This window comes from Saliniferula longa, from assembly GCF_050789285.1.
Lineage (GTDB): Bacteria > Pseudomonadota > Alphaproteobacteria > Rhodobacterales > Rhodobacteraceae > CAVPWP01.
Genome location: NZ_JBOUVX010000002.1, coordinates 782641 through 893283 on the forward strand (window position 1 = coordinate 782641; position 110643 = coordinate 893283).

107 protein-coding genes, 1 tRNA gene and 1 other RNA gene (2 of these 109 cut by a window edge) are annotated in these 110643 nt (G+C 66.6%); 59 read left to right on the plus strand and 50 right to left on the minus strand.

Annotation, left to right across the window (positions count from 1 at the left end; genetic code table 11):
* The 6 genes in view from ACRDNQ_RS10370 to mnhG are tightly spaced (at most 1 nt apart) and all read left to right on the plus strand, a layout consistent with a single transcriptional unit that may run on beyond the window.
* Positions 1-13: the 3' portion of a Na+/H+ antiporter subunit B gene (locus ACRDNQ_RS10370; RefSeq protein ID WP_431828569.1), read on the plus strand. 407 nt of this gene lie to the left of the window's left edge; only the last 13 of its 420 coding nucleotides appear in the window; the start codon falls outside the window, past its left edge; the stop codon is at positions 11-13.
* A gap of 1 nt (position 14) precedes the next feature.
* The gene (locus tag ACRDNQ_RS10375) at positions 15-377 is read left to right on the plus strand and encodes a Na+/H+ antiporter subunit C (RefSeq protein ID WP_431828570.1); all 363 of its coding nucleotides are present in this window, start codon (positions 15-17) and stop codon (positions 375-377) included.
* Positions 374-1873, plus strand: coding sequence for a Na+/H+ antiporter subunit D (locus ACRDNQ_RS10380; protein ID WP_431828571.1), 1500 nt, complete (start codon positions 374-376; stop codon positions 1871-1873). The genes ACRDNQ_RS10375 and ACRDNQ_RS10380 overlap by 4 nt, the downstream gene beginning before the upstream one ends.
* Entirely contained in the window at positions 1870-2346 is a 477-nt protein-coding gene (locus ACRDNQ_RS10385) for a Na+/H+ antiporter subunit E (protein WP_431828572.1), read from the plus strand. The genes ACRDNQ_RS10380 and ACRDNQ_RS10385 overlap by 4 nt, the downstream gene beginning before the upstream one ends.
* Positions 2343-2660, plus strand: a complete 318-nt coding sequence (locus tag ACRDNQ_RS10390; RefSeq protein ID WP_431828573.1) for a monovalent cation/H+ antiporter complex subunit F — start codon at positions 2343-2345, stop codon at positions 2658-2660. The genes ACRDNQ_RS10385 and ACRDNQ_RS10390 overlap by 4 nt, the downstream gene beginning before the upstream one ends.
* On the plus strand, positions 2657-2947 hold the full coding sequence (gene mnhG / locus ACRDNQ_RS10395; RefSeq protein ID WP_431828574.1) for a monovalent cation/H(+) antiporter subunit G: 291 nt from the start codon (positions 2657-2659) through the stop codon (positions 2945-2947). Before ACRDNQ_RS10390 ends, mnhG begins: the two co-directional genes overlap by 4 nt.
* Before the next feature lie 21 nt (positions 2948-2968).
* Here mnhG and ACRDNQ_RS10400 read toward each other — a convergent pair whose 3' ends face one another.
* From ACRDNQ_RS10400 to ACRDNQ_RS10425, 6 genes are read right to left on the minus strand one after another with little or no spacing between them, the layout of a single operon-like run.
* Entirely contained in the window at positions 2969-3334 is a 366-nt protein-coding gene (locus ACRDNQ_RS10400) for a Na+/H+ antiporter subunit G (protein WP_431828575.1), read from the minus strand.
* Between the two features lie 9 nt (positions 3335-3343).
* Positions 3344-3613, minus strand: coding sequence for a K+/H+ antiporter subunit F (locus ACRDNQ_RS10405; RefSeq protein ID WP_431828576.1), 270 nt, complete (start codon positions 3611-3613; stop codon positions 3344-3346).
* Complete coding sequence (locus tag ACRDNQ_RS10410; RefSeq protein WP_431828577.1) at positions 3610-4101, minus strand: Na+/H+ antiporter subunit E; 492 nt, start codon at positions 4099-4101, stop codon at positions 3610-3612. The genes ACRDNQ_RS10405 and ACRDNQ_RS10410 overlap by 4 nt, the downstream gene beginning before the upstream one ends.
* Before the next feature lie 3 nt (positions 4102-4104).
* Entirely contained in the window at positions 4105-5640 is a 1536-nt protein-coding gene (locus ACRDNQ_RS10415; RefSeq protein WP_431828578.1) for a monovalent cation/H+ antiporter subunit D, read from the minus strand.
* Positions 5637-5999: a Na+/H+ antiporter subunit C gene (locus tag ACRDNQ_RS10420; protein ID WP_431828579.1), complete on the minus strand. Its 363-nt coding sequence runs from the start codon at positions 5997-5999 to the stop codon at positions 5637-5639. Before ACRDNQ_RS10420 ends, ACRDNQ_RS10415 begins: the two co-directional genes overlap by 4 nt.
* 1 nt (position 6000) lies before the next feature.
* Positions 6001-8871 (minus strand): monovalent cation/H+ antiporter subunit A, encoded by a 2871-nt coding sequence (locus ACRDNQ_RS10425; RefSeq protein WP_431828580.1) that lies wholly within the window; start codon positions 8869-8871, stop codon positions 6001-6003.
* Positions 8872-9154: 283 nt separating this feature from the next.
* On the opposite strand from ACRDNQ_RS10425, the gene ACRDNQ_RS10430 reads away from it, so the two are divergent.
* From ACRDNQ_RS10430 to ACRDNQ_RS10450, 5 genes are all read left to right on the plus strand, one after another.
* Entirely contained in the window at positions 9155-9781 is a 627-nt protein-coding gene (locus ACRDNQ_RS10430; RefSeq protein WP_431828581.1) for a hypothetical protein, read from the plus strand.
* A 9-nt stretch (positions 9782-9790) separates the two neighbouring features.
* Complete coding sequence (locus tag ACRDNQ_RS10435; RefSeq protein WP_431828582.1) at positions 9791-11221, plus strand: MBOAT family O-acyltransferase; 1431 nt, start codon at positions 9791-9793, stop codon at positions 11219-11221.
* A 36-nt stretch (positions 11222-11257) separates the two neighbouring features.
* A complete protein-coding gene (locus tag ACRDNQ_RS10440) occupies positions 11258-12283 on the plus strand; it encodes an alginate O-acetyltransferase AlgX-related protein (RefSeq protein WP_431828583.1) in 1026 nt (341 codons plus the stop codon).
* Positions 12280-13605: an alginate O-acetyltransferase AlgX-related protein gene (locus ACRDNQ_RS10445; protein ID WP_431828584.1), complete on the plus strand. Its 1326-nt coding sequence runs from the start codon at positions 12280-12282 to the stop codon at positions 13603-13605. Before ACRDNQ_RS10440 ends, ACRDNQ_RS10445 begins: the two co-directional genes overlap by 4 nt.
* A gap of 405 nt (positions 13606-14010) precedes the next feature.
* Positions 14011-15195 carry a methyltransferase gene (locus ACRDNQ_RS10450; protein ID WP_431828585.1) on the plus strand — a complete coding sequence of 395 codons (1185 nt, stop codon included), beginning with the start codon at positions 14011-14013 and terminating at the stop codon, positions 15193-15195.
* Positions 15196-15286: 91 nt separating this feature from the next.
* Here ACRDNQ_RS10450 and ACRDNQ_RS10455 read toward each other — a convergent pair whose 3' ends face one another.
* Positions 15287-16198 carry a dihydrodipicolinate synthase family protein gene (locus tag ACRDNQ_RS10455; RefSeq protein WP_431828586.1) on the minus strand — a complete coding sequence of 304 codons (912 nt, stop codon included), beginning with the start codon at positions 16196-16198 and terminating at the stop codon, positions 15287-15289.
* Between the two features lie 227 nt (positions 16199-16425).
* Here ACRDNQ_RS10455 and ACRDNQ_RS10460 point away from each other — a divergent pair, with 227 nt between their 5' ends.
* Positions 16426-21984, plus strand: a complete 5559-nt coding sequence (locus ACRDNQ_RS10460; RefSeq protein ID WP_431828587.1) for a beta strand repeat-containing protein — start codon at positions 16426-16428, stop codon at positions 21982-21984.
* Positions 21985-21990: 6 nt separating this feature from the next.
* Here the strand turns inward: ACRDNQ_RS10460 and ACRDNQ_RS10465 are convergent, their stop codons facing one another.
* Genes ACRDNQ_RS10465 through ACRDNQ_RS10480 form a run of 4 tightly spaced genes read right to left on the minus strand, consistent with a single transcriptional unit; the run spans position 21991 to position 26449 of the window.
* Positions 21991-22911, minus strand: a complete 921-nt coding sequence (locus tag ACRDNQ_RS10465; RefSeq protein WP_431828588.1) for a hypothetical protein — start codon at positions 22909-22911, stop codon at positions 21991-21993.
* On the minus strand, positions 22911-23816 hold the full coding sequence (locus tag ACRDNQ_RS10470; RefSeq protein WP_431828589.1) for an FkbM family methyltransferase: 906 nt from the start codon (positions 23814-23816) through the stop codon (positions 22911-22913). The genes ACRDNQ_RS10465 and ACRDNQ_RS10470 overlap by 1 nt, the downstream gene beginning before the upstream one ends.
* Positions 23817-24857 carry a hypothetical protein gene (locus ACRDNQ_RS10475; RefSeq protein ID WP_431828590.1) on the minus strand — a complete coding sequence of 347 codons (1041 nt, stop codon included), beginning with the start codon at positions 24855-24857 and terminating at the stop codon, positions 23817-23819.
* Positions 24854-26449 (minus strand): glycosyltransferase family protein, encoded by a 1596-nt coding sequence (locus ACRDNQ_RS10480; protein ID WP_431828591.1) that lies wholly within the window; start codon positions 26447-26449, stop codon positions 24854-24856. The genes ACRDNQ_RS10475 and ACRDNQ_RS10480 overlap by 4 nt, the downstream gene beginning before the upstream one ends.
* A 123-nt stretch (positions 26450-26572) precedes the next feature.
* Here ACRDNQ_RS10480 and ACRDNQ_RS10485 point away from each other — a divergent pair, with 123 nt between their 5' ends.
* Entirely contained in the window at positions 26573-26863 is a 291-nt protein-coding gene (locus tag ACRDNQ_RS10485; protein ID WP_431828592.1) for a hypothetical protein, read from the plus strand.
* 233 nt (positions 26864-27096) lie between these two features.
* Here the strand turns inward: ACRDNQ_RS10485 and ACRDNQ_RS10490 are convergent, their stop codons facing one another.
* Positions 27097-30279, minus strand: coding sequence for a calcium-binding protein (locus tag ACRDNQ_RS10490; protein ID WP_431828593.1), 3183 nt, complete (start codon positions 30277-30279; stop codon positions 27097-27099).
* A gap of 448 nt (positions 30280-30727) precedes the next feature.
* Here ACRDNQ_RS10490 and ACRDNQ_RS10495 point away from each other — a divergent pair, with 448 nt between their 5' ends.
* Entirely contained in the window at positions 30728-30988 is a 261-nt protein-coding gene (locus ACRDNQ_RS10495) for a hypothetical protein (RefSeq protein ID WP_431828594.1), read from the plus strand.
* Positions 30989-31096: 108 nt separating this feature from the next.
* Here ACRDNQ_RS10495 and ACRDNQ_RS10500 read toward each other — a convergent pair whose 3' ends face one another.
* Positions 31097-31450 (minus strand): hypothetical protein, encoded by a 354-nt coding sequence (locus ACRDNQ_RS10500; protein ID WP_431828595.1) that lies wholly within the window; start codon positions 31448-31450, stop codon positions 31097-31099.
* A gap of 324 nt (positions 31451-31774) precedes the next feature.
* Here ACRDNQ_RS10500 and ACRDNQ_RS10505 point away from each other — a divergent pair, with 324 nt between their 5' ends.
* Both ACRDNQ_RS10505 and ACRDNQ_RS10510 read left to right on the plus strand, forming a co-directional pair.
* Positions 31775-33880: a YjbH domain-containing protein gene (locus ACRDNQ_RS10505; protein WP_431828596.1), complete on the plus strand. Its 2106-nt coding sequence runs from the start codon at positions 31775-31777 to the stop codon at positions 33878-33880.
* Positions 33881-33984: 104 nt separating this feature from the next.
* Positions 33985-34554, plus strand: a complete 570-nt coding sequence (locus ACRDNQ_RS10510; protein WP_431828597.1) for a YjbF family lipoprotein — start codon at positions 33985-33987, stop codon at positions 34552-34554.
* A 33-nt stretch (positions 34555-34587) separates the two neighbouring features.
* Here ACRDNQ_RS10510 and ACRDNQ_RS10515 read toward each other — a convergent pair whose 3' ends face one another.
* Positions 34588-34803 carry a hypothetical protein gene (locus ACRDNQ_RS10515; protein ID WP_431828598.1) on the minus strand — a complete coding sequence of 72 codons (216 nt, stop codon included), beginning with the start codon at positions 34801-34803 and terminating at the stop codon, positions 34588-34590.
* 145 nt (positions 34804-34948) lie between these two features.
* On the opposite strand from ACRDNQ_RS10515, the gene ACRDNQ_RS10520 reads away from it, so the two are divergent.
* A complete protein-coding gene (locus tag ACRDNQ_RS10520) occupies positions 34949-35716 on the plus strand; it encodes a sugar transferase (RefSeq protein WP_431828599.1) in 768 nt (255 codons plus the stop codon).
* Here the strand turns inward: ACRDNQ_RS10520 and ACRDNQ_RS10525 are convergent.
* Complete coding sequence (locus ACRDNQ_RS10525; protein WP_431828600.1) at positions 35686-36990, minus strand: HlyD family type I secretion periplasmic adaptor subunit; 1305 nt, start codon at positions 36988-36990, stop codon at positions 35686-35688. The genes ACRDNQ_RS10520 and ACRDNQ_RS10525 overlap by 31 nt on opposite strands.
* Complete coding sequence (locus tag ACRDNQ_RS10530; protein WP_431828601.1) at positions 36987-38726, minus strand: type I secretion system permease/ATPase; 1740 nt, start codon at positions 38724-38726, stop codon at positions 36987-36989. Before ACRDNQ_RS10530 ends, ACRDNQ_RS10525 begins: the two co-directional genes overlap by 4 nt.
* 244 nt (positions 38727-38970) lie before the next feature.
* Here ACRDNQ_RS10530 and ACRDNQ_RS10535 point away from each other — a divergent pair, with 244 nt between their 5' ends.
* Positions 38971-40005 carry a hypothetical protein gene (locus tag ACRDNQ_RS10535; protein ID WP_431828602.1) on the plus strand — a complete coding sequence of 345 codons (1035 nt, stop codon included), beginning with the start codon at positions 38971-38973 and terminating at the stop codon, positions 40003-40005.
* A gap of 33 nt (positions 40006-40038) precedes the next feature.
* Here the strand turns inward: ACRDNQ_RS10535 and ACRDNQ_RS10540 are convergent, their stop codons facing one another.
* The 3 genes from ACRDNQ_RS10540 to ACRDNQ_RS10550 form a co-directional block, all read right to left on the minus strand.
* Entirely contained in the window at positions 40039-42528 is a 2490-nt protein-coding gene (locus tag ACRDNQ_RS10540) for a glycosyltransferase (protein WP_431828603.1), read from the minus strand.
* A gap of 84 nt (positions 42529-42612) precedes the next feature.
* Positions 42613-43596: a glycosyltransferase family 2 protein gene (locus ACRDNQ_RS10545; RefSeq protein WP_431828604.1), complete on the minus strand. Its 984-nt coding sequence runs from the start codon at positions 43594-43596 to the stop codon at positions 42613-42615.
* 15 nt (positions 43597-43611) lie between these two features.
* Positions 43612-44430: an ABC transporter permease gene (locus ACRDNQ_RS10550; RefSeq protein WP_431828605.1), complete on the minus strand. Its 819-nt coding sequence runs from the start codon at positions 44428-44430 to the stop codon at positions 43612-43614.
* Between the two features lie 104 nt (positions 44431-44534).
* Between ACRDNQ_RS10550 and ACRDNQ_RS10555 the strand changes: the two genes are divergently transcribed.
* From ACRDNQ_RS10555 to yddG, 6 genes are read left to right on the plus strand one after another with little or no spacing between them, the layout of a single operon-like run.
* Positions 44535-45692, plus strand: coding sequence for a sugar transporter (locus tag ACRDNQ_RS10555; RefSeq protein WP_431828606.1), 1158 nt, complete (start codon positions 44535-44537; stop codon positions 45690-45692).
* Between the two features lie 18 nt (positions 45693-45710).
* Positions 45711-46379 carry an ABC transporter ATP-binding protein gene (locus tag ACRDNQ_RS10560; protein ID WP_431828607.1) on the plus strand — a complete coding sequence of 223 codons (669 nt, stop codon included), beginning with the start codon at positions 45711-45713 and terminating at the stop codon, positions 46377-46379.
* 54 nt (positions 46380-46433) lie between these two features.
* Entirely contained in the window at positions 46434-47072 is a 639-nt protein-coding gene (locus ACRDNQ_RS10565; protein ID WP_431828608.1) for a MotA/TolQ/ExbB proton channel family protein, read from the plus strand.
* On the plus strand, positions 47072-47446 hold the full coding sequence (locus ACRDNQ_RS10570) for an ExbD/TolR family protein (RefSeq protein ID WP_431828609.1): 375 nt from the start codon (positions 47072-47074) through the stop codon (positions 47444-47446). The genes ACRDNQ_RS10565 and ACRDNQ_RS10570 overlap by 1 nt, the downstream gene beginning before the upstream one ends.
* Positions 47447-47451: 5 nt before the next feature.
* Complete coding sequence (locus ACRDNQ_RS10575) at positions 47452-47856, plus strand: ExbD/TolR family protein (RefSeq protein ID WP_431828610.1); 405 nt, start codon at positions 47452-47454, stop codon at positions 47854-47856.
* The gene (gene yddG, locus ACRDNQ_RS10580; RefSeq protein WP_431828611.1) at positions 47853-48743 is read left to right on the plus strand and encodes an aromatic amino acid exporter YddG; all 891 of its coding nucleotides are present in this window, start codon (positions 47853-47855) and stop codon (positions 48741-48743) included. Before ACRDNQ_RS10575 ends, yddG begins: the two co-directional genes overlap by 4 nt.
* Here yddG and deoA read toward each other — a convergent pair.
* From deoA to ACRDNQ_RS10635, 11 genes are all read right to left on the minus strand, one after another.
* A complete protein-coding gene (deoA, locus tag ACRDNQ_RS10585; protein WP_431828612.1) occupies positions 48721-50031 on the minus strand; it encodes a thymidine phosphorylase in 1311 nt (436 codons plus the stop codon). The two genes, yddG and deoA, sit on opposite strands and share 23 nt — an antisense overlap.
* Positions 50032-50079: 48 nt before the next feature.
* The gene (gene dtd / locus ACRDNQ_RS10590) at positions 50080-50535 is read right to left on the minus strand and encodes a D-aminoacyl-tRNA deacylase (protein ID WP_431828613.1); all 456 of its coding nucleotides are present in this window, start codon (positions 50533-50535) and stop codon (positions 50080-50082) included.
* 4 nt (positions 50536-50539) lie between these two features.
* Positions 50540-51460 carry a carbohydrate kinase family protein gene (locus ACRDNQ_RS10595; RefSeq protein WP_431828614.1) on the minus strand — a complete coding sequence of 307 codons (921 nt, stop codon included), beginning with the start codon at positions 51458-51460 and terminating at the stop codon, positions 50540-50542.
* Between the two features lie 90 nt (positions 51461-51550).
* Entirely contained in the window at positions 51551-52690 is a 1140-nt protein-coding gene (locus tag ACRDNQ_RS10600) for a TFIIB-type zinc ribbon-containing protein (protein WP_431828615.1), read from the minus strand.
* A gap of 24 nt (positions 52691-52714) precedes the next feature.
* Entirely contained in the window at positions 52715-53203 is a 489-nt protein-coding gene (locus ACRDNQ_RS10605; protein WP_431828616.1) for a cytochrome b, read from the minus strand.
* A 25-nt stretch (positions 53204-53228) separates the two neighbouring features.
* Entirely contained in the window at positions 53229-54338 is a 1110-nt protein-coding gene (locus tag ACRDNQ_RS10610; protein WP_431828617.1) for an SPFH domain-containing protein, read from the minus strand.
* Between the two features lie 108 nt (positions 54339-54446).
* Positions 54447-55325 (minus strand): DUF2927 domain-containing protein, encoded by an 879-nt coding sequence (locus tag ACRDNQ_RS10615; RefSeq protein WP_431828618.1) that lies wholly within the window; start codon positions 55323-55325, stop codon positions 54447-54449.
* Between the two features lie 80 nt (positions 55326-55405).
* Entirely contained in the window at positions 55406-56593 is a 1188-nt protein-coding gene (locus tag ACRDNQ_RS10620; RefSeq protein ID WP_431828619.1) for a toxic anion resistance protein, read from the minus strand.
* Positions 56594-56626: 33 nt separating this feature from the next.
* Positions 56627-57532 (minus strand): 5-bromo-4-chloroindolyl phosphate hydrolysis family protein, encoded by a 906-nt coding sequence (locus tag ACRDNQ_RS10625; protein WP_431828620.1) that lies wholly within the window; start codon positions 57530-57532, stop codon positions 56627-56629.
* Positions 57532-57735 carry a hypothetical protein gene (locus tag ACRDNQ_RS10630; protein ID WP_431828621.1) on the minus strand — a complete coding sequence of 68 codons (204 nt, stop codon included), beginning with the start codon at positions 57733-57735 and terminating at the stop codon, positions 57532-57534. Before ACRDNQ_RS10630 ends, ACRDNQ_RS10625 begins: the two co-directional genes overlap by 1 nt.
* A 133-nt stretch (positions 57736-57868) precedes the next feature.
* Entirely contained in the window at positions 57869-58693 is an 825-nt protein-coding gene (locus tag ACRDNQ_RS10635) for a pseudouridine synthase (protein ID WP_431828622.1), read from the minus strand.
* 75 nt (positions 58694-58768) lie between these two features.
* Between ACRDNQ_RS10635 and ACRDNQ_RS10640 the strand changes: the two genes are divergently transcribed.
* Positions 58769-59218, plus strand: a complete 450-nt coding sequence (locus tag ACRDNQ_RS10640) for a nucleoside deaminase (RefSeq protein ID WP_431828623.1) — start codon at positions 58769-58771, stop codon at positions 59216-59218.
* Here the strand turns inward: ACRDNQ_RS10640 and ACRDNQ_RS10645 are convergent.
* Entirely contained in the window at positions 59215-59952 is a 738-nt protein-coding gene (locus tag ACRDNQ_RS10645) for a TIM barrel protein (protein WP_431828624.1), read from the minus strand. The two genes, ACRDNQ_RS10640 and ACRDNQ_RS10645, sit on opposite strands and share 4 nt — an antisense overlap.
* A gap of 5 nt (positions 59953-59957) precedes the next feature.
* Positions 59958-60650 carry a metal-dependent hydrolase gene (locus ACRDNQ_RS10650; protein WP_431828625.1) on the minus strand — a complete coding sequence of 231 codons (693 nt, stop codon included), beginning with the start codon at positions 60648-60650 and terminating at the stop codon, positions 59958-59960.
* 55 nt (positions 60651-60705) lie between these two features.
* Between ACRDNQ_RS10650 and ACRDNQ_RS10655 the strand changes: the two genes are divergently transcribed.
* The 10 genes from ACRDNQ_RS10655 to ACRDNQ_RS10700 all read left to right on the plus strand — a co-directional run bounded on the left by ACRDNQ_RS10655 (position 60706) and on the right by ACRDNQ_RS10700 (position 67358).
* On the plus strand, positions 60706-61356 hold the full coding sequence (locus ACRDNQ_RS10655; RefSeq protein ID WP_431828626.1) for a ceramidase domain-containing protein: 651 nt from the start codon (positions 60706-60708) through the stop codon (positions 61354-61356).
* Between the two features lie 175 nt (positions 61357-61531).
* Positions 61532-61819, plus strand: a complete 288-nt coding sequence (gene gatC, locus ACRDNQ_RS10660; RefSeq protein WP_431828627.1) for an Asp-tRNA(Asn)/Glu-tRNA(Gln) amidotransferase subunit GatC — start codon at positions 61532-61534, stop codon at positions 61817-61819.
* The gene (gene gatA / locus ACRDNQ_RS10665) at positions 61816-63300 is read left to right on the plus strand and encodes an Asp-tRNA(Asn)/Glu-tRNA(Gln) amidotransferase subunit GatA (protein ID WP_431828628.1); all 1485 of its coding nucleotides are present in this window, start codon (positions 61816-61818) and stop codon (positions 63298-63300) included. Before gatC ends, gatA begins: the two co-directional genes overlap by 4 nt.
* Positions 63301-63341: 41 nt before the next feature.
* On the plus strand, positions 63342-64046 hold the full coding sequence (locus tag ACRDNQ_RS10670) for a hypothetical protein (protein WP_431828629.1): 705 nt from the start codon (positions 63342-63344) through the stop codon (positions 64044-64046).
* Entirely contained in the window at positions 64043-64702 is a 660-nt protein-coding gene (locus ACRDNQ_RS10675; RefSeq protein WP_431828630.1) for an N-acetylmuramoyl-L-alanine amidase, read from the plus strand. The genes ACRDNQ_RS10670 and ACRDNQ_RS10675 overlap by 4 nt, the downstream gene beginning before the upstream one ends.
* 13 nt (positions 64703-64715) lie before the next feature.
* Positions 64716-65089: RNase P RNA component class A (rnpB, locus tag ACRDNQ_RS10680), an RNA gene on the plus strand.
* Between the two features lie 110 nt (positions 65090-65199).
* Positions 65200-65904: a DUF533 domain-containing protein gene (locus ACRDNQ_RS10685; protein ID WP_431828631.1), complete on the plus strand. Its 705-nt coding sequence runs from the start codon at positions 65200-65202 to the stop codon at positions 65902-65904.
* A gap of 117 nt (positions 65905-66021) precedes the next feature.
* Positions 66022-66189 (plus strand): 50S ribosomal protein L33, encoded by a 168-nt coding sequence (gene rpmG, locus ACRDNQ_RS10690; protein WP_012179442.1) that lies wholly within the window; start codon positions 66022-66024, stop codon positions 66187-66189.
* Between the two features lie 64 nt (positions 66190-66253).
* A complete protein-coding gene (locus ACRDNQ_RS10695) occupies positions 66254-66823 on the plus strand; it encodes a GNAT family N-acetyltransferase (RefSeq protein ID WP_431828632.1) in 570 nt (189 codons plus the stop codon).
* 70 nt (positions 66824-66893) lie between these two features.
* A complete protein-coding gene (locus tag ACRDNQ_RS10700) occupies positions 66894-67358 on the plus strand; it encodes a hypothetical protein (protein WP_431828633.1) in 465 nt (154 codons plus the stop codon).
* 129 nt (positions 67359-67487) lie between these two features.
* Here ACRDNQ_RS10700 and ACRDNQ_RS10705 read toward each other — a convergent pair whose 3' ends face one another.
* Complete coding sequence (locus tag ACRDNQ_RS10705; protein WP_431828634.1) at positions 67488-68225, minus strand: Bax inhibitor-1/YccA family protein; 738 nt, start codon at positions 68223-68225, stop codon at positions 67488-67490.
* A gap of 149 nt (positions 68226-68374) precedes the next feature.
* The gene (locus tag ACRDNQ_RS10710) at positions 68375-68620 is read right to left on the minus strand and encodes a DUF1127 domain-containing protein (RefSeq protein WP_431828635.1); all 246 of its coding nucleotides are present in this window, start codon (positions 68618-68620) and stop codon (positions 68375-68377) included.
* A gap of 123 nt (positions 68621-68743) precedes the next feature.
* Here ACRDNQ_RS10710 and ACRDNQ_RS10715 point away from each other — a divergent pair, with 123 nt between their 5' ends.
* Positions 68744-69598 (plus strand): LysR family transcriptional regulator, encoded by an 855-nt coding sequence (locus tag ACRDNQ_RS10715; RefSeq protein WP_431828636.1) that lies wholly within the window; start codon positions 68744-68746, stop codon positions 69596-69598.
* Here ACRDNQ_RS10715 and ACRDNQ_RS10720 read toward each other — a convergent pair.
* Complete coding sequence (locus ACRDNQ_RS10720; protein WP_431828637.1) at positions 69595-70557, minus strand: NADPH:quinone oxidoreductase family protein; 963 nt, start codon at positions 70555-70557, stop codon at positions 69595-69597. The genes ACRDNQ_RS10715 and ACRDNQ_RS10720 overlap by 4 nt on opposite strands.
* Positions 70558-70853: 296 nt before the next feature.
* Here ACRDNQ_RS10720 and ACRDNQ_RS10725 point away from each other — a divergent pair, with 296 nt between their 5' ends.
* The 3 genes from ACRDNQ_RS10725 (at position 70854) to ACRDNQ_RS10735 (ending at position 73439) form a co-directional block, all read left to right on the plus strand.
* Positions 70854-71216: a helix-turn-helix domain-containing protein gene (locus tag ACRDNQ_RS10725; protein ID WP_431828638.1), complete on the plus strand. Its 363-nt coding sequence runs from the start codon at positions 70854-70856 to the stop codon at positions 71214-71216.
* 73 nt (positions 71217-71289) lie between these two features.
* The gene (gene hisN, locus ACRDNQ_RS10730; protein WP_431829113.1) at positions 71290-72102 is read left to right on the plus strand and encodes a histidinol-phosphatase; all 813 of its coding nucleotides are present in this window, start codon (positions 71290-71292) and stop codon (positions 72100-72102) included.
* Positions 72099-73439 carry an 8-oxoguanine deaminase gene (locus ACRDNQ_RS10735; RefSeq protein ID WP_431828639.1) on the plus strand — a complete coding sequence of 447 codons (1341 nt, stop codon included), beginning with the start codon at positions 72099-72101 and terminating at the stop codon, positions 73437-73439. Before hisN ends, ACRDNQ_RS10735 begins: the two co-directional genes overlap by 4 nt.
* Here the strand turns inward: ACRDNQ_RS10735 and guaD are convergent.
* On the minus strand, positions 73436-74746 hold the full coding sequence (gene guaD / locus ACRDNQ_RS10740) for a guanine deaminase (protein ID WP_431828640.1): 1311 nt from the start codon (positions 74744-74746) through the stop codon (positions 73436-73438). The two genes, ACRDNQ_RS10735 and guaD, sit on opposite strands and share 4 nt — an antisense overlap.
* Before the next feature lie 139 nt (positions 74747-74885).
* Between guaD and mgtE the strand changes: the two genes are divergently transcribed.
* The 3 genes from mgtE to ACRDNQ_RS10755 are packed head-to-tail and all read left to right on the plus strand — an operon-like array spanning position 74886 to position 77677.
* Entirely contained in the window at positions 74886-76268 is a 1383-nt protein-coding gene (gene mgtE / locus ACRDNQ_RS10745; RefSeq protein WP_431828641.1) for a magnesium transporter, read from the plus strand.
* On the plus strand, positions 76265-76819 hold the full coding sequence (locus ACRDNQ_RS10750; protein WP_431828642.1) for a 5-formyltetrahydrofolate cyclo-ligase: 555 nt from the start codon (positions 76265-76267) through the stop codon (positions 76817-76819). Before mgtE ends, ACRDNQ_RS10750 begins: the two co-directional genes overlap by 4 nt.
* Positions 76820-76864: 45 nt before the next feature.
* Positions 76865-77677: a TIGR00282 family metallophosphoesterase gene (locus ACRDNQ_RS10755; protein ID WP_431828643.1), complete on the plus strand. Its 813-nt coding sequence runs from the start codon at positions 76865-76867 to the stop codon at positions 77675-77677.
* 59 nt (positions 77678-77736) lie between these two features.
* Here ACRDNQ_RS10755 and ACRDNQ_RS10760 read toward each other — a convergent pair whose 3' ends face one another.
* Positions 77737-77898: a hypothetical protein gene (locus tag ACRDNQ_RS10760; RefSeq protein WP_431828644.1), complete on the minus strand. Its 162-nt coding sequence runs from the start codon at positions 77896-77898 to the stop codon at positions 77737-77739.
* A gap of 137 nt (positions 77899-78035) precedes the next feature.
* On the opposite strand from ACRDNQ_RS10760, the gene ACRDNQ_RS10765 reads away from it, so the two are divergent.
* Complete coding sequence (locus ACRDNQ_RS10765; protein WP_431828645.1) at positions 78036-78989, plus strand: DMT family transporter; 954 nt, start codon at positions 78036-78038, stop codon at positions 78987-78989.
* A gap of 18 nt (positions 78990-79007) precedes the next feature.
* Complete coding sequence (locus ACRDNQ_RS10770; protein WP_431828646.1) at positions 79008-80789, plus strand: SLC13 family permease; 1782 nt, start codon at positions 79008-79010, stop codon at positions 80787-80789.
* 3 nt (positions 80790-80792) lie between these two features.
* Here ACRDNQ_RS10770 and ACRDNQ_RS10775 read toward each other — a convergent pair whose 3' ends face one another.
* Positions 80793-82574 (minus strand): SLC13 family permease, encoded by a 1782-nt coding sequence (locus tag ACRDNQ_RS10775; RefSeq protein WP_431828647.1) that lies wholly within the window; start codon positions 82572-82574, stop codon positions 80793-80795.
* A 140-nt stretch (positions 82575-82714) separates the two neighbouring features.
* Here ACRDNQ_RS10775 and ACRDNQ_RS10780 point away from each other — a divergent pair, with 140 nt between their 5' ends.
* Positions 82715-83461, plus strand: coding sequence for a YebC/PmpR family DNA-binding transcriptional regulator (locus ACRDNQ_RS10780; RefSeq protein WP_431828648.1), 747 nt, complete (start codon positions 82715-82717; stop codon positions 83459-83461).
* Between the two features lie 137 nt (positions 83462-83598).
* Positions 83599-84210 (plus strand): LysE/ArgO family amino acid transporter, encoded by a 612-nt coding sequence (locus ACRDNQ_RS10785; protein ID WP_431828649.1) that lies wholly within the window; start codon positions 83599-83601, stop codon positions 84208-84210.
* Here ACRDNQ_RS10785 and ACRDNQ_RS10790 read toward each other — a convergent pair.
* Positions 84201-84743, minus strand: coding sequence for a DUF6647 family protein (locus tag ACRDNQ_RS10790; RefSeq protein ID WP_431828650.1), 543 nt, complete (start codon positions 84741-84743; stop codon positions 84201-84203). The genes ACRDNQ_RS10785 and ACRDNQ_RS10790 overlap by 10 nt on opposite strands.
* A 75-nt stretch (positions 84744-84818) precedes the next feature.
* Between ACRDNQ_RS10790 and ACRDNQ_RS10795 the strand changes: the two genes are divergently transcribed.
* The gene (locus ACRDNQ_RS10795; protein ID WP_431828651.1) at positions 84819-85721 is read left to right on the plus strand and encodes a DMT family transporter; all 903 of its coding nucleotides are present in this window, start codon (positions 84819-84821) and stop codon (positions 85719-85721) included.
* Positions 85722-85730: 9 nt separating this feature from the next.
* Here ACRDNQ_RS10795 and choV read toward each other — a convergent pair whose 3' ends face one another.
* The 3 genes from choV to ACRDNQ_RS10810 all read right to left on the minus strand — a co-directional run bounded on the left by choV (position 85731) and on the right by ACRDNQ_RS10810 (position 88597).
* Positions 85731-86756, minus strand: a complete 1026-nt coding sequence (choV, locus tag ACRDNQ_RS10800) for a choline ABC transporter ATP-binding protein (RefSeq protein WP_431828652.1) — start codon at positions 86754-86756, stop codon at positions 85731-85733.
* Entirely contained in the window at positions 86753-87586 is an 834-nt protein-coding gene (gene choW / locus ACRDNQ_RS10805; RefSeq protein WP_431828653.1) for a choline ABC transporter permease subunit, read from the minus strand. The genes choV and choW overlap by 4 nt, the downstream gene beginning before the upstream one ends.
* Positions 87587-87670: 84 nt before the next feature.
* Entirely contained in the window at positions 87671-88597 is a 927-nt protein-coding gene (locus ACRDNQ_RS10810; RefSeq protein WP_431828654.1) for a choline ABC transporter substrate-binding protein, read from the minus strand.
* Between the two features lie 115 nt (positions 88598-88712).
* On the opposite strand from ACRDNQ_RS10810, the gene ACRDNQ_RS10815 reads away from it, so the two are divergent.
* The 7 genes from ACRDNQ_RS10815 to ACRDNQ_RS10845 all read left to right on the plus strand — a co-directional run bounded on the left by ACRDNQ_RS10815 (position 88713) and on the right by ACRDNQ_RS10845 (position 95859).
* Positions 88713-89423, plus strand: a complete 711-nt coding sequence (locus ACRDNQ_RS10815) for an HAD family hydrolase (protein ID WP_431828655.1) — start codon at positions 88713-88715, stop codon at positions 89421-89423.
* Positions 89424-89484: 61 nt separating this feature from the next.
* The gene (locus tag ACRDNQ_RS10820; protein ID WP_431828656.1) at positions 89485-91263 is read left to right on the plus strand and encodes a hypothetical protein; all 1779 of its coding nucleotides are present in this window, start codon (positions 89485-89487) and stop codon (positions 91261-91263) included.
* 63 nt (positions 91264-91326) lie between these two features.
* Positions 91327-91917, plus strand: a complete 591-nt coding sequence (locus ACRDNQ_RS10825) for a heme NO-binding domain-containing protein (protein WP_431828657.1) — start codon at positions 91327-91329, stop codon at positions 91915-91917.
* Positions 91914-92969: a GGDEF domain-containing protein gene (locus ACRDNQ_RS10830; protein WP_431828658.1), complete on the plus strand. Its 1056-nt coding sequence runs from the start codon at positions 91914-91916 to the stop codon at positions 92967-92969. The genes ACRDNQ_RS10825 and ACRDNQ_RS10830 overlap by 4 nt, the downstream gene beginning before the upstream one ends.
* 208 nt (positions 92970-93177) lie before the next feature.
* Positions 93178-93663 carry a hypothetical protein gene (locus ACRDNQ_RS10835; RefSeq protein WP_431828659.1) on the plus strand — a complete coding sequence of 162 codons (486 nt, stop codon included), beginning with the start codon at positions 93178-93180 and terminating at the stop codon, positions 93661-93663.
* Between the two features lie 82 nt (positions 93664-93745).
* On the plus strand, positions 93746-94990 hold the full coding sequence (locus ACRDNQ_RS10840; protein ID WP_431828660.1) for an FAD-dependent oxidoreductase: 1245 nt from the start codon (positions 93746-93748) through the stop codon (positions 94988-94990).
* On the plus strand, positions 94987-95859 hold the full coding sequence (locus ACRDNQ_RS10845) for a glycosyltransferase family 2 protein (protein ID WP_431828661.1): 873 nt from the start codon (positions 94987-94989) through the stop codon (positions 95857-95859). Before ACRDNQ_RS10840 ends, ACRDNQ_RS10845 begins: the two co-directional genes overlap by 4 nt.
* 143 nt (positions 95860-96002) lie before the next feature.
* On the opposite strand, the gene ACRDNQ_RS10850 is transcribed toward ACRDNQ_RS10845, so the two are convergent.
* From ACRDNQ_RS10850 to glpX, 5 genes are all read right to left on the minus strand, one after another.
* The gene (locus tag ACRDNQ_RS10850) at positions 96003-96383 is read right to left on the minus strand and encodes a cyclic nucleotide-binding domain-containing protein (RefSeq protein ID WP_431828662.1); all 381 of its coding nucleotides are present in this window, start codon (positions 96381-96383) and stop codon (positions 96003-96005) included.
* A gap of 515 nt (positions 96384-96898) precedes the next feature.
* The gene (locus ACRDNQ_RS10855) at positions 96899-97504 is read right to left on the minus strand and encodes an MBL fold metallo-hydrolase (protein ID WP_431828663.1); all 606 of its coding nucleotides are present in this window, start codon (positions 97502-97504) and stop codon (positions 96899-96901) included.
* A 455-nt stretch (positions 97505-97959) separates the two neighbouring features.
* A tRNA-Glu gene (locus ACRDNQ_RS10860) sits at positions 97960-98034 on the minus strand.
* Between the two features lie 79 nt (positions 98035-98113).
* On the minus strand, positions 98114-99877 hold the full coding sequence (gene recJ, locus ACRDNQ_RS10865) for a single-stranded-DNA-specific exonuclease RecJ (protein ID WP_431828664.1): 1764 nt from the start codon (positions 99875-99877) through the stop codon (positions 98114-98116).
* A gap of 76 nt (positions 99878-99953) precedes the next feature.
* A complete protein-coding gene (glpX, locus tag ACRDNQ_RS10870; RefSeq protein WP_431828665.1) occupies positions 99954-100919 on the minus strand; it encodes a class II fructose-bisphosphatase in 966 nt (321 codons plus the stop codon).
* 138 nt (positions 100920-101057) lie between these two features.
* Between glpX and ACRDNQ_RS10875 the strand changes: the two genes are divergently transcribed.
* Complete coding sequence (locus tag ACRDNQ_RS10875) at positions 101058-102350, plus strand: adenylosuccinate synthase (protein WP_431828666.1); 1293 nt, start codon at positions 101058-101060, stop codon at positions 102348-102350.
* A 7-nt stretch (positions 102351-102357) separates the two neighbouring features.
* Complete coding sequence (locus ACRDNQ_RS10880; protein ID WP_431828667.1) at positions 102358-102591, plus strand: DUF2842 domain-containing protein; 234 nt, start codon at positions 102358-102360, stop codon at positions 102589-102591.
* Positions 102592-102823: 232 nt separating this feature from the next.
* Here ACRDNQ_RS10880 and ACRDNQ_RS10885 read toward each other — a convergent pair whose 3' ends face one another.
* Positions 102824-105052, minus strand: coding sequence for a hypothetical protein (locus tag ACRDNQ_RS10885; RefSeq protein WP_431828668.1), 2229 nt, complete (start codon positions 105050-105052; stop codon positions 102824-102826).
* Between the two features lie 224 nt (positions 105053-105276).
* Between ACRDNQ_RS10885 and ACRDNQ_RS10890 the strand changes: the two genes are divergently transcribed.
* Positions 105277-105960, plus strand: a complete 684-nt coding sequence (locus ACRDNQ_RS10890) for a thiamine diphosphokinase (protein ID WP_431828669.1) — start codon at positions 105277-105279, stop codon at positions 105958-105960.
* Here ACRDNQ_RS10890 and ACRDNQ_RS10895 read toward each other — a convergent pair.
* Together ACRDNQ_RS10895 and ACRDNQ_RS10900 are read right to left on the minus strand one after the other, a co-directional pair.
* Positions 105884-106804 carry a DMT family transporter gene (locus tag ACRDNQ_RS10895; RefSeq protein ID WP_431828670.1) on the minus strand — a complete coding sequence of 307 codons (921 nt, stop codon included), beginning with the start codon at positions 106802-106804 and terminating at the stop codon, positions 105884-105886. The two genes, ACRDNQ_RS10890 and ACRDNQ_RS10895, sit on opposite strands and share 77 nt — an antisense overlap.
* 43 nt (positions 106805-106847) lie before the next feature.
* On the minus strand, positions 106848-108221 hold the full coding sequence (locus ACRDNQ_RS10900; protein ID WP_431828671.1) for an L-serine ammonia-lyase: 1374 nt from the start codon (positions 108219-108221) through the stop codon (positions 106848-106850).
* Between the two features lie 274 nt (positions 108222-108495).
* Between ACRDNQ_RS10900 and rpiA the strand changes: the two genes are divergently transcribed.
* The gene (gene rpiA, locus ACRDNQ_RS10905; protein WP_431828672.1) at positions 108496-109284 is read left to right on the plus strand and encodes a ribose-5-phosphate isomerase RpiA; all 789 of its coding nucleotides are present in this window, start codon (positions 108496-108498) and stop codon (positions 109282-109284) included.
* A gap of 15 nt (positions 109285-109299) precedes the next feature.
* A protein-coding gene (locus ACRDNQ_RS10910; protein ID WP_431828673.1) for an FAD-dependent oxidoreductase crosses the window boundary here: on the plus strand, positions 109300-110643 show its 5' portion. Its footprint extends 126 nt past the window's final position; only the first 1344 of its 1470 coding nucleotides appear in the window; it begins with the start codon at positions 109300-109302; the stop codon falls past the right edge of the window.

The window sequence follows — 110643 nt, forward strand, 5'->3', positions numbered from 1 at the left end:
AGAGGCGATCTGAGATGGAAATCGTCCTTTCGGTCCTTGTCGGCGTCCTCTTCGCGACCGCGATCTACCTGATGCTCGCGCGGAACCTTCTGCGGTTTCTCTTCGGGCTGATCCTCATGTCGAACGGGGCGAACCTGGCGATCTTCGCCTCGGGCCGGCTGACGCCGGGGGCGCCGCCCCTGGTGCCCGAGGGCGCCGACGAGCCGCTGTCGTTGGTGGCCAACGCCTTGCCGCAAGCGCTGGTGCTGACCGCGATCGTGATCGGGTTCGGGCTGTTCGCCTTCGCGCTGGTTCTGACCCTGCGCGCCTACTGGACGCTTGGCACGCTTGACACCGACGCCATGCGGGTGGCCGAGCCCAAGGAGGAGGCGAAGTGAGCTGGCTCCTCTCGCTTCCGCTCATCATCCCCTTCGCCACCGCCGTCGTGGCCTATCTGCTGCGCGACCGTGCGTCGGGGCGGTGGATTTCGGTGCTGGGGTCGCTCTTGTCGCTGCTGGCGTCGGGCGTGCTGATGGCCACGGTCCTGCGCGAGGGCGTGATCTCTGCGCAGATGGGCCAGTGGGCGGCGCCCTTCGGGATCACGCTGGTCGCCGACCTGCTGAGCGCGGTCATGGTCGTGATCACCGCGATCACCGGGCTTGCCGTCGCGGTCTACGCCCTGTCCGACATCACCGAGGAACAGGAACGGCTTGGCTATCACGCGCTGTTCCAGGTGCTGATCGCGGGCGTGACCGGGGCCTTCCTGACCGGCGATCTCTTCAATCTCTACGTCTGGTTCGAGGTCATGCTGATCTCGTCCTTCGGGCTTCTCGTTCTGGGCAACAGCCGCGAGCAGATCGACGGCGGGGTCAAGTACGTCGCGCTGAACCTTGTCTCGACCGTTCTGTTCCTGACCGGGACGGGGATCCTTTACGGCCTGACCGGCACGCTGAACCTGGCCGACCTTGCCCTGGTCGTCCCGCGGGTCGAGAATCAGGGCCTGATCACCGTCGTCTCGGTTCTCTTCATGATCGCCTTCGGCATGAAGGCCGCGGTCTTCCCGCTTTTCTTCTGGCTGCCGGCCAGCTACCACACGCCGGCGTTCTCGGTCTCGGCGGTCTTCGCGGGGCTTCTGACCAAGGTGGGCGTCTACGCTCTGATCCGGATGTTCACGCTGGTCTTCACCGGCGACATCGGCTTCACGCATGAAATCCTGCTGTGGGTCGCCTGCCTGACGATGATCACGGGCGTGCTTGGCGCGGCGGCGCAGAACGACTTCCGCAAGATCCTCTCGTTCCATATCGTCAGCCAGATCGGCTATATGGTGCTTGGCCTTGCGCTGTTCACGCCGCTTGCGATCGTGGGCGCGGTCTTCTACCTCGTCCACCACATCATCGTGAAGGCCAACCTCTTTCTTGTCGCGGGCGTGGCGCAGCGCCTGACGGGGTCGACGGATCTGTCGAAGATCGGCGGGCTCTACAAGTCGGCGCCGCTTCTGGCCGTCCTCTTCCTTGTGCCCGCCTTCTCGCTGGCCGGCTTTCCGCCGCTGTCGGGGTTCTGGGCGAAGTACATCCTCGTGAAGGCCTCTCTCGACGTCGAGGCCTGGGTCGTGGCCTTCATCGCGCTTGCGGTCGGGCTTCTGACGATCTTCTCGATGACGAAGATCTGGGGCGAGGTCTTCTGGAAGCCGCACCCAAAGGGGGTCGACCCGGCGATGTCGCGCATCGATCGGTCGGCGGCGCTGCCGCTGATGCTGCCGATCGCCGCTATGGCGGCGCTGACGGTGGTGATCGGCCTCTTCCCCGAACCCTTCGTCGCCTTCGCCGAACGGTCTGCGGCGCAGCTTCTAGACCCCTCGGATTACATCTCGACGGTGCTGGGGGGCGGGCGATGAACCTCTTTGCGCTCAACATCGTGCTTGCGGTGGTCTGGGCCGCGCTGACCGCGTCCTTCACGCTGCCGTCGCTTCTGGTGGGCTTCGCGCTTGGGTTCGCCGGCCTGTGGATGGCGCAGCCCCTGTTCGAGGAACCGCAAGGGTATTTCCGGCGCGTCTGGCGCATCCTGAGGCTTGCGGCCTTCTTCCTTTACGAGCTTCTGGTGTCCAGCCTGCGCGTCGCCTGGGACGTGGTCACGCCCCGCCACCAGTCGAATCCCGCGATCATCGAGATGCCCCTCGACGTCGAAAGCGACTTCGAGATCCTTCTGGTGACGAACCTGATCTCGCTCACGCCTGGCACGCTCAGCCTGGACGTGACGCCTGACCGCAAGACATTGATCGTGCACGCGATGTTCGCCGATGATCCCGACGCGCTGGTCCGCGAGCTCAAGGACGGGATGGAGCGCATGGTGCGGGAGGTCTTCGAATGAACCCTGCTGACTTCCTGTCCTGGGCGATCGACATCTCCTTCGGGATCGTCATGATCGCCATCGCGCTTGGCTTCTATCGCATCGCCAAGGGGCCAAGCCTTGCCGACCGCGTCGTGTCTCTGGACATGATGACGATTTCGATCATGGCGTTCTGCGGGCTTTACGCGATCTTCGCGCAAAGCACCGCCTTTCTCGACGTGGCGATCGTTGTCGCCCTGATCGGGTTCCTCGCGACCGTCGCGCTGGCCCGTTATGCCGAGCGCGAAGAGGCGCAGCGGCGGGACAAGGACCAAGCAAGGGAGACGGACCAATGACCGAGATCGTGGCGGGCATCCTGATCCTGGGCGGGGCCATCTTCACGCTGATCGCCGCCATCGGCGTCATCCGGCTGCCCGACGTGCTGACGCGGATGCATGCGTCGACCAAGGCGGGCACGCTGGGCGCGTCGCTGATCCTTGCGGCTGCGGCGATGGTCTTCGCCGAAACCTCGACCACGGCGAAATGCGTGGTCGCCGTCCTTTTCCTTCTGCTGACCGCCCCCCTTGCCGCGCACATGATCGGCCGGGCCAGCCTTGACCGCGACCGCCATCCCCGGCTCTAGGCCACGCGCCCCGTCGCGACTTCAGGACTTGGTCGGGGGTTCGTCGTAGGCGGCCCATCCGTGGTCGCGCCCGGTGTCGGGAAGTTCCCGCGGCGGGACGTTGCGGACCATATAGGTCTTGGCGATGAAGTTGGCGGTCACGGGGGCCGTCAGGAACAGGAACAGCGTGATCAGAAGTTCGTGGAACGACAGGTGCCCTTCGATCAGCCCGAAGTAGAGCATCGAGGCGATCAGCACGCCGCCCACGCCCAGGGTCGTGGCCTTGGTCGGCGCGTGCAGCCGCTGCATGGTGGTCTTCAGCTTGATCAGCCCGAACGAGCCCACGAACCCGAAGATGCCGCTTACCACCAGAGACAGGGCAATCAGGGCTTCGACAAAGACGTCCATCTCGGCCTCCTACTCGATGATGTCGCCGCGCAGGACGAAGCGGCAATAGGCCACCGTCGACACGAAGCCGACCATGGCGACCAGCATCGCCGTCTCGAAGTAGACGGCCGTACCGCGCCAGACCCCGTAAAGCACGAACAGCGCGATCACGTTGATCACCATCGTGTCCAGCGCAAGGATGCGGTCGGCGCTGTCGGGGCCGCGCACGATGCGCCAGAGGTCAAGCAGCAGGGCGACCGCATAGCAGGCGAAGGCGAAGGTAAGCGCGGCTGCGATCATGGGAAAATCTCCTTCAGTCGCCGTTCGTAACGGGCCTTGATGGCGTCCCGGACGCCGTCGGGATCATCTGTGTGCAGGGTATGAACCAGAATGGCGCCGCCATCGGCGCCAAGCATGGCCGACACGGTGCCCGGCGTCATGGTGATAGTCCCGGCCAGCACTGTGATCGCCTCGGGCGACGTGATCTCGAGAGGCACGACGATCCAAGCCGAGCGGATGTCCTTTTCGCGCTTGAACAGGATGATCGCCGCGACCTGGACGTTCGCCACCACGATGTCCCACAGGACGATCAGGATGTATTCGACAATACGCAGGGGGCGGGCGACCCGGGGTCGATCGGGCCAGTAGGCGGCGGTCAGAAGCGGGATCACGATGCCAAGCGCGCCGCCAAGCAGCAGATTGCCCAGCGTGATCTTGTTGACAAGCGCCAGCCAGACGACCGTCAGCGAAAGGCTCAGGTAGGGATGGGGGACAAGACGTGCGAGCATGGGTCAGCCCTCGTCGCCGGGGGCCAGCACGGCCGCGACATAGCCGGTGCGGTCGAACAGCTGCGCGGATGTCGCCTCGAGAAACGCGGCGACCGGCCCGGCGAATGCGGCAAGCGCGGCCAGAAGCGCAAGTGTCGCCATCGCCGGCGCGATCTCGGCCGGTCGCGCGGCGGCGATCTGCGGTTTGGTCGGCTCGCCCGATGGGGCGACGGGCACCGTGGCGGTCGACTTCCAGAAGATCGTGCTTCCCGCGCGGGCGAAGCCCACGATGGTCAGAAGTGACCCGATCAGGATCGCGCTCCACGTCCAGCCGATCTGGCCCGGGGTGCGCAGCGCGTCGAGCACCAGAAGCTTGCCCAGAAACCCGCTGAGCGGCGGCATCCCCGCCATGGCGATCGCCGCCCCGAAGTACAGCGCGGCATAAAGGCCGTTCTGCACCGTCGCCGGGAGGGCTGACAAGCTGTCGCTTTGGCGGCGCGACACGACAAGGTCGGCCACGAGGAAAAGCGCGGCGGCCGCGAAAGTCGAATGCACCATGTAGTAAAGTGCCGCCGTCGTCGCCTGTGGCGAGAACGCCGCCACGGCGACCATGAAGGTGCCCATGGATCCGATCACCGAAAACGCGATCAGCGGCATCAGCCGCCGCGCGCCGATCACCCCGAAGGCGCCCAGCGCGATGGTGGCAAGCGCGGCCGGGAACAGCCATGTCGGCGCCATGTCGGACGTGGCCTCGATCCCCGGACCAAAGGCAATCGTATGGACGCGCAGGATCGCGTAGGCGCCCACTTTCGTCATGATCGCGAAGAGTGCCGCGACAGGGGCGGGCGCGTTCGCATAGGTCGCCGGCAGCCAGAACTGAACCGGGAACAGCGCCGCCTTCACCGTGAAGACGATCATCAGAAGCATCGCCGCCACGCGGATCAGGGCGGCGTCCTCGGGCGGGACAAGCGCCACCTTCACCGCAAGATCGGCGATGTTGAGCGTGCCCGTGCTGGCGTAAAGCGTGCCGAGCGCGAACAGGAACAGGGTCGATCCGGCGAGGTTCATCACCACGTATTGCAGGCCCGCCCGCATCCTGTCGCGCCCGCCCGAATGGATCATGAGCCCGTAGGACGCGATCAGCAGCACCTCGAAGAACACGAACAGGTTGAAGACGTCGCCGGTCAGGAAGGCCCCGCAGATCCCCATGAGCTGGAACTGGAACAGCGAATGGAAATGCCGCCCGCGCGCGTCCCATCCGGTGGCGATGGCGTGCAGCAGGACGATCAGCGCCAGAACCGAAGTCAGCAGCACCATCAGCGCCGACAGCCGGTCAAGGACAAGCACGATACCGAAGGGCGCCGGCCAGTCGCCAAGACGATAGACATGCGTGGTGCCGTCGGCGGCCATGGCGGTCAACCCGATGGCGATGGCGACAAGGGCGATGGTGCCCGCCATCGAGGCAGAGCGCGCCAGCGTGATGTCATGGCGCATGACGAAGGCGATCAGCGGCGCGAGAAGCGCCGGAAGGACGACGGGCGCGATGATCCAGTCGCTCATTTCGCGGCCTCGTCAGGGGTCGGCTCGTCCTCGGACCGGTCAAGGTTGATGCGGTCCGAGCCGGCTTCGAAAAAGGCGCCAAGCCCGACCATCACCAGAAGCGCCGTCATCCCGAACGAGATCACGATCGCCGTCAGAACCAGAGCCTGCGGCAGCGGGTCGGTATAGGTCGCCTCGTCGTATTTCGACAGGATCGGCGACATGTCGACGGCAAGCCGCCCGCTGGCGAAGATGAAGACGTTGACCGCATAGGACAGAAGGGCAAGGCCAAGGATCACCGGAAAGGTCCGCAGACGCAGGATCAGATAGACGCCGCCGGCGGTCAGGATCCCCACGGAACTGGCGATGAGGACCTCCATGTCAGCCCTCCCGCCCGACTTCGTCGGTGCGCTCCGACGGGTCATAGTCCATGGGTCCGACGTTCACGGATTCGCCGGCATAGCGCGCGATCCGCGACAGGCTGTAGAGCATCAGCATCACCGCCCCCAGCACGGTCAGAAAAACGCCAAGGTCGAACAGGGCGGCGGTCGCAAGCTCGAACTCCTCGATCGGGGGCAGGTGGACATAGGTATAGGCGCTGGTGAGGAAGGGCTTTCCGGCAAGCCACGCGCCCGCGCCCGTAAGGCCCGCGATCACCACGCCCCAGCCGATCATCGTGTGGTATTCGATCCGCTTGCGCGCCTGCGTCCAGGCAAAGCCCGATGCCATATACTGCATCAGAAGCGCGATCGAGATGACAAGCCCCGCGACGAAACCGCCGCCCGGCTGGTTGTGTCCGCGCAGGAAGATGTAGACGCCCACCATCACCGCGATGGGCATCAGCACGCGCGTCGCAACGACCATCATCAGCGGATGCCGGTCGCGCGAGCGGTCCTGCGAATAGTCGGCCGTGCGCAGGCGGCGCGCGGCGGGGCCGCTCAGCAACGCCTCCATCATGGCAAAGATCGTCAGCCCGGCGATGCCTAGCACGATGATCTCGCCGTAGGTGTCATAGCCGCGGAAGTCCACGAGGATCACGTTCACCACGTTGGTGCCGCCCCCGCCCGAGTAGGAATTCGCCAGGTGGAAGTCGGAAATCGTGCTGACGTCGCGCAGAAGGAACGCATAGGCAAGCGCGGCGACGCCAAGCCCCGCGACGACGGCGATGCCCGCATCGCGCAGGCGCAGGGCGGCCGGGCTTTCCACCGGGGTCTCCTTCGGCAGGAAATGCAGCGCAAGGAGCAGCAGCATGATCGTCACCGTCTCGACCGAGATCTGCGTCAGGGCAAGGTCGGGGGCCGACAGGTAGACGAACCCGGACGAGACCATCAGTCCGATGATCCCGATCAGCACAAGCGCCTGGAAGCGCTGCCGGTGCATGGTGACGACCGCGATCGTGGCGACGACGAGAAGCGTCCAGCCCGCTGCGATCTCAAGCGGGATCGGAAGCAGCGTCCGCGTCGGGGGCGGCAGGCCGCCGCCGCTCCACGCGATGAACCCAAGCCCCACCGACGTCACGACGAAGATGGCAAGATAGCGACTGATGGCGCCGGTATGCAGGCCCTCGGTTATGCCGCGCGACAGGCCCGCGACCCCGGACACAAGGCGGTCGAAGATCGCCTTGGCCTCGGGGCGGGGCAGGGCGGCCCAGATCCGGTTAAGCCGCGGGTGCAGGGCCAGCAGCGCGAAGCCGCCGGCGAAGGCGATGATCGACATGTAAAGGGCCGGGGTGACCCCGTGCCAGATCTTCAGCGAATAGTAGGGAAGCTTCTGGTCCCCGATCACGGCGCCGCCGGCCACTGCCACGAGGGGGCCCACGATCAGCGCCGAGAAGAGGCCGATTGCGATCACCATCACGACCAGCAGTGCCGGCGCGGCCCACATGCCGAACGACGGATCGTGGGGCTTCGACGGATAGTCGTCGCGGACCGGGCCAAGGAAGACATGGGCGATGAAGCGCAGCGAATAGGCCACCGACAGGATCGCGCCGAGGGTCGCGGCCACTGGCACGGCAAGATGGCTGCCGCCCCAGACCGTGTGGGCGGCCTCTTCAAGCATCATCTCCTTCGACAGGAACCCGTTGAGGGGGATCATGCCGGCCATCGACAGCGCGGCGACCGTGCCGATCGCGAAGGTGATCGGCATCACGTGACGCAATCCGCCCAGACGCTTGATGTCGCGGGTGTGCGTCTCGTGGTCGATGATGCCCGCGGTCATGAAGAGCGCGGCCTTGAACGTCAGGTGGTTGATGATGTGGAAGACGGCGACGATGGCCGCAAGCGGCGTGCCGAAGCCCAGAAGCATGGTCAGAAGGCCAAGATGACTGACGGTCGAGAAGGCAAGAAGCGCCTTCAGGTCGTCCTTGAACAGCGCGATCAGCGCGCCAAGCACCATGGTGATCAGGCCGGTGGTCGAGACGATGTAGAACCAGGCCTCGGTCCCCGACAGGACCGGCCACATCCGCGCCATCAGGAACACGCCCGCCTTCACCATCGTGGCCGAGTGCAGGTAGGCCGACACCGGCGTCGGCGCGGCCATCGCGTGCGGCAGCCAGAAATGGAACGGGAACTGCGCGGATTTCGTGAAGGCGCCGATCAGGATCAGGATCAGCGCGGGCAGGTACCATTCGGACGCGCGGATCGCGTCGCCCGCCTGCAGGATGTCGGTCAGGTTGTAGCTGCCCGCGATATTGCCGAGGATCAGCATGCCGCCGATCATCGCAAGCCCGCCCGCGCCGGTCACCGCGAGCGCCATGCGCGCGCCCTGACGGCCTTCGGGCAGATGCTTCCAATAGCCGATCAGAAGGAAGGACGACAGGCTGGTCAGTTCCCAGAACACCAGCAGAAGCAGGATGTTGTCTGAAAGGACGATCCCCAGCATCGCACCCTGGAAGAGCAGCAGATAAGTATAGAACTGGCCCATCGGGTCGTCGCCCGACAGATAGAAGCGGGCGTAAAGCGTGATCAGCAGACCCATGCCAAGGATCATGCCGGCGAACAGAAGCCCGAGCCCGTCAAGGAAGAACGACGCCGACAGGCCCAACTGCGGCAGCCAGGCGAACTCGGCCTGAATCACCTCGCCCCGCATGACGGAAGGAACAAGAACCAGCAGCATCACCAGCGCCAGCGCCGTCGGGGCCGCCGTGAAGCTGGCACAGGCCGTGCGCCCGGCCCGGATCATCAGGCCGGGCACTAGCGCGCCGAGAAACGGTAGAAGCGCGATCGCGATGAGAAGGGTGCCCCCGTCGGCCATCTGTCGGTCCCAAGCCTCTTGCCCAAGCCTCGTGTCGTCAGGTGCATTCGATAACGAGGCGAAAGAGGAATGTAAAATGGCGCGTTGCCTCGGGCCGAACGCCCGGACCGCGCCGCAACAGGGCCTGGCAGCGCGCCCGCGGCGCGCCCGCCGCGCGCGTGCGCCATGGCCGGGTCGGCCGCGGCCGACACCAGTGGCTCGCCCCGCAAAGTCGTTCAACATTTACCACAATTTTGCCCCTCTGTTGCGCAACGAAGGATAAAGAAAGGGAGGCAGGGACACTGTGCTTCGCACCAGAAGAACTGACATTTGCGACGCCCGTGGGCTTGCCGCGGCGCTGCTGATCGCCGTCGGCGGGCAGGCTGCGGTCGCGCAGGATGTCCTTTACACCGATACACCGCCCGACGACGCGATCTTCGTGCGATCGTTCATCGACACAGACAAGCCGCGCGAGACCACCGGTCTTCCGGCCTTTGCCGTCGATGCGATTGCGGGAAATGGGGCGGCGTTTTCCTCGCTCAGTGCTGCCGAGTTCGGATTCTCTCAGGCGGGCGGGTTCTATGCCCTGCTGGCCGACGCCGCCGGCGCGGTGCATCTTGTTCCCGAGCCTGCCCGCGCGGATCGCGCGAAGGTTTATCTGACGGTGCTGAACGCATCGGACGCCGACGTCCGGCTTGTGGAGCCGACGCAGGGACTCGAAGTCGTCGCGCCGACTCCGCCGCTGTCGGCGGCCGCCCGGGCAGTCAATCCGGTCGACGTCCGGCTTGCCGTCGAGAGCGCCGCGACCGGTGAGGCGCTGGCAAGTTTCGACCTTCGGCTTCGGCGCGGTCAGAACGTGACCTTTCTGGTGCGCGGGGGACAGGTCGAACTGATCGAGGATGCCTACGGCCCCGTGGTCAGCGGCAACTGAGGCGCCGCGGTGATCTTCTCGACGCCGATATTCATCTTCGGGTTCCTGCCCGCGTTCCTCGCGATCTACTATGTCGTTCCCCGAAGCTGGCGGACCTTCGTGATCGTCGCCGCAAGCTGCGTCTTCTACGGCTGGTGGAAGGCCGGGTATCTTGCCCTTGTCCTTGCCATCGCGGCGGTCAGCTATGCCACGGGCGGGCTTGCCGTCCGCGCGGGCGGCCCGGCGCGAAAGCGTCGTTGGGTGCGTCTGGGGGTGTCTGCGAACCTGGTGGCCCTGGGCTGGTTCAAGTACAGCTATTTCCTGACCGGCGCCTACGACGACGTCGCGGCGAAGTTTGGCATCGAGTCGAACGCCGCCCTGACCCTGCCCGAGATCGTCCTGCCGATCGGCCTGTCGTTCCTGGTGTTCCAGTCGATCAGCTACATCATCGACGTCGCGCGCGGCGACGCTCCGCCGGCACGCCGACTGATCGACTTCCTCGCCTTCTCGACCCTGTTTCCACAGCTCATCGCCGGGCCGATTCTTCGCTACAAGGACCTTGCCGCACAGATCGTCGAACGCGAACACAGCCTCGCGCTTTTCACGCAGGGCGCGAAGCGCTTTGTCACCGGGCTTGCGATGAAGCTGCTTGTCGCCGACAGCGTGGCGCCGCTGGCCGACCGTATCTTCGCGCTTGATGCCCCGACGATGGCCGAGGCCTGGCTGGGCGCGCTGGCCTATTCGATCCAGCTTTTCTTCGATTTTGCAGGCTACTCGGCCATGGCGATCGGGCTGGGTCTGATGATCGGCTTCCGCTTCGTCGAGAACTTCGATGTGCCCCACATCAGCCGTTCGATCACCGAGTTCTGGCACCGCTGGCACATCAGCCTGTCGAACTGGCTGCGCGATTACCTCTACATCCCGTTGGGCGGCAACCGTGCGGGACGCCTTGCGACCTATCGCAACCTGGTCCTGACAATGGCGCTGGGCGGCCTCTGGCACGGGGCGAACTGGACCTTCTTGCTGTGGGGCCTCTGGCACGGCGGGTGGATGGCGATCGAACGGGCCTGCGGGATCAAGGCGCGGGGAACGATCTTGCCGGGACCTGTCGCCTGGCCGGTGACGATGGTGCTGGTGATGATTGGCTGGGTCATGTTCCGCGCCGAAACGGTGGGGCACGCCGTCGTCGTCTATGGTGGAATGCTTGGCCTTCACGGGATCGCGCCGGGACCGGAAACCATGCTTCTGACCCGGTCGAGCGAGCTTCTTTTCCTGGGCGTCGGTTGTCTGCTGTCGGTCGCCCCCGCCGGACGGCACCTGTTTGCCGGCCGGGCCATTGCCTTGCGCGGGGGCATCGCCCTGGGGGCGGTGTCGGCGGTCGCGCCGGTCGTCCTGTTCCTGCTTTGCGCCGTCGTCCTTCAGGCGCGCAGCGACTCTCCCTTCCTGTATTTCCAGTTCTAGGCGGCGGGGCAGATGGATTTCGTTTCACGTTCCCACATGATCGGCCTAGCCGCGACGCTGTGCACCCTCGTCGCGATCCCGGGGGTATTCGCGCTTGCTGCTGCCGATGCCCGTGTATCCGACGCGCGCGTCTTCGATGGCGCTTACCAGAGGATCTATGAAGAGCGCTTCGAGCGGGAACTGCCCGGCCGGGATCTTGCGATTCATCTCTGGAATGCCCTTGGCCTTGCCCTGCTGGGAGAGGTGGCGGAGGGGGCCGTTCTGGGCGAGGACGGGTGGATCTTCACCGCCGAGGAATTCCAGGCCCCGCAGGACACCCGCGACGTCTGGGCGGAACTGGAGCGTGCGCGCGACGTGTTGTCGGCACAAGGCATCCGGCTTGTCCCGGTGATCGTCCCCGACAAGGCCCGGATCATGGCCGCTCACCTGCCCCGCCAGCGGTCACCCCGGTTCGACCTGCGTTACCAGACGCTGCTCGATGGGCTGCAGGCACGCGGGTATCCGGCGATCGATCTCAGGCAGGCCTTGTCGGCAGGGCGGGATGCGGCGGTGGGCTTCATGAAGACCGACACCCACTGGAGCCCGGCCGGGGCCGCGCGGGCGGCCCGACAGATCGCCGATGCGCTTGGGCCGACCGGTCTGCCGGTCAAGGACTTCGCGTCGCGCCGCGTCGACGAGGCCGGCTTCGACGGCGACCTTCTGGCATTCGCGGACGTGGGCCCGTTCCGCGCGCGGTTCTCCATCCTTCACGAGACCATCGAGGTCTTCGAGACCAATGAAGAGACCGCTTCCTCCGGGGGAACCGCGCTGGACCTGTTCGGCGACGCCGAGGTGCCTGTCGCGCTTGTCGGAACCAGCTATTCCGCAAGGTCCGAGTTCCATTTCGAGGGGTTCCTCAAATCCGAACTCGACGCCGACCTCGTCAATCATGCCGAAGCCGGTCTTGGCCCCTTCGTGCCGATGGACCGGTTTCTGGCGTCCCTCGCCGACACCGCGCCGCGCCCCCAGCTTGTGATCTGGGAAATCCCCGAACGTTACCTGAATACCTGGAGGATCGAATGACCCGCACCCTCGCGCTTGCCGCCGCCTGCCTGCTGGCGGGCCTGCCGTCCATCGCACAGCCCTATTGCGAGGACTTCCTGTCCGAGGAGACGCTGCCGGCCAAGTATCGCAGCCTGTTCCCCATCGTCAGTGACGCGGGGACCGGCTGGATCTTCACAGGCGATCAGCTTGACGCGGAATACGACCTCAAGCCAGAAGCCCTGGCGCTTGTCGGCCAGATCGTGACGGCGTTCGCCGACCAGGGCGTTCCGCTGGCGATCCTGATGCCGCCGCCGCGCCCGTCGATCGCCGGGCAGGCCGCCTTCGATGCCACGGCGGGCGGTCGCGTCGGTCTCGACGTCGAGGCGGCCGACGCCTCGTTCTCGCGGATGGTGCAGCAGGTTGCCCAGACCGGCGCAATCATGCCCGACCTTCGGGCCGCGATGACACGCGACGAAGGGCTTCGCGGGGCGTATTACTTCCGCCGCGACACGCACTGGACGCCGACCGGCGTCGTGGCCAGCGCCCTGGTCATGGCCGAAGCGGTCGCACAACGGCACCCCGACCTGTTCCCGAACGCCGGCACCGTCCTCCCGTCCTTCCCGGCCGACGTCGAGATGCTGGACGAACCCGGGTCGCTGTCCGACGTGGCCGAGGACGTCTGCGGTCTTCGTCCCGAACCCGAGGTCGCGGCCGTTCCCGTCTTTCCGGCCTCGGGGCTGGGGCTGCTCGATGGCGCCGCCTCGATGCCCCGCATCGCCCTTGTGGGAACCAGCTTCTCGGATCGGCGCCGGCGGGATTACTACCGGGTGGCGGACGCCATGGCCGGTGCGTTCCAGGCGGACGTCGACAATTTCTCGGTGTCGGGCGGCGGCTCGGCCTCGGCGATGGAAGTCTTCGCCCTGTCAGGGGCGTTTCTGCGCGCCGAGCATGATCTGGTGATCTGGGAACTGCCCTATACCGAGAACCTGTCAAGCATCAGCACCTTGCGCCAGGTGCTTGGCGCCCTCGACCTTGCCCGCTCGCAGCCCGGCGGGGCGGCGATGTCTCTGGACAGGACGGGACGCATGGTCCTGCCGCTGGGCGGCGGCGACCCCGATCTGGTGGTCGTGAAGACGCCCGGAGGGACCCCCGATTACGTGACGATCGACGTCCGCTTCGAAGACGGCAGCGCGACCTCTCTAACGCTGCGCCGCAAAGGCGACTTCCCGCCAGACCTGTCCTCGGCCGAAGCTTCGCTCAGCGTGTCTGACCAAGGCAAGGACATCGCCGAAATCGAGGCGCGCTACGACATCGCCTCGACCGGGACGCAGGCCACGATCGAACTTCGGTCACTTCGCTGAGGGGTGTCACACCGGAAACCCTTTCGACACGGCGGTCAGGCGGTGGAGAAGACCACGGAAGTTTCGGCAGACGGCGTCGCCTTGGGGTGCGAGACGGGCCCGCACTGTTCGGGCATGAGACCCATGAGCTTCGCCCCGAGCCCTTGGCCCGCTGGCGGGCGCTTCGGGATGCACCAGCGTCCGCGGGTCATCACGCCAGTATGGCCGCAGGGTTCTGACAGACGTGCACGCGGCGCTGCCGGGCGAACCGGCGGCCGACGTCTACGCCGGTACGCCCCCGTCGCGGTGCCTCCATGATCCGTCTGCCATGCCACCCGAACCGAGCGGCCGCCGGGCTTCCGGCTTGCATCCCCACTCCGACATGCCGCACTCTTGCCGCGAAAGCTACTGCGCAAGGGGAAGTTCATGGGCGGCCTCGTCACAAACCTCGATATCTCGGATTTCACGCGACGCTGTATCGAGGATTACCTAACTGGTCTGGGAATTGCGCCCGACGACTTCCACGGCGCGATCGGCGAGCAGGACGAGATGTATCACAACGCGATCGCGGTGAAACACACTACCGATTTCGCCTACTTCAAGTACATCGAATCCGGGCGCTGTACCCACGACGCGATGCGACAGTTCTACGACCACTTCTTCGGAGGTCCGGACAACATCGGGTCCGTACTTGAATTCGCCAGCGGCCACGGGCGCGCGACCCGCTATCTGATGCACTACATCCCGAAGGAACGTATCTGGGTGTCGGACATCTATGCCGACGCGATGGCGTTCCAGAAGTCGTACTTCGGGGTCAACACGATCCTTTCCTATGACGATCCCGACAAGATCGTTTGCGACCGCAAGTTCGACGCGATCACCGCAATGTCGCTGTTCACGCATCTTCCCGAGGGGTTGTTCGGTCGGTGGCTGAAGAAGCTGGCGTCGCTGCTTGAAGATGACGGCGTCCTGTTCGTGACCGCGCGCGAGGCCGGCACGGTTCTGGGAACCCGAAACCTCGACGGGATCGAGCAGACCGGGATCGTCTATGAGCACACGTCCGAAAGCAGGACGCTTTCGACGGACATCTATGGGATGACGACCGTGACCGATGCGTTCATGCGCCGGCAGATCGCCGAGTTCATCTCGCCGGATGCGCAGGTGCAGGTCTTCCGGCGCGGCCTCTATCTGAATCAGGACCTCTACGCGATCACCTTGCGCGAGCCCGCGCGCTTTCCGCCCATCGACTTGAAGCGCCCACCCACCGGCGGCCGGGCCGACTGCTGGGTGCCGGTGCGCGGCGGCAAGGACCTTTACATCAGTGGCTGGGCCGTCGACTTGAACGATGGCCACGACATCGCCGAGGTGGACCTGTCGGTCGACAATGTCTCGCTGGGGGCGCTGGAGCTTGGACCCTATGTCGTGTCCGACTTCGGGAAGTACTTCCCGGGTCTTGAGAACGCGCCGAAGGCCTTCGCCATTCGGCTGCCTGTCGCCGACCTACAGGACGACAGCATCGTGAAGACGACGGTCCGCAGCTCGACCGGCGCGCAGGTGGAGTTCTACGCGCCGCCCATCACGACCCTGGGGCAGGCGGACCCGCAAAGCTAGAATCCGCTCCGCCGGCGGAGTGCGCCGCGGCCAAGCGGACACCCGCGCGAACGCAGCGCACGGCAGTTGCGGTTCCTGTCCCCGCCTTGGCCTACTGCGCCCCGCGCCGCGCCTCGAGCCGCACGAGCAGCCGGTCAAGCTCGGCCATCGTCTCGGGCGTGAGCTTCGGGCCGGGACGCCGCACCGTCGCATGCGCGATCGCGCCGCGGCGGGCCAGCACCTCCTTGCGGATCGCAAGGCCAAGGCCGGGCTGCGTCTCGAACCGGATGAGCGGCAGGTAGATGTCGAAGATGTCGTGGGCGCGTTCCATGTCTCCGGCCTTCGCCGCAGCGACCACGTCGCGCATCATCTCGGGATAGGCGAAGCCGGTCATCGCGCCGTCGGCCCCGCGCGCGACCTCTTCGGGCAGGAACAGCCCGCCGTTGCCGCACAGGATAGAAATCCGTCGCGCGCCCTTGTCCGAGGCCCGGCGCAGCGTCGTGATCTTGTCGAGGCCGGGCCAGTCCTCGTGCTTGAGCATCACGCAGGTCGGGCAGTCCTCGACGATCCGCAGGATCACCGATGGGTCGAGCGTGACGCCCGTAACCAGAGGAAAGTCCTGAAGGACAAATGGGATATCGCCAAGCACCTCGGCCACGGTGCGGAAATAGCCGGTGATCTGGGCGTCGGTGCGCAGGTGTCCGGGCGGGGCGACCATCACGCCTGCGGCGCCCCTGTCCATCGCGGCCTTGGCCAGCGCCTCGATCGCGGCAAAGCCCGGGGCCGAGACGCCGACGACGACGGGAATGCCCGCGCGCGCGGTCACGCGCGTAACGACCTGAAGCGCCTCGTCCTGGGTCAGCTTCCCGGCTTCGCCCATGATGCCAAGGATGGTCAGCCCCGTCGCACCGGCCCCGACGTAGAAGTCGGTCGCGCGGTCGACGCTGGCAAGATCGAGCGCGCCGTCGGGCAGAAACGGCGTGGCGGCGATGGTGAAGACGCCGGCGGCGGATTCGGAAAGCATGTCAGTCGATCATCCAGTTCTTGCGGTGCGGGCGACACTGGCCCCGATCGCGCCGCGCCGTCAACCACGGTCGGCCAAGGGGGTTTTCCAGCGGCAGAAAAGCGTTGACCTGAAAGCATGGCCTCCATCACAATCATCGAAAGAGTTTCGGGGCGCGACCCCATTGCCAGATCCGCAGATCGGCAGCGTCGTGGCCCAAGGACCATTTTCTGGGACCGGGGGGCCTCATGACGACGTATTCCTTCACCGCTTACAAGGTGACTTACGACAGCAACGACGATCCGGTAGGGTTCGCGCTGACGACGTTTGAACTGGTCTTCTCCGAAGGCGTCACCCCTGCGTTCGCCTATTCCATCCTCGATGCACCGCCGGGCGAGTTGCCCGAGGTGGACTTCGTCGACGTCAATTCATCCGATATCCGCGTCGATGGCGTATCGCTGAACCAGGAGGGGCCCTTCGAGGCGACCTACTTCGGGACAATCGTCTGGAACACCGGGGGCGGCAACCAGTCGACCCAGATCCTGGCGCTGTTCGACGCCGACACGAATACCGAGTTCTACATCCCGCTTTTCGGGGCCAATCCCGGCTTGACCAATCTGAGCGGCTTTATCGCTTTCGAAGGGGCGATCCTGTCCGAGGGTCCGGCGGCAAGCCCCTATGCCGCAGGCGAAACCTGGAACGTGGCGACAAGCCCTCGGGCAACGACGACCCAGAACGACCTCTTCATCGGGACCGAGTTCGACGACTTCTTCGACGGCGGCGCGGGCAACGACACGATCTTCGGCAACGGCGGAAACGACACGATCGTCGGCGGTGCGGGCAACGATTCGCTCAATCCAGGGGGAAGCAACGATTTCGACGACATCCGGCCGGGCTCGGGCAACGACACGATCAACCTGACGGACATGTCGACGGCCTACACGTTCCTATACTACGGTGATCTCGGCAACTACTACGCGCCCTTCAACACGGGGATCGTCGCCAACCTCAGCGGTGGCGGGGCGGCCGACACGATCACCAAGAACGGCACCCACACCGACACGATCATCGGTTTCGACGTCGCGCTTTACAACGACATCGGCTTCGGGCTGTTCGGTACGGATCTGGCGGACACCTTCAATCTGACGAACCTGAACGGGAGCAACCCGTTCGGCGCCTTTTTCGAGATCACTCCGGGCCGCGGCGTCGACAGCTACCTCATCAGTGGCGCCGCCCTCGGCCGCATCAACTTCGACGAGGACGCCAACTTCAACGGCGCGACGCAGGGGCTCAGCATCAACCTTGCGACGGGTCAGATCTTCAACGACGGCTTCGGTAACGCCGAGACGATCAGCACTTCGAACGGTGGCTATATCCAGCGCATCCGGGGGACGAACAACAACGACAGCATCATCGGAAGCGCAGCCGACGAAACCTTCGGTCTTCTTGGAGGCAACGACACGCTTAACGGCGGCAACGGCTTCGACCGCGTCAGGTATGACCAAGGCGAAGTGTTCAATCTTGTCGTCGACCTTGGAGCGGGTACGGCGACCGGGACGATCGACTGGCGCGGGAATGTCTTTGGCTTCACGCACAGCCTGACCAGCATCGAGCGTGTGGACGGCAGCCGTTTCAACGATGACCAGATCTTCGGGAGCGGTGCGAACGAATTCCTGCGCGGCCGGGGCGGCAATGATGAGCTTTTCGGCAACGGAGGCAACGACACGATCTACGGCGACCAGGGCGGTGACACCATCGACGGCGGCGGTGGCGACGACTACATCAACCCCGGTTCCGACGACTTCGACTTCGATTTCGACTTCATCAACGGATCGACCGGCAACGACACGATCGATCTGCAGGACGTCGTGTCGAACTTCGTCGAAATCAATTATCAGAACCTCGGTGCGCCGCTGTCGGTGACGCTGGACGTGGACGACGACACCGTCGTCGTGAACAAGGGCGTGAACGGCACAGACACAGTGCTGGGGGCACGGAATTCGGCGCTCACGGCCGATGGCTTCCGCATCGTCGGCTCGAACGGCGGCGACAGCTTCGCGATCGACTACAACACGCTTGGTGGCTTTCTTGTCTTCATCCGTCCCGGCGCGGGCCTCGACAGCTATTCGCTTGAAGGGGGGCGGACCGAAGTTTCGCTGGAACTGGGGCGCGCGGTCGATTTCAGCCCGTCGCCCTTCGGCGTGAACGTGAACCTGGGCCTTGGATCGGGCCAGATCATCAACGACGGCTTCGGCAACACCGAAACGATCTCGGGTGCGGGGTACTTTCGGGAGATCCGCGCCTCGAACCGCACCGATACGATCATCGGCGGCACCGGAGACGAGCAGTTCTGGCTTTACGGCGGCGCCGACACGCTGAACGGGGGCGCTGGCTTCGACTGGGTGCGCTATGACGATGCCGTCGCGGTCAACGTCAATCTGGGGGGCGGAACGGCGACGGGCACCATCTCCTATGATGGGGCGCCCGCCCAGGCGTTCAGCCACACGATCAGCAACATCGAGGCCGTGCGCGGATCGCGGAACGGAAACGACACGATCACGGGCAACGCGGGCGACAACCATCTGCGCGGCCGGGGCGGGAACGACACGCTGTCGGGCGTGAACGGCAACGACACGCTTGAGGGGGAAGACGGCAACGACTCGCTTGTCGGCGGGCAAGGCAACGACGAGCTGCGCGGCGGGGAAGGGAACGACACCCTTCTGGGCGGCGACGGCGACGATTTCCTCGATGACGGTCGGGGCATCGACTCGGTGGATGGCGGCGCGGGCCGCGATTTCTACTTCCGCGATTTCGAGGGCGACGGTTTCGCGCCCGGATCGCTTCAGCCGGTGCTCGACCTTTCGCTGGGTCGGCTTTACGACGCGCCCAGTCCGGGCGTGTTCGACACGATCCTGAACATCGAAGAGGCCGAGTTCCGCGGCGCCTTCAACGCCACCATGATCGGCAATGCCGAGGACAACTGGTTTCGGGCCGACCTGGGCGACGACTCGCTGCTTGGCGGGGCGGGCGATGACACGCTGCGCGGCGAAGGCGGCAACGACACGCTGCGCGGCGGCGATGGCCAGGACAATCTGCGGGGCGGCGACGGAAACGACCTTCTCGATGCCTCGGGCGGAAGCGTGGCGTCGAACGGCTTCGGCGACTTCGTCGAACCGGGGCGCGGCACGAACACCGTCCTGGGCCACGAGGGCCTTTGGAACGCCGGCGAGGGGATCGACATCTTCTACCTCGACGTCACGGGCTCGGGCGGTCTGACCTTCACGATCAACGCCAACGGCTTCGGCACGGTCCAAAGCGCCATCGGCGGCGTCGTGAACGACACGTTCACGTACACACACTATTTCCATGGCACGAACGATGCCGACACGTTCACCCGTGCAGCCAATGAAGATCGCTGGTTCGGCTTCCGCGGGGGGGCCGGCAATGACACGTTCAACGGTGCGTCGAATGGCACCGACTATGTCGACTATTGGGACGATTCCGAATACGAGGGGGGTGGTGCTGTCACGGTCAACTTGCTGACCGGGACCGCTACCGATGGATTCGGCGACGCCGACACGCTTGTGGACATCGAGAATGTCCGGGGATCGAAGTTCGGGGACAGCCTGACCGGCAACGCGGACAACAACGAGTTGGAAGGCATGGACGGCAACGACACGATCAACGGTGGCGACGGCGACGACACGCTGATCGGCGGCGGCGGAAACGACCAGCTGAACGGCGGCGCGGGGGATGATTTCATCTTGCCGGGAATCGGTCAGGACAGCGTCAACGGCGGCAGTGGCTTCGATACAGTTGCCTACGACGATGGAAGTCTTCCGGCTGGAATCTCGGCGCTTCTGCTTTCGGGGTCGAACTGGCGGGTGGACGAGGTCGGCGGATCGTCTGACCTCCTCTTCGATGTCGAGGCCATCATCGGCACCGGATCGAACGACACGCTGAACGGCAGCGCCGGTACGATCAACCTCAGCCTCTTCGGGGGGGGCGGCAACGACAGCATCCTGGGCGGCAGCGGCGGCGACTACTTCCAGGGCGGGCAGGGCAACGACACGATCAACGGCGGCACGCAGCCGACCGATCAGCTGGACTTCATCAGCTACTACTGGGACATCCGTCAGGCGAACGACAACGGCGCAAACCTGAGCACCGGGATCGTCGTGGCCTACTCGTCCGAGACGAATGCCACCGTCAGCAACGACGGCTTCGGCACGTCGGATACCCTGATCGGCATCGAGGGCATCGAAGGCACCGAGTTCGCGGACAGCATGACCGGTGCCGGTGGCACCCAGTTCTTCCGCGGACTTGCCGGCAACGATACGCTGAACGGCGGCGCGGGTGTCGACTGGGCGTCCTACCGGAACACGACGAACAAGGGCGGGTTCCAGGGTGCCGTCCTCAACTTCGTGACCAACAGCTTCACCGACACCTACGGCAACACGGACACGCTGATCAGCATCGAGAACATCTCGGGCTCGGACTTCGGCGATCTGATCACCGGGAACGCCGGCATCGCGCGCGAACTGAACGGCAATGGCGGCAATGACACGATCAACGCCGGCGACCAGAACGACACGATCGACGGCGGGGATGGCAATGACAGCCTGAACGGCGGCGGTGGCGGCGACGACATTCGCGGAGGCAACGGCACCGACAACATTGACGGCAGCTTCGGCGCGGACACGATCCGTGGTCAGGAAGGCAACGACACGCTGATCGGTGGTTTTGGCCTCGACCTCATCTTCGGTGGCAGCGGAAATGATCTGATCACCGGTGGCAACGATCAGGACACCCTCTATGGCGATACCGGGGCTGATACGCTGGATGGTGGCGAGAACTCGGACCGCTACTTCCTTGCCGACGCGCTCGACACGCTGAACGACACCGGCACCGTGGGCTATGACGAGGCCTTCATCACCTCGGCCACCGGGCTGTCGATCAACGTCTCGGGCTGGAGCGGGATCGAGCGGATCAACGGCTTCAACGGCAACGACACCCTGAATGCCTCGACCGCGTCGACGGCCTGGGTCCTGTCCGGCGAGAATGGCAACGACTCGCTGATTGGCAGCGCGCAAAGCGACATTCTTCTGGGCGGCGCTGGCGACGACTTCCTGTCAGGCGGTGACGGCGCAGACCAGATGCTTGGCGGAACCGGGAACGATACTTTCGTCGGCGGTGCGGGCGATGATGCCTTTTTCGTCGGCGAAGCGGGCGACGTGGTGCAGGATGGCGGCGCCGGTTTCGACAAGGTGCAGATCAACAACGCCGCCGGCGTGTCGCTGTCGATCGGCACTTGGCTCGGGATCGAGCGGGTGAACGGCTTCACCGGAAACGACGCCATCGACGCGACCGGCTTTGCCACCGGCCTGCTCTTCGACGGGCGCGGGGGCAACGATACGCTGATCGGCGGCAACGGCAACGATCTGTTCTATGCCGGCGATGGGAACGATTCCGTCTTCGGCGGCGCGGGCAACGATGCGCTGATTGGCGATGCCGGCAACGACAGCCTGAACGGCGGCACGGGCGACGACTTCCTGCTGGGCCTTGGCGGCGCCGATGTCTTCGTCTTCGACGATGCCTGGGGCAACGACGTGGTGAAGGACTTCACCGACGGGGTGGACCTTCTCAACTTTGCGCTGCATTCGGGCGTCAGCTCGCTGTCGGACCTGGTCATCCAACAGTCCGGCGCGAACACCCGGATCACGCTGGCGACACCCGGTGCGGACGTGCTGACGCTGGCCGATTTCGATGCGGCCGACCTCAGCGCGGCCGACTTCCAGTTCGCCTGAGGTCAGTCAGGTCTGCGCCGGCTGTCTGTAGCCGAAGAATCGGGCGTAGTCGCACCTGCCCAGGGTGCGACGAAGCCGGTCCGCTTCGCCAGACGAAAAAGCCTGGGCAGCAGGTTGCGAATGGGGCTTCGTGGCGCTCACGTTGTCCTGCGGCAAGACCGCTTCGGCCGGCAGGCCAAGGTCGTCGCGCAGGGCAAGGTATCCTTCTTGCAAGTCTTCGTACCTTATCAGGTAGGCGTTGACCCAGTCGGGGTCGCGTTTCCACATGCCGCGGCGATAGGGTTGGAATTCCGTGAGAGTGATCCCCGTCGCGCTTGTGTAGTGGGTGTCGAACCACCTCAGCGGGCGGATCATGACAAAAAACAGTGATAGAAACTCATGGTGCAGGTCCTTCGGCACGACGTCATCGACGGCCGCCTTCAGGCGATGGTCGCCCCATTGGATATTCGCGAGATCCTCGATCCGTTCCGCCACCTCGGACAGCCACCGAAGTGCCACCAGAAGACACGCCGACAGCGCGTCGGCCTCGGCCTCCGGGTCGCCCAGTTCAAGGGTTCGCCCGATCCCGCGAAACAACACCATGTAGCGCGGCAGGTCCTGCAGGATTGCAGATCGGAACCATGACAGGGGCTCGCGAACCAGGGTCACAAGGACGAACCGCTTGCGGGGCCCCGTGCCGTCGCGCACCTGGTTGAGCATGCGTGTGGTCGTGAACGCCGCCGAAAGCTGGTCGAATTCGACCTGGGCGGCATAATCCGAGGTGTTGGGGTCACAGATGTAGGGAACCACCCTCATCAGGCAATCTGCGCCAAGAAGATGGCTCTGGATCGCGTGAAAGCCTGGCGCGGAATTGATCGCGTTGACGACCGACGTGCTTGCGACCTTCCCGAATTGATAGACGACGACGATCGTGTGGATGTCCTGCATCAGATGAAGTCCTGAAACCGTTGGCCAAGCGTCAGTCGGCTGAGCCGCGCGACGAGTTCCGAGCGCACCAGACTGTCCCAACCCGCGTCGGCCCAGCGCGGTGTATCCCAAAGCGCGTCACGAAGGTCGCGACGTGACCCGATGGGCCGAACGAAGCCCCGCCCTTGCGGCAGGTCCGGCGTCCCCTCGCATCGCGTCCGCCATCCCCCAAGCAGGAACCCTTCGCAGACTTCCGGTGATATCCCGTCGAGCGCTTCCGGTAGTGCCGGCACCGCGACGAACAAGGGGTCGAGTCCAGCCCACGAAAAGAAGTCCGCCAGGTCAAGCGACCGGGCATCCTCGTTGCACTCCACCCAGAGAAGCGGCTTGGCCGCGCGGATATAGTCGGCGTCGCCCTTGAGCACCTCGAACTCGGCACCTTCGATGTCAAGCTTGAGCGCGCTGTAGTCGCCGTGCCACGCCCGCATGTCGCGCAAGGTCACCGCCTTGATCGCTGTCGGTCCGGCGGGCCGTTCGTCTGCCCGGCGAAAGCGACTGGCGCCCAGATTGTTCGAACGAGAGCCTTCCAACTCGGCGAAGCCGTTGCGCGGGCCTAGGGCGACGCTCGCGATCCCGTAGGCGGCCTTCTTGTTTGCGGCCAGGTTGCTTGCAAGAAGCGGAACCACGTCGGGGTTTGCCTCGATCGCAAGCACCTTCACCGGAGACCTGGCCTGAACGCCAAGCGAGAACGTTCCAAGATAGGCCCCGCCGTCCCAGAGGAAATCGGTGGGCCGGAGGAGAGTGCTTACGAAATCGGTTTCCGAAGCGCACCAGCTGCCAAATCGTTCAAGGCTGCGCCCGATCAGATCCGATGCGGTGTCGGTCACCCGCATCTCGCCGTAGGCGGTCTGAACGACGGACGCCACTCACCTGTCCTCCAGCTCGAAGGGGCGCGCCGTGAACCAGGCCTGAAGCGAATTCGCACCCGATCGGAAGGGGTCGGGGAAGGCGGCACGAAGATCTGTTCGTTCACGATAGAGCCGTCTCATGGTATCCACGATCGGCGCGCCGTCCTCGAAGGTCGCGTATGCCCACCAACCCTCGGGTATCCGGGGGTCCTGGTATCGCTCGAGCGCCAATCGATACCAGGACCAAAGCTCGAAAACCGCGAGGTTCCCGGCGGCGTACCGCTCGGTCATCTGGTCGCCGGGCCCGCCAATCTTGGTGAAGTGATAGAAGCCGAGGGGCGCGTCGTTCACGGTGATCTCGCCAGAGGCCAGGATGTTGATGTGTCTTTGGCTGATGTTCCAGCTTGCCACATTCATGCCGGGGTGTCGCAAGATGCCGACCCCTTCGAAGTAGCAGGGGGCAAGGTTGAACCATTTCTGATCGACGAAGACCCCGATATCCAGCCGGTCATGGCACCAGCGCTCAAGCCGGTCTGACCACCAGTCCACGACCGCCCGCGCGCTATCGTCATTAGTCAGGCCAAGGAAACCAAGATTGAACGTGCCATAGTGCAGGGACGCCACTTCATTGTCGCGAATGGCGATGTCGTCGGTTTCCGGCGTGAGCTGGTGCGGCGTCAGAACGGTCGAATGCTCGTCGAGGGCATCGAGGATTGGCGTCAGATCCGAGAAGACCGCGATGTCGGGATCGAAGTAGATCAGCTTATCGCAGGTTCCCGAGTCGAGAATCATCTGCGCGGCGCGCCCCTTAACGGCCGTGCAGATCTCGACCACGTTGTGCTGGAAGAACCACGCCTCCCCCAGATCCTGAAACAGATCTTTGGCCCATACGACATGGTCGAAGTCTTCGCCCGGGACCAAGGTGAAATGTTCTGGCGGAAGATCCGTGACGACAGCCCAGATCGTCCAGTCCGGGTGGTGTTTGCGAATGCTCGCCGCAAGGACGCGCGCCCGACTGAGGTACGACAGAGAAAAGCTGGTGTAGCAGTGGACTGTCATGAGCGCTTGGCTCCGGCAAGGACGAGGTCGGCCGAAGCGCCGGAATAGATCAGGCCAGAGAGCTTTCGCTTCGCACGGCGAGCGTCGGCAAGGGCGGCGATCTCGCCCGACAGGACTTCGCGGATCAGCGCCTCCGTATCGGGCAGGACGAAGACCCTGGGGTCCTGTCCGGCAAGGTTCGCGACGTTTCCCGACACCGCCGACGTGACCACAAGCGCGTCGGCGGCCAATGCCTCGTGGGTGGTGAAGCTGAACGTCTCGGGCCATCCGGCCCAATGCACGACGATGTCGATTGCGGAAGTCCACATCGCCAAGGTCGCGGCGTCTGGCCGCTCTGGCGATACCTCCACGTGGTGCGCAACGATGCCCCTCTGGACGATATCCGCCGACCCGAAATAGTGGAACTCGACACCGCTTGACCGGCCTTTTTGCGCCAGTTCGCAAAACGTGTCCCAGCCCTTGTGATCGGCCGGCCACCCGAGGAACGCGATACGCAGACGCGGACTGTCGTCTGGTGGCGGGGGCGGTTGATCCGTCGTCGGTTCAAGCGTTGCGAGGGGATGCACGATCTCGCCCGTCCGCGGCAGGTCGGCCCTGGACCGCCAGAAATCCAGCTGGAACGACGACGGTGCGACCGCAAGGGGACGCATCGCGCTGAAGAAGCCGGCCATCCGGTCAAGGTGGGTGGCGCGAGTCTCGCCGTAAATGCAGATGCCGCATGCCGGCGACGCCGGGTCGGGCGCGCCGCAGTAGGCCACGGTGTTTCGCTGAAGCGTAAAGCTTTCGCACAGGGTGAAATGGTCATGCAGCCAGAACAGCACCTGCTGGGGTGCGAAGCCTTCCAGAAACGCCGAGAGGGCTTCGGGTTCGTGGCCAAGAAGCGAATGCACCGCCACAGAGATGGGGTATTGGGGGGGCGTCCTGGCGGCGATCACCTTGCCAAGATCGTCAAGGCGGACCGGTCCGATCTCTTCGCCCTGGGCATGAAGCACCATGAGGCCGTCGCTTTCCCGGTCGGCAAGGGTCGGAAGCGGTTGCCACGGATGGATCGCCAGATGCCCCATGCCGTGATCGAGCATCTTCCGTTCCTCAAGCCGCACGCAAAGCTGAATCCCGCCTGCGACTTGGCGGAAATGGTCGTGACAGATGCTCAGCAGCACCTGGTCGGCCCTGAGTGCCGCCAGAACACGGGCGTCTCCTGAAAGGTCATCGACCGAAAGCGCTTCGGGATAGGCGTCCTTCCTTGTCCAGCTTGCCTTGATTGCCTCGAGCGACCGCAGATTCCGAAGCCGCTCGACCCTCATGCCCCCGACGGCCCTTGGAAGCCTGCGTTCGGCCCGCCCCGCGACGACGTAATGCCAGTAGGGGTTCAGCCCCCTCTCGCGCACATCGGCGTTCATGCTCAGATAGTGCTGGGTCGAGAAGTTCGGATGTGGGTCAAGACCCTCTTTCCATCCCGTTTCGACGTAATGGCGCAACGGATCTTCGGGGATGGGGGAAGTCTCGAACTGGCGCACATAGAAGGCGACATCGAAATGCGGCGCGAGGGCCCCGGCGATGCTGTCCTCGGTTGGTTGCGTGGAAGGGGTCACGCGTGATCCGGCCGGGGGCTCGACCTCCGTTACCACGAACGAAGACAGGACGGCCCCTGTGTCGCTGGCGATCAATTCGATCGCGCAGCCCTTGGGCAGGTCGCCGGTCTCGATGCAAAACCCATGGCGCCCTTCGCCGATGCCGGCATCCAGCAGATCGCCCCGAAAGAGATCGGCGACCGTTCCCCTGATCAGGGGTTCCCCATCGACCCGCAGATCCACGGCGATCGGATCTTGCGAGTTATGCTGTGCGGCCCATCCTTCGACCTTTCCATCCCGATAACGGTCGATATGGCCATGACATCGCCGTCGGGAATTAAGCAGGTTGCCGATTCCCCAGAGAACTTCGGTTCTTCGCAACAGGTGATCCTCTCGCCGGTGCGCCGGATCGCGCATCAATCGCTTTGGCCATAGTGCTAAAGCAAGCCCTGAACGGCAAGCAAGGGACGCCCTTCAGCGCAGGGTTTCCACAGGCTGGCTGAAGTTCTCGGGGCCTTTGCCACGATTGGGCACTGGCCCCCGGGGGGATTGCCCTGGTTTCGCTTCCAGCCAATGGTCCCCGGCAACAGAAAAACCGCCGGGCCCTGGGCCCGGCGGTTCGGTTTCTGCGGGTGTCTGACTTGTCGGCCAATCCCGGTGGAAGCGGGCTAGGCGAACTGGAAATCTCCGGCGCCCAGATCGACCGCATCGATATTGGCAAGCCAAAGCACATCGAGACCCGGCGTGACGAGCGTGATCCGGGTGTCGGTCCCCGCCTGTTCGATCGTGAGATCGCCCAGCGAAGCGACGCCCGAATGAAGTGTGAAGTCGAGTGTGTCCTCGCCAATCGTGAAGTCCTTCACGACGTCGTTGGCCCAGTCATCGTCGAAGACGAAGACATCGGCGCCGCCGCCGCCCAGAAGGAAGTCGTCGCCGTCACCGCCGGAAAGCGTGTCGTTGCCGGTATCGCCGATCAGCGCGTCGTTGCCCGCGCCGCCGAAGACGGAATCGTTCCCGTCGCCGGCATAGAACGTGTCGCCGGAACTGCCGCCGCTCAGCGTGTCGTCGCCCGCGCGCCCGTCCATGATCAGGCTTGCGGCGCTGCCGGTCGCGTCGATCGCGTCGTTCCCGGTGAAGCCGTTCACCCGCTCGACCCCGACCCATGTGCCGATCGACAGCGACACGCCGGCCGCGTTGTTGATCTGCGCCTTGTCGAAACCGGTGCCGCCGTCCTGCACCACGTCGCCCGACTGGCCGATGAAGAAGGTATCATCGCCGGCACCGCCGTCGAAGGTATCGTCGCCGGTGCCGCCCAGCATCTGGTCCGCACCGTCACCGCCCGACAGGAAATCGTTCCCGGCGCCGCCCAGAAGCGTGTCGTTCAGCGCGCCGCCGATCAGCGAGTCGTCGCCATTCTCGCCCGACAGGACCCAAGCCGTGGATGCCCCCGAGGCGTCAAGGGTATCGTTCCCCTCGTAGCCGTTGAGGCGTTCGATCCCGCTCCAGCCGGAAACATCGATGGCCACGCCCGTGGTCAGGGTCACGAAGGCCTCATCGAAGCCGACCGTGCCTGTGTCCTGCAGGGTATCCAGGGCGTCGGCAAGGAAGTAGCGGTCAGAGTTGTCACCACCATCGAGCGTGTCGGCGCCAGTGTCGCCGTAAAGCGTATCGAGGCCGCCGCTTCCCAGGATCAGGTCGTCGTCGCTGCCGCCGAAGATCAGGTCGTTGTCTGCGTCGCCGAGAAGGGTGTCGTTGCCCTGCAGGCCATAGAGCGTGTCGTTGCCGGCAAGACCCGAGATGCTGTCCATCCCGGCCGTGCCGACAAGCAGATCATCCCCCGGCGTCCCGTCGATCACGTTCACGGGCGGGGTGTCGGCCGGCATCGGGTTCGAAACGAAGAAGCTGTCGAGCAGGCTCAGGCCTTCTCCTGCCTCGATCGTGCCGTCGCCGTCGGTGTCAAGCTCGGCCGCCTTGCCCTCAAGGGTGGCCACAAGCGCGCCGTCGACGGACACGGTCACGTCGTCGTCGATCACCGCCTGCGTGATGAGGGCCGCAGATGCCGGGTCTTCCGCGTCGAACCCGCGAAGGGCGTCGAAGCCGATGAGCCCCAGCTTGTCGAGTCCGACCTCGAAGTCGGTAATCACGCTCGCCGTGACCACGTTCGTCAGCGAGGTGCCGTAGGACAGCACGAAAAGGTCAGCCCCACCGAGGCCAGTGAAGGTGTTGTTGCCGATGCCGACAAGGTAGTCCGAGCCTGCCGTTCCGGTGATCGCGGCACCCGCCGCATGGAACGGGATCTCTTCGTAGTCCATCACCAGTTCGGCGCTGTAGATCGTGGCCGGCTTGATATCGCCCTTGAGGTAGACGGCCACGTCGAAGTTGTTGGTCAGGTTCAGCCCGTTGACCGACACGTCGCCGGCGTTGTTCTGCCATCCGGCGCTGATCGACAGGGGCGAGATCTCGGTCGCCCAGTCAAGCATGTTCAGAACCGTCTGCGTCTCCAGCCCCACTTCGTACTTCACCTCGTCCTGCTGCGGCGGGGGCGGCAGGCTGGGATCGACGGGGATGACCACGCTGGGCAGATCCTGCCCATACTTGTCGGGCTGCAGGCGCCAGCGCGGGCCGGTGTCATAGTCCGTACCGTCCTCGTTCAGGTCGGGCTCGAACGGCTCGCGGTCCATCGTCGTGAACCAGGCGTTCGTATAGCCCGCAAGCGTCGAGGCATCGACAAGCCCAAGCGCGGCGGCGTCTGAAGCGGCGGCCTGATCGGCCAGCCAGTCGTCGCGCAGGATCGTGCCGGCCTCGTAAAGCGTTCCGTCACCGGCATAATAGTCGGCCGTCGACACCCAGACCTCGCGCGGGCCGTTCCCGTCCTCGTTGTAGTCGGGAACGATCGCATAGGTCGGCAGCGTCCCGATCGCGGATTCGTTCTCGAAGTCCTCGGGCCGCACCTGGTCGTTGGGGTTGTTCGTGATCGTGTGATGCACGACGAGTTCGGCCGACGTGATCTGGAAGAGCTTGGTCAGGTTGTCGGGGTTGACCTCGGTCCATTCGTCCGGCAGTGGCAGTTCCGCTTCGAGACGGATGTCGTTCGGCCGCTTGATCGTATTGCCCCAGCGATACAGCAGCTTGCCGTCATCCTTCATCGTCACCGAGTAGTCGGTGCTGTAGGCGATGTCGTAGGCGATGGTGCTTTCGTTGGGGTTCAGCAGGTCACGGATGTCGAGGATGCCGTCACCGTTCTTGTCGACGACGCCATAGGTTTCGGGATCGGCCAGAAGGTCTGCGACATACAACCCGTTCCAGTCGGGGTTCTGGCTGAGAAGGATGAGGTTGTCGTCCAGCGCATAGTCCGCGTCCGGGTCGCCGGGATACTTGGCGTCCGACAGGACATTCTGCATGACGGTGTAATGCTCGGTCGAGGCCTTGACGGTGTTGCCGCCGATGCCGGCCAGCCACGTGCCAAGAACGGCGGGCGTCTTGAAGGTATCTGTCGGCGAATCCGACAGGACAAGGCCCACCTGTTCGCCGCCGATGATCAGATCGCCGGCCCAGCCTTCGGCATAGTCCCCGTCGAGTTCCTTTGGGGTGGCTGCGTTGAAATCATCGACATAGAAACCGAATTCGCTGTCGATCGGATAAAGGGTGACACCGTCCTTCGTCGTCTTGGTGCCGTTCGCCCCGGTCGTGTCGAAGACCGACGTCGGGTCCGCGATCTGTCCGACCGTGTCGCCATTGAAGGTGACGGTTATGTCTGCCGTGTTGAAAATGTGCTTCGACGTGAACAGGGGGTCCGTGTTCAGCGGCTCGTCCCAGTCCATCGCGTTCTCTGGATTGATCGGTGTAGCCATTGCTACCCTCCTTCTCATGCAAGCGGCGCCGACTGCGAGAGGAGTCAGGGCAAGGAAAACCCGTTGCCGAACGGCGATGCCGTCGGTCGCGCTCTCCCTCCCTTTTCTGCAGTTCCGGCTGTCGCAAGGGCGTCGTCTGCCGCCTCTTGCTTGCCGTACTCCTCTCGAACCCTCGCCTGTTCCACCATGTGCCGGGGCGGATACGTCTCTTGTTGATCCCCCGCCCGCAAAGCTCGACCGGTGGGTGTCCACGCCCAACAGATGCAATAATGCGTATTATTGATTTTCAAAAATTGACGTATGTCAACGCCTTGCGTTTTTTGCAGTCTCTGCGAACTGGCCGCCCCCGTCTGGAAACGACGTAGACCTATGATGCGGAAATTGATATGTATAAGTTTCCGTGGGGAAGGGGGTGTCCCATGGGCACTTCGAACGGAAAGGACCCCTGATGAAGACAACCCTGTCGATTGCCGCCGCGATGATCTGTGTCGCAAGCCCTGTGCTTGCCGCCCACGCCAATCCCTGGGCATCCGAAGGTGACACGGTCGACAGCCAGTTTCACGAAAGCAATCAGGCGCGCAGCGTCGATACCCCGGGCGAGGACGAGATGCGTGGCACCATGATCCGGGCCGCGCGCGGAAAACTTGACGGCTCGGTGGGTGCGCGCGGCGCGAAGGCCGTCTCATCGGCCGGGACTGGTGGCCACTGAGCCCCCGTCGAAAATGCAGGCGCCGCCAGCATGGCTGGCGGCGCATCCAGTTCTTCGAACCCGAAATCCCATCCGACCCGAAACCGAAGCGGTCCGGAACGTAGCACGTCAGCCGCCCGATTGATTGCGGTTCTGATTTTCGTTGGAGTTCTGATTTTCGTTGGTGTTCTGGTTTTCGCTGGTCGTCTGCGACTGGTACTGGTTCCGGTTCTGACCTGTGCCGTCGTCGTCAGAGCCGTCATCGTCCGACCCATTCGTGTCGTCGCCGGGAACGGTCGAGGACCCGCCGTCACCGCCCGATACCGGCACCACCGTACCGTCCGCCGCCGGCACGTAGACCACGTTGCCGTACTTGTCGTAGATCGGCTCGACCTGCACGACCGCCGGTTCTTCCTGCTGCGCGCAGGCCGCCAACAGGACCAGCGTGGAAACGCCCGCCAGCAGTGTCGCTTTGGGTTTCATCTTTATCCCTCCGTTCCTCGTTTCTCGGCCGCGCCTCGGGACCCGGCAGATCAAGAATAATGTATAGATAAGTATATGTGAATGCTTGTCTGTTTCCGCAGTGTGCGGCCGCGGGTCCGGCGCCCTGACATGTCCGATGGGACCTGCCGCAGTTGCGCGCGGGACCCGGGGGCGCCGGGGTGCAGGGGCAATCGGGCGTCGGCGCGATTACCACTGTTTCATCGTGCCAGATTTGCTGTTAGACTCAAAAGCATAACAAGGCCGAAGGTCCCACCAAGGGCGATCCGGCAAAAGGGCAGAGGCAGCGGGTCGGAACATCGGGCGATGGCATCGAAGGGACTTGTCGTAGCCACCGTGGTCGGAGGCATGGCGATCGCCGCCCAGGGCGATGCCCAGGCGGCTGACCTGGCGTTTTCGACCTCGCTTTACGGCACTCCGGGCCTGATCGACATGCCCTCGGCGGCGCAGTTCGCGGATGGCGAGCTTGCGATCACCTTCTCGGGCTTTCCCGACACGAACCGCAATTCCCTGACCTTTCAAGTCGCGCCGTGGCTCATGGCGAGCTTTCGCTATTCGCGCATCGGCGGCTTCTTCCAGCCCGGGGACGAACCGCTTTACGACCGCAGCTTCGACGTCAGCCTGCAGATCCTGACGGAAAACGCGAACCGCCCGGCGATCGCGGTGGGCTTCCAGGATCTTCTGGGAACGGGCATCTACGCCGCCGAATACATCGTCGCGACCAAGACCTTCGGCGATGTGCAGGTGACGGGCGGCCTTGGCTGGGGGCGCTTTGGAACCCGCAATAGCCTTGGATCGCCCTTCGGCGAGCGCCCGCCGATCGACGTGGGTCTTGGCGGCGAGGTCAACTACGACCAATGGTTCAAGGGACCCGTGGCCCCGTTCGGTGGCGTGGCCTGGCGCGCGACCGACCGCCTGACGCTGAAGGCCGAGTATTCGTCGGACACCTACGTCACCGAAACCGACATCGGCACGATGGACCAGTCCTCCCCGGTGAACCTTGGCTTCGACTATCGCCTGGGCAAGTCGTCTGTGGTTTCGGGATACTACCTTTATGGCTCGGAAGTCGGGGTGCAGTTCACCTATGCGCTGAACCCCAAGACCCCGGCCTACCCCAGTGGACGCGAGCCCGGCCCCCTGCCGGTTCGCCCCCGGCCGACGCCCGCCGAGAATCCCGAAAGCTGGGCCACAGCCTGGGTGAACGACGGCGAAACGGTGCCCGCCCTGCAGAAGGTCGTGGCCGAACAGCTGGCGAAGGACGGCATCGCCCTCGAGGTCATGACCCTGACGGGGCGCGAGGCGCGTCTGGTGATCCGGAACGAACGCTTCGGCGCCGAGCCGCAGGCCTATGGGCGGACGGCGCGGCTTTTGACGCGCGCCCTGCCTGCCTCGGTCGAAACCTTCACGATCGTGTCGCTGGTCGAAAGCGGCCTGCCGACGGCGGCCGTCACGATCCGGCGCAGCGACCTCGAGGCGCTGGAACAGGCGGACCCGCTTGCCATCCTGCCGCGCGTGGCCTTCGATGACGCGCTGCGGCTTGCCCCGGCCGATGCCCTGGACGGCGGCACGATGGACTTCACCTGGTCGCTCACGCCCTATCTGTCGATCAGCCTTTTCGACCCCGACGAACCCGTGCGCGCCGACTTCGGGCTGCTCCTTGCGGGGCAGGCGGAACTTGCGCGCGGAGTCGTCTTCGGGGGCGCGATCAGCAAGCGGCTGGTCGGCAACCTTGATGAGGTCCCCGAGTCTTCCGACACGCTCTTGCCGCCGGTGCGGTCGAACGTGGCGCTTTACGCGGCCGAGGGCGACCCGGGGATCGAGGATCTGACCGCCGCCTGGTACGCCCGCCCCGCGCCTGACGTCTTTTCGCGCGTGACCGTCGGCTACCTTGAACAGATGTTCGGTGGCGTCAGTGGCGAGGTCTTGTGGAAACCCATCGACTCGCGTCTTGGCTTCGGGGCCGAGCTTTCCTTTGTTCGTCAGCGTGATTTCGACATGATGTTCGGCTTTCAGGACTACGACGTGCTGACCGGCTTCGTCTCGACGTATTACGAGTTCGACGGCGGCTACCACGCCCGCCTCGACCTTGGACGCTATCTTGCCGGCGATGTGGGCGCGACGCTGGCCCTGACCCGCGAGTTCAACAACGGATGGGAAATCGGCGCCTATGTCACGCGCACCGATGCGACCTACGAGGAATTCGGCGAAGGGTCGTTCGACAAGGGCATCACGCTGACCATTCCGTTCAGCTGGTTCTCGGGCCTGCCGTCGCAAAGCCGCTCGCAGACGGTGCTGCGCTCGCTCAGCCGCGACGGCGGGGCGAAGCTTCAGGTGGGGGGGCGGCTCTACGGTCTTGTGCGCGACACCGACCAGACGCAACTCGAAGACCGGTGGGGGCGGTTCTGGCGATGAGATCGACGCCGAAGGGATCCTTTGCGCTGGGCGCGGCTCTTGCGGGCATCGTTGCACTGGGCGGGTGCGGCAACTCGACCACGGGGCAGGAGTTCCGGTCCGCCATGCAGTCCGCCGCCGAGGTCGTGACACCCGGCAAAGCGCCGTCTCCGGCGGAAATCGGCCGCGCCTCCTACCAGGCTGTGCCCGGGCCCCTGATCTTGATCACGCTACCCACCAGCGGAGCCGCCGCGCCGATGGTGCCCTTCGGCGACAACCGGGGGGTTCGCACCTGGTCCACCGCGGAAAGGCAGACGCTTACCCTGCGTGGGGACATCATGACGTCAACCCGTGGGCTGGGGGACGACCTGATGCAGGCGCGTGTCGAGTCCGTGTCGCGTGCGCTCGCGGCCGGATCGGGCAGCGGTGTCGCGCGGACCACATGGCATCTGGACGGCAATGACCGGTTCATCGTGCGCCGGTTTTCCTGCGACCTGCGCACCGCGGGTCGGGAAACGATCACCCTCGTCTCGGGCGAACGCATCGACGCCACACGCGTGACCGAAACCTGCGCCTACGAGGGCGAGAGCTTCGTGAACACCTACTGGAAACAAACGAACGGGACCGTCAGGCGGTCCCGTCAATGGATTTCGCCGATCGTCGGCTATGCCGAGATCGAGATCCTGCGCCTGTAACCCGACCCAATCCGGTCGGGTGCGAAGGCCTGATCAGGTGTCGTCGCTCGAGCTGACGACGGCGGCGATCAGGGCAAGGCCCACAAGCCCGCCCACGATGAGGCCGGGGGACACGCCACCAGGGGCTTCTTCGACGACGATCAGTTCGTCTTCGATCGCGGGCGCACCCAGACCGCCGGCGAACGCGGGGGCCGTGGCCGATGCCATCATCGCAGTGATCACGGCTGCACCGATGAAGGTCTTCTTCATGTATTCAAACTCCTTGCGGTCCCGGCACGGCCGGTCGGGTGGAATCCCAGCATCGCGGACTGTACCGCCGAATCGCAAAAAATCAAATGCGGCGCGTCCTTATTGATGTTAGCTGTTGTCGGGAACACACGTCCATTACCGCCCGATGACCGTCAAACGCATTTCCGATCTCATTCTGGCTGTGATGCTTGTGCTTCCGGCCGTTGCCATTCTGGGCATCCTGTCGGTCGTGCTGGTGGTGGTGCAGGGCCGTCCGGTGCTTTTCCTTGCCGACCGGATGCGCGCCCCGGGCCAGAGCTTCCGACTGGTGAAGTTGCGGACGATGGAGGCATGTTCGCAGGGCAGGCAGCGTGTCCTTGGCGGCGACATGCACGACCGGGTGACCCCCCTTGGCCGGTGGCTTCGGCGCACCCGGCTTGATGAGTTGCCGCAGCTCTGGAACGTGCTGCGCGGCGACATGAGCTTCGTCGGCCCGCGTCCCCCGCTGGATGTTCTGGTTGCGGCGGCCCCGGACGCTTATGCCGAGATCCTTCGCGACCGTCCCGGCATTTCCGGACTCGCCACCGTCATCGTCTGTGGCCGGGAAGAGCGGCTCCTCGCGCGCTGCCGCAGCGCGGCCGAGACCCAAGAGACCTACCTGCGCAGGTGCCTGCCGCAGAAGCTTCGGATCGACCGGCTCTATACCCGCAATGCCAGCCTCGCGCTTGATGTCTACGTGCTTTACCTGACCGCAGCGCGCATCGTGCGGTTGCCGGGGCGGCGCGCGGCGCGCCTCTGGCGCGATGCCCGGCGCGATCCTTCGGCGGCCCCGGGGCGCCATGCCCCGCAACCGGACCGCGCCCAGGCAGATTCGGCCCCCGCCCTCGTCGCGGTCGCCGCGCCTCAGCTTTCGCGGAACGCCCGGTTGAAATAGTCGGTCAACGGCTTCGTCAGATACGAAATCGGCGTGCGATCCTCGGTCCGGATAAAGGCTTCGACCGGCATCCCCGGCAACAGGACCTGACCGTCAAGCTTCGACAACTCGTCAGGGCCGGGCAGAAGCTGGATCTCGTAGAAGTTCGCCCCGGTCCGTTCGTCCACGAAGACGTCGGCCGAAATCGCGGCGACATGGCCCGTCATCTCGGGCGTGCGGCGTTGGTCGAAGGCGGTAAAGCGCAGCACGGCCTCCTGCCCCAGACGAACCTCGTCGACATGCACCGATGACACCCGAGCCTGGACCAGAAGCGGCTGATCCTGCGGGATGACATACATCATCGGCGCGCCGGCCTGGACCACGGATTGCACGGCAAAGACCTGCTGGTCATAGACGACGCCGGGCACCGGCGATCGCACCTCAAGACGGGACAGACGTTCCTCAAGGCCAAGCCGGCGTTCGGACAGCTCGATCTCACGGAACTGGATGTCGCGAAGGGTGACAATCGCCTCCTCGCGGCGTGTCGCGTCAAGCCGCAGTTTCTCGATCTCGATCGCGGCGATCTGGCCGCGCAATTGGGCAACCTCCGACGTCAGTTTCCCGATCTCGCCGGCAAGTCGCGCCGCCTCGCGCCGAAGCTCGATCACCCGGCCAACCGGGACAAGGCCGCGTTCGAAAAGCGATTCCTGGTCGGCAAGCTCTCCGACGATGAGCTCTTCCTGCGTGCCAAGGGCGGTCAGCTGGGCGGTCGTGCCCTCGATCTGGTTCTCGATCTGCAGGATCTGCTCGTCAAGCTGCTGCGCCTGCTGGCCAAGCGTCCCGATCCGAGCCGTGAACAGGTCCTCCTGTCCGCGGATCTGGGCGGCTGCCTCGGGATTGGTATCCGCGATTGCCAGCAGCGCGTCGGGAAAGTCGATGGTCGCCGCCCCCAAGGCCTCGGCTTCAAGGCGCGCCTTGCGGGCCTGAATCTCGATGAGTTGCGCGTCGAGCACTGCAAGCTCGGACCGCAGCAGCGTGTCGTCGAAGCGGATCAGCGTTTGTCCCGCCTCGACCTGATCGCCGTTGCGCGCAAGGATTTCGCCCACGACACCGCCTTCGGGATGCTGGATGACCTGGCGGTTCGATTCGACCACAACCATCCCGCTGGCGATGACCGCGCCGCTCAGCGTGGTGCGCACGCTCCACACGCCAAGGACGCCGATCAGGAGGACAAGCGCACCAACGCCCGTCAGCACAGGTCCCCGCACGGGCCAGTCCTTGGATGCCGCGCTCATGACGAGGTCTTCCGCGCGATGGCCTGCTGCACGTCGGCCGCGTTCTTCACCATCGACCGCAGCACCTCGTCGCGTGGCCCCTGCGCGGTGATGCGGCCGTCGTCAAGAACCAGAAGGTTGTCGCATTCCGAGATCGCCGTAGGGCGGTGCGTCATGATGATCACCGTCTTTCCTTCCGACTTCATGTGCCGGACGGCCGCGTTCAGCGCCTCGCTGCCCTCCATGTCCAGGGCCGAGTTCGGTTCGTCCAGAACCAGCAGGACCGGATCCTCGTAAAGCGCCCGGGCAAGCGCCACGCGCTGCTTCTGTCCGCCGCTCAGTTCCACCTGATTGCCCCGGACCGGCGTGTCGTATCCTTGCCGAAGGCCCAGGATCAACTGGTGCACTTTCGCCGCCTGCGCGGCCGCGACGATCCGTTCGCTGTCGGGCGTCAGCGACATGCGCGCGATGTTCTCGGCGATGGTGCCGTCGACCATCATCGGGTCCTGCGGCAGATAGCCGATATGGCGGCCCAGGGTATCGGGCGCGTACTGGTCCAGAAGCGCGCCGCCCAGCCGGACTTCCCCCGCCGCCGCCGTCTGAAGGCCCACGATCGCCCGGGCAAGCGTCGTCTTGCCCGACCCACTGCGGCCGATGACGCCCAGTGCTTGTCCCGGCTCGACCTCGAAGCTTATCGCCCTCAGGATCGGGTGCCGATCTTCGCCGGCGACCACGGTCAGGTTGCGCACCGAAAGCCGCGCCTCGGGGCGGGGCAGGGCGGTGCGGGCGGCCGGTTCCCGGATTGCCGACAGAAAGCCGCGAAGCGACTTGAGCCCGCTGCGCGCCCGCTCGACCTGCGGCCAGCGCCCGATCAGCTGCTCGATCGGTGCGAGTGCCCGGCCCATCAGGATCGATGCGGCGATCATTGCGCCCGCCGTCACCTGTCCCTCGAGCACGAGCCAGGCGCCGACCGCAAGAATGAAGGACTGCAGGAACAGGCGCAGGCCCTTCGACACCGATCCGAAGGTGCCCGTTCGGTCCGCTGCGCGCATCGCTTCGTCAAGGGCCTTGCGGCGCTTGTCCGTCCAGCGCTCGGCCACGGCCGGCAGCATGCCCTGGCTGCGGATCACCTCGCGCGCCAGTCGGGCGTTGTCGGAAAAGCGCTTGGCCTCTTCCGCCGCCACCTGTGCCGCCTCAAGCCGCTTCTTTGTCAGGACGCGGTTGAGGATCGTGATGACGATCAGAAGCACGCCGCCGCCCAGCGCAACCCAGCCGAGCATCGGATGGAAGATGAAGATCGCCGCGATGAAGAGCGGCGTGAAGGGGGTGTCGAGGATCGCGGTGAACGCGGGCGAGGCATAAAGGGCCTGCACCGCTTCGACATCGCCAAGCGCGGTCAGACGCTGCTTGGGGTCGGCCTTGCCCGGCGTCAGCGTCGCCTTGAAGACCCGCGCGTCCAGCGCCGACTGGAAGCGCGCCCCATAGCGGGCAAGGACGCGTCCCCGGGCATAGTCGAGCACGGACATGAGCGCGTAAAGCGCCGCGACAAGAACCGTCAGAGCCAGAAGCGTTTCTTCCGACCGCGACGACAGCACACGGTCATAGACCTGAAGCATGAAAAGCGGGCCCGTCAGCATCAGGATGTTGACGAAGATGCTGAAAACGAAGGCCACGACGATCAGTGCCAGACCCCGTCGGCGGACCTCGGTGATCTCGGGCGCTGGGACGCCGTCAGGCCGTGCACTGCCTTCGGTCACGGTGTTTCCGCTTTCTTCTGCAAGGGGCAGACTTGTCGTCACCCACCAGAATGGTCTCTGTAACGTTCTGAGTATTATGGTTCGGGGGTCCCATGCAACAGGCCCCGGTCTGCCGGTCCGGCGATGTCCCGCGCGGGTGTGCGCCACCCGTCCTGCCCCCGGGTCGCCGGGATGCCGCCGGAATTCGAGATGGACGCCACCCGTCGGCAAGGATTGAATGCGGCCGAGCAGGCATGACAAGGGAGTGCACCGTCGGTTGGAGATCTACCTGCACATCGGGATGAACAAGGTCGCCTCGACCGCGATTCAGGAGGCGCTGGCGGCAAACCGAAAGACGCTTCTGAAGCGGCATTCGCTGCTTGTTCCCGAAACCGGGATGGGGCGCGGCGGGCGCGGTGGCAAAAGCCACTTTGACCTGAGCGAGGCACTTGGCTTCACGAACGACCCCGCGTTTCTGACGCCGGACGACGGACGCATCGCCGCGCTGCGGAAGGCGTTCGATCGCGAAGTGGCGCGCCTGCATCCACGGTCCGTCATGATGAGTTCCGAGTTCTTCGTGCTGCGCCGCGACGTGGCCCGCGTCCGCGAGTTCTTCGATGGAATGGACGTCAGGATCGTGATCTGCCTACGCCGCCATGACGAGTGGCTGCGCTCGTTCTATGCGCAGGCCGTGCAGTCGGTTCCGGCGCCGAAGTGGGGCAGGACACTGGAAAGCTTCGTGGACTTCCAGCGGGCCCACAGGCCTCTGCAACTGTCCTATCTCGATCTGGTCAACGCCTGGTCCAGGAGCTTTGGCGAAGGCAATCTTCGCCTCGTGATCTATCGCGAGGGTGGTGGCCCCGAAGACGTGATCCGCGATTTCCTGTCGGCCGTGGGCGTCGCCGATCCCTCGGGTCTTGCCCTGGCCGACGTCCGGCAAAACCCGTCGCCATCTGCCAATATCCTGTCCATCGTCGACCTGGTGCAGCGGGCTTCTCTTCCAACCGAATCCCGCCGCGCGGCGGTGTCGCGGCTTGTCGCGCTTGCCTCGGACGGATCGCCGTCGTTGCGGCTTCACGCGGCGGCGCGCCATCGGCTGGTCGCGCCCTACCTTGCCGAATATCGCGAACTTTCCGATCGGTTCTTGGGTGGCAGGCCGGTCTTCGACCTTGACCTCGGTCCCGAAGCGCAGACCGATCCTGGGGCGATCGCCCTTCCGTCCCCGGTCCTGACACCCGAAATTCGGCGTGCGCTTGCGCGGCACTTGTCCCGCGAGGAGATCGAGACGCTTGTTCGATAGGCGGGCTGTCGTTGGGACAATCGGACAGATCCGTCACCATCCCATGATCCGGATGATCTCGGCGCCGATCCGCCCCGGGTCGGTGTCCAGACGCGGCAGAACCACCCCGTTGGGCGCCCTCGCCACCGCCTCGGCCTGGGCACCGAGGGGAAAGCAGATGACCGGAAGGCCCGTCGCCAGCATCTCGTGCGTGGTGAACGAAAACGTCTCGGGCCAGACCGACGGCATGAACCAGCAACCGATCCGATAGCGCTGCACAAGCCCGTCGATCTCGTCCAGCCGATAGGCACCGTGGCTGACATGACCCCGCGCAAGGCGATAGGCCGGGTCGAGGCTGCCGACATGGGCGAGTCCCGGCCTTCGTCTATCCCGCGACAGCCATCTGGAAAGCTCTTGCAGGACCTCGGCGCCCTTCGCGCGGTTCAGGTCGCCCAGGACGCCGATCACCCGTTCGCCGTTTTGGGGCGGCCGTGCCGCCGCCGGTGTCGCCCCCATGCGGTGCGGCGACACCTCGATCCGACCCGAAAGGAACGGATAGGCGGCGACCACATGCCCGGCACTGTCCTGCGAGAACGCCCGGATCCGGGCGGCGCCGCCAAGGAACGGTCCCCAAAGGCCGCGCCACTCGGCAAGCGACATCGGATCGCTCTGCCCCGGGATCCCGCTCCATTGGTGCTGGGGTGTCTCGCAGGCGGCGTCCGGCACCCCCTCGAAGACGCCCGAGGCGCCAAGCAGGGTGTAGTTCGGGCCAAGCGGATAGAAATCGTGGAAGAGGACTTCGGCGGACTGCCCCGGCCCCTTTGACAGCGCCGACATCAGCCCGACCAGGGCCCTCGGGTCGACAGCTCCGACACCGCAGGAATAGACGATCCGGCGCTGCCGCAGCGACGACAGGACGGAAATCGCCGTCGCGTCGTCATCGACCGCGGCGACAAGCGACGCCTCGGGGCGGTGAAGCTCGATCCGCCAGCGCAAGGCGCTGCCCACGCGCGCCACGACGGTCGAGGCACCGGCCCCCGTGCGGTCACGGATCACATTGTGAAGCCAGCTTTCAGCCCCGCCGCCCAGACTGTGTGCAAGGATGACGGGCACGGCGACATCCGTCTCGGCCCCGGCCTGGGCGAGGGCCAGCGCAAAGCGATGACCAAAGGCCGGATCGTCCTCGAGAAAGTGCGCGACCGAGGCGTCATGGACGGGATGCCGGCGCCTGATGACGGCGTTGCTGCGCGCCACGCGGGCGGCCTTCTCGGCGCTGCCGAAACTCGCCCCGCCGATGTGGTGGACGAACAGCGACGCCAGCCCGATGTGGCGCCCGCCCAGGGCGCTCGCCCTGCGGCACCAGTCCACCTCTTCGCCGTAGCCGCGGTCGAAGACCGTGTCGAACCGGGGCAATTGGTCCAGGAAGCGACGGTTCATGGCCATGCAGAAGCCGATGCCGACCGGAACCTCGATCATCGACCTGGCGGGATCGAAGCGCTTTGCCACATGGTCGATCAGGTCACCCACGCCGGCCGTAATCTCGCAGCGATAGCCGGCGCGCGGAACCGAAAGGATCTCGGCGTCGTTCGAGAATGGCGTGACGCTTGCCACGCCCGCGTCCGACCGGATCGGGGCCAGCAGCCGGTCAAGCCAGCCCGGCGGCGGCAGGGTGTCGGAATTGAGCAGCACGACATGGGCGCCCCGGTCCTCCGCCCGCGCCAGCCCGAGGTTGGCCGAGGCGACGAATCCCGCATTTTCGGCCGCTTCGATCAGGTCGAAACGCTCAGGCCGGCGATCGCGCCAGTCGCGCAGCATCGGCCGCATTTCGGGCTCGGGCGAGGCATCGTCGATGACGAGGATGTGGAGGTCGGTCCGGGACGGTTCGTCCACAAGGCGGGCCAGCAGCGCCTCGACCATTGCCGGTTTGCCATGAACGGGCAGGACGACCACAACGGGCACCCCGTCGTGCTGGTCGCGGGAAACCGCACCGTCACCGATCAGGCCTGGCTGGATCCGGCGCACATGGCCCCCTCCGAAGAGGCCCGTCATCGCACGCAGGGCGTTCCCGGATGCCTCGTCTCCGCCGATCAGATAGGCGCGCAGGGCCGGCAGGTTCCGCAGAAGAAGCGCGGCAAAGGAAAGGGCGACGCGCGCCTCTGCCCGAAGACGCGCCACGATTCCTGGTGCGCTGACCTGCGTGCGGCCTGCCCACCCCTGGCCCGTTGCTTCGATATCAAGCGGCGCGATCCCCGACTGAAGCCTGGCCACGAACCCGCGCCCTGGTCCGTCGGAAGTTTCGGGCACGTCCGACCGCAGCTCGGCTGGGGCCAGCACCAGGGTCGCGCCTCCGCTTGCCAGGGATATGCGCTGCCCGCGCGTCCAGCCCGTGACTGCGGTGCCGGTGGGCGAGAACACGATGCGCTCGACGTATCCAGCCACCCCGGGCGCGGGACCAGTCAGCGGGACGGGTCCGGTCCGGATTTCAAGGCGGTGCCTGCGGTACCGGCGATAGACGGCCGACGCGCGACGAAACAGCTCAAACACGGAGGTGCGCCATCCTTGGACCGGTTCCCGCTTTCGCGGCGACACTCGCAACTCGGCCGCGGCAAGGCAACCGCTCTCTACCCGTCAGACCCGCCCCGTGAGCACCGCGAACCACAGCGCAAGATTGTCCCGCCGTGTCTGACGATGCAACCCAAGGGCGCGCATGAGCTTCAGCCGTCGCGGCAGGCTCGCCGCGCGCGCGGCCCGGAACGTCTCGAGCAGGGCGCGGTTCTCGGGCGTCAGCAGGTCTGCCGTGGCGCTCAGCGCCGCGACGTTCTGGTCGTTCCAGTCGCGGAAGCGGCCCTGCATGACTCGGACAAGCCGCTGAAGCGCGGTCCGGGTCGTGCCGTTCGCGCCCACCGCATTGGCCCCGTGCTGACGGTAAAGCAGCCCTGGCTCGGTTTCGTAGATCACCGTCCCGCCCGCGCCCGAGACGACCTGATACGCCCACCAGTCATGCGACACGATGGCTTCGACGCGGGTGCTGGCCGCGGCCAGCATCCGCAGCGCGGACTTGTTCAGCACCATCGTGTTGCCGCCGCCGATGTTCTGCACCAGGGCGTTGCTGAAGGACGGCGGGCGCGCGAACAGCGGAGAGGGCCGCAGCGGCCGCAGCGCCTCGTCGCAGTGGATCGTCCGTCCACAGTACATCGCCGGCACCTCGGGACCGGCCCGCGACAGGGCCGCGACCGCGCGCGCCGTCTTGTCGGGAAGCCAGACGTCGTCCTGATCGCAGAACGACACGAAATCGGCGTCCGGATCGGCGGCGCGCAGAAGATGCAGGAAGTTCTGGGCGAACCCCATCCGGGGGCCATGAATCAGGCTGATCTCGCGACCTGGATGCTCTTCCGCGAAGCGCCGCAGAACCTCGGGACCGTCGTCGGTCGATCCGTCGTCGCTCACGATCAGCGACCAGTTGCCGTGGCTCTGGCCGGCCAGACTGTCGAGTTGCTCGCGCAGGCGTGTGCCGCCGTTGTAAAGCGCAAGCAGGATCACCACATGCGCGCGCCCGGCGGCGCCCTCGGCGACAGGATGCGGGTGCTCTGCTCTCAGACTGTCCGGCGCCATGTCCGTCCGTGCGGGCTAAAGCAGAAGTTCGCTGTGGCTGTTGCGCAGGGCCATGAGGCCGAAAGCCAGCGTGACGGCGGCGATGCCATAGACGAACACGGGGCTGACATAGGCGGCGTCGTAAGTGGCATAGAAGGCGTCTCGCATCGCTCCGGTGACATGATAGAGCGGATTGAACCAGAGGATACCCTGAAACTCGGGCGGGATGTCTTCGTAAAGGAAGAACACGCCCGACAGGATGAACAGAGGCCGCGTCAGGATCATCCAGAGCCGCTCCCACGCCGGGAAGGCCAGCATCAGATAGCAATTCAGCGTTCCGATCCCCAGGCCCAGCGCCGCGGCCATGGCCAGCGCGTTGAGCATGCCCGGAAGGTTGACGATCACCGGCGAGCCCAGCGTGCCGACGATCGCCGACATCACGATGGCGAAGACCATCACATGGGTCATCACGTTCAGAAGGAACCGCGCCAGAAGCGCGTCGACATAGGTGACCGCCGGATAGGCCATGAGCGGCTTCGAGAAGCTGAGCGAGGCCGAAACCTTGTTCGCCACGTCGTGAAACAGCATGTAGGGAAGGTACGCCGTCGCGTAGAACAGCGGAAAGCTTGTCCCAAGCGATGGTTGCGCGAAGGCAAGCGAAAAGGCGACCGACAGAAGCCCGATCGCGGCGACGGGTTCCAGCACCGCCCAGAGATAGCCCCCGGGCGAACGCCCGTAGGTCGTGACCATCTCGCGCAGCATCATCGCGACGATCGTCCTGACCGAGGCGAACCGGCGTCTGGGATGTCGCAGACCCCGCGCGCCGGGCACCTGGGGCGAGAACTCTGTTTTCACGCAGACCTCATCTGGCTAGGATCGTCCGCAACACCGGTCGCCGCGAAAGGCGCAGCAGTTTGACGCACGTCAGTAAAAGCCAATCCCACCCCGGCGCACAAGCCTTGCCGGACGCGTCGGTGCTGAGCGTGGTGCCCGCCCCCAGCGGAGCAGCCAAGGTCAAGCGCCGCCACCGATGGATCGCGGGAAGCTTCTTGCTGTTCGTGGTGCTGCCCTTCCTCGTGTCGGCTGTCTATCTTTATGCGGTCGCGCGCGACCAGTATGCCTCGACCGTCGGTTTCTCGGTCCGGACCGAGGATTTCGCCTCGGGTCTCGAGTTGCTGGGCGGTGTGGCCGAGATCTCGGGCGGGACAAGCTCGGACGCCGACATCCTTTACGAGTATATCCAGAGCCAGGAGCTTGTGCAGACGCTTGACCAGCGTCTCGACCTGCGCGGGCTTTACGGCAAGGCCACGGGCGATCCGGTCTTCGCGTTTCCCGAAGGCGGCTCGATCGAGGATCTGGTGAACCACTGGTCGCGCATGACGCACATCGCCTACGACAGTTCGACCGGCCTGATCGAGGTGCGCGCGCTGGCCTTCACGGCCGAAGACGCGCAAGCTATCGCATCGGCGGTGCTCGAGGAAAGCTCGACCCTCGTGAACGAGTTGTCGGCCATCGCCCGTCTGGACGCCACCCGCTTCGCGCAAGAGGAACTCGACCGCGCGGTGGAACGGCTCAAGGTCTCGCGTGAGCGGCTGACCGAGTTCCGGTCGCGCACGCAGATCGTGGACCCGACAGCCGATATCGCCGGCCAGATGGGGCTGCTCAATACCCTTCAGGTCCAACTGGCCGAGGCCTATATCCAGATCGACCTCCTGCGCGGCAGCACTGTGGAAAGTGACCCGCGGATCGCCCAGTCCGAGGCGCGCATCGCGGTCATCGAGGCACGCATTGCCGAGGAACGGCGCAAGTTCGGGGTCGGCGCGGCGGTCGGCGACGGGGGCGAGGATTACGCCACCCTGATCTCGGAATTCGAACGTCTGCTCGTCGACCGGGAATTCGGCGAGCAGGCCTATGTCGCGGCCCTTGCGGCCTACGACGCGGCCTTGGCCGAGGCGCGGCGGCAAAGCCGCTATCTTGCCCCCTACATCCGCCCGACACTGGCCGAAAGCTCGCAGTTTCCCGAGCGTCTGACCCTGCTTGCGCTGGTCGGGCTCTTTCTGTCCACAGGCTGGGCCATCGCCGTGCTCATCTACTACAGCCTGCGCGACCGGCGCTGAGGGAACGGGCAGGGCGCCATGATCCGGCTCGAGAACCTGTCGAAGGTCTACATGGTGAACGGCGTGCCGACGCTTGTCGCCGACAGCATCACCGCGACCTTTCCCACCGGCGCGTCGGTCGGGCTTCTGGGGCGCAACGGCGCGGGAAAGTCCAGCCTTCTCAAGATTATCTCGGGCGTCATGCGCCCGACCTCGGGCGAGGTGATCTCGGACGGGACGATCTCGTGGAACGTGGGCTTCTCGGGCAGCTTCCACCCCGACCTTACCGGCGCGCAGAACGTGCGCTTCGTGGCCCGGATCTATGGCGTCGATACCGACGATCTTCAGGACTTCGTCGCCGACTTCGCCGAGTTGGGCCACCATTTCCACCAGCCCTTCCGCACCTATTCCGCAGGCATGCGGTCGCGCCTTGCCTTCGGGCTGTCGATGGGCATCCGGTTCGACACCTACCTGATCGACGAGGTGACAAGCGTGGGCGATGCCGCCTTCCGCGTCCGCAGCGAGACCATGCTCATGGACCGGCTGGAAGACAGCTCGGCCATCGTCGTGTCGCACTCCAACGCGCTGCTTCGGCGGATCTGCGGGGCCGGCGCGGTGCTCGAGGCGGGCCGACTGACCTGGTTCGACGACATCGAGGAAGCGATCGAAAGGCACGAGCGCAACATGGCCGTCCGCGTTCTGGCATGACTGTGGCGCAGCCCCCCATTGCCGCCTCGGCCGGCTTGGTCTAGTCGGCCACACATGACGACATCGGCCCTCATCGACTTTCTTGATCGTGGCGGCGCGGCGCTTTGGGCGATCGCGCTGATCAGCGTGGCCGCGCTGGCGGTCACGCTCTGGAAGCTCTGGCGCTTTCGCGCCGATGGTGTCTGGACACAGGCCGCCGAGCCGGCGCTGGCCTCGTGGGCGGCGGGCGCGGGGGCGCAGGCGGAAACCGCGGCGCGCGCCCTGCGCGACCCGGTCGGCCGGGTCGTGTCGGCTGCCATGTCCGCCCGCCGCGATCCCGGCCTGAACGATGCCCAGGCCCGCGAAGAGACCGAGCGGGTGGCCCGCGCCCACCTGTCGCGTGCGCGGTCGGGGCTGCGCGTCCTTGACCTGACGGTGACGGTGGCCCCGCTTCTGGGGCTGCTCGGCACCGTGCTTGGCATGATCGACGCCTTCCAGGCGTTGCAGACCGCGGGTTCGACGGCCGATGCCGCGACCCTTGCCGGCGGGATCTGGGAGGCCCTGCTGACCACCGCCGCCGGCATGGCGGTGGCGATCCCGGCCTCGGTCGCGCTGACATGGTTCGAAAGCGTCATCGAACGGTTGCAGGGCCGGATGGAGGACGCCGCGACGCGGGTCTTCACCACCGGAGCGGATGGGCGAGGCCGCGCCTGATGTTCGCCTTCTCGGCCCCCCGGCCGCAGCGGCGGCCAAGCCTTACCCCGATGATCGACGTGGTCTTCCTGCTGCTGGTCTTCTTCATGCTGGCCGCGCGCTTCGGGGTCACCGGCGCAGTGCCCCTGTCGCAGCCGGGGGCCGAGGCGTATGCAGGGCCGCCGCGCCTTGTCACCGTCGGCGTCGCGACCCTGGCCCTGAATGGCGTGCCCCTCGATGAAGCGACGCTTCTGGCCGAGCTTTCCCGTCTGACCGCTGCGCTCGACGATGCCGTCGTCCTGCGCGCGGCCGAAGGGGTCGACCTTCAGCGCCTGGTCGACGTGATCGAAACGCTGCGCGCGGGCGGCTTCACCCGCCTCGTCGTGGCCGAGTGACGGCGGTGCGCTTTCCTGCCCCCCGGTCCCGCGCGCGTCAGGAAAGCGTTGTTCCGATGATCAACGTGGTCTTCCTGCTGCTGATCTTCTTCATGATCTCCTCGGAGCTTGCCCCCGCGCCGCCGTTCGATGTCACCCCGCCCGAGGCCGGTGCATTCGACGCCGGCGCGGACAGGGCGGACGATACGCTGTACGTCGATGCCTCGGGCCGGATCGCCTGGCGCGGGCTGCGGGACGAGGCGGCCCTTCAGGCGCTTGGCGTGCGGGGCGATGCGCCGCTCGAGATCCGGGCCGACGCGGCGCTGCCGGCGCGCGCGGCCGCGGCACTTCTCGCGCGTCTGGCGGCGGCGGGCATCGCCGATGTCCGCCTTGCCACGCGGCCCGCCGCGTCATCGGATGCCGCGCCATGACCCGCGGCGCGGCGACACTTGCCGGCTTCGGCGCGGTCCTGCTTTGGGCGTTGCTGGCCCTGCTGACAAGCCTCAGCGGCACGGTCCCGCCGTTTCAGCTTGCCGCCATGACCTTTGCGCTGGGCGGTCTGGTCGGGCTTCTGGCGATGGCCCGGCGGCCGGGCGCCTGGGCCGCGATGCGCCAGCCCTGGCCGGTCTGGGCGCTGGGGGTGGGGGGGCTTTTCGGCTATCACTTCCTTTACTTTTCGGCCCTGCGCGCCGCGCCGGCGGTCGAGGCCAGTCTGATCGCCTATCTCTGGCCGCTGCTCATCGTCATCTTCTCGGCCCTTCTGCCGGGCGAACGCCTCCGGTGGTTCCATGTCGCCGGCGCGGCGTTGGGCTTTGCCGGGGCCGCGCTGATCGTGACCGGCGGGCGCGGCCTGGCCCTGAACCCCGCCCATGCCACGGGCTATGGGTTCGCGCTGGCCGCGGCGCTGGTCTGGGCCGGCTACTCGGTCCTGTCGCGCCGCTTCGCAGCGGTGCCGACCGACATCGTCACCGGCTTCTGCCTTGCGACCTCGGCCCTCGCCCTTCTTTGCCACCTCTTGCTGGAAACGTGGGTGACGCCGTCGGGGGCGGTCGAATGGCTGGCGATCGTTGCGCTGGGCCTCGGCCCCGTGGGGCTGGCCTTTTTCCTGTGGGACCGGGGCGTCAAGCTTGGCGATATCCAGGTGCTTGGGGCGGCAAGCTATGCCTCGCCGCTTCTGTCGACGCTGGTCCTTGTCGCAACCGGCATCAGTCCGGCGACCTGGACCGTTGCGCTGGCCTGCCTGCTCATCACCGCAGGGGCGATCCTTGCGTCGAAGGACATGCTGCGCCGTCCGGTCAGGCGATCCGCTCGCGGATGACGGGCGCGGGCACGGGCCGGTCTTCCGACAGCGTGTAAGCCGCGCGCAGCAGCGCCGCCGCCCGGTCGGCCGAAGTCGCGTCAGCGGCGTGGACCATGCCCAGCGGCCGGTCCGGACCGGCCTCGGCCCCGATCGGCAGAAGTGCCGTGAACCCGACCCTGGGGTCTACCGCATCGCTTGCCTTCCGCCGGCCGCCGCCAAGCTCGACCACGGCCAGACCGACGTCACGCGTAGCGACCTTCGCGACGGTGCCCGCGCCATCGGACGCAACCGGCCGCACAACAGGGGCGGCAGGCAGGTGGTCGTGGAAGCGCTCGACGAAATCCGCCGGTCCGCCCAGTTCGGCGACCATGCGGCCGAAGACCTCGGCCGCCGCGCCCGAGGCGAGCGTCTGCCGCGCCTTTTCGGTTCCCTGGTCTGGTCCCGCGGCCAGCCCCGAAAGTGCCAGCATCTCGCCCGCCAGCGCCAGCGTGACGGTCTCGAGCCGCGCGTCCCGCGCCTCACCCGTCAGGAAGGCGACGGCGTTTGCGACCTCGACGGCATTGCCCGCCGCACTGGCCAGCGGCTCGTTCATGTCGGTGACAAGCGCCGCGCAGGGCAGGCCCGCGGCCTGCGCGACCCCGGTCAGGCTTTCGGCAAGCTCGCGGGCCCGCTCGGGCGCGTCCATGAAGGCGCCGTTGCCGCATTTGACATCGAGGACCAGCGACTGAAGCCCCGCCGCCAGCTTCTTCGACAGGATCGACGCGGTGATGAGCGGCACGGATTCCACCGTCGCCGTCACGTCGCGGATGCCGTAAAGCCGCTTGTCGGCCGGGGCCAGCGTCGCCGTCTGCCCGATGATCGCGCAGCCCGCCGCCCGGACCGTGCGCCGGAAAAGCGCCGTGTCGGGCTGCGAGGCGTAGCCCGGGATCGCGTCCATCTTGTCCAGCGTCCCGCCCGTATGGCCAAGCCCGCGCCCCGAGATCATCGGCACATAGGCCCCCGCGGCCGCGACGATCGGCGCCAGCATGAGCGAGACATTGTCTCCGACGCCGCCGGTGGAATGCTTGTCGGTTACCGGACCCGGCAGGTCCGACCAGTCGAGAACCTCGCCCGAATCCCGAAGCGCGCGCGTGAAAGCCGCCGCCTCGTCGCGGGTCATGCCCCGAAAGAACACGGCCATGGCGAAGGCGGCAATCTGCCCTTCGCTGGCGCTGTCGGTGGTGATGCCCCGGGCGACGAAGGCCAGTTCGTCCTGGTCCAGCGTCCCGCCGTCGCGCTTCTTGCGAATGATCTCGGCCATCAGCATGGGTCGTCCTCCTTCCCACTGGCCCGCCGGCCGGCCGCGTGCCCGCCGTCAGGCTTTGCGCCAGGTCTCGGTGTCGAGCATGATCGTCACCGGGCCGTCATTGATCAGACTCACCGCCATCTCGGCACCGAAGCGGCCGGTCTGCACCGCAATCCCGAGGTCCCGAAGGGCGGCGCACAAGCGGTCGTAAAGCCGTGCGCCCGTCTCGGGCTCGGCCGCGGTGGAAAAACCCGGCCGGTTTCCGCGCGAGGTGTCGGCGGCCAGCGTGAACTGGCTGATCGCCAGAACCGATCCACCGATGTCACCGATGGCAAGGTTCATGCGACCCTCGGCATCGCGGAAGACCCGCAGCTTCGCGATCTTTGCGGCCATCAGGTCGGCCTCGGCCTCGGTATCGCCGCGCATCGCGCAGACAAGCACCATGAACCCCGGGCCGACCGCGCCCACGGTCTCGCCCGCGATTGCGACCTCGGCGCGGGTGACGCGCTGGACGACCGCGCGCATGCCCCTAAAGCTCGTCTGCCCAGGGCGGGTTCGCGCCGGCCCGGCTGACCGTCACCGCCGCGGCACGTGCGCCAAGGGTCAGGGCGGCGCGGATCGCCGCGTCGGACAGCGTGGCCACAGCGCCCTTGGCCAGGACCCCCGCCGCGTCGAGCGAGGCAAGAAGCCCCGCGTTGAACGTGTCGCCCGCGCCGACCGTGTCGACGACCGTCGCGCGTTCGGCCGCCACGTCGATCCGCCGCCCGGGGGCATAGCCGCTGACGCCCTCGGCCCCGCGCGTGATGCAGACAAGCCGCGGTCCCCGCGCAAGCAGCGCCGTGGCCTGCGCATCGGTGTCCCCGGCGCCCTCAAGCCAGTGCAGGTCCTCGTCGCTGAGCTTCACGATATCGGCGGCCGCGATCATCCGGGCGATCCGGGCGCGATAGGCGGCCTCGTCCCGGATGAAGCCGGGGCGGATGTTGGGGTCGATCATGATGACGCGGGACGGCGCCTCGCGCAGCAGCAGCGCCTCGTAGGCGCGCGCGCAGGGTTCCACCACAAGGCTGATCCCGCCAAAGAAAAGCGCGCCCACCTCGTCCTGCAGATCGGGCAGATCCTCGGGCGACAGCATGCGCCCTGCGGTGTTCTCGTCATAGAAGGCGTAGCTGGCGTGGCCGTTCACCAGCCGGACAAAGGCCAGCGTCGTCGGCCGGTCGCTGCGCACCGCAAGCCTCGATGACACGCTGCTGTCCGACAGCGTCCGGGCCAGAAGATCGCCGAAGAGGTCGGTCGAGATCCCGCTGAAGAATCCGGTCGGCCGACCCAGGCGGCCAAGCGCGATGGCGGTGTTGAACACGGCGCCGCCCGCATGGGGGGCGAAAGCGTCCTCGCCCGCCTCGGTCCGACGCGGAAGCATGTCGATCAGCGCTTCGCCGCAGCACAGGATCATGACTGTCCCTTTCCCTGGTCCGGCCGAGTAGCACGGCGCCCGCGAGTCATGTCAAGGCAAAGCGGCCTGCCCGGTGCGACGAAGCCGGCCTCAGAATCCCGACGGGTCGAAGCCGCCTTCCTGGAGCGCCATGAAATAGCCGATCGCGGCGGCCACGATCGCCCCGACGATCAGGGCAAAGGCGATCTTCCAGGCCGAATAGGGCCGCTCGCCCGCGACCTGTCCGCTGCGCCCGTTCACCGCGATGCGATAGGTCTTGCCGCGATACTTGTAGGCCGCCATCCAGACCGGCAGGAGGATATGCTTGAAGGTGACGTCGCCGATCTGCGTCTCGACCGCCTGCACCTGCTGCACGTCGCCCCCGATGTCGAACTTCACGTCCCGTTCGATCACCCGGTCCATGACCTCGCGCGCCTCGACGAAGGCATCGTCAAGCTGCACCGAGTATCCCTCGGCCCGGAAACCGGCCAGGAATTCGGGTCGATAGGGCTCGAGTGAGGACAGATCCCATGCCCCGAGCGCGTTGCGGAACGGGGCCGGAAGGGACCGTGAGGCCACCACCAGCACGTCGTCGAAAAACCGCGCAACCTGACCCGAGGCCGGCGTCCAGCGCACCTTGCGGACGCTTTGCGTGGTCCGCTTGCCGTTGATCACGACCTGCCGGCTTTCGTGGTAGACGGTTCCGCGCTGGCCGCGATAGCGGCTTCGGGTGTCGGCGTCGAAGGTCCAGTACGGCAGGTAGAGCCCGTTCATGCGGCGGCCCCGGCGCGCGTATTGCTGAAGTCCGCCCGGCGCGAACCACAGGTTGCCCAGCCACTTGCCAACCGCGGCCCGCGCCTCGTCCTCGGTCAAGGCGAAGGGCAGAAGGCCCTTGGGCTTGATGTGGCGATGGACGCCGGTGTCGGTGACGACCGGCGTCGCGCAGAACGGACATTCGGCGGCATGGACCGCGTTGTCGAATTCGACCTGTGCGCCGCAGTTCGGACAGCTCAGGACGCGGGTTTCCTCGATCTCGGTCTGGGGCAGCAGGTTCGCCAGCGCCGCCTTGAAATCAAGTTCGCGCAGCGCGCGGCGTGCGCTTCCGCCGCCCAGGATCGGTTCGGTGTTCCCGCAGTGGTCGCAGACAAGCTGCACGCCGGCGGGGTCGAAGCGCATGGCCGACCCGCAGGTCTGGCAGGGATAGCGATGCTCTTCGACGGCCTCGGTCGTGGCGCGCTCGGGCTCGGTCATGGCATCAGCGCCCCCTCGGCCCGATCACGCCTCGGGGCGGAGCATCCGACGCATGGTGCCGTCGCGGGCGACCGCCTCGTGCAGGATCGCCACCAGCACGTGGCCCACCACGACCAGCATCAGCAGATTGCCCGCGACCGCAAGCACCTCTCCCACGTCCCGAATGCCGCCGTACCAGGCCACGGCGCCGCCAAGCGGCACCATCACCATCAGCACGTAGATCAGCCGGTGCCCCCACGTGGCCGCCGCCGCCAGCGCAGCCGAGGTCCCCTCGGCGGGGCCGGGCGCGCCACGCGCGAGGCGCACCGCGATCCGCACAAGGACAAGCGCAAGGACAGTCCCGCCCAGCCAGACATGCAACGTGTTGCCCTCGATCCCTGACGCACCGCGTTCGACGCGGTCGCGCAGGGCGTCGCCCATGCCATCGCTTGCGAAATAGGCGGCGAAGATCAGGACCGCGACCAGCCAGTGCAGGCCGATCTGAAGGGCCGAGTAACCAGAGCGTCGGGACATGATGCCCTCCTTTGCTGACGGACCGCTACGCGCCCGGAGGCGGCGGTGGCAGAACGGTGAAAAGCTGCGCAAGCTCGGCGACGTCCTCGGCCCGCTTCCAGCCGTCCTGGCCGGGGGTCCAGACGAAGCTGTCGCGCGTCAACTGCCCGTCGACCGCCATGCGCCCCATCGACGCCTTCGAGAAGGGTCCCTTCGTCTCACCGTTCTCGGCCACGTGCCAGACATGCTCGACCGGTGGTGGCGGCGGCGGCGCGGCTGCGCCCGACGCCGGGCCAGCGCCCCAGGGGCCTTGCCGCGCCATCTGCGCCCCCATCGCCATGCCCATCCCCGCGCCGACGCCCGCGGCCATGGCGCCGCCGGCCGCGCCACCGGCCTGGGTCATCGCCTCGGCCGCGCTGAACTGGGTGTACTTGCCCAGATCGCCCACGACCCCCATCGACGTCCGCTTGTCGAGCGCGGCCTCGACCGCCGGAGGAAGCGAGATGTTCTCGACGTAAAGCTCGGGCACGGTCAGGCCGTAGGCGGCGATTGGCCCGGAAATCTCCTGTGCCACGAGCTTGCCCAGCTCGGCCGTGTTCGCCGCCATGTCGAGAACCGGAATGCCCGCGGCCGCGATCGAACGGCTGAATTCCTGCACGATGATGTTGCGGATCTGGAAGCTGATCTCGTCCATCGTGAACTCGCCGTCGGTGCCCACGATCTCGGTCAGGAACAGGCCCGGATCGGTCACGCGCACCGAGTAGGTGCCGAAGGCGCGGATGCGGGTCGGCCCGAACTCGGGGTCGCGCAGGATCACCGGGTTCTTCGTGCCCCACTTGAGGTCCGTGAACCGCCGCGTGGCGACGAAGTAGATCTCGGACTTGAACGGCGACCGGAAGCCATGGTCCCAGTGGTTGAGGGTGGTCAGGATCGGCATGTTGTTGGTCTCGAGGAAGTAGAGGCCGGGGGTGAAGACGTCGGCCAGCTGTCCTTCATGGACGAAGACCGCGGCCTGGCCTTCGCGCACGGTCAGCTTCGCGCCGTACTTGATCGCGTGGCCCTCGCGCTCGAACCGCCAGACCATCGTGTCGCGGGTGTCGTCCACCCAGTGAATGACGTCGATGAATTCGCCGCTCAGGAAATCGAAGATGCCCATCGTCTGTCGCACCCCTTGGATCGTGACATGAAACTGCGTGGTGAAGTCTACCTCATGCGGCCCGCAAGGCCATGGCGGAATCCGCCCGCCCCGGCGGCGCGTCGCTGGTCAGCTCGTGCCTCCTGCCAGTTCGGCCGCCATCTGGTCGATGATCGGGCGCGCTTCGTCCGCCGACATCCCCGGCCGCAGCCGCTTGTCGAAGAGCATCTTCAGAAGCATCTCGTCATGCGTCGTCAGAAGCCCGAATTCCTCGTCGTCGTTGAAGATCGAGGGCCGCGCGAACGGGCTGTCGTTGGCAAGGCCAAGCCCTTGGGCCAGTTCCTCGTGGATGCAGGACAGGCGGAACAGGTCGGGATGCTCGGCCCGTATCACCGCGACAGCCTTGGTATAGACCCCGTCGTTCTGCGGGTCCCAGGCGAACACAAGGCAGTAGGACGACCGTGGCAGGTTCTCGACCGTCGCCACGGCAGTGTCGTCGAGGCGCGGGATGATGCGGCGAAGTTCCGGCCCGATCTCGCGCCGTTCGTCCTCGTAAAGGACAAAGACATGGAAGTTGCCGCCTGACGAGACCTGCCGGATCGGATGGCCGGTGACACGTGCAAGGCGGTCGGCATACTCGGCGATCGCCTGACCGTCGCGCGCGCGCGTCTCAAGGTCGACGGCGCGGCCGAAGGTCACCTCCATCCGGACCGGGCCTTCCCAGCGGTGCAGCAGGCTTTCGGTCTCCTTCTGGACAAGCTGGCCGCCGACGCTGGAGTACTCTTCGAAAAAGGCGATCTGGCGGAAGTTGCGCGCAAGATCGGTGTCGGTGAACGGGGCGTCGGTGCCGCCGCTGTCGGTGCGCAGCAGGCCGCGGTCGAGCAGCCCGGCCTGAACCCGCGCGTAATAGCCTTCCAGGGCGATGCTTTCCTCGGACCGCGTCGCGGGTTCGGGCCCCGGGGCGGCGTCCGGGGGCGGCGCGGCCATTCCCTGGGGCGGGGCGGCCATGTCGCAGCCGGCAAGACCGGCCCAAAGGACCGCCGCCGCCGCGAGGCGGGCCAGCGCGCCGATCGTTTTCGTCTTCGGGGTCAGGATATGCTCTCGCCTGCGTTGGTGCCCACCTTGTCGCCGCGCGCCTTGGCCGCCGCAAGGGTCGACTTGAGCTCGGCCTCCATCTTCTTCAGCTCGACCTCGGCCTGCGCCCGCTTGGCCTTGCCCGCATCGGCGATGGCAAGGCTTTCCTCGATCGTGGCGATCAACTCGGCATTTGCGCTTTTGACGGCCTCGATGTCGAAGACGCCGCGCTCCATTTCCTGACGCACGGTCCTGTTGGCCTCGCGCAGGTTCTTGGCATTCGCGGTCAGAAGCTCGTTCGTCAGGTCGTTGGCGTCGCGCACGGCTTTTGCGGCCTCCGACGACCGCTGGATCGTCACCGCCTGCGCCAGTTGCGTCTCCCACAGCGGGACGGTGTTGACGAGCGTCGAGTTGATCTTGGTCACAAGGCTCTTGTCGTTCTCCTGCACCAGCCGGATCGACGGCAGCGACTGCATCGTGACCTGCCGCGTGAGCTTGAGGTCATGAACCCGCCGTTCCAGATCGTCACGCGCGGCGCGCAGGTCGCGCAGTTCCTGCGCCTTCATCACGCCCTGGTCCTCGGGCGCGGCGTCGACCTCGGCCTGCTTGGCGGGAATGTCGTTGTGGTCCAGAAGCGCGATCTTCCGCTCGCCCGCGGCGATGTAGAGCGCAAGCTGGTCGTAGAAGTTGAGCGTGCGGTCATAAAGGATGTCGAGCGACTTGATGTCCTTCAGAAGCTTGTGCTCGTGCTGAAGAAGGTTGTCGGTGATCTTGTCGATCTGGCCCTGCACGTCCTCGAATTTCGCCACGAACTGCGCCATGGGCGCGGCGCGGCCGATCAACCGTTCCCACCATGACCGCTTGCGCCGTACGTCAAGCTCGGAGACCGAGAAGCCGCGGATGGTCGAGACGATCTCGCGCAGGGAATCTCCGGCCGGGCCGACGTCCTTGTTGCGCACGTCCGCCAGCATCGCCTGACTGATTTCCTGAAGTTCGGCCTGGGCCGAGGATCCGAACGAGACGATCGAGTTGGTGTTCGACATGTCGATCTCGGCCATGCGCCGCTCGATCTCGGCCTGAAGTCCCGGGTCGGCGGCCTCGTAGGGCACGACCTCGGGCACCGGGGCGGCCAACTCGACCTTCGTCACCTCGTCGAGCATTGCGATCGTCTTTTCGGCCTGCTGGCGGACGCTGTCGGACATCTTGAGCTTTTCCCTTTTGCAAATTCGATCGGTCTAATCGGTATGAACGCCTTCGCGCTCGAGCCGTTCGCGCAAGACCTCGATCTCCACGTCGAGGTCGCTGCGGTCGTCAAGAAGCATCTTCTCGGTGCGCGCCGAGAAGGTCTTTTCCAGATCGTCCAGCAGCGCTTCGTAGTCGGTGCGCGCCTTCTGGTCACGCGTGCGGCCGTAGAGGTCGGCGAACTTCACCGTCGCGTCCTTCGCGCCCAGAAGGTAGACGCCAAGGTACTTGCGCGCCCCGGTCAGGTCGCGGGGGTCTTCCTCGACCGTTCGGAACATCGCGCGCGCGGTGCGCTGGAAGCCCTCGACCCGGGTCACGAGCGCGCGGTCGTTGGTGCGCGCGATCGCCTCGGTCATGGCCTTGAGGTGTTTCTCGGCCTCGTCCACGGCGCGGGCCACGCGGTCGGACTGGAAGCTGTCGATCCCTTCGATCCCCTTGTCCTTCAGCGGGTCGATCCCGAAGGCAAGGCTGTGCAGGACGGTGCCGAGGATCGCGAAGATCACCGGGCTGAGAAGACTGTCGTTCGCGGTCAGGCCGGCCACGAACAATCCGGCGCCGGTGAGGACGCTTGCGAAGATCTTGCGCGGGATGGCCGGCCGCTTCGCCACGCGGCGCGCGTCATAGGCTTCTTCGGCGATCAGGCCCTCGCGGGTGAGCCACGCCGCCAGCATCAGGATGCCGAAGGCCGCAAGATTGATCGCCAGTCCGGTCGGCTCTTGCTGAAACGCGCGAAGGGCGAGGGGGATCGGCGCAAAGAACAGGATGTTGATCCGGCCGCCGGCCTTTGTCCGTCGCTTCCCGGAAAACGGCGGTTGTCCCGGACCGGACTGTCCGGCCCCTGTCTTCGGCACGCGCCCGGCCTTGTCGGGGCTGAACTTGCCGCCATAGCGCTGGGCCATTACACGCCCCCGGAGGCGGACACGTAGACGATGAGGCAGATCAAAAGGAAGAAGGCGACCTTCTGCATGGCGGACCCCTCTGTCAGGTCGAACGCGCCGCCAGCCCCCGCTGCCCGGCGAATGGAAATGATCCCGGCGACGAACGTCGCGAGAACGCCGACGACGGCAAGAACCAGAAGTGCCGCAAGGGCCAGTCGCGCCATTCTACCCCACGCTCCCGTCTTTGCATCGCAGCATAGGCCATGGCCGGGCCGCGTTCCACCAAAAGCCGACGCCCGCGGCGCATTCTGCGGACGGGGCCTTCTTCCTGTCAGAAAGGGGCGATGTGGGCCGCTTTCAAGGCTTTCGGCGCTTCGATGGGCGCGGGGGCTTCGATGGCGCGCGCCCGGGTGCGGCGTCCTTCCCGGCCGAAAGGCCAAGCTGCTCGCGCACGACGCGCGGCTTCACCTCGACCACGTCGCCGGGTTTCAGATCGCCCAGCTTGAACGGGCCGTAGCTGACGCGGATCAGGCGGTTGACGCTTAGCCCGATCGCCGACATCGCGCGGCGCACCTCGCGGTTCTTGCCTTCGCGCAGCGCAACCGTCAGCCAGGCGTTGGCGCCTTGCTGGCGGTCGAGCGTCACCTGCATCGGCTGGAAGGACTCGCCGTCCACCGTGATCCCCTGGCGCAGGGGGGCAAGCGTCAGGTCGTCGGGCGCGCCCTTCACCCGGACGCGGTAGCGCCTGAGCCACCCCGACGATGGCAGTTCGAGCCGCCGCTTGATCTCGCCGTCATTGGTCAGAAGCAGCAGGCCCTCGGAGTTCAGGTCAAGTCGCCCGACAGTGTGGACGCGCGGAAGCTCTGGCGGCAGCGCGTCGAACACCGTGGGGCGGCCTTTCTCGTCCCTGGCGGATGTCACCACGCCATCGGGCTTGTGGTAAAGCCACAGCCGCGGCGGTTCGGCCTCGGCGATGGGCTTGCCGTCGACCGTGACCCTGTCTGAAGGCGTCACGTTCAGCGCGGGGCTGGCGATCACCGTGCCGTTCACGGCCACGCGGCCTTCGGCGATCATGCGCTCGGCTTCGCGGCGCGAAGCCACGCCGGCGCGCGACAGCACCTTGGCGATGCGGTCGCCCGGCGCGGGGGCAGAGGGCGGGTTTGGGCGCGTCTTGTCGGGCATGACGGGGCTTTATCCCGGCCGCCGCGTCTTGGAAAGCGGCTTGAGTGGCGACGGCTTGGGGCGTAAGCCGCGCCCATGGTGTTCCGCAGCCACATGGAAACCGCGCTGGCCGAGGCCCGCGCTGCCGCAGACCGCGGCGAGGTGCCCGTGGGCGCCGTCCTCGTCGGCCCGGACGGGCAGGTGCTGGCCCGCGCCGGAAACCGCACCCGCGAGTGTGCCGACCCCACCGCCCATGCCGAGATGCTGGCGATCCGCGCGGCCTGCGCGCACCTGGGGTCCGAGCGGCTGACAGGTTGCGACCTCTACGTCACGCTCGAGCCTTGCGCGATGTGCGCCGCGGCCATCGCGGCTGCACGGATCGCCCGACTTTACTATGGCGCGTCCGACCCGAAATCGGGCGGGGTGGCGCATGGCGCGCGGGTCTTTCGCCACCCTCAGGCGCATCACGTCCCCGAGGTCTATGACGGCCTTGCCGCCGACGAGGCGGCGGGCCTTCTGTCCGACTTCTTCTGCGAGCGCCGCTAAAGCCCTATGGCCTGACGCAAGGCCGCGGCATCGGGTGCGGTCGATCCCGGGTGATACTCGCATCCCAGCGCATCGAGGCGCGCGGCCTGAAGGGCGGGGATCAGCGCGCGATAGTCCGGACCTTCGCCCCCCGGCGCGCCGCGCGACGGGAAGGACGCGATCTGCACATGCGCGATCCGGTCCCCGTGCCGCGCGATCAGGTCGGCCGGATCGTCGCCTTCGGCCAGCACGTGGTAGACATCCATCAGGATCCCAAGATTGGGCCGACGCGCCGTGTCGAGAAGCCGCGCCGCGTCGTCGACCCGGCTCAGGACGTAGCCCGGCACCCGCGCCTGGCTGATCGGTTCGACCAGAACCGTGCGGTCCGTCAGGTCGGCGAAGCGGGCAAGGTTCGCGGCGAAGACCGAGGCCGATCCCTCGCCGGTTCCCGCCATGACGTGGATCGCGCGAGCGTCGACCGCCTCGGCGGCTGCGAGGGCGTCGCGGAAATCGCCAAGGGCCGTCGCCTCCCGCCCCGGAAGGGCGGCGCAGCCGAAGCCCGGACCCATCCGCACATTGAGCGACAGGACCGGAAGCCCCGTTGCCGCAAGCGCGGCCGTGATCGTATCGGCGTCGCCCGACTGCACCTCGTCGTGGAACTCGACCGCGTCGAAGCCCGCGTTCGCCGCCGCGCGGATGCGGTCGGGGAAGGGCAAGTCGGTGAAGAGGTAGCCGGTATTGGCCGACAGCCGCATCCCGCCTAGACCTCGATCGCGACCAGCACCTGCGGTTCGCGCACCTCGACCCCCGGCAGCCCCGCCTTCAGCGCCTCGGCATCCTGCGCCAGAAGCGGGAAGGTTCGGTAGTGGCAGGGGATCACCAGCTTGAAGTCGAAGAACTTCTGCGCCGCCCAGGCCGCCGCCTTCATGTCCATCGTGAAGTGCCCGCCTGCGCAGAGAATGCCGATGTCGGGGGCATGGTATTCGCCCATCCAGCCCATGTCCGCCATGATCGTTGTGTCGCCCGAGACATAGATCGTATGACCTTCGCCCGCGATCATGAAACCTGCCTCGGCGCCGGCGTACATCGGCCCCCGGTCCGTCCCGATGGACGAGGAATGGACCGCGTTCACCATCGTCACCGCGACCTCGCCCAGCGTGATCGTGCCGCCCTTGTTGAAGCCTACCCCGGTGATCCCTTCGGATGCCTCCCAATGACTGATGAGGTCGTAGATGCCCGCCACCGGCACGCCAAGCTCGCGCGAGATCGCGATGGCATCGGCCGAATGATCGCCGTGGCCGTGGGTCAGAAGGATGGCCGTGGCGCCCTCGATGGCCTCGGACCGGCGGCCCTCGGGGAACATCGGATTGCCGGTCAGCCAGGGGTCGACCAGCAGGACCTGCCCGCCGATCTCGATGCGAAAGCCGGAATGACCGAGCCAGATGATTTTCATTGGGTCCTCCCTATGTCGTCGGAAGAAGACTTAGCAGGTTCGGCGGGGCAGTCACATGGATTGGACGCAAGCGATCGACGCCTATTGCGAAAGGACCGACCCGTCGTTCTGGTCCGAGCCGGTCAATGCCCTGACAAACGCGGCCTTCCTGATCGCGGCCGCCGTCATGGTCCGGCGGGTGCGCGGGCAGGGGCTGCCGATCGCGATGGCTCTGGTCGCGATCCTTGCCGCGATCGGAATCGGGTCGTTCCTCTTCCACACCGTCGCCACCCCCTGGGCGGCGCTGGCCGATAGCCTGCCCATCGCCCTTTACATCCTGGTCTACCTTTTCGCGGCGAACCTGCATTTCTGGAACTGGCCGCTTTGGGGCGCGATCCTTGGCACGCTGGCCTTCTTCCCCTATGCGGCGCTGACGGTGCCGCTGTTCCAGTCCTTGCCGTTCTTTGTGATCTCGGCGGGCTACTGGCCGGTGCCGCTTCTGATCGCCGTCTATGGGGTGCTCCTGCGCCATCGTGCGCCCGGGACGGCACGCGGGCTTCTGATCGGCGCGGCGATCCTGACGTTGTCGCTTGTCCTGCGCTCGCTCGACGAACCTCTCTGCACCGCGATCCCGGTCGGCACGCATTTCTGGTGGCATATCCTCAACGCGATCATGCTGGGCTGGATGATCGAGGTCTATCGGCGTCACCGCCTTGCCCATCGCTGAAGCTCGCCGGAAGGCCGTGCTGTCGCAACGACCTGGTGGCGGGGCCGGGCGACGCCGGCAAGCCGTGGCGGTCTCTGCGCCTGTCCCGGATGGATCCCGTTCAATTTTCCTTCCCTCGCCTTGCGGCAGCGCGTCGCGCGGTCTAAACGCCACGCTGGACAGAACGGAGCGCCCGATGTCGATCGATCTCAAGACCGCGGCCCATGTGGCGAAGCTGGCCCGTATCCGGGTCGAGGATGCCGACCTTCCCGCGCTTGCGGGCGAGTTCAACACGATCCTTGGCTTCATCGAGCAGCTGAACGAAGTCGACGTCTCGACCGTCGAGCCGATGACCAGCGTCACGCCGATGCGGCTGAAGCGGCGTGAGGACGAGGTGAGCGCGGGCGGAATTCAGGAGAAGATCCTCAAGAACGCCCCCGACGCGCGCGAAGGCTTCTTCGCGGTTCCGAAGGTGGTCGAATGACGCGTGACCTGACCGCCCTGACCATCGCCGAAGCGCGCGACCACCTGCGCGCGGGCGACATCACCGCGACCGATCTGACGGCAGCCTGCCTGACCGCCATCGAGGGGGCAGGGGCGCTCAACGCCTTCGTCCACCACACGCCCGAGATCGCCGAGGAACACGCCCGGATCGCCGATCAGCGCCTCCGCCAGGGCAACGCGCCCGACATGTGCGGGATCCCGATCGGCATCAAGGACCTGTTCTGCACCCATGGCGTCGCCAGCCAGGCGGGTTCGCGCATCCTCGAAGGCTTCCGGCCGGAATACGAATCCACCGTCACCCAGAACCTTTTCGACGCCGGCGCGGTGATGCTGGGCAAGCTGAACATGGACGAATTCGCCATGGGTTCGTCGAACGAAACCTCGGTCTACGGACCCGCGGTGAACCCCTGGAAGGTCGACGACCGGGCGTTGACCCCAGGCGGATCCTCGGGCGGCTCGGCCGCGGCCGTGGCGGCGGATCTGTGCCTTGCGGCAACGGGCACCGACACGGGCGGGTCGATCCGGCAGCCGGCGGCCTTCGTCGGCATCACCGGCCTCAAGCCTACATACGGGCGCTGCTCGCGCTGGGGGATCGTGGCCTTCGCCTCGTCCCTCGACCAGGCCGGGCCGATGACCAAGGACGTGCGCGACTGCGCGATCATGCTGAAGGCGATGGCCGGGCACGATCCGAAGGATTCGACCAGCGCCGATCTTCCCGTCCCCGATTTCGAGGCGATGCTGAGCGGCGACATCCGCGGCAAGACCATCGGCATTCCCCGCGAATACCGTATGGACGGCATGCCCGACGAGATCGAGGCGCTTTGGGCGCACGGCCGCGCCATGCTTCAGGACGCAGGCGCGAAGATCGTGGACATCTCGCTGCCGCACACGAAATACGCGCTTCCCGCCTATTACGTCATCGCCCCGGCCGAGGCCTCGTCGAACCTGGCGCGCTACGACGGCGTGCGCTACGGGCGCCGCGCGAAACTCGCCCAGGGCGACGGCATCACCGAGATGTACGAAAAGACACGGGCCGAAGGGTTCGGCCCCGAGGTGCGGCGCCGGATCATGGTCGGGACCTATGTCCTGTCGGCGGGCTTTTACGACGCCTACTACAACCGCGCCCGCAAGGTCCGCGCGCTGATCCGCAAGGACTTCGAGGATGTCTTCGCGCAGGGCGTCGACGCCATCCTGACGCCCGCCACCCCGTCGGCCGCCTTCGGCCTGGGCGAAATGGCAAGCGCGGATCCGGTACAGATGTATCTCAACGACGTCTTCACCGTGACGGTAAACCTGGCCGGGTTGCCGGGCGTCGCGGTGCCCGCCGGGCTTGACGGGAAGGGCCTGCCGCTGGGCCTTCAGCTGATCGGCCGCCCGTGGGAGGAAGGCGACCTGCTGAACACCGCCTATGCGCTGGAACGCGCCGCGGGCTTTGTTTCCAAGCCTGCGAAATGGTGGTAATCACGCGAAACGAACGAAACCGGGCAAACAGGCACAACGTCATGCATCTTGGCAAAGCGATGATCGGCGCATGTCTCGTCCTTGCGGCCTGCGCGCCGTCGGTGCCGGACTCGGCGGCCGGGGTCGGGTTCGACGACTACACGTCCTATCAAACCAGCCGCGAGGCCGAGCTTGCCGGCCGCCCCGCGCCGGTCCCCGAGGGGCCACAGATCGCGCAAGAGACGATGGCCGCGCTTGGCACGACGGCCCCGCTGTCGGCGACGGCGCCCGGAGGTGTCGCGGTCGCGGCCGCGCCCGCGGCCACCCCCATGTCCGCTCCAGCCGCTGCGCCTGCCGCGACGAGCAATGCCGGGATTTCCGACGAACAGAACTTCGACGCGGTCAGCGCGCGCGAGTCGATCGAAAGCGATGCCGCGCGCATCGCCCAGAACCGCCAGGCCTATGTCGTGATCCAGCCCACGTCCTTGCCGACCCGTCCCGAGGACGGGCGCCCGAACATCGTGGCCTTCGCCCTTGCCACGAACAACCCGGTCGGCACGCAGCTTTACTCGCGTTCGGGCCTGAACGCGCAATCCCGCTATGACCGCGCTTGCATGCGGTTCGCCTCGCCCGATCTCGCGCAGGAGGAATTCCTGGCCTCGGGCGGACCCGAGCGGGACCGGCTTGGCGTCGACCCGGACGGCGACGGCTATGCCTGCTGGTGGGATCCCACACCTTTCCGCGCGGCGCGGGCCGCCGGCGGGTGATCGAGCATCCTTCGCCCAATTTCGGGCCAAGGCGCGACGGGCTGACGCCCGCGCTGATCGTGCTTCACTACACGGCCATGCAGGACGCGGGCGCGGCGTTGCAGCGCCTGTGCGATCCTGCGTCCGAGGTGTCGGCCCATTACCTGGTGGGGGCAGACGGCACGCTCTGGCGGCTGGTCCCGGACGAAATGCGGGCCTGGCACGCCGGGGCAGGGGCCTGGGGCGGCGCCGGGGACGTGAACTCGCGGTCGATCGGGGTCGAACTTGACAACGACGGGGCCTCGCCCTTCCCCGAGGCGCAGATGGCCGCGCTCGAGCGGCTTCTGGACCGGCTTATGGCGCGCTGGGCGATTTCGCCCTCGGGCGTCATCGCGCATTCCGACATGGCGCCGGATCGCAAGGCCGATCCCGGTCCGCGGTTCGACTGGCGGCGGCTGGCCCGCGGCGGGCGCGCCGTCTGGCCTGCGGCAGCTGCGCCGGGGGACTTCCTATCGGATGCCGCCGCCGCCGGCTATCCCGTCGAAGCCGGTCCTGACCTTGTCCTTGCGGCGTTTCGCCTGCGCTTTCGCCCCGGTGCCGCGGGGCCGCTGGCGCCCGAGGACCGTGCCCTGATGGCTGGCCTCGCCGCCATTGACGCGGGCGCCGCCAGTGCCTAACTCGGGACGGCGTGCGGAAGGCTGGATGGCCGCGGCCTGTCGGGGGCAACCCCGGAGGTCGAGGAAAGTCCGGACTCCATGAAGCAACGGTGCCGGGTAACGCCCGGGCGGGGAAACCCGACGGAAAGCGCCACAGAGAACGAGACCGCCCCGGCAAGCCGGGGCAAGGGTGAAACGGTGGGGTAAGAGCCCACCGCGTCCCTGGCGACAGGGACGGCATGGCAAGCCCCACCGGGAGCAATGCCGAATAGGGACGCCGCCATGGGCCGCTTCAGCCTGGGCGTCCGGGTAGGCAGCTAAAGCGCGTCGGCAACGGCGGGCTCAGAGGAATGGTCATCCAGGGGAGCGATCCCCGGACAGAATCCGGCTTACAGGCCCTCCGCACGCCTCTATCGTCCTGACGGATCGCGATTGTCTGTTACACTCGCCGTGCCATACTGGCCGCGATTGGCCGGACGGTCTTTGCACAAGAGCCATTTCAACCGGGAGGAAGAGAGATGAGTTTCGTCAAGACGCTAGCGACACTTGCGGCGGGGTTCGCCGCCGCGAAGGGGGTCGAGCAATACAAGAAGATGGGCGGCATGGCGGGGGTGAAGGATGCCGTGAAGGGCAACGAATCGCTCGCCGGCATGTCGAAGCAGATGGACGAGATGTTTGCCCGGATGGGCATGCCCGACGCAAGCAAGAACCTGAAGGGAATGCTCGACCAGCTTGGCGTGAATGCCGACAAGGGCGGCGAGGCGGCGATGGCGGGTCTGGGCGGGCTCATGGCCGCGCTCGGGGGGGCCACGGCGGCCGGGACAAGCACCGCAGCCGACATGCTGGACAGCCTGACCGGCAACAAGGCCGCCTCGACCACGGTCGAGGACAACGCCCGCCTTATGATCCGCGCAATGATCCAGGCCGCCAAGGCCGATGGCGAGATCGACGCCGAAGAGCGGCAGAAGATCCTCGATCACCTCGAAGGCGCGGGACCCGAGGAAATCGCTTATGTGCGTGAACAGCTGGCCGCGCCGCTTGATCTTGAGGGTCTTGTGTCGGACACGCAGGACAACGCCCGGTCGCAGGTCTATGCGATGTCGGCGATGGCGGTGCGCATCGACAGCGACGCCGAGCGCGAGTACCTGAACGCGCTTGCGCGGGGTCTGGGCCTCAGCGATGCGGCGCAGGCACGCATCCATCAGGCGATGGGCATCGGTTAGGCGGCGGTGGCGTGGAACAGGGGCCCAGAATCCGGTTGACACCGAAGCGGCGATGGCTAGAACGCGGGCTTCAAGGATTCCACGGGCGGTGTCGCCGCCCGGCGCAGGAGAGTGACCATGGCGAAGCCGACGACGATCAAGATCCGTCTCAATTCGACCGCTGACACGGGCCACTTCTACGTGACCAAGAAGAACGCCCGCACGATGACGGAGAAGATGGTCGTACGCAAATACGACCCCGTCGCGCGCAAGCACGTCGAATACAAGGAAGGCAAGATCAAGTAGGATCCCCTTCCGGAAAGATCGACAAGGCCGCGCGTCCCCCGCGCGGCCTTTTTCTTTGGCGGGCGTGGCAGGAGCGGGCGGCGATCCCCACATCAAGCCCACGAAGGGCCTTGCCATGACTGCCGAGACGATCACGATCCGCACCGCCCGACCGGCCGATCTGGCCGCGGCCGATGCCCTTTTCTCCGAAAGCTACCCGATTCTGCTGAGGGGGGATTACCCGCCGTCTGTCCGGGTCCTCGCCATCCCACTGATCTCGCGGGCGCAGCCCCACCTGCTTGCCTCGGGCACGTACTTCCTGGCCGAGGACGCCGACGGGCGGCTTGTCGGCGCGGGCGGCTGGACGCGCGCGGCGCGGGTGCGCGAGGTAGGCCAGGTCCGCCACGTCGTGACCGACCATCGCCGGACCCGTCGGGGGATCGGCCGCGCGCTGATGGCGCATATCTTTTCCACAGCGCGCGAGGCCGGCATCCGCCACCTGCAATGCCAAAGCACCAGGACTGCGGTGCCCTTCTACAGCGCCTGCGGTTTCCGCGAGCTTGGGCCGATCGAGGTGCCGTTGCAGCCCGGGATCAGCTTTCCCGCCGTCGCGATGGAGCGCGACCTTGCCGCCACGCCGTCCGGGGCTGACTGAACAACTGCCCCAAAAGCGCCCCAGTCTGCCCTATGCTGCCGGGGAATCGCGAACCAGGATGGAGGGACACATGCGAATTCGCGCGCTTATCCTCGTGCTGCCTCTGGCGGCCTGTGCCAGTGTCGAGGAACGGACCGATGCCCGCAGCGGAACGGGCTTCGCCACCGCCACGACCGCCAGCACGGTGGAACGTCAGCCGACCCGGGTGAACGTCACCATGCAGGGCTATGATGCCGTGCCGATCGTGCGCGTGGCCGGGTCGCCATCCACCCTGGACGAGGCGGCGCAGCTTGCGCTGGCTGCCGGTGGCAGCGACGCGGGGGTCTGGGCGCCCGCGACCGTGGGCGGGACCACCTATGCCCTGCGGCAGGTCATGGTCGGATCGTTCAACTTCACCGTGGCCGAGCCGCAGACCGGGCGGCCAACCGCCACGCCCGAGCTTCTGTCGAACGTCAGTGTCCGCACCGGCTGTCTCACCACCGGGCAGACCTTCGCCGACCGGGGGCGCATCGCCGTCGCGATGGACTGCAACTGACCGCCTGACGCGGCGCCCCGCGGCGTGACGCGCCCGGCGACGCATCGGGCGCTGGCCTGCGACCGCCGGCAAAAAAGAAAAGGCCGGCGATTACGCCGGCCTTTCCACATGCGGTTCCCTGCCTGCGCCTTACTGGCGGTTGCCGAACAATTGCAGCAGGAACATGAAGATGTTGATGAAGTTGAGGTAGAGGCTCAGCGCCCCCATGATCCCCGACTTGTCCATCCATTCCTTGTCCATGTGCTGGGCATGAGCGATGTAGTCGGTCTTGATCCGCTGCGTGTCATAGGCGGTGAGACCGGCGAAGATCAGAAGGCCAAGGATCGAGACGGCGAACATGATCGCCGGCGAGCCAAGGAAGATGTTGATGATCGACGCCACGATCAGGCCGATCACGCCCATGATCAGGAACGCGCCCCAGCCCGAGATGTCTTTCTTCGTGGTATAGCCCCAAAGCGACAGGCCCGCGAAGGCGATCGAGGTCACGATGAAGGTCTGCGCGATCGACATGCCGGTGAACGCGGCGAAGATCCACGAGATCGACAGGCCCATCACCGCCGCGAAGGCGTAGAAGAACAGTTGCGCGCCGGCCGCCGACAGGCGGTTGATCGCGGCGCCGAAGGCGAAGACCATGATCAGGGGGGCGAACATGGCGATCCAGCCGAGGATATTCGGCTGAAGCGTGATCGGGTCGCGGAAGATCGAAAGGAGCGCGGCGCTCGATCCGACCGCCCAGGCAACACCGGCGGTCACGAGCATGCCCACGGACATCGTGCCGTAGACCTTGCTCATATGGGCGCGAAGGCCCTCGTCGATAGCGGCCGCGCGGGCGCCGACACCGGCGCGGACGGTCTGATACTCAGCCATTAAAGCCTCCGAAAAGCTCCCTAGTCGGGCGGCAGGCCCACGCCTACCGCTCTCGTCTGACAATATTGGCAGGGCTGCCCTCCGTTTCAAGCGGAATGCAGGAGCAATTCAGTTTTTTTGTCAGGTATGGCCTGGGCGCGTCGGGGCGGTCAGGCACGCCAGTGGTTCGGCACGTCCCAGGGGATATCGTCGGGCACGTCCCACGGCGCGCGCGCGGCTTCGCGGCGGACCTCGGCTTCGGTCAGCCCGAGGTCATCGAGAAGCCGTGCATCAAGCGCGGCCAGCGCCCGGCGCTGTCGCATCACCTCGCGCAGGCCAAGAAGGGTTTTCAGAATGCCCGCGCGGCGCTGCCGCGGGGCGTGGGGCAGACTGAGGCTGATCAAACGGGTCGTCATCACGCGGTCCTTGTCGAAGTGTGAAATGTCGGGATCGGGTCATCACCGGCATTGATGTGGATGCCGCAAGGAGATACATTTGTAAATCGAATGATTTTGAAGTGATGCATCACGGAGTGTGATATGCCGCGGCACCTCGATCTCACTGCCCTGCGATCCTTCGTCACCGTGGCCGAAACCGGCGGGGTCACGAAGGCCGCAGGCTTCCTGCACCTCACGCAATCGGCCGTCTCGATGCAGCTCAAGCGATTGGAAGAGTCGCTGGGTCTGGCGCTCCTCGACCGGTCGTCGCGTAGCGTTTCGCTGACCGCCGCTGGCGAGCAGCTTCTGAGCTATGCCCGGCGGATGCTTGACCTCAACGACCAGGTCATTCTGCGCATGACCGATCAGGACTATGAAGGCGAACTGGTCCTGGGCGTGCCGGCCGACATCGTCTATCCGTCGATCCCGCAGGTTCTGCAGCGCTTCAACATCGAATTCCCGCGGGTCCGCGTCACGCTTCTGTCGTCCTACACGCGCAAGCTTCGCGACCTTTACGCCCGCGGTGGCTGCGACATGATCCTGACGACCGAGGATCACGTCGGACCGGGCGGCGAGACGCTGGTCGAGCGGCCGCTGATCTGGATCGGGGCGGTCGGCGGATCGGCCTGGCGGCAGCGCCCGCTGCGCCTGGCCTTCGAGAAGGCCTGCATCTTCCGCCCCGACGTTCAGAAGGCGCTCGACGCGGCTGGTGTGCCCTGGGACATGGCGGTCGAATCAGAGTCGAGCCGCACGGTCGAGGCCAGCGTCAGCGCCGATCTTGCCGTGCATGCTGCCATCGAAGGCACCGAACCGCCCTATGTCGAAAGGATCGCCCACAACGGCGGCCTGCCGACCCTGCCGAGGATCCTGATCAACTTCTACACCGCCGACCCCAAGGGCGACGTGCCGAAGGCGGCACTCGCCGCGCTGGTGCGTCAGGCCTATCGGGCGGGCTAGGGCAGGACCACCACCTTGCCGGTCGACCCGCGGCCCTTGAGAAGGGCAAGCGCCTCGTCCGCGCGCTCAAGCGGGAACCGGTGGCTGATATGCGGGCTGATCCGCCCCTCGGCACGCCAGCGAAAGACCTCGGCCAGGCTGTCGGTCAGAACGTCGGGGGCGAAGCTCAGATAGCCCCCCCAGTAGAAGCCGTGCACCGAGACGTTCTTCACCAGAAGGTGGTTCGGCCGGATGTCGGGCAGCGTGCCGCTGGCGAACCCGATCAGAAGGATGCGGCCCTCGGGCCGTGTCGCGCTTAGCGCCGCGCGAAACGCCGGTCCGCCCACGGCGTCATAGACCACATCGGCCCCGCCCAGCGCACGCACCGCGTCAGTCAGGTCGTCGCGGTCGCTGTCGAGGACATGCTGTGCCCCGGCCTGCGCGGCGATCGCGCCCTTTTCCGGGCCGCGGGCGCTGGCGATCACGCGCGCGCCGATCATGGCGCCGATCTCGACCGCGGTCAGCCCGACGCCCCCTGCCGCGCCAAGGACCAGCAGAGTCTCGCCGGGCTTGAGCCGGGCCGTTCGCAGAAGGGCCAGGTGCGACGTGCCATAGGCGACCTGCATCGCCGCGGCCTCGTCCATGGGCATGTGGTCGGCCAAGGGCACAAGGCGGTCCGCGGGCGCAAGGGCCACCTCGGCAAGGCCCCCTTGCCCAGGAAAGGCCGCGACGCGGCGGCCGACAAGGCCCGGGTCGACGCCCGGCCCCGCGGCGGCAACGGTTCCCGCGATCTCCATGCCCGGCGTCAGCGGAAACGGCGGCTGGTCCTGATACTGGCCCGAGATCATCAGGAGATCGGCGAAGTTCAACCCGCAGGCCGCCACGCGGATCGCCACCTGGCCGGGCCCGGGCGACGGGTCCGGCCCTTCGACCAGGGCGGATGCCGCGTCCTTCGCCGAAATGATGAGCCTTCTCGCCACGCCATCCTCCCCGCGTTTTGGCCGCGCTTCCGGATTATCGTCTTGCGCCTCGTCTGACCATCCCGGGCGAACCGTCGCCGACGGAAAGCTGCGCGCCCCCGAAAAAGACAGGAAACACCCATAGCGTGTAATGGCGGAAGCCTGGCTCCTGGGCGGCCGTCAAGAAAATTCATATGATATCAATAAATTGATGAGGTGTTCGCGGGAGCACCTGACCAAAAAGACAGGTTGTGCGCCGACGGTGGAATAGGCGATTTTATGGTATTGGTTGTGTTCTTTACCAGGAGCCTGAAGACATGAAACACCCCGTGGATGTGCATGTGGGCAAGCGTGTCCGCCATCGCCGCTGGATGGTTGGCATGACCCAGCAGCAGCTTGCCGAGCGGGTCGGAATCAAGTTCCAGCAGATCCAGAAGTACGAAACCGGCATGAACCGCATCAGCGCCTCGCGCCTGTGGGACATCGCGGCTGCGCTTGACGCGCCGATCAGCTTCTTCTTCGAAGGGCTCTCGGACGTGGCCGACAGTGCCACGCCGCTGCCGGGAGACATCCTTGCCGACAAGGAAGCGCTGGAACTCGTCCGGTCCTACTATGCCATCCCCGAGACCCAGCGCCGGCGCCTGTTCGAACTGGCCCGTGTGCTGAGCGACGCGGCCTGACCGCGACGGACGCTTGACCCCGACGCGCCTGCGCCGCTACCGAGGATCGGCTGGCGGCAAGGGCGCGGGGATCATGCGAGACGATCTTGATATCGATGGGCTGTGGGCGCTTGCCAACGCCGTGGCGGACGCCGCGCGCGCAGAGACCCTGCGCCATTTCCGAAGCGACGGCCTGACGTCGGAAAGCAAGGCCGCCCATTACGACCCCGTGACCGCGGCCGATCGCGGCGCCGAGGAAGTCATGCGCGCACTCATCCATCGCCATCGCCCGGACGACGGCATCCTTGGCGAAGAAATGGCCGACCATGCCGGGACCTCGGGCTTGACCTGGGTGCTTGACCCCATCGACGGGACGCGCGGCTTCATCAGCGGGACGCCGACCTGGGGCGTGCTGGTGGCCGTCGCCGATCACGACGGTCCGATCCTTGGCATCATCGACCAGCCCTATATCGGCGAACGCTTCAGCGGCGGCCCCGGGCGCGCCATGGTCGAGGGCCCGATGGGCCGGCATTCCCTCGGGACGCGGCCGCCCCGCCCGCTGTCCGAGGCGACGATCTTCACGACCTTTCCGGAAGTCGGAACCGAGGCCGAGAGGCGGGCCTTTCAGGCCGTCGCGCAGCGCGCGCGCCTTACGCGCTACGGGATGGATTGCTATGCCTATGCGCTGATCGCGGCCGGGCAGATCGATCTGGTGATCGAGGCCGGGCTCTATCCCTTCGACGTCGCCGCCCCGATCGCCGTGATCGAGGCCGCGGGCGGCCTCGTCACCGACTGGACCGGCGGTCCCGCCCATGGCGGCGGGCGGATTCTTGCGGCGGCCAATTCCATGATCCACGCCGAGGCTCTTGCCCTTCTGACGGACGCGCTTGCGGGGGCAGGGGCGTGACCCATACCCTTTTGCGCGGCGCGGCCACCGTCCTGACGATGGACGATGGGCGCCGCGAACTTGCCGGGAAGGACATCCGTCTGAGGGGCGGCACCGTTGCCGAGATCGGCCCGGCGCTGCGGGCTGACGGCGCCGAGATCGTGAATGCGGCCGGGTGCCTTGTCACGCCGGGCCTCGTGAACACGCATCACCATCTCTACCAGACGCTGACCCGGGCGGTGCCCGCCGGGCAGGACGCGCTCTTGTTCGGCTGGCTTCGGGCGCTTTATCCGATCTGGGCGCGCTACACGCCCGAGGATGTGCACCTCGCCACGCTGTGCGGCCTTGGCGAGGTTGCGTTGTCGGGCTGCACCACGTCGTCCGACCACCTCTACCTCTTTCCGAACGGGGCCCGGCTTGACGACACGATCGATGCCGCCTTGCAGGTCGGCCTGCGGTTCCATCCCACCCGCGGCGCAATGTCGATCGGGGAAAGCGCTGGCGGCCTGCCGCCCGACAGCCTGGTCGAGCGTGAAGAGGCCATCCTGAACGACTGCCTGCGCGTGATCGACGCCTTTCACGATCCCGCGCCGGGGGCGATGGTGCGCGTGGGCGTGGCGCCCTGTTCGCCGTTCTCGGTCAGCCGCGAGTTGATGCGCGACGCCGCGATCCTGGCCCGGGACAAGGGCGTGCGGCTTCACACCCACCTGGCAGAGAACGACGAAGACGTGGCCTACAGCCTTGCCACCTTCGGCTGCCGCCCGGGTCAGTACGCCGAGGACCTGGGATGGACCGGCGCCGACGTCTGGCACGCCCATTGCGTCAAGCTCGATCGCGCCGAGATCGGCCTGTTCGCGCGGTCCCGCACGGGGGTCGCGCATTGTCCCTGCTCGAACTGCCGGCTTGGCTCGGGCATCGCGCCGGTCCGCGCCATGCGCGACGCGGGCGTGCCGGTCGGGCTTGGTGTCGACGGATCGGCGTCGAACGATCGCGCCAGCCTTCTGGCCGAGGCCCGGCAGGCGTTGCTGCTGCAGCGCGTCTCGCGCGGGGCCGACGCCCTGAGCGCGCGCGAGGCCTTGTACGTCGCCACCCGTGGCGGGGCCGAAGTTCTGGGCCGCGACGACATCGGACAGATCGCGCCGGGCTATCGGGCGGACATCGCGGTCTGGGATGTCGCGGGCCTTGAAAGCGCGGGAAGCTGGGACCCGGCCGCGCTGGTGCTGGCCGGACCGGGCCGGGTGCGCGATCTTTTCGTCGAAGGCCGTCGGATCGTGTCGGACGGGCAACTGGTAACCGTCGATGAACGGACGCTTGCCACGCGTGCGGCGCACGCGGTGGCCCGGCTTGTCGACGGCTAGGGCCGGTCTGTTCGCGCTTCCACCATCCGACCCGCGACATAGGTCGCCACGACTGCCCGGTCGTCGCCCATCATGATGGTGGGAAAGACGGCCTCCCAGATATCCTCGGCGCGCTCGGCCCGCTGCGCGATGGCGGGTGTCGAGCCAAGATCGAGCACCACGAGATCGGCTTCGATTCCCGGCCGCAGCGTGCCGATCCTGTCGCCAAGGCCCAGGGCCGCCGCCGAGCCCGCGGTCGCAAGCCACAGAAGCTCGGCCGGGTGCAGGGCCCGGTGGCGCAGCTGCGCCACCTCATAGGCCGCGGCCATCGTCCGCAGCATCGAAAAGGATGAGCCCCCGCCGGTGTCGGTGGCAAGCCCCACGCGGATGCCGCGGCCCTTCAGCCCCTCCATGTCGAACAGCCCCGAGCCGATGAAGGTGTTCGAGGTCGGGCAATGCACAAGCGCCGCGCCGACCTCGGCCAGGCGGTCGATCTCGCGCGGCGTCAGGTGGATCGCGTGGCCATAAAGGCCGTTCGGGCCAAGCAGGCCGAAGCGTTCGTAGGTGTCGAGGTAATCCGATGCCTCGGGGAAAAGCTCGGCCACCCAAAGGCATTCGTCGGTCTGCTCGCTCAGGTGGGTCTGCATCAGGCAGTCGGGATGCTCGGCCCAGAGCGCGCCCAACGCCTCAAGCTGCGCCGGTGTCGAGGTGGGCGAGAACCGCGGCGTGATGACATAGGACAGCCGCCCGCGCCCGTGCCAGCGCGCGAGCGCCGCCTTGCTTTCGTCATATGCGCGCCGGGGCGTATCGGTCAGGCCGGCGGGCGCGTTCCGGTCCATGCAGGTCTTCCCGCCCAGGGCCCGCAGGCCACGGGCGTCGGCCTCGGCGAAGTAGGCCTCGACGCTTTCGGGGTGGCTGGTGCAGTAGCTGGCGACGGTCGTCGTGCCGTGGGCCAGCGTCAGGTCGAAGTAGCGCGCCGCGATCGTCCGGGCGTAGGCGGGGTCGGAAAAGCGCGTCTCTTCGGGGAAGGTGTAGCTGTTCAGCCAGTCGATCAGACGCTTGCCCCAACTCGCGATGATGGCGGTCTGGGGGTAATGCGCATGGGCGTCGACGAAGCCGGGCAGGATCAGCCCGTCACCGTGATCGACGACCCCGGCCTGCGGATGCGCGGTGCGCAGCCGGTCCGCGGGGCCGACCGCGGCGATGCGCCCGTCCTCGATCAGCACGGCGCCGCGGCGTTCGTGCTGCGCCGCCTCGGCCGGATCGCCCCGGAAGGGATCGCGCGCGAAGGCAAGCGTCTGCCCGAGCAGGAGTGTCGGCTGCGCCATCTGCTGTCTCCGTCCTTCGGCCTCGTGCGTCCGCGCGGCGCAGACTATGCCGCGCGGCGACGGGCGTAAATCCGGCCAGCCCCCTGTTTCTTGCAGGCGCCTTCCCCTATGGTCCGCCGCGAACGGCGGAGAGCGGACGATGGCAGACGACGCCACCACGGTCGAGGACCGCGACGACGAAGGTTTTGGTCTGGACGACCGGCTTGTGCCGGACGTCCGCCTTGCGCTTGCCGCGGGCGATCGCCCCCGTCTGGCCAGCCTTCTCGACCCGCTGCATCCCGCCGACATCGCGGACCTTCTTGAACAGATCGGCACGGGCGAGCGGCGCGAGGTCCTGCTGCTGGCGCCGCAGATCATCACCGGCGAGGTGCTGTCGGAAATCGACGAGGGCCTGCGCGAAGAGGTGATCGCCTTCCTGCCGCGCGACCAGTTGGCCGAAGCGGTGCGCGAGCTTGATTCCGATGACGTGGTCGATCTGCTCGAAGACCTCGACCTGCCGCAGCAGGAAGCCGTGCTCGACGCGCTCGAGGACGCCGATCGCCTCGCGGCCGAACGGGCGCTGTCCTATCCCGAGTATTCGGCCGGCCGCCTCATGCAGCGCGAGGTCGTCACCGCGCCCGAGCACTGGAACGTCGGCCAGACCATCGACCACCTGCGGGCAAGCGCGCATCTGCCCGACCAGTTCTATCACGTGGTCCTTGTCGACCCCCGGCACCGTCCGACGGGCTATGTCACGCTTGGGCGGCTCATGTCCGCGCCACGCGCCACGCGGCTTGTGGACATCACCGACGACAGTTTCCGCACCGTGCCGGTGCTGCAGGACGAAGGCGACGTCGCCTATCTGTTCAACCAGTATCACCTGATCTCGGCGCCCGTCGTCGACCAGAGCGATCGGCTTGTCGGCGTCATCACCATCGACGACGCGATGATCGTTCTGGACGAGGAACACGAAGAAGACGTGCTGCGACTGGCGGGCGTGTCCGAAAGCTCGATGTCCGACAGCGTGCTCGCCACCGTGAAAAGCCGCATTCCCTGGCTTGTGGTCAACCTTGGCACGGCGGGTATCGCCGCCACCGTGATCGCGCAGTTCGAAGGCTCGATCGCCCAGATCGTCGCGCTGGCGGTGTTGATGCCGATCGTGGCGTCGATGGGGGGCAACGCGGGCACCCAGTCGCTGGCGGTGGCGGTGCGGGCCTTGGCGACGCGCGACCTGACCAGCTCCAACGCCTGGCGCGTGATCCGGCGCGAGGCACTGGTGGGCCTTGCGAACGGCCTCAGCCTGGCGATTCCGCTGGGCATCGCGACAGCGCTTCTCTTCGGGTCGGCGGGCCTTGGCGCGGTCATCGCCTGCGCGCTTGTCATCAACCTGTTCGTGGCCGCGCTTGCCGGCATCCTCGTGCCCTTCCTGCTTGAAAAACTTGGTCTCGATCCGGCGATCGCGTCGGGCACCTTCGTCACCACGGTGACCGACGTCGTGGGGTTTCTCTCCTTTCTCGGGCTCGCGACGATCGTGCTGCTATGACCGCTGACGCGAAGGCCGCCGCGCGGAAGGCCGCCGCTTCCGCCCGCGACCGGGCCGCCTCGCCCGACCGGCAGGTGGCGCTGGGCGCGCACCTGACCATCGCCCTTGCACCCTTCAAGGGCAGGGCGCTGTCGGGCTATCTTCCGATCCGAAGCGAGGCCGACCCGACCCCGGCGATGACGGCGATGGCGCGCCACGGGCCCGTCGGCGTGCCCGAGGTGGTGGGGCGCGGCCTGCCGCTGCGCTTTCGCCGCTGGACGCCCGGCGCGGTTCTGGAGGAAGGCGTCTTCGGGGTCATGGTCCCGAAAGACGCGGCTGAGGTCGTGCCGTCGGTCCTGATCGTCCCCATGCTGGCCTTCGACGCGCGCGGTTATCGTCTGGGCTATGGCGGGGGGTTCTATGACCGCACGCTTGCGGCACTGCGCGAGGCCGGCGATGTCTTCGCCCTTGGCCTTGCCTTTGCCGCGCAGGAAGTCGACGCCCTGCCGGTCGAGGCGACCGACCAGCCGCTTGACGCGATCGTCACCGAGGCAGGGTTGCGCAGGTTCTGACTTCGCCCTTGCCGTGCCACGCGGGCCGGCCTAGGGCTTTCAGGCATGAGACTTCTCTATCTTGGCGATGTGATGGGCCGGGCCGGCCGGCAGGCGGTGGCCGAGACGCTGCCGCGGCTGCGCAAGGACTGGTCGCTCGACTTCGTGGTGGTGAACGGCGAGAACGCAACCTCGGGCGCGGGCCTCTCGCAGGCCCATGCCGAAGGGCTTCTGAAGGCCGGGGCCGACGTTGTGACCCTGGGCGATCATGCCTTCGATCAGCGCGACATGCTTCAGTACATCGAGGCCGAGCCGCGTATCCTGCGGCCGCTGAACTTCGCGAAGGCGGCGCCGGGCAAGGGCGCGCGCGTCTTTACGGTTCCGGGCGGACGCAAGGTCCTTGTGGCGCAGGTTCTGGGTCAGGTCTTCATGAAGCGGCCCTTCGACGATCCGTTCTCGGCCGTCGATGCCGTGCTGCGTGCCCAGCCGCTGGCCGCGACCGTTACCGCGGCACTGGTCGACATCCATTGCGAGGCGACGAGCGAGAAGATGGCGATGGGCCACTGGTGCGACGGCCGGACAAGCGTCGTCGTGGGCAGCCATACCCATGTGCCGACCGCGGACGCGATGATCCTGCCCGGCGGGACCGCCTACCAGACCGATGCGGGCATGTGCGGGGACTACGATTCGGTCATCGGCATGCAGAAAGAGGAACCCATGCGGCGCTTCATCACCGGCATGGCGAAGGGCCGGTTCACCCCGGCGCTGGGCGCGGCCACAGTCTCGGGCCTGTTCGTCGAGACGGACGACCGCACGGGCAAGGCGCAGAAGGTGGCCATGGTCCGGGCGGGCGGGCTGCTTCAGCCCTCAGCCCCCTGACGTTCGCGCCCTGTCGGCCCTCCCGTCGGGCCCCCGTCGGGCCCCCGTCAGGACCCTCGTCAGAACCCGCCGGTCGAGGCCGGCGGGCAGTAGGTGGCGTCGACCCCCTGGACCGGGTCGCCCGGCGTGCATTCCTCGCCCGAGCCCGGATAGGTGTTGGGGTCGGTGCAGGCCGAAAGCATCGCAAGGATGGCCGCGGCCGCGAATATTCTGATCGTCATTCCATGCCCCGTTGCCGTGTTCTGATGCTGCGACGCTAGCCGGGCGGCACCGCATGTCATTGATCGAACGCAACTCTTGCGTGGCGGGGCGCGCCGTGATTGGGCTGGCGGACCATCGCACGAAGGGAAGAGGGCCGATGCGCGGCACCCGGCTTCATCTTGTCGCCTTCCTGGCCCTGCTTGGCGCGGGCTGGGGCGCGTCGCAGCCGCTTGCCAAGATCGCGGTCAGCGAAGGCTATCGTCACTTCGGCCTGGTGTTCTGGCAACTCGTCATCGGCGCCGTCCTGCTGGGCGCGGTCCTTCTTATTCGCCGCCGGCCCCTGCCGCTTGGCGCGCCCTACTTTTGGCGGTATGCCGTGATCGCGCTGATCGGGACCGTGCTGCCCAATTCGGCCTCCTACCAGGCGGCGGTGCATCTTCCGGCCGGGGTGATCTCGATCCTTTTGTCGCTGGTCCCGATGTTCGCCTTTCCGATCGCGCTGGCGATGGGCACTGACCGCTTCGGATGGGCCCGGTTTGGCGGGCTGCTGTGCGGGCTTGCCGGCGTCCTTTTGATCGTCGGTCCCGAGGCCAGCCTGCCGGACGCGGCACTTGTAGCCTTCATCCCGCTTGCCCTGATCGCCCCGGCCTTCTACGCGCTCGAGGCGAACGTCGTCGCGAAATGGGGCGTGCTCGACCTCGATCCGGTCCAGCTGCTGTTCGGGGCCTGCGTGACCGGCGCCCTGATCGCGCTGCCCCTAGCGGTGGCCTCGGGCCAGTGGATCGACCCGGGTCCGCCGTGGGGCCTGCCGGACCTTGCCGTCGTGATCTCGTCCACGATCCATGCCGTGGTCTATTGCGGCTATGTCTGGCTGGTCGGGCGGGCCGGGTCGGTCTTTGCCGCGCAGGTCAGCTATCTGGTGACGGCCTTCGGCGTCCTCTGGGCCATGGCGATCCTGGGCGAGCGCTATACCGGCTTCGTCTGGGCCGCGATGGTTGTGATGTTCCTGGGCCTGTTTTTGGTGCAACCGCGGCCCGGACCGCGACCGACGGGCACGCCGCGCGCGGAAACGCTTGCGGCAACTCCCCGTCGCGGCAAGGATCGTGCCTGATCCGGGGAATCAACAGACATGGACCTGTCCGCACTTGGGCCGAACGCCGAAGCCTTCGCGACGCTTGCCGTCGTGGCGGCGATGTTCGTCTTGTTCGTGCGCGAGAAGTATCCGGCCGAGGTCGTCGCGATCACCGGCGCGGCGACGGTTCTGACCCTTGGACTCGTGCCCTACGACATCGCGCGCGAGGTGCTGTCGAACCCGGCGCCATGGACGATCCTGTGCCTGTTCCTCGTGATGGGCGGGCTGGTGCGGACCGGCGCCCTGGAGTGGCTGACGCGGCAGGCCGAGGCACGGGTGGACGACCGCCCCTTCGTGACGCTGGGCGGTCTGTTGATCGTCGTCGCCGCCTCTTCGGCCTTCCTCAACAACACCCCCGTCGTGGTCCTGATGATCCCAGTCTTCGTCCAGATCGCGCGTCGGCTGGGCATCGCGCCATCCAAGGTGCTGATCCCGCTGAGCTATGCCGCGATCCTTGGCGGCACCGTCACGCTGATCGGAACCTCGACCAACCTTCTGGTCGACGGCGTCGCGCGGTCGAAGGGGCTGGAACCCTTCGGTATCTTCGAGATCATGCCCCTTGGGCTGGTGCAGGTCGCCATCGGTCTGACCTATATCGCGCTGATCGGGCGCAAGCTTCTGCCGGCACGCCGATCGATGAGCATGCTTCTGGGCAGCGAGCGGCGGAGGTCGAAATACTTCACCGAGGTCGCGGTGCCCGAAGGATCGTCCCTGATCGGTCAGCGGGCGCTCGACGTCGATCTGTTCAGGCGCGAGGGCGTGCGCCTGATCGACGTGCTGCGCGGCGACGCCTCGCTTCGCCGCAACATGGACGACGTGATGCTGGAGGCGGGCGACCGCGTCGTCCTGCGCAGCGAGATGGCTGAACTTCTCGGCCTTCAGCAATCGCGCGATGTGCGCATGGTCGACAAGCTGTCGTCGGTCGCGACGGAAACGGTCGAGGTCCTGATCACGCCGGGATCGCGGATGGTCGGCCGGCAGCTGGGCGCGCTGCGCCTGCGCCGCCGCTACGGCGTCTATCCCCTTGCGGTGCATCGCCGCAACGAGAACATCGGGCGCCAGCTTGACGACCTGGTCGTGCAGGTGGGCGACACGCTTCTTCTTGAAGGCGCCCCCGCCGACATCGAGCGTCTGGCCGCGGACATGGACCTTGGCGACGTCTCGAAGCCGACCGAGCGCGCCTATCGCCGCAAGATGGCGCCTGTCGCCGTGGGCGCGCTGCTGGGCATCGTCGTGCTTTCGGGCCTTGGGGTCGCGCCGATTCTCGTCGTGGCGGTCGCGGCGGTGGCGGTGGTCTTCCTGACCCGTTGCATCGACGCGGACGAGGCGTTTTCCTTCATCGACGGACGGCTTCTCGCGCTCATCTTCTCGATGCTCGTCGTCGGCGCGGCGCTGGACCAGTCGGGGGCGGCGCGCCTGATCGTCCTGTCGGTCGAACCCTACCTGACCGGCCTGCCGCCTGTGCTGGTGATCTTCTGCGTCTATGCGCTGGCCTCGACCCTGACCGAAGTGGTGTCGAACAACGCCGTGGGCGTCATCTTCACCCCGATCGCGATCGAACTTGGCCTGTCGCTTGGCATCGACCCGCGGCCGCTTGTCGTCGCGGTGATGTTCGCGGCCTCGGCGGCGTTCTCGACCCCGATCGGGTATCAGACCAACATGCTGGTCTATGGTCCGGGCGGCTATCGCTTCACCGACTACCTGAGGGTGGGCATTCCGCTGAACATCACCCTTGGCATCGTCGCTTCGCTTCTGATCCCGCTGATCTGGCCCGTCTGATCCTTAGAGAGGCCAGAAGACAAGGATCGCCGGGATCGACACGGCGATCACGATCACCTCGAGCGGCAGTCCCATCGGCCAGTAATCGCGGAAGCGATACCCGCCGGGCCCAAGAATCAGGGTGTTGTTCTTGTGCCCGATCGGCGTGAGAAAGGCGCAGGAGGCCGCGACCGCCACCGCCATCAGGAAAGGGTCGGGGTTCACGCCAAGCGTGCGCGCCATCTCGATGCCCACGGGCGCGGCCACGATGGCGGTCGCCGTGTTGTTCAGCACGTCCGACAGGGTCATCGTCACGACCATCAGCACCGTCAGCACCGCCCAGGCCGGCCAGCCCTCGGTCAGGCCGACAAGGCCGTTCGCGATCAGCGCCGTGCCGCCCGCCGCGTCCAGCGCCGCGCCCAGCGGAATCATCGACCCAAGCAGGACGACCACGGGCCATTCGATATGCGTGTAGATCTCGCGCAGCGGGACCAGGCCGGTCAGGACATAGGCGACCACCACGAACCCCAGCGCGATCGGCAGGTAGATCAGCCCGAACGAGGCCGCGGCCACGGCGGCGCCGAAGATGCCCATCGCCATCCAGGCCTTCGCCCCATCGGTCACCGCCAGGCCGCGCTCGGCAAGGGGCAGGCAGCCAAGCCAGTCGATCACGTCGTTTTCCTGCCCTTGCGGGATCAGAAGCAGAAGGATGTCGCCCGGAAGCACGGTGGTCTTGCGCACCGCTGCGGTCAGCCGCCGGCCCTGACGGGAGATGCCAAGCAGCACCGTGCGGCGCCGCCAGTTGAGGCCGACGGACTGCGCCGATTTCCCCGCGATGCGGGCGCCTTCGGTCACGACTGCCTCGACCACGGACAGGCCTTCGCCCTCGGCGCGGACACGTTCGGACCGGGTTTCGTCCGCGAAGTCGAGCGACAGGGCGCTGCGAAATTCGTCCAGCGCCTCGGGCGTTGCCTCGATGACCAGCGAATCCCCACCCTGAAGGGCGGTGTTGCGCTGGGTGCCGTACCGCCGGTTGCCGTCGCGCACGAGGCCTAGGATGGCGACGTCGGCTTTCTCGGCCTCGGGATTGAGTTCGGCAAGCCGGCGCTCGACAAGCTTCGAGTCCTTCGGCACGGTCAGTTCCGCGACATAGTCGGCGATGCCGGCCACCGGGTCCCGCTTCGCGTCCTCGATGTGGGCTGCGGGGATCAGCCTCCAGCCGATCAGCGCCACGAAGGCAAGCCCTGCGATGGCGGTCAGAAGGCCCACCGGGGCGAAGTCGAACATCGCGAAGGGCTCGCCAAGCTGGTCCTGCCGAATCCCCGCCACGATGATGTTCGGCGGCGTGCCGATCAGCGTGACCATCCCGCCGAGGATCGTCGCGAAGGACAGAGGCATGAGGCTCAGCCCAGGCGGCCGGCCCGCCTTGCGCGCGGTCTGGACGTCCACCGGCATCAGAAGCGCAAGCGCCGCCACGTTGTTCATGAAGGCCGACAGGATCGCGCCCACGCCCCCCATCGTGACGATATGCACGGCAAGCGGACGCGTCGCGTCGACCAGCGTCCGGGTGATGAGGAAGACAACACCCGATCGCACCAGCCCCGCCGAGACGACAAGGACCAGCGCCACGATCACGGTGGCTGGATGGCCGAATCCCGCGAAGGCCTGATCGACCGGCACCACGCCCAGCACGACGCCCGCAAGAAGTGCGGTGAAGGCCACGAGGTCGTAACGGAATCGCCCCCAGATGAGCAGCGCGAACACTGCGGCGAAAAGCGCGAACAATATCCCCTGATCGGTCGTCATCGGTGCGTGCTCTCGAACATGCCCCAGAGAAACCCACCGCGCGTGCCGGTGCAACCAAAGGGTAACGTAGCGGCGGGGTTGCGGGACCGCCTTTGGCTGGGCTATGCAACCGCGACACAGCGACAGCTTGAGGACCCCCCATGGCAGGCCATTCAAAATGGGCCAACATCCAGCACCGAAAGGGCCGTCAGGACGCCCTTCGGTCAAAGCTCTTTTCCAAGCTCGCCAAGGAAATAACGGTCGCCGCGAAGATGGGCGACCCGGACCCCGACAAGAACCCGCGCCTGCGCCTTGCGGTCAAGGAAGCGAAGTCGAACTCGGTCCCCAAGGACGTGATCGAGCGCGCGATCAAGAAGTCCCAGGGGGGCGAGGGCGACGATTACGAGGAAATCCGCTACGAAGGCTACGGCCCGGGCGGTGTCGCGATCATCGTCGAGGCGATGACCGACAATCGCAATCGCACGGCGTCGAACGTGCGGTCGACCTTCGGCAAGTACGGCGGCAACCTGGGCGAGACCAATTCCGTCGCGTTCATGTTCGAGCGGCGGGGCGAGATCCTGTACCCGCTGTCCGCGGGCGACGAGGACACGGTGATGATGGCCGCGATCGAGGCCGGTGCCGAGGACGTCGAGACCACCGACGAAGGTCATGCGATCTACACCGCCGTGACCGACCTCAGCGACGTCTCGACCGCGCTTGAAGAGGTCCTGGGCGAGGCGGAGTCGACCAAGCTGGTCTGGAAGCCCAACACGACGACCGAACTTGATCTCGATGGTGCCCAGAAGCTGATGAAGCTGATCGAGATCCTCGAGGATGACGACGACGTGCAGCGCGTCACCTCGAACTTCGAGATCTCGGACGAGGTCATGGAACGCCTTTCGGCCTGAGCGGCCCGGGCGGCCAGGGATCATCCCCCTGGACGCCTGGGCTTACCAACGGTCGCACGGGGCGCGCGTGTGCGCCTTGACCCGTGCAGGCCGAGACGTCGCGACCCGCTTGGCCACAAGGACAGACAACTCACCTCATGGATTCAGCGTTTCTCTCCGGTTTTGCCCTCAGCCTGTCGCTTATCCTGGCGATCGGCGCGCAGAATGCCTTCGTTCTGCGGCAGGGTCTGCGCCGTCAGCACGTCCTTGCGGTCGTTCTGACCTGCGCGGTGTCGGACGCTGTGTTGATCGCCGCCGGCGTCACCGGCTTCAGCTGGGTCGCGCAGGCAGCGCCCTGGGTCCAGCCGTTGTTCCGGTGGGGCGGGGCGGCCTTTCTTCTGGTCTATGGCGCGATCTCGTTCCGCAACGCCCTTCGCGGGGGCGAGGCGCTCGAGGCGGCGGGCAATGGCGACTGGAGCCTTCGGGCCGCGATCCTGACCTGCCTTGCCCTGACGTGGCTCAACCCTCACGTCTATCTCGACACGCTGGTCCTGATCGGCTCGGTCTCGACGAAGTTTCCGGGTCGGCATTTCGCCTTCGGCGCAGGCGCGATGGCGGCAAGCTTCGTCTTCTTCTTCGCGCTCGGCTATGGCGCGCGCCTGCTTGCGCCGCTCTTCGCCAAGCCCGGGGCATGGCGGCTTCTCGACGTCGGCGTGGGCACGCTGATGTGGGCGATTGCGTTCAGCCTGATCCTTGACACTCAGGGCTGATCGTCCACTGCCTCCGCATCCGGGCAGCGCGACAGCCGCAGGATCCCCGACCAGTCGAAAGGCGCGATGATCCCATACTCCTCGAGATAGATGGCCTGAAGGGTGTAGGCCTCCCATTCGGGTTCGCCGGTGCAGGCCCAGTCGCGGTTCGACAACTGCACGTCGTGAATCAGTTCGTGCAACAGCACCGACCGGTCATAGGGATTGTCGGCCGACCACGGCAGCACCAGATGCACGACACGCTTCGGCAGGTCGTAGGCGGCGCGCAGTTCAGGCTCGACCCGCAGGGTCTGACCCTCGTATTCGATGTCTGTTCCCACGGCGCAGAACCGGATTTCGGGGGGCGAGGCCGCAAGCCCGCGCAGGTCGTACATGGTGTGAAGCGCGATCCACCCGATGAGTTCCGTCACCAGGGTGTCGGGCACATGCGGGGACGCAGGATCGCCCTGGCCCGGCGCGCAGACCTCGTCCAGGGCCCGCACGGGTGCGCCTGATATCAGCGCGGCAGCGGCAAGGGCCATGATCAACCGCATCCCGTCCTGTCTCCCGGCGGCCCGCGTAACCCCGCCAGCCTTGCGGAGGCCAGCCGATCCTGTCAAGCGAAGGGCATGAGCGCGCCCGCCAACCGCCCGCTGGCCGGCATCCTCTGGATGCTGCTGACCGGCCTCAACTTCGTTGCCGTCACGGCGATCGTGAAGCATGTGGGCGACGCGCTGCCGGCGGCGCAGTCAGCCTTTCTGCGCTATGCGCTGGGCCTTGTCTTCTTGCTTCCGATGATCCGCCCGATCCTTGCCGCGCACCTGTCACGCCGCCAGCTTGGCGTCTTCGCCGCGCGCGGCGCGGCGCATACAGCCGGGGTCGTGCTGTGGTTCTATTCGATGACCCAGATCACCATCGCCGAGGTCACGGCGATGAACTACCTCAACCCTGTCTACGTGACGCTGGGCGCCGCGCTCTTCCTGGGCGAGACCCTGGCGCTGCGCCGCATCCTTGCCGTCGCGGCCGCCCTTGTCGGCGCGCTGGTCATCCTGCGCCCCGGCTTTCGCGAGCTGTCGCCCGGACATGTCGCGATGATCGGGACGGCGATCTTCTTCGCCGTCTCCTACCTCATGGCAAAAAGGCTGTCGGGCGACTTCAGCGCCCCGGTGGTGGTGGGGATGCTGTCCATCACCGTCACCATCTGCCTTGCCCCCTTCGCGGCCGCCGTCTGGGTGCCGCCGACGCCCGAGCAGCTGGGCTGGCTTTTCCTTGTCGCCTGCTTCGCCACGGCGGGGCACTACACCATGACGCTGGCCTTTGCCGCAGCGCCGGTGGCGGTCACGCAGCCCGTCACCTTCCTGCAGCTGGTCTGGGCGACGCTGCTGGGATGGCTCGTCTTCGGCGAGGGCGTCGATGGCTGGGTGATCCTTGGCGGCGCGGTGATTCTGGGGGCGGTCAGCTTCATCAGCTGGCGCGAGGCCGTGATCCGCCGTCGTGCGGTCACGCCCCTTGTCCACGAAACCAAGGTCTAGCGGCCGCGCCTATCGCCCCCGGGGGTCGAGAAGCCGCGCCAGGACGGTGTCGCGCGTGATCTGGCCGATGACCGCACCCTCGTCCACCACCGCCACGGGGCGCCCGGTTTCGCTGACCCGCGCCATGACGTCCTGGATCGGCGCGTCCGGTCCGCAGGTCACGGCATGGGTTCCGCTGGCAGCCTCCATCACGTCGCGCGCGCACAGGACGCCCAGCGGGTTCATGTTCGCCACGAAGTCGGCGACATAGTCGTTCGCGGGCGCCGAAAAGATGTCGCGCGGGGTGCCGCATTGCACGATCCGCCCGCCTTCCATGATGGCGATGCGGTTGCCCAGCTTGAAGGCTTCGTCGAGGTCGTGGCTGACGAAGATGATCGTGCGCTTCAGCCGGGCCTGAAGCTCGAGCAGTTCGTCTTGCAGCTTCGTGCGGATCAGCGGGTCGAGGGCTGAGAAGGGTTCGTCCATCAGCAGGATCGGGGCGTCGGTGGCGAAGGCGCGGGCAAGGCCCACGCGCTGCTGCATCCCGCCCGAAAGCTCGCCCACTTTGCGGTCGGCCCAGTTCGACAGGCCCACCAGCTCGAGCTGGCCGCGGACCTTCGCGTCGCGCTCGGCCCGGGGCATCCCGCCAAGCTCAAGCCCGAGGCCCACGTTTTCCGCGACGCTGCGCCAGGGCAGGAGGCCGAACTGCTGAAAGACCATCGCGATCCGGGTCAGGCGCAGCAGGCGCAGGGTCTTCGGATCGGCATGCGTGACCGAGGTCATACCGTCCCCGGTGTTCACGCGCACCTCGCCGCGCACCACCGGGTTGAGGCCGTTGACCGCCCGCAGAAGCGTCGACTTGCCCGACCCCGACAGGCCCATGAGGACAAGGATCTCGCCCTCGGACACGTCGATGGTGCAGTCATGAACGCCCAGGACCTGGGCTGTTCGGCTTTGGATCTCTTCGCGCGACAGACCCTCGTCCATCAGCGGAAGGGCCTTTTCCGGCGCGCTGCCGAAGACGATCGAAACCTTGTCGAATTCCACGGCGTTCATCGGCGTGTCACCCTGAGCATGCGGTCAAGCATGATGGCGACCACCACGATGACGATGCCCGCCTCGAAGCCAAGCGCGGTGTTCACCTGGTTGAGCGCGCGGACCACCGGCACGCCCAGCCCGTTGGCGCCCACCAGCGCCGCGATCACCACCATCGACAGCGACAGCATGATCGTCTGGTTGAGGCCGGCCATGATCTGCGGATAGGCCGAGGGAAGCTCGACCTTCCACAGGACCTGGCTTGGGGTGGCCCCGAAGGCCCGCGCGGCCTCGAGCAGCGGCATGGGTGTCGAGGCGACGCCAAGGTGCGTCAGCCGGATCGGTGCGGGCAGCACGAAGATCACCGTCGCGATCAGCCCCGGCACCATGCCGATCCCGAAGAAGACGATCGCCGGAATGAGATAGACGAAGGTGGGCAGCGTCTGCATCAGATCGAGAACCGGCCGCATCCACGAGTAAAGCCGGGGCCGGTGCGCCGCCGCGATCCCGATAGGCACGCCAAGGCCCATGCAGACGACACAGGACGACAGGACCAGCGTCAGACTTTCCGTCGTCTCTTCCCAATAGCCCTGGTTGAGGATGAAGAGAAACCCCAGCCCGACCAGAAGGCAGGTCTTCCACGACCGCTGCAGGACCCATGTCAGGGCCACGAAGATCGCGATGATGATCAGGGGATGCGGGGCCTGCAGCACCCACAGGATCGCATCGATCATCGCCTCGAGAGCAGCCGACAGGCCGTCGAAGAACCAGGCGCCGTTGATCTGAAACCAGTCGAAAATATCCGAGGCGACGCGACCCACCGGGATCTTTGTCTCTGTCAGCCACTCCATCGCGGATGTGCCTTCCTTCGCGGATCAGGATGTCGCCGCCGTCGTGTCAGGGGGCGGGCGTCCGCACGTCCGCCCCCCGTCGGGTCAAAGCCCCAGCGCCGCCTTCACCGCGGCAAGGCCGTCGCCGCCGTCCTTCGTCGTTACGCCGTCAAGCCAGGCATCGAGGACGCCCGGGTTGGCCTCGATCCATGCGGTCGCGGCAACGGCGGGATCCCTGCCGTCGTCAAGGATCGAGCCCATGATCTCGTTCTCCATCGCCAGCGTGAACTCGAGGTTCTGAAGCAACTTGCCGACGTTCGGACATTCCTCGACGTAGCCCGACGAGGTGTTGGTGTAGACGGTCGCCCCGCCCAGGTTCGGGCCGAACCAGTCGTCGCCGCCCTCAAGGTAGGTCAGGTCGAAGTTGGCGTTCATCGGGTGCGGCTCCCAGCCCAGGAAGACCACGGGCTCGCCCAGACGGTCGGCGCGGGCGACCTGCGCGAGCATCCCCTGTTCCGAGCTTTCCACCACATCGAAGCCCGACAGGCCGAAGGCGTCGGCGGCGATCATGTCCATGATCAGGCGGTTGCCGTCGTTGCCGGGCTCGATCCCGTAGATCTTGCCCTCAAGCGCGTCCTTCTGACCGGCGATGTCGGCGAAGTTGGTGATCCCGAGTTCGGCCGCCTTCGCGTTGACGGCCAGCGTGTACTTCGCCCCTTCGAGGTTTGCGCGCACCGTGTCGACGGTGCCGGCATCGCGGTAGGGCGCGATATCGGCCTCCATCGTCGGCATCCAGTTGCCGAGGAACACGTCGATGTCGCCGGCGGCAAGCGAGGTGTAGGTCACCGGGACCGACAGGATCTTGATGTCCGTGTCATATCCCAGCGCCTCGAGCACGACCGTGGTCGCCGCGGTGGTCGCGGTGATGTCGGTCCAGCCGACATCCGAGAAGGTGACGGTGTCGCAATCTGCCCAGGCGGCGCCGGCGGCGGCCGACAGGGCAAGGGCGCTTAGCGCGCTGCGAAGAAACATAGGGGTCTCCCTGACTTGTTTTTTTCTGGAGGCGATTGAACAACTCCGCGACCCGCTTGGCAACCGTTCTGGTAAATCGCTTCCGCGGCGCCGCGATCGGTGCTAGCGGACAGCCATGACCGATACCTCCCTTCGCGGCGTGATCTTCGACAAGGACGGCACGCTTTACGACTTCCAAAGGACCTGGGCCGCATTTGCGGGCACGTTCCTTTCCGACCTCGCGAAGGGCGACCCGGCGCTGTTCGACCTCTTGTCCCATGTCGCGGGCTACGATCCCGACGCGCGGCGTCTTTTGCCCGGAAGCGTGGTCATCGCCGAAACGCCCGCGGCGATCGCCGAACTGCTGTTGCCGTTTCTGCCCCAACCGCCGGCGCTTTCGACGCTGGTGACCGACATCAACACCGCGGCGCTGGCGGCGCCGCTGTGCCCCGCAGTGCCGCTGGCGCCGCTTCTGGACGACCTGCGCGGGCGTGGCCTTGCGCTGGGTGTCGCCACCAACGACGCCGAGGGGCCGGCCCGGGCGCACCTCACGTCGACGGGGGTCCTCGACCGGTTCGATTTCATCGCGGGCTACGACAGCGGTCACGGCGCGAAGCCCGGTCCGGGTCAGCTTCTGGCCTTCGCCGATGCCGCGGGCCTTCACCCTTCGCAGGTTCTGATGGTCGGCGACAGCGCTCACGATCTGGTGGCCGGGCGCGCGGCGGGCATGGCGACGGTCGGGGTTCTGACCGGGGTCGCGGGTTCCGCCGATCTTGCGCCGCTTGCGGACGCGGTCCTGCCCAACATCGGCGGGCTTCCCGCCTGGCTTGACGCACGGGGCCGATGACGGGAGTCGCGTCGCGCGGTAGGCTCCCACAAGGTTGATCGGCCGCGCTAGGAGACCGCGCATGGATGCCACATCCGACCTGATCCGGACCCGGCGGATCGTGATGGCCGCGTTCGGGCTTGTGGCCGGGCTGGCGGCCTATGCCATCGCCGAGGTGCTTCCGGACCTCCTGGTCGACGGCCGGCTGCGGCTTGCGCTGTCGGCCTTCGGGGTCGTCTTCTTTTCGGCGACGCTCGCCATGGCGGGGCCAATCTCGCTGATGCATGCCGCAGCAGGTGGGGCGTTGGCGGGAACGGTCCTTGCCGCGTTTCTGACCTGGGCCAGCCTGCGTTTCGATGGCGTGGGACCGTTCCTTGAAACCGGGCATCCGATCACGGCTGCGTCCGTGGCGCTGGCCGTCTTCCTGCCGTTCTGGATCGCGGGGGCACGGCCCGGGGGCGGGTGGTCCGACTATGTGGCGCTTTTCGATGCGGCCTGGCGGATCGTCCTGCGGTATATCGTGGCGGGCCTGTTCGTATTGGTCGCCTGGGCGATGATCTTTCTTGGCGACAGCCTGCTGGGCGTCGTCGGCATCAAGGTGATCGGCGACGTGATCGCGATCGACTGGGTGCCTTACGCGATCTCGGGCGCGGTGTTCGCCACCGCCATCGCGATCGTCGAGGAATTCGCGGATACCGTCTCGCCCTATCTGCCGCTTCGGCTCTTGCGGCTTGTCCTTCCGCCGCTGGTCGCAGTGACCGGCCTCTTCCTGGTCGCGCTGCCGTTTCGCGGCCTGTCGGGGCTGTTCGGAAGCCTGTCGTCGGCCGGCGTCCTGATGTCGGTCGCGGTCACGGGCATCACGCTGGTCTCGGTCGCCGCCGACCGGACGGACGAGGACGCGACGTCGTCGCCCGCACTTCGCGTGTCGGCGCGGCTGATGGCGCTGTTCCTGCCCCTTCTTGGCGGGTTGGCGGTCTGGGCGATCGCGATTCGCGTCGGTCAGTACGGCTGGTCGCCCGACCGTGTCGCGGGAATGACGGCTGCCCTTGCCTGCACGGCCTATGGTCTGGGGTATGCCGCGGCCACGCTGAGCGGGCCGGCCTGGATGGCGCGCTTGCGGCAGGTGAACGTCCCGCTTGCGTTGATGCTGGGGGCAACCGGGCTCGTGTGGCTGACGCCGGTGATCGACGCGCAGCGGATCTCGGCGCAAAGCCAGCTGGCCCGGTTCGAGCGCGGCGATGTCGGTCCCGACGGCCTTGATCTTTGGAGCCTGCGCCAGGAATGGGGCAGGGCGGGCACGGTGGTTCTGGCGGCGCTGACCGATCCGGCCCATCCGCGCGCCGACGAGATCGACGACCGGCTTGCCCAGCTGGCCGAGGCGACGGACCGCTACAGCTTCGAGGCCACCTTGCCCCCGGCGGCGCGGGCAGCCCTGATCGAAAGCCTTCTTGCCGACCTGATCATCCGCCCCGAAGGCGCGGCCCTTCCGCCCGGCGTGATGGACGGCGTGCCCGTGCCGGACCTTCGCCGCTGGCACGCCGCCTGCGGTCGCTTGACGCCCGCCGGTCATCCCGGCTGCGTTGCGCTTCTGGTCGATCTTCTTCCGGCCGAGCAGGGCGACGAGATCGTGCTTTTCACGCTGATCGACGCCGAGCTTGCCAACCTCACGGCGCTGGTGCCCGCCCGCGCGGGATCCGAGGGCGAAGGTGCGCTTGTCAAGCCCGTCGAGCTTGTCGGCGACTTCTCCGAGGTCGGCCAGCCGCGGACACTCGACCGGATCGTCGAGGGCGACTTCACGGTCTTACCCTTGCCGCTGAACGCCCTGGGAATCGGGGGCAGCACCGTCTTCCTTCTGCCCTAGGTTCATTGGGCATTTGTTAAGCGCTTCGTCCTAGTCTGCCCCGGTCCGAGAGGGGTTTTGGGCATGTACGGATTGGTGAACCGGGCGCTTCAGCGCTTTCTTTGCGATACCTATGGGGCTGGCGCCTGGCACGACATTGCGCGGGCGACCGGGCTGCGACTTGACGACTTCGAGCCGCTTCTGACCTATCCCGAAGAACTGACGATGAAGATCCTTGCCGCCGCGTCCGAACGGTTGCGGCAGTCGACCGACGATCTTCTCGAGGATCTTGGCACATACCTTGTGTCGCATCCCACCTACGAGGCAAGCCGGCGCCTTCTGAGGTTCGGGGGCGGCAGTTTCGTGGATTTCGTCCATTCTCTGGACGATCTGCCCGACCGCGCCCGCCTTGCGCTGCCCGACCTCGTGTTTCCGCGCCTCGCGGTCGAGGCGCGGTCTGCGCGTGGCTTCCTGTTGACGGTGGGGCCGGGGATGCAGGGATTCTCGCATGTCCTGACCGGCGTTCTGCGCGGCATGGCCGACGACTATGGGGCGCTCGCACTGATCGAGCATACGGCGGGGACCGACGGGCAGGCGACCATCCTTGTCGAGGTGCATGACACCCGCTTCGCCAAAGGCCGACGCTTCGAACTTGCGGTGCGGGTGGCGTCATGACCCTGGCGCAGCCCCTGCCGGCGCCGGCGATCACGCTTGACCCAACGGCGCTTGACCTGCTGATGCCCCTGCATCTTCGCCTTGGCGCCGACGGCACGATCCTTCATGCCGGGCCGACGCTGAGTCGGCTTGCCGCCCTTGGCCCGCTTGAAGGCGATGGGTTCTTCGGGCGCTTCGAGGTGTTGCGTCCTTCGGTGGGCACCTCGGTCGAGGCGCTGCTGTCCCGCCCCGGAACACGGCTGAAGCTTCGCCTGAGGCAAGAGCCAGACCTGGGGTTCCGCGGACTTTCGCTGCCCTGCCCGACGGGCGAGGGCGTGCTTGTGAACCTTTCGCTCGGGATCGCCGTGGTCGAGGCCGTCCGCCGCTTCGGCCTGACCAACGACGATTTCGCCGCCACCGACCTTGCCATCGAGATGCTCTATCTGATCGAGGCCAAGTCCGCCGTTCTCGACGAACTGCGCAGCCTCAACGACCGGCTTCGTCACGCCCGGGCCATGGCCGAGGAACAGGCCTTCACCGACACGTTGACCGGTCTGGCCAACCGACGAGCGCTTGAAGGCGTGTTGGAGGACCTGATCGTATCCGGCCGCCCTTTCGGCCTCATGCGGATCGACCTCGATTTCTTCAAGGAGGTCAACGACCAGTTCGGCCACGCGGCCGGCGACCATGTCCTGCAGGAGACCGCATCGATCCTGCGTGACGAGGTGCGCGAGGGCGACACCGTGGCGCGCGTCGGCGGCGACGAATTCGTCGTGCTCCTGCGCGGCGAAACCGATCCCGTCAGGCTGGAGGGCATCGCCCTCAGGGTTGTCGCTCGCCTGTCCCAGCCCATTGCCTTCGGCAGCACCGCCTGTCGCATCTCGGCCAGCATCGGCACGACGCTTTCAAGGTTCTATTCCCCCCCGGAAGCCGACATCCTTCTGCGCGACGCGGATGCCGCGCTTTACATCTCGAAACGCGAAGGCCGGTCGCGGGCCACCTCCGTCTCGCCGGATCTGATCGCCGCAGGGGGGCTGTCGCAGGTGCTGGGTGAAGCGCCACGCTGGCGTTGACGGACCGATCGCCGGCCAAAGAGACCGGCGCCGCATCAGGAATGGCAACTCGGACGATGTCCGTCACATCGTCCGCAGGCTTTGGGGCCATTCCTCGATTCCTTGTTTTCAGTCGGGTTCGATGCCATGCTCACCCTTGGGTGTCTTTCGCTTTCCGTAAGAGTGTGTGGATTTGGGTTTGGGTCGGATCGTTTGCGGACGGCATCTCATGCCGCAAGAGACCAAGGGTCAGCGCAAGGTCAGTCGGCGTTCCGCCGTCCGCCTAAGGACTGCGGAGGCACTGGGGCAGGACCTGGTCGGCAACACGCTTCGTCCACCTGAAAGGATCGGCGCGAAGCGCAGGGCGCAACGCCTCATGCTGCGCGGCACGCGAAGGGACAAAGGCCGCAATGGTTTCGCCAAGGATCCGACGTCCGGGCAGGGGCCAGCTCTCAAGGACGGGAAACGCGGGATTGTCTGGTCAGGCAGCGAACCGCCCGTGCGCCTGGCGAAGACGCGACTGGCCTTCGCGGGCGGGGTCGAGAGATGCCCGGCGATGGCTCAACCGTTTCCCATCCCTGCCAACGGCTGTCCCCCGCCAAAGCCCGCCGATGCGAGGATCGTCGTCCGAAAGGAAGGGCCGCACGCGGCGTTCGGAAAGGTGACGCCGGGCGTCCATGCGGCCCGGCGCAACGCAGCCGGAGAATCCGCATGAAGCCCGGATCAAGAACAGGGAGGCGTCCAACCTCTCATGCGTGGACGTCTCGTGCGGATCGCAAGGCAAGGCGCGGGCCAGTATGTCACTCGTGAGACCTGTCGGGCGGGTTGCGGTTCTTGGGGCCGGAATGGCGGGTGTGAGCACCGCCATCTTTCTGGCGCGTCGCGGCTATCACGTCACGCTCTATGAAGAAATGGACACCGCGCTGTCCGGCGCAAGCCGCTGGAACGAGGGAAGAATTCACCTCGGCTATGTCTATGGCGCCGATACGACGCTGAACACCGCCAAGCATCTTCTGCCCGGCGGTCTGTCGTTCAAGCCGCTTGTCGAAGAACTTCTGGAAGAGCGGATTGCACCCTCGGTCACCCAGGGCGACGACCGCTACCTGGTTCACAGGAAAAGCGTTATCGCAGCCGATCCGCTTGAAGCCAACCTGCACGCCATCAACGACCTGGTGCGAAGCCATCCCGACGCCGCTGCCTACCTGGACGATGCGTCGAATGCGCGTGTCCACCGCATGTCCGAGTCCGAGCTTCGCAACCTCACCGACAGCCCGGACATCACTGCGGGCTTTCATGTCATGGAACGGTCGATTGAAACGCAGTGGCTTTGCGACCGGCTGCTGGATGTGGTGACGAACACGCCCGGGCTGACCTTGCGGACCGGTGCCAGGGTTCTCTCGGCGACACCCGTCCGCACCGAGGACGGGCCGTGGCGCGTGGCGACACCGGAGGACACCGAAACCTTCGACCTTGTCGTCAACACCGCGTGGAACGGCCTGCTTGAAATCGACAAGACCGCCGGACTTCCCCTGAATTTCGAATGGTCACATCGCTATCGCATTTCCCTTTTCGCGACGACGAAAAGAAACGTTCCTGTCGGCAGCATGTTCGTCGCCGTCGGCCCCTTCGGCATCTTCAAGAACCACAACGACCGCATCTTCTACATGTCCTGGTATCAGACCGGGCTCCGAACCTATACCGAGGGTCTTTCGGCGATCCGGCCCGCACCGATGACCAAGACCGAGGCGGTCGAGTTCATCGACCGCACGCGTGGCGCTCTCGAACGACTGATGCCGCCCGTGGCCGAGGTTTTCGCGAACGTCGAAACGCTGCGACTCGAGGGGGGCTTCGTTCTGGCCCAAGGGACGGGGCGTCTGGACGATCCGGCGGCGTCTCTTCACAAGCGCGACAAGTTCGGCGTCCGCCGGCGCGGCAATTTCCTTTCGGTCGACACCGGGAAGTTCGCCACTGCGCCTTGGGTGGCAAGGCGCGTGGCCGACATGGTGACCGGCGAAGGTCGGCTTTCGCAGGTGGCAGAGTGAAGGCTGCCCCCCGCGTCACGGCAGTTGTGCCGACCTACAATGCCGCCGGGTTCGTCGAGCAGACGTTGGCGGCGCTGGACGCGCAGACATACTCCAACCTCGAGATCCTGATTGGTGACGATGCCTCGACCGACGACACGCCTGCGCTTCTGCGCTCTTTCGCCGAAGCGCGCCCCAACGTCCGTCTGATCCTGCGCGAAGAAAACGTGGGGTGGGTCGCGAACACCAATGACCTGATGCGCCGACGCAGCGGCGAGCTGATGTTCTTCATGCCGCATGACGATCTCATCATGCCGACCTACGTCGAGCGGCTAGTCGCCGCGCTGATGGCAAACCCCCAAGCGGTTTTGGCCTACAGCGATGTGCTGGCGGTGCCGGTCCATGGCACGCCCCACGAGGTCAGCCTGATCAGGCTTGACGGCGAGACAAGCGCGATCCGCCGGGCACTGGTCTACATCACGCGGGCCCGGGGCTGGTGGGTGCCGCATCGGGGCATTTTCCGCGCCGAGGCCTTCGACCGGATCGGCGGCCTTCAGTTGAACCGGCTTGGGGAATACTCGGCCGATACGGCCTGGCTGCTGCACATGGCGCTTCTCGGTCAATTCGTCCGGGTTCCCGAAGTCCTTTATCACAAGGTCTGGAAGCCAAGCAGCCTGAGCCTCAACTGGGACGGCGGCCGCTATCCCGGGCGGGCCCTGCAGGAGGCAACGTACCGCGAGGTCATGCGCAGCGACGCACCGCGGCATCAGAAACTGGTGATTGGGGGCCTGATCCGCCTGCTCGGTCCGGTCCGTTGGGTGAAATGGCGCCTCGGCCAGGGCCGCACTGCCTTGAACACGCGGTCAGAGGGTCCGTCCAGCCTGGACTAGCGCCCGACGTGATCCTGCGCGTGTTCAAGCCCCCTGGCTCCGTTTCGACCCTCGCAGGTTCCTTGACCGCTTTCGATGGTCGGTTCTGGCGGTCGTCACGCCGGTAGCCGGCCGGTGCTTCTTGTCGCCCAACACCATCAAGATCACTCGGGACGCTTCGGCGGTTCGAGCACCCCCTTGGATGCAAGCTTCCTGTTGGATGCGCGAAGGCGAAGGATCAACGAACGAAGCAGGGCCATCGCCTGCGCCGGATCGCTCGACATCATCTCGACGACTTCGTCTGTGGTGTACGCCTCGCAAGCGGTTGGTTCTCGCGCGACTGCGGTGGCTGACCGCGGGGCGGGGTCGATGATTCCCATCTCGCCGAACACTTCTCCGGTACCGATCGTAGCAACCCGCTTCTCTTTCCCATCGCGACCTACCACGACGATATCCACAGACCCCGCAAGGATGTGGTACGAATACGTGCTAGGGTCACCTTGGGAAAAGATCGTCTGCCCCGCTCCGAACATCACGGATTTCATGGAGCTCTCCCATCATCTCGCCCAAGGATGACGCTATCACACCTCGGGTCGGTTTCCAGCGGCTCGCTTTGCGAGCGCGAAGGCAGCCCACGATTGGAGGGCGAATCGAGGGAAGCGGTCCAGCGCAGGCACATCCCCGGCAAGGGCTGGTTCACATGCCTGCGTCGCCGTAGGCCCCTCGAGCCATGGTTCAACAGACCTCGCGTCTTGGCGAGATCGAAGGGTCACGAAGTGATAAGAGCCATCTGGCGGGTGGCATCGGCTTTGCCAGCGGCACTCTGCCGCTCGCCCTTTCCAGCATCGGCCCCAAAGGGACATCGACTTGAAGCGCGACGAAGGTCCAGGTCCCGCCCTCAGTACCCAAGGCTGCGCTCAAACCGAAGGTTCGAGAAGGGCTCACGGGCGACCCCCGACCATTTCGCTTGGATGACTGCTGGGTCGGGCGAAGCGGACCTTGGCGAACCCACAGACGGACTGTGGAACGCGGCCGCAGAAGTGATTATCGAACGGCTTTCTCAAAAATAGCCGCTCACCCCATCAATCTCGATCACAACACCGATGTCGCCACGGTCGCGTCCATACACGTGGGTGCCGCGGGGGATGTCCGAGGAATTTGAAAGAGCCCTGAACGTTATGCCATTCACAACTTGCTCGGTACCGGCCTCGAACGGCGTAATCACATTGTTCGAAATCATCAAAGGCAGCTGGTCGATGACCGATTGCGTCGCCAGCACAACGGTGTCGCGGCGCAGCAACCCGATCATGGTGTCGATGCTAAGGTGGTCGGGATGCGCCCGTGTCAGGATGACGATGTCAGGGCGGCCAAAGCGTTTGTACTGCTCCTGATTTCCCACCGGATCGATAAGTATAAGCGCTTGATCCAGATCCAGCACGATACTCGTGCGATTGGTCGCAATGGGCTCTGGAAACGCGATGGACAATAGATGTTCCGTCGCCAAGTGTTGTGCCGATCGAGCATTGCCGGCGTGCACCGAACCTGAATCTGGCGTCGGAGCGTTCATCCAAGCGAGCGCTGCGGTCTGAGCCATACCTGCTAAGGCGACAAAGGCGAACAGGGTTTTCATTGTGATGGTGCCCTCGATCACTTCGGCCAGGAACACGGAAACGTCGGTTCACGCCGAAGCGGCGCGCGTGCCGTGGAAACATCTAGCCCCTTTGGCGGAAAAGGTAGTGATGGTCGGTGTGACGACCAAAGACGCCCATCACGTTTCTGTCAGCGACCATCTCATCCCAATGCTTGATCACCGTTGCCGTCTCCGCCAGCAAGGTGAGCGTCTTGTCTTCAGGCTTCAGGCGTCCCGGAGATCGTCGTTGGTGCTGCTGGTCGTGCCGCCGATCCGCTCCCGTATCCCGCGCCGTCCATCGAACAGCCGGACGTTGGCCGAATGCGTGTGCATCGCGACCTCTCCGTTCCCGAGTGTCTGACACGCGGAAATGCGGGTCCGGGAACAAGGGCAGAGTTTCGCACCGGAGGTGTGATGTGGCGAGGATCGTGGATCAAGCCTTTGGCTTTCTCCAGCGTGCCAGTTCAGATCAGCATCGTCAGGATATGGAGTGGCAGCCCGTAGGGGAGTCGAACCCCTCTTTTCAGGTTGAAAACCTGACGTCCTAACCGATAGACGAACGGGCCACTGGCTTGCGTGGGCTGCTATCTAGGCAATGGCCGCGACAAGGGCAAGCAGAAATTCGCGGCGCCTTTCGCGGATCGGTCAGTCCGCCGGCGCAGCGTCTTCGAGGCGCAGCTGCACGCGCTGGCGCCCGCCCCAGGTGTTAAGCTCAAGCCTGCCGGCAAGGTGCATCCGCGCCCCGCGCGCGGCGGCAAGGGCCGGGCCAAGGGGGCCCTCGAAGGCGCCAAAGGCGATGGCGTCAATGCGGGCGCCTCCACCGCCGCCGACCGACAGCTTCAGGTGCGTGTCCCCCACCTGGCGCGCATCAAGCACGGTGAGCGCCGAGAAGGCGAATCGCGGCGCCGAGGCACCCATGCCGAAAGGGCCGGCGCGGTCGAGGTCGGCCAGAAGTTCGGGCGTCGCCGCGTCGGGCATCAGAAGGGCGTCGATGCGCAGATCGGCAGGCCCCGCCGCATCGGCACCCTGACGCGCCAGAAGCTCGCCAAGGCGCGCCATGGCGGCTTCGATCCGGTCGCGCGACACCGTCAGACCTGCCGCCATTCGGTGTCCGCCGCCCTTTTCAAGCAGCCCTTCGCGCGCCACGCGCTGAACCGCGGCGCCCAGATCGACGCCGGCGACCGACCGGCCGGACCCCTTGCCCAAGTTGCCGTCTAGGCCGATCACCACGGCCGGGCGGTTCAGCGCTTCTTTCAACCGGGCCGCGACAATGCCGACGACGCCCGGGTGCCAGCCCTCGCCCGCCGCCCAGACAAGCGGGCCGTCGGTGCCCCGCGCCTCGGCCTGGGCAAGGGCTTCTTCGCGGACCGCCGCCTCGACCTCGCGCCGCTCGGTGTTGAGCTTGTCAAGACGTGCGGCCAGCGCGCGCGCCTCGTCGGGGTCGGTGGTTGCCAGACAACGTGCGCCCAGATCGGCCGCGCCGATCCGCCCTCCGGCGTTGATCCGCGGGCCCAGAACGAAGCCCAGGTGATAGGCGTTGGGCGCGGTATCCAGCCGGGCGATGTCTGACAGGGCCACAAGCCCGGGCCGTTCGCGCCGCGCCATGACCTTCAGACCCTGCCGAACGAAGGCGCGGTTGACGCCCAGAAGCGGGGCGACATCGGCGACCGTCGCCAGCGCCACCAGATCGAGAAGTCCCAGCAGGTCGGGGGCGGGTTCGCCGGACTGGCGCAACTGGCGTCCCGCCTCGACGAGCGTCAGGAAGACGACCGCGGCCGCGCAGAGATGCGCCAGATCGCCGGATTCGTCCTGCCGGTTCGGGTTCACCACGGCAAGCGCGGGCGGCAGGGTCTCGCCCCCCAGGTGGTGGTCGAGGATCACCACGTCCGCGCCCTTCGCCGCGGCGATCGCCTCGTGCGAGAGGGTCCCGCAATCGACGCAGACGATCAGGTCGTGACCCTGCGCCAGCGCCGCCATCGCCGGCGGGTTCGGGCCATAGCCCTCGTCGATCCGGTCGGGAACATAGACGGTCGCCGTGCGGCCGAAGGCGCGCAGCCAGTCCACCAGAAGTGCGGCCGACGCGCCGCCATCCACGTCATAATCCGCGAAGATGGCAATCCGTTCGTCACGCCGCACCGCCGCCACCAGCCGGCCGGCGGCCGGTTCCATGTCGCGCAGCGATCGTGGGTCGGGCAGAAGGTCGCGCAGTTGCGGCTCGAGGTAGCGCAGCGCGCCCGCGGGCTCGACCCCAAGCCGCGCCAGCGTCTGGCACAGCGCTGGCGGCAGGCCGGTGTCCTGGCCGATCATCTCGGCGCGCCGTTCCGCCTCGGGTCCGGGCCCGTGCCAGCGCCGCCCGGTCAGCGAGCGTTCGACGCCAAGAAAGGCGCGCAGGGGACCGTCGTCAGGCAAGAGAACCCCCAGATGTGGTGGTCGTTCCGTCAGCGCAACTCTAGATCGGGCTTGGCGGATTCGGAAACCCCGTCGGTCAGCCCGTGGGATTGCGATAGGTCATCCGGCGCACGGACCCGGTCTTCGACCGCATCAGGATCGTCTCGGCGGTCAGATAGCCGATCTCGCGCTTGATACCAGGCAGGATCGAGCCGTCGGTCACGCCGGTCGCGGCGAAGATCACGTCGCCCGTCACCATGTCGTCGCGGGTATAGACCCGCGACAGGTTGGTGATGCCGGCCTTTTTCGCGCGCGCACGCTCGTCGTCGTTGCGGAACAGAAGCTTGCCGAAGATCTGACCGCCCATGCACTTGAGCGCCGCCGCCGCCAGAACCCCTTCCGGCGCGCCGCCCGAACCCATGTACATGTCGATCCCGGTCTTTTCGGGTTCGGCGCAGTGGATCACGCCGGCCACGTCGCCGTCGGTGATCAGTCGGATCGCGCAGCCCGTGGTGCGAAGCTCGGCGATCATCTCGTCGTGGCGGGGGCGTTCCAGAACGCAGACGGTGATGTCCCCGGTCGAACACCCCTTCGCCGCGGCCAAGGCCGAAACCCGTTCGGCCGGCGACATGTCCAGCGTGACGACCCCCTTGCGGTATCCGGGGCCGATCGCAAGCTTGTCCATATAGACATCGGGGGCGTGCAGCATGGACCCGCGCGGCCCCATCGCGATGACCGCAAGCGCGTTCGGCATGTCCTTGGCCGTGAGCGTCGTGCCTTCCAGCGGATCAAGCGCGATGTCGACGGCGGGGCCGTCGCCGGTTCCGACCTCTTCGCCGATGTAGAGCATCGGCGCCTCGTCCCGTTCGCCCTCGCCGATGACGACGACGCCCTTGATGTCGAGCTGGTTGAGCTGACGGCGCATCGCGTCGACGGCGGCCTGGTCGGCGGCCTTCTCGTCGCCCCGCCCGATGAGCTTGGCCGAGGCAAGCGCCGCCGCCTCGCTGACCCGCGCAAGCCCCAGCGAAAGCATCCGGTCGTGAAACTCGGTGGCTGCGGTCATGTCCCGTCCCTCGGTCGTTCGGTTTTGCCGAACTCCTAGCCCGCCGGGTGCCCCGTCACAAGGTCATTGCGCATTTGCGGTTTCATCGCCCCTGCCATGCCGATATACCGGCGCGGGTTTCAATTCGCGGAGCGGAACATGGCCAACGTCGTCGTTGTCGGCGCCCAGTGGGGTGACGAGGGCAAGGGAAAGATCGTCGATTGGCTGAGCGAACGCGCCGACGTCATCGCGCGCTTCCAGGGTGGCCACAACGCGGGTCACACGCTGGTCATCGACGGCACCGTCTACAAGCTGCACGCGCTGCCCTCGGGCGTGGTCCGCCCCGGCAAGCTGAGCGTCATCGGCAACGGCGTGGTCCTTGACCCCTGGCATCTGATGACCGAGATCGCCGCGATCCGCGCGCAGGGGGTCGAGATCACGCCCCAGACGCTGATGATCGCCGAGAACACGCCCCTTATCCTGCCCTTCCATGGCGAGCTCGACCGCGCCCGCGAGGGCCAGACGGCCGTCGCGAAGATCGGCACGACCGGGCGCGGCATCGGTCCGGCCTACGAGGACAAGGTGGGGCGGCGCGCGATCCGTGTCGCCGACCTTGCCGACCGCGCCACGCTTGAGCTGCGGGTCGACCGGGCGCTTGTGCACCACGACGCGCTTCGGCGCGGTCTGGGCCTCGATCCGGTGGATCGCGCGGGGCTGGTTGCCCAGCTCGAGGCCATCGCGCCCGAGATCCTGCGCTTCGCGGCCCCCGTCTGGAAGGTGCTGAACGAACGGCGCAAGGCCGGCAACCGCATCCTGTTCGAAGGGGCGCAGGGGGCGCTTCTCGACATCGATTTCGGCACCTATCCGTTCGTGACCTCCTCGAACGTGATTGCCGGGCAGGCGGCGACGGGCGTCGGGCTGGGCCCAGGGTCGATCGACTTCGTGCTTGGCATCGTCAAGGCCTACACCACGCGAGTGGGCGAAGGCCCCTTCCCGACCGAACTGCTGGATCCGGACGGCGAACGGCTTGGCGCGCGGGGGCACGAATTCGGCACCACCACCGGGCGCAAGCGACGCTGCGGCTGGTTCGATGCGGTCCTTGTGCGTCAGACCTGCGCCACAAGCGGGGTGAACGGGATAGCCCTGACGAAGCTGGATGTGCTTGACGGCTTCGACGAGCTGAAGATCTGCGTGGGCTACGACCTGGACGGCACGCGCATCGACCATCTGCCGACGGCGGCCGACCATCAGGCGCGGGTGACACCGATCTACGAAACCATGCCGGGCTGGTCCGGAAGCACCGAGGGTGCGCGCAGCTGGGCCGACCTGCCGGCGAACGCCATCAAGTACGTGCGCCGCGTCGAAGAGTTGATCGATTGCCCCGTGGCCCTACTTTCCACCTCGCCCGAGCGGGACGACACGATCCTCGTGACCGATCCCTTCGCCGACTGAGGTGCCCATGGCCCTGTCCTACAAGACGCGGCGGCGGTTGTCGCTGGTGATCCTGCTGGTGCTTCTGCCGGCGTACATCGTGACCGCGATCACCGTCCTGAACTGGCTCGGCCGTCCGCCGTTCCTGATCGAGCTTCTGGTCTACGTGGCCCTGGGCATCGTCTGGGCCTTGCCCCTCAAGGCCATCTTCAAGGGCATCGGGCAGGCCGATCCCGACGCTCCCCCCAGGGATTCACGTTAAAGCCGAAACGGGGCGATCTTCGGGAAGAAGGCCGCCCCGTCGCCGTGGCACCTTGCACAGCCGCTCCGCGGTGGCCGCCCGTTCGCGCCCGACCTGTTCCACCGACGGGGCAAGGGGGATGCCTGGCGTGCACCACGACCCTAAGGGCCAGACGCCGGGCGATCGGCAGAAAATGTGAAGGGCCGGCCGGGATGTTCCGGCCGGCCCCTTGCGTTCGTGCCGTGGTCCGGCGTCACTCGCCGGCGATACGCGCCTCGGGGTTGAAACGGGTGCTTTCGGCGACGGTGAACTGACCGCGCTTGAGCTTGCGGATCTTCCCCTGCCGCAGAAGCTGGCCAAACGACCGCAGACCAGCCTCGCGGGTGAATTCGCCGCTCGCCTCATAGCGGGCAACGCGCTTCATCAGCTGCGGGCGCGAAAAATGCGGGCGGTTCTCGACATAGGCGGCATAGGCGGCCGCGGCCTCGAGAAGATCCGTCAGGTCCTTGGCGCCCATCTTTTCCGCGAACTCGGCAAAGCGCGCGGCATCCTCGTAGCTCGAGCTTTCCACCTCGGGCGCGCCTTCGCCGTCTTCGTCATGCATGATGCGGCGCGGGCGGATGGGGCTGAGAACGCGCGAGGCCGCGTCGTCGACACGCAGTTCCGACACAAGCATGAGCGGGGTCTTGCCCTCGCCCAGCGGCTTCGGGCGCTCGCGCGAGACGTCTGCGGCCTCGGCGGCCGGGCGGCGGGGACGCACCACATGGGCAAGGTCGTCGCGGTACTGCGTCTGCACTTCGGCATCAGTCTTTTCGCGCGACGTAACTCGCTTGAGAAGACGATCGGCCTTGGTGGCGGCCACGGCGGCCTTCAGGTGCGCGATCGCGGACCGGCGGCGGCTGTTCTCGGTCTCGGCCATCTGGCTGTTCGTCTTCTCGAGAAGACGGTCGACATCGGCCGCGTCGCCCTCAGGCTCGGACAGCGGCCCAAGCCGTTCGCGCGCGGCCATGGCGCCGGCCGACACGTCCTCGTCGGTCTCGTCGCCGGTTTCGTCGGCGTCGTCCCAGCCCCAGTCACGGCGCGTGTCTTCGGCCTCAAGGTCTTCGTCCTCGAAGTCGTCGTCCATTTCCTCGTCGTCGAAGCCGGCGAAGGCGGCGCGATCCGCTTCATCCGCACTCTCGCGTTCCGACTTCGCGGTCTCGTCCGCGTGCTGGCTGATCGCGGCGCGGATGCCCGCAGCGATCGGATCGAGGTCGGCATCGTCGGACGCATCGTCGCTGTCGTCCTCGCCGATTTCCGACCCGGCCGCCCAGGCGGCGTCTTGCGCGGGCTCGGCAAGGCGGTCTTCGGCGACGGTGTCGTCGTCGTCATCATCCTCGTCGTCGTCGAAGGCGGCCCAATCCGTTTCGGTTGCAGCCGCATCCTCGGCTTCGGCCGCGGCGCTTTCGTCGGTCAGCGCCTGCGCGGCCTCGGTGGTTTCGGCGTCGCTCCAGCCATCCTGATCGGTCTGGAACTCCTCGCGGTTCAACTTGACGACATGGCCATAGGGTTCGGCGTCAGAGGCGTCCGCGTCGTCCGCGGACAGGTCTTCGGGGGCGAGGTCCCCGATCTCGTCGCTCTCGTCCGTCTCGTCGATCGCCGCGACCATGGGCTCGTCCCAGCGCTCTTCGGCGACCGTCTCGTGGTCGTCGCCGGCGTCCAGTTCGGCCTCGTCGGCGGAAAACTCGTCGGCGGCCAGTGCCACAGTCACGGACTCTTCGATGGCCGTCTCTTCGGCAGGCATTTCAGACAGGTCTTCGGCGGCTTCGCCGTCGGCGACCTCGTCTTCGGCCTCGACTGTGTCAGTGGTCTCGACCACGGCGACGCCGTCCTCGTCCTCGTCCTCATCGAACACGGCAAGGGCTTCGGCGATCTCCATCTCGGTGGCATCGCCTTCGAAGCCGGAATCATCGCCCTCGGCCGCCTCGGCGACCAGCGCGGCGTCGACCAGCGTTTCGTCGCCAGGCTGCGCATCGTCTGCGTCATCGGCCGCTGAAGCGGGCTCGGCGCGTGCCGCGCTGACCACGGCGCGAATGCGGCTCAGCTTCTCGGCGACGGTTTCGGCCTGCGGGGCGTCGGGCGCGGATGTCACATCGGCGACGTCCTGGGATTCCGGGAAGTCGGCGGCGCTCGTCGACGGTTCGAGATCGGCCTCGAACTCCGGCTCGGCATAGGTCGGCTTGGCGACCGGGGCAAAAGCCGTGGTGGCCGCTGCGGCCGCCTGGCCGGTGGTTGCACCACCCCGTGTCGCGGCCGGAGCGGCGTCGCCATCGGAAAGCTGCTTCAGGACGATCCCGTTGTCCTGGACACGCGCCTCAACCCGTCGCTGGATTTCCTTTTCGGCGATCCGATGCAACATTTCGGCGTCCGGGGTCGGAGGCTCGGCGCCGAAATACCGGTCATCCGCGGCAAGATCCCGGAAATACTCCGCGATCGACCGCATGGTCGAGAACGGATCGTCGAACCCTTCCAGGGTGCAAGAAAAGGTCCCGTATGAAACGGTAAGAATTTTGCTCGCGCCTACCATCTTCCGATCGCTTTCTCCCCCGATCCAGCAACAGTGTGTTTACCATGGCATCCATCGCAAATAAGAACGCAACTGCGGAATTGCAGGGATTTTTTCTGGTCGAGAATGTGGCAGGTTTCCATGAGGGCCCCAATCCGGCCATGATCGAAAGCATTGTTGAAACGCAACATTTCGTCACGATTCTCGGTCCTTCAGACCCTAGATCGGAAGATGTTGACGAAGCGTTGCGCCTGGCCCCGGTTCTTGTGGCGGCGGACGGCGCGGCAAGCCACGCGCTGGCGATGGGGCGCCTTCCCGACGCCGTAATCGGCGATCTCGATTCGATTCCCCCCGATCTTGCGCGCGATCTTCCCGCAGACCGGCTGCACCGAATCGACGAGCAGGACACGACGGATTTCGAGAAATGCCTCGTGCGCATCCGGGCGCCGCTGTGCCTGGCGGTGGGCTTCACCGGACGCCGGCTGGATCACGAGTTGGCCGTCTATTCGGCACTCGTGCGGCACAGCGCGCGGCCTTGCCTGGTGCTGGGCACCGAGGACGTGGCTTTCGCCGCGCCGGCGCGGCTGGCGCTGGACCTTGAACCGGGAACGCGGGTGTCTCTTTTCCCGCTCTCGCCCCTGCGCGGGTGGTCAGAGGGGCTGCGCTGGCCGATCGGCGCCGTTCCCTTCGATCCCGCGGGACGGATCGGCACCTCGAACGAGGCGACGGGCCCGGTCGCTCTGTCCTTCGAGCGGCCTGGAATGCTGGTCATTCTGCCGCGGGCGACGCTGCCGCAGGCGATGGCGGCGCTGGCCGCCGCGACAGGCGCCTCTCGCGGGCGATGATGTAAAGACCCGCGGCCATCGTCACGGCGATTCCGGCAAGCGCGAGACCGTTCGGGAAATCGCGGAAGATCATCCAGCCGATGAAGGTGGCGATCGGGATTTCCAGATATTGCATCGGGGCGACCGTCGCTGCCGGGGCGAAGCGCAGCGACCAGGTCAGCAAGAGGTGGCCGCCGGTCCCGATCAGGCCGAGAAGCACAAGAAGCGCCAGATCGCGCACCGGAACCTCGACCGGCCCACCATGGCCGAGAATCAGAACCGCAGGGACCAGGCACAGGGTCGCGAGGCCGCCAGTGATCGCCTGAAGCGAGATCGGGTCGGCTTCGCGCGACAGCTGGCGCGTCACCAGCATGAAAAGGGCGAAGATCACCGCGACGCCCATGGGCAGGAAGGCCGCCGCGCCGACCTCGACGAACGACGGCTGCACGACAAGAAGCGTGCCCGCAAACCCCACCGCGCAGGCCAAAAGTCGGCGGCTGCCGACCTCTTCGCCAAGAAAGACCTTGCCGAGAAACAGCATGAGGAACGGGAAGACATAGGCGATCGCCACCGCATCGGCGAGCGGAAGGACCTTCAACGCCTGGAAGAACAGCGCGACTCCGGCAACCTGAATGACGGTGCGCACCACGGTGAGCCGCCAGCCTCGGGGGCTGAGGCGCAGGCCGCCGGGCGTGCGCAGGGCAAGCGGCAGAAGAACGACCGCCTGAACTCCGAAACGCGCGGCCAGAAGCGTCAGCACCGGCCAGGCCGCGCCCAGGATCTTGGCGACGGAATCGGCCAGCGGCGCCAGCACGCAGAAGCCGAGCATCAGGAGAATGCCAAGAACGGGACGATCGCCAGTCATGCGGCACAGCCTATGGGCGCGTCGGGGCGCCGACAATCAAGCGTCAGCAATTGGGCACGTTGATCGCAAGCCCGCCGAGCGCGGTTTCCTTGTACTTGTGGCTCATGTCCTCGCCGGTCTGGCGCATCGTCTCGATCGCGGCGTCGAGGGGCACGAAATGTGTGCCGTCGCCGCGCAGCGACAGCGAGGCCGCCGAAACGGCCTTGATCGCGCCAAGTCCGTTGCGCTCGATGCAGGGAACCTGCACGAGGCCCTTGACCGGATCGCAGGTCATGCCGAGGTGGTGCTCGAGCGCGATCTCGGCGGCGTTCTCGACCTGGGCCGGCGTGCCGCCCATGACCGCGCAAAGGCCCGCCGCGGCCATCGCCGCGGCGCTTCCGACTTCGGCCTGGCAGCCGCATTCCGCGCCCGAGATCGAGGCGTTGTGCTTGATCAGCCCGCCGATGGCCGCAGCGGTCAGCAGGAAATCCCCGACGCGGGTGCGCGAGGCGCCGGGCACATGGTCAAGCCAGTAGCGGATCACCGCGGGCACCACGCCCGCCGCGCCGTTTGTCGGCGCGGTGACGACCTGGCCGCCGGCGGCGTTCTCTTCGTTGACCGCCATGGCATAGACGCTCATCCAGTCGTTGATGGTGTGCGGCGCGGTCAGGTTCATGCCGCGTTCGGCCAGGAGTTTCTCGTGAATGGCCTTGGCGCGCCGCTTGACGCTAAGGCCGCCCGGCAGGATGCCATCCCGCGAGAGACCACGCGTGATGCAGGCATCCATCACCTCCCAAAGGCGGGCAAGGCCGGCGTCAAGCTCGCGCGCGGACATGCGGCTGAGTTCGTTGGCCCGCTTCAGTTCGGCCACCGTCTTGCCGGTGGCTTCGCACATCTGGAGCATCTCGGCCGCAGAACGGAAGGGGTAGGGGACGGCGGGGCCGTCGTCCCGGTCCTTGCCTGCGGCAAGCTCGGCCTCGGTCAGCACGAAGCCGCCGCCTATCGAGTAATAGACCTCCTTCAGGATCGCGTCGCCCTGCGCGTCGGTCGCTGTCAGGATCAGGCCGTTGGCATGACCCGGCAGCGCCGGGCCGTAATCGAAGCTCAGATCGTGGTCCGGGGCAAAGGCCAGTTCGGGCAGGCCCGGCGGCGCGACCCTGCCGGTGGCGCGGATCGTGGCCAGCTTCGCTTCGGCCACCTCGGCGTCGTAGGTATCGGGCAGAAGGCCCGCGAGGCCAAGGATCACCGCGCGGTCGGTGGCGTGACCCACGCCGGTGAAGGCGAGCGATCCATGCAGCGAGGCGCGCAGTCCGTGCGCCGTGAAGGGCGAGGTGCGCAACCGCTCGAGAAACCGGGCGGCCGCCACCATCGGCCCCATCGTGTGCGACGACGACGGGCCGATGCCGACCTTGAACATCTCGAAGACGGAAAGGAACATCGCCGCGTCCTCCTTTCTGCCCGATGTAGGGTGCCTGGGCGCGCCACGCCACGCCGAAAGCGACCCGGGCACCGGCGAAGGCGTCAAAAGATGGCGCGCCTGCGGCGCATTCCCCTTTCAGGCCCTTTCGGGCCTTGTGCCTCCGGCGGGGATATTTGAACCAAGAAGAATGCCGGGGCCCGGCGTCCCGAGCGCCCGGGCGCGCGCTTTCCCCCTCGCCCCCGGTCGGCAATCTGCCTATAAGCCCGTGACGAACCGACGAAGGCCGACAGCGATGACCGACAATCTTTCGCCCATCGACACAGCGAAGTTCGTGGCCGCGCGGCGGGCCTGCGACTATGTCGCCTCGGGGATGCGCGTGGGCCTTGGCACCGGATCGACGGCCGCATGGCTGGTGAAGTCGCTGGGCGAGATGGTGCGCGAGGAGGGGCTGAAGATCACGGGCGTGCCGACCTCGGCCCGCACGGCGGATCTGGCCCGCGCGGCGGGCATAGAGGTCGTGAGCCTGGAGGAGGCGCGCTGGCTTGACGTCACCATCGATGGCGCGGACGAGTTCGACCCCGAGATGAACCTGATCAAGGGCGGCGGCGGCGCGCTCTTGATGGAAAAGATCGTGGCGACCGCGTCGGACCAGATGGTGGTCATCGCCGACACGACCAAGGAAGTGGCGGCGCTGGGCGCGTTTCCGCTTCCGGTCGAGGTCATCCCCTTTGGCTGGCAGACGACGCGCGGGCTGATCCAGGAAACGCTGTCGGGCCTTGACGTCATGGGCGACCGAGTGGTGCAGCGCATGGCGGGCGACGCGCCCTTCGTGACCGATCAGGGCAATTTCATCCTTGACCTGCATCTGGGCCGGATCGGCAACGCGCGGCAGCTTGCGCTGATCCTCAACCAGATTCCGGGCGTGGTCGAGAACGGGCTTTTCATCGACATCTGCGACGTGGTCATCATCGGCCATTCCGACGGCCGGGCCGAGGTGCGCGACATCAACTCGGGCACCGTCGAGGAAAGCCTGGTGCCCATGGGCGAGGCCGCCAACATCTTCCGCGACATGGCCGACTGAGCGGGCGGCGCCGGCATGGACTTCGACTACGACCTTTTCGTGATCGGCGGCGGCTCGGGCGGGGTGCGCGCGGCGCGCATCGCGGCGGCCGAAGGCAAGGCGAAGGTGGCGCTGGCCGAGGAAAGCCGGATGGGCGGCACCTGCGTCATCCGTGGCTGCGTGCCCAAGAAGCTCATGGTCTTCGCAAGCGAGTATCCGGGCCTCGTCGACGAGGCTGCGGCCTATGGCTGGGAGGCGTCGGCGGGGGCGTTCGACTGGCCGAGGTTCCGGGGGCATCTGGCGACCGAGCTCGATCGGCTGGAGCAGGTCTATCGCAGGAACCTCGAGCGGGCGGGCGTCACGATCTTCGATCAGCGCGCCACACTGGCCGATCCGCATACTGTGCGCCTCGCGGATGGAACGGCCCGGACGGCCAAGCACATCCTGATCGCTGCCGGAGGACGGCCGGTGCGGCCCTCGATGCCCAATGCGCATCTGGGCATGGTGTCCGACGACATCTTCGCGATGCCGTCCTTGCCCAAGTCGATCCTGATCGTGGGGGGGGGCTATATCGCTTGCGAATTCGCCTGCATTCTCAACGGGCTGGGTGTCGAGGTCACGCAGTACTACCGTGGCGCCCAGATCCTGCGCGGCTTCGATGACGAGGCGCGGGGACTGATTGCAGAGATGATGCGCGCGCAAGGCATCGACCTGCATCTTGGCACCAATCTTGTCGAGATGGCCCCGGCCGAGGGGCATCCCGAGCGCCAGCCGACAGAATTCGACGCGGCGATGGGCATGCCGGCGAGCGACAGCGACGCAGCCGGGCACGCCGCGCCAGCGGCGCCGCGCGGGGCGCCCTCGGGCCCGATCTGGGTCAAGGCGACGAACGGGTCCGAACGGGTGTTCGATGCCGTCCTCTTCGCCACCGGGCGCGCGCCGAATACCCCGGGTCTTGGCCTCGAGGATCTGGGTGTGAGGCTTGGCCGCAATGGCCAGGTGGTGGTCGACGCCTACAGCCAGTCCTCGGTTCCGTCGATCTTCGCGGTGGGCGACGTCACCGACAGGATCAACCTGACGCCGGTGGCGATCCGGGAAGGTCATGCCTTCGCCGACACGATCTTTGGCGGACGCAAGACGGCGGTCGATCATGACCTCGTGCCCAGCGCGGTCTTCACCCAGCCCGAGCTTGGCACGATCGGCCTGACCGAGGAGCAGGCGCGCGAGGCGCACCGGATCGAGGTCTACTGCACCTCGTTCCGGCCGATGCGCACGGCCTTCATCGACCGGCCCGAGCGTGTTCTGTTCAAGCTGATCGTCGAGGCGGACACGCGCCGGGTGCTGGGCTGTCATATCGTCGCGCCCGGGGCGGGCGAGCTG

Bases quoted from the DNA above. Each gene is read 5' to 3' on its own strand.
- ACRDNQ_RS10600 (WP_431828615.1), bottom strand. From the start codon at position 52,690: ATGACCGAGCCCGAGCGCGCCACGACCGAGGCCGTCGAAGAGCATCGC.
- ACRDNQ_RS10780 (WP_431828648.1), top strand. From the start codon at position 82,715: ATGGCAGGCCATTCAAAATGGGCCAACATCCAGCACCGAAAGGGCCGT.
- ACRDNQ_RS10750 (WP_431828642.1), top strand. From the start codon at position 76,265: ATGACCGCTGACGCGAAGGCCGCCGCGCGGAAGGCCGCCGCTTCCGCC.
- ACRDNQ_RS10490 (WP_431828593.1), bottom strand. From the start codon at position 30,279: ATGGCTACACCGATCAATCCAGAGAACGCGATGGACTGGGACGAGCCG.
- ACRDNQ_RS10405 (WP_431828576.1), bottom strand. From the start codon at position 3,613: ATGATCGCAGCCGCGCTTACCTTCGCCTTCGCCTGCTATGCGGTCGCC.
- choV (WP_431828652.1), bottom strand. From the start codon at position 86,756: ATGAACGCCGTGGAATTCGACAAGGTTTCGATCGTCTTCGGCAGCGCG.
- ACRDNQ_RS10760 (WP_431828644.1), bottom strand. From the start codon at position 77,898: ATGACGATCAGAATATTCGCGGCCGCGGCCATCCTTGCGATGCTTTCG.
- ACRDNQ_RS10725 (WP_431828638.1), top strand. From the start codon at position 70,854: ATGAAACACCCCGTGGATGTGCATGTGGGCAAGCGTGTCCGCCATCGC.
- mgtE (WP_431828641.1), top strand. From the start codon at position 74,886: ATGGCAGACGACGCCACCACGGTCGAGGACCGCGACGACGAAGGTTTT.
- ACRDNQ_RS10520 (WP_431828599.1), top strand. From the start codon at position 34,949: ATGACCGTCAAACGCATTTCCGATCTCATTCTGGCTGTGATGCTTGTG.
- ACRDNQ_RS10685 (WP_431828631.1), top strand. From the start codon at position 65,200: ATGAGTTTCGTCAAGACGCTAGCGACACTTGCGGCGGGGTTCGCCGCC.
- ACRDNQ_RS10455 (WP_431828586.1), bottom strand. From the start codon at position 16,198: ATGCTTTCCGAATCCGCCGCCGGCGTCTTCACCATCGCCGCCACGCCG.
- ACRDNQ_RS10500 (WP_431828595.1), bottom strand. From the start codon at position 31,450: ATGAAACCCAAAGCGACACTGCTGGCGGGCGTTTCCACGCTGGTCCTG.
- ACRDNQ_RS10445 (WP_431828584.1), top strand. From the start codon at position 12,280: ATGACCCGCACCCTCGCGCTTGCCGCCGCCTGCCTGCTGGCGGGCCTG.
- ACRDNQ_RS10410 (WP_431828577.1), bottom strand. From the start codon at position 4,101: ATGCTCGCACGTCTTGTCCCCCATCCCTACCTGAGCCTTTCGCTGACG.
- ACRDNQ_RS10495 (WP_431828594.1), top strand. From the start codon at position 30,728: ATGAAGACAACCCTGTCGATTGCCGCCGCGATGATCTGTGTCGCAAGC.
- glpX (WP_431828665.1), bottom strand. From the start codon at position 100,919: ATGACCGCAGCCACCGAGTTTCACGACCGGATGCTTTCGCTGGGGCTT.
- gatA (WP_431828628.1), top strand. From the start codon at position 61,816: ATGACGCGTGACCTGACCGCCCTGACCATCGCCGAAGCGCGCGACCAC.
- ACRDNQ_RS10545 (WP_431828604.1), bottom strand. From the start codon at position 43,596: ATGGCGCCGGACAGTCTGAGAGCAGAGCACCCGCATCCTGTCGCCGAG.
- ACRDNQ_RS10415 (WP_431828578.1), bottom strand. From the start codon at position 5,640: ATGAGCGACTGGATCATCGCGCCCGTCGTCCTTCCGGCGCTTCTCGCG.
- ACRDNQ_RS10670 (WP_431828629.1), top strand. From the start codon at position 63,342: ATGCATCTTGGCAAAGCGATGATCGGCGCATGTCTCGTCCTTGCGGCC.
- ACRDNQ_RS10755 (WP_431828643.1), top strand. From the start codon at position 76,865: ATGAGACTTCTCTATCTTGGCGATGTGATGGGCCGGGCCGGCCGGCAG.
- ACRDNQ_RS10615 (WP_431828618.1), bottom strand. From the start codon at position 55,325: ATGGCCGCCCCGCCCCAGGGAATGGCCGCGCCGCCCCCGGACGCCGCC.
- hisN (WP_431829113.1), top strand. From the start codon at position 71,290: ATGCGAGACGATCTTGATATCGATGGGCTGTGGGCGCTTGCCAACGCC.
- ACRDNQ_RS10610 (WP_431828617.1), bottom strand. From the start codon at position 54,338: ATGGGCATCTTCGATTTCCTGAGCGGCGAATTCATCGACGTCATTCAC.
- ACRDNQ_RS10645 (WP_431828624.1), bottom strand. From the start codon at position 59,952: ATGCGGCTGTCGGCCAATACCGGCTACCTCTTCACCGACTTGCCCTTC.
- ACRDNQ_RS10505 (WP_431828596.1), top strand. From the start codon at position 31,775: ATGGCATCGAAGGGACTTGTCGTAGCCACCGTGGTCGGAGGCATGGCG.
- ACRDNQ_RS10460 (WP_431828587.1), top strand. From the start codon at position 16,426: ATGACGACGTATTCCTTCACCGCTTACAAGGTGACTTACGACAGCAAC.
- ACRDNQ_RS10820 (WP_431828656.1), top strand. From the start codon at position 89,485: ATGGATGCCACATCCGACCTGATCCGGACCCGGCGGATCGTGATGGCC.
- ACRDNQ_RS10390 (WP_431828573.1), top strand. From the start codon at position 2,343: ATGAACCCTGCTGACTTCCTGTCCTGGGCGATCGACATCTCCTTCGGG.
- ACRDNQ_RS10400 (WP_431828575.1), bottom strand. From the start codon at position 3,334: ATGGACGTCTTTGTCGAAGCCCTGATTGCCCTGTCTCTGGTGGTAAGC.
- ACRDNQ_RS10840 (WP_431828660.1), top strand. From the start codon at position 93,746: ATGTCACTCGTGAGACCTGTCGGGCGGGTTGCGGTTCTTGGGGCCGGA.
- ACRDNQ_RS10450 (WP_431828585.1), top strand. From the start codon at position 14,011: ATGGGCGGCCTCGTCACAAACCTCGATATCTCGGATTTCACGCGACGC.
- ACRDNQ_RS10510 (WP_431828597.1), top strand. From the start codon at position 33,985: ATGCAGTCCGCCGCCGAGGTCGTGACACCCGGCAAAGCGCCGTCTCCG.
- ACRDNQ_RS10515 (WP_431828598.1), bottom strand. From the start codon at position 34,803: ATGAAGAAGACCTTCATCGGTGCAGCCGTGATCACTGCGATGATGGCA.
- ACRDNQ_RS10425 (WP_431828580.1), bottom strand. From the start codon at position 8,871: ATGGCCGACGGGGGCACCCTTCTCATCGCGATCGCGCTTCTACCGTTT.
- choW (WP_431828653.1), bottom strand. From the start codon at position 87,586: ATGGAGTGGCTGACAGAGACAAAGATCCCGGTGGGTCGCGTCGCCTCG.
- ACRDNQ_RS10815 (WP_431828655.1), top strand. From the start codon at position 88,713: ATGACCGATACCTCCCTTCGCGGCGTGATCTTCGACAAGGACGGCACG.
- ACRDNQ_RS10375 (WP_431828570.1), top strand. From the start codon at position 15: ATGGAAATCGTCCTTTCGGTCCTTGTCGGCGTCCTCTTCGCGACCGCG.
- ACRDNQ_RS10595 (WP_431828614.1), bottom strand. From the start codon at position 51,460: ATGATCCTGTGCTGCGGCGAAGCGCTGATCGACATGCTTCCGCGTCGG.
- gatC (WP_431828627.1), top strand. From the start codon at position 61,532: ATGTCGATCGATCTCAAGACCGCGGCCCATGTGGCGAAGCTGGCCCGT.
- ACRDNQ_RS10475 (WP_431828590.1), bottom strand. From the start codon at position 24,857: ATGACAGTCCACTGCTACACCAGCTTTTCTCTGTCGTACCTCAGTCGG.
- dtd (WP_431828613.1), bottom strand. From the start codon at position 50,535: ATGCGCGCGGTCGTCCAGCGCGTCACCCGCGCCGAGGTCGCAATCGCG.
- ACRDNQ_RS10635 (WP_431828622.1), bottom strand. From the start codon at position 58,693: ATGCCCGACAAGACGCGCCCAAACCCGCCCTCTGCCCCCGCGCCGGGC.
- mnhG (WP_431828574.1), top strand. From the start codon at position 2,657: ATGACCGAGATCGTGGCGGGCATCCTGATCCTGGGCGGGGCCATCTTC.
- ACRDNQ_RS10700 (WP_431828633.1), top strand. From the start codon at position 66,894: ATGCGAATTCGCGCGCTTATCCTCGTGCTGCCTCTGGCGGCCTGTGCC.
- ACRDNQ_RS10420 (WP_431828579.1), bottom strand. From the start codon at position 5,999: ATGGAGGTCCTCATCGCCAGTTCCGTGGGGATCCTGACCGCCGGCGGC.
- ACRDNQ_RS10710 (WP_431828635.1), bottom strand. From the start codon at position 68,620: ATGACGACCCGTTTGATCAGCCTCAGTCTGCCCCACGCCCCGCGGCAG.
- guaD (WP_431828640.1), bottom strand. From the start codon at position 74,746: ATGGCGCAGCCGACACTCCTGCTCGGGCAGACGCTTGCCTTCGCGCGC.
- ACRDNQ_RS10850 (WP_431828662.1), bottom strand. From the start codon at position 96,383: ATGAAATCCGTGATGTTCGGAGCGGGGCAGACGATCTTTTCCCAAGGT.
- ACRDNQ_RS10440 (WP_431828583.1), top strand. From the start codon at position 11,258: ATGATCGGCCTAGCCGCGACGCTGTGCACCCTCGTCGCGATCCCGGGG.
- ACRDNQ_RS10875 (WP_431828666.1), top strand. From the start codon at position 101,058: ATGGCCAACGTCGTCGTTGTCGGCGCCCAGTGGGGTGACGAGGGCAAG.
- ACRDNQ_RS10630 (WP_431828621.1), bottom strand. From the start codon at position 57,735: ATGGCGCGACTGGCCCTTGCGGCACTTCTGGTTCTTGCCGTCGTCGGC.
- ACRDNQ_RS10655 (WP_431828626.1), top strand. From the start codon at position 60,706: ATGGATTGGACGCAAGCGATCGACGCCTATTGCGAAAGGACCGACCCG.
- rpiA (WP_431828672.1), top strand. From the start codon at position 108,496: ATGACCGACAATCTTTCGCCCATCGACACAGCGAAGTTCGTGGCCGCG.
- ACRDNQ_RS10895 (WP_431828670.1), bottom strand. From the start codon at position 106,804: ATGACTGGCGATCGTCCCGTTCTTGGCATTCTCCTGATGCTCGGCTTC.
- ACRDNQ_RS10880 (WP_431828667.1), top strand. From the start codon at position 102,358: ATGGCCCTGTCCTACAAGACGCGGCGGCGGTTGTCGCTGGTGATCCTG.
- ACRDNQ_RS10465 (WP_431828588.1), bottom strand. From the start codon at position 22,911: ATGCAGGACATCCACACGATCGTCGTCGTCTATCAATTCGGGAAGGTC.
- ACRDNQ_RS10775 (WP_431828647.1), bottom strand. From the start codon at position 82,574: ATGACGACCGATCAGGGGATATTGTTCGCGCTTTTCGCCGCAGTGTTC.
- ACRDNQ_RS10885 (WP_431828668.1), bottom strand. From the start codon at position 105,052: ATGCGGTCGATCGCGGAGTATTTCCGGGATCTTGCCGCGGATGACCGG.
- ACRDNQ_RS10625 (WP_431828620.1), bottom strand. From the start codon at position 57,532: ATGGCCCAGCGCTATGGCGGCAAGTTCAGCCCCGACAAGGCCGGGCGC.
- ACRDNQ_RS10715 (WP_431828636.1), top strand. From the start codon at position 68,744: ATGCCGCGGCACCTCGATCTCACTGCCCTGCGATCCTTCGTCACCGTG.
- ACRDNQ_RS10765 (WP_431828645.1), top strand. From the start codon at position 78,036: ATGCGCGGCACCCGGCTTCATCTTGTCGCCTTCCTGGCCCTGCTTGGC.
- ACRDNQ_RS10605 (WP_431828616.1), bottom strand. From the start codon at position 53,203: ATGTCCCGACGCTCTGGTTACTCGGCCCTTCAGATCGGCCTGCACTGG.
- ACRDNQ_RS10385 (WP_431828572.1), top strand. From the start codon at position 1,870: ATGAACCTCTTTGCGCTCAACATCGTGCTTGCGGTGGTCTGGGCCGCG.
- ACRDNQ_RS10795 (WP_431828651.1), top strand. From the start codon at position 84,819: ATGAGCGCGCCCGCCAACCGCCCGCTGGCCGGCATCCTCTGGATGCTG.
- rpmG (WP_012179442.1), top strand. From the start codon at position 66,022: ATGGCGAAGCCGACGACGATCAAGATCCGTCTCAATTCGACCGCTGAC.
- deoA (WP_431828612.1), bottom strand. From the start codon at position 50,031: ATGCTGATGGCCGAGATCATTCGCAAGAAGCGCGACGGCGGGACGCTG.
- ACRDNQ_RS10560 (WP_431828607.1), top strand. From the start codon at position 45,711: ATGATCCGGCTCGAGAACCTGTCGAAGGTCTACATGGTGAACGGCGTG.
- yddG (WP_431828611.1), top strand. From the start codon at position 47,853: ATGACCCGCGGCGCGGCGACACTTGCCGGCTTCGGCGCGGTCCTGCTT.
- ACRDNQ_RS10640 (WP_431828623.1), top strand. From the start codon at position 58,769: ATGGTGTTCCGCAGCCACATGGAAACCGCGCTGGCCGAGGCCCGCGCT.
- ACRDNQ_RS10485 (WP_431828592.1), top strand. From the start codon at position 26,573: ATGGCGCCCTTCGCCGATGCCGGCATCCAGCAGATCGCCCCGAAAGAG.
- ACRDNQ_RS10810 (WP_431828654.1), bottom strand. From the start codon at position 88,597: ATGTTTCTTCGCAGCGCGCTAAGCGCCCTTGCCCTGTCGGCCGCCGCC.
- ACRDNQ_RS10565 (WP_431828608.1), top strand. From the start codon at position 46,434: ATGACGACATCGGCCCTCATCGACTTTCTTGATCGTGGCGGCGCGGCG.
- ACRDNQ_RS10835 (WP_431828659.1), top strand. From the start codon at position 93,178: ATGCCGCAAGAGACCAAGGGTCAGCGCAAGGTCAGTCGGCGTTCCGCC.
- ACRDNQ_RS10650 (WP_431828625.1), bottom strand. From the start codon at position 60,650: ATGAAAATCATCTGGCTCGGTCATTCCGGCTTTCGCATCGAGATCGGC.
- ACRDNQ_RS10570 (WP_431828609.1), top strand. From the start codon at position 47,072: ATGTTCGCCTTCTCGGCCCCCCGGCCGCAGCGGCGGCCAAGCCTTACC.
- ACRDNQ_RS10705 (WP_431828634.1), bottom strand. From the start codon at position 68,225: ATGGCTGAGTATCAGACCGTCCGCGCCGGTGTCGGCGCCCGCGCGGCC.
- ACRDNQ_RS10785 (WP_431828649.1), top strand. From the start codon at position 83,599: ATGGATTCAGCGTTTCTCTCCGGTTTTGCCCTCAGCCTGTCGCTTATC.
- ACRDNQ_RS10770 (WP_431828646.1), top strand. From the start codon at position 79,008: ATGGACCTGTCCGCACTTGGGCCGAACGCCGAAGCCTTCGCGACGCTT.
- ACRDNQ_RS10790 (WP_431828650.1), bottom strand. From the start codon at position 84,743: ATGCGGTTGATCATGGCCCTTGCCGCTGCCGCGCTGATATCAGGCGCA.
- ACRDNQ_RS10830 (WP_431828658.1), top strand. From the start codon at position 91,914: ATGACCCTGGCGCAGCCCCTGCCGGCGCCGGCGATCACGCTTGACCCA.
- ACRDNQ_RS10525 (WP_431828600.1), bottom strand. From the start codon at position 36,990: ATGAGCGCGGCATCCAAGGACTGGCCCGTGCGGGGACCTGTGCTGACG.
- ACRDNQ_RS10900 (WP_431828671.1), bottom strand. From the start codon at position 108,221: ATGTTCCTTTCCGTCTTCGAGATGTTCAAGGTCGGCATCGGCCCGTCG.
- ACRDNQ_RS10825 (WP_431828657.1), top strand. From the start codon at position 91,327: ATGTACGGATTGGTGAACCGGGCGCTTCAGCGCTTTCTTTGCGATACC.
- ACRDNQ_RS10620 (WP_431828619.1), bottom strand. From the start codon at position 56,593: ATGTCCGACAGCGTCCGCCAGCAGGCCGAAAAGACGATCGCAATGCTC.
- ACRDNQ_RS10890 (WP_431828669.1), top strand. From the start codon at position 105,277: ATGATCGAAAGCATTGTTGAAACGCAACATTTCGTCACGATTCTCGGT.